A 115,343-nucleotide genomic window follows, 5' to 3' on the forward strand; every position below is an offset into this window, starting at 1 on the left:
AAGCGTCACTTCCGTTTTATCATCAACCGTTGTATAATCATACTTTTTGCTGCCTTTAATGGTATATACCCCTGGTCCAAAAACACCTAGCTCCTTGGAATCCTTACCTTGCATATCAATTGTTTCACCGTTAAAAGTAACATTAGCTCCTTTAGCTGCATGTACTTCTAATTTATAACCACGGGCCTTTAAAACGTATTTTTCGCCCCCAAAAATCCCTTTCTCCTTTGTGATATAAAAAGGACCAATATTAGATATACTTTCCCCAGGATATTGCTGCGAAATTAAATTATTGGCTTTTCCATCTGACTCATAGTAACTGGCCTGTGCATTCAATAGCATGATTTGATCTTTATAATCAGACTCATCATCTTTTAAATACTTGATTATACTTTCGGCTTCCCTTTCTTCCCACTTCGTTCCATTGTCAACTTTAACAAGTTTCAATAATCCCTTAGCATCTTCTTGTTTAATTTTTTCTTCAAATTCTTTTGCGAGATCTGAAGGTTCAGGGGATCTCCCTAAAATAAATAAAATGATTGCAAGGATTGCCACAATTGGCACTCCAATAAATAAAAATTTCTTTTTCATAAAATCCTCCTTGTTTATGCTATTACATACTATTCTATCATCAAAAAAAGGTAATTTACCATTTTTCCCTCCAAAAAATCCTTTAATTCTATAAACATAAAGGCCCAGATTTTTAAGCTGGGCTACACAACATCCTATAAGCTCTTTTTTATTCCACACCTTCTACATTCACGTAAAAACACTCCGTTTTAAAATAAATTTATGATTATTAAAACAAGAACACAAGTCAACAAATATTAATAAAATAAAATAGATGAAAACAATTGTTATTCACCAATAAAAAATAACTCCTTTTTAGGGAGTTGTTTTACTCTCTCTCCTTTAGCTAATATCTTAAGCTTTTGTCTTATCATAACGATAAAGTACAGGTTGCAAAATAAATAAACAAAACACAATCCAAATAAATAGAGAGAACCACTTTAATAGTGAATCCCATCCACTCCAAAAAGACATAAAATAAAGTATTGGCAAAATAAAAATCAAACTAAAAAGTAATTTTGAAGCTGTTGTTTCCTTTAGCGGACTTTTACATTTGGGGCAAGTTGACTTTTTTGTTCTAATAAGTTTATATTTTTCTCTAAAAGTAAACGGTTTCCTGCATACCGGACATTTGCTCATTTTCCCGCTCCTTAACAGGGCTTACTTTGTAAAAACCAGCTTGAGCTTTGTTGTTTGCTTTGTTTTTTCTTATAATACCATGTGGACTTATGTTTATATTTATATTGTTGGTAACACATGCTTCCATCTTGGATAGGCTTCGAAGTTCTGTATTGCTTGATTTTCACCTTTATTGATTTATCAAGTGTCTCTCCTACAGCCAATGAAGTTAGGGTTAAAACTGTTTGTTTTACTCTGCTTGCAGGAACCCTGCTCCATATACTTGTCAAAGAAATTGCCGCTCCAACTAAAGTGCCTGCCGGAACGTAATTGATAACAGTCCCCATGTATACTTGTTTGTATGCTGACAAGCCCATTTCAAATTCTTTCTTTGTTTCTAATATTACACCGTTTAATAAGGTCATGCCCGTTGCAGGGTTATATTGAATATGAGTCGTATGTTTATTTTCCGTAACGATGGCTTCAACGATTCCATTTTCATGGTATGTTGTTTCCAGTGTAAAGTGCATCTGCCCAGCTTTTACAATTTCCCTTGTCTTTTTCCCTGAGTAATATAGATCGTCAATGGCAGTTATGTTCTACAAACCCTTTAGCCGAGACAAAGTCATATGGAGTCACAAAAGAACCACCTGCAAAAAGGGAGTACTATTGAAACATACATTTTCTTTTTCACACTTCTCCCCCTTGAAAATCCAAATAATTACTTTAGATTTTATAAAAAGGGGTTATTTTGCACAACACTTTTGTCAATACCAATTTCCTAAAGTCGATAAAACGCAGAGGAATGTATCGACATCTTGGACGGAAAAAAGTCATCGTCGGCCGTTTCGGCCATGATCGGAAGACAGAGAAAACGCGAAGAAGCGGGGCTGTGGAAATGTTTCAGAGATTTGATCGGACTGAGAAGGAAAAGCGGAAATAATATCAGTCAGAGGCCGGGAGTAAGACAATATCGGCCTCTTGACTCTTTATTCCATGCGCTTGAGCAGAAATTTTCTTTCATTAAAATCCGCTGCAAGGGATTGTAATGGCAAGACCGTCTTTCTGCCATTGGACAATGCCGCCGCTCAAACTCAAAACTTGTTTGAAACCGCCGTTAGCTTGCAGGATGCTGGCCCCTATTGCAGATCGGGCTCCGGAATGGCATTGCACAAGGATTGGACAGTCTTTTCTAATGTCATCCAGACGTTCTTGAAGCGTTCCCAACATGATGTGTTGTGCATTCGGAATATGACCTTCCTGCCATTCAGTCAGATTGCGAACATCAAGCACGTGCACGAATCCGTCATCGACTAATTTTGCGATTTCAGGTGGTGTAATCTCCGCGTACGATTCAAGTGAAAAAGCACCGCTTGCCAGGATTTTGTCCCGATCTATAAACCCTGCCGCATTGTCAATGCCCACAGAGCGCAGCGCTTCCAGGAGTTCGTTCACTTCGGCCGGATTCGTTATGAAGTACACAGGACGAGTGTAGTCGATGAGCCAGCCAGCCCAGTTCGTAAACGCCTTGTTGAATGGAATGTTGATTGTGCCTTTGATATGCCCTTCAGCAAATTCTCGGGAAGTGCGGGTATCGACAATTTGCTCTTTTCCCTGCAAATCTTTCACTTGTTCAATCGACGTAATCTCTTGAACAGCAGAAAGATCTTTGAGCAATGCAGGACCTTCTTTATTTACTCGTTTCATCACAGCGAAATACTTTGGCGGTTCAGGTTGCCCGTCAAGCAAGGCTTTAACAAATTCTTCTTCATCGGTGTATGCCATTGCCCAGTTAAACATCTTTTCGTAGCCGACAGTCGTAGTTGGAATGGCTCCCAATGCCTTGCCGCAAGCGCTGCCTGCGCCATGAGCCGGCCAAACCTGCAAGTAATCCGGGAGTTGTTTAAACGTTCCGAGGGACTTGAACATCTCTCTTGCCCCCGATTCTGACGTTCCTTTGATTCCCGCCGCTTTTTCGAGCAAATCGGGTCTGCCGATGTCGCCCACAAAGACGAAATCTCCTGTAAAGATGCCGATAGGACGATCCGCATTTCCTCCGCCGTCCGTCAACAGGAAGGAAATGCTTTCCGGGGTATGGCCGGGAGTATGCATAACCTCAAACATCAGGTTTCCGATGGAAAAGCGATCGCCGTCTTTTACAAGTTGATGGTTCAATTCATCGACATATTGGTATTTCCAGTCTGCGTCTCCTTCATCGGAAAGATACAGCTTCGCTTGATGTGTAGCGCCGAGTTCGCGAGCGCCGGAAACAAAGTCGGCGTGAATATGGGTTTCTGCAGCCGCTGTGATGTTTAGCCCTTCATCTTCGGCTGCTTGCAAATATGGTTTCAGATTGCGGCCGGGATCAATGACAATCGCCTCCCCTGTTTTTTGGCAGCCAACCAGATAGGATGCATGGGCCAGTTTTTCATCGTAAAAATAGCGCAATAACATGTTGTATTCCTCCTCTTGAAACATTTGCGGGAATATATCCTTTCACATCACATCAGTCCTTTTAACATGCCATTCCAATACATGATGGGCAGCAATCTTCTTTTTAACAGGTACATGCTGAATCGTTCCTTGGACTGATCAAATGGAAACGTTTCTTGCGGCACCTTGTGATAGTCAAACTCGGCCAGCACGAGTTTGTTGTATCCTGTAACCAAGGGGCACGAGGTATATCCATCGTACTTTGCATCTAATGAAGATCCTTTGATCAAGGACAACAGATTTCGCACCACAACCGGAGCCTGTTTACGAACTGCAGCTCCTGTTTTGGACGTCGGCAGGTTGGCACAGTCACCAATTCCGAAAACATTGGCAAACTTTTTGTGCTGCAGAGTGTACGGATCAACATCGACCCAGCCGCCGGCATCCGCCAATGCGCTTTCTTTGATGAATAGAGGCGCTTTCATCGGCGGCGTCACATGAAGAAGATCATATGCTAATACTTCCTGCTCTCCCGTATCCAAGTTTTCGAACAAGGCTTCTTTTGAATCAGGCCGAATTTCGATTAGATTTCTCTTGTACATCGTTTGGATATCCTTGCGCCGGACGACTTTTTCGAGCGCATTTGCGTATTTGGTGACATCAAAAATGGTTGATTTCGCCGATGCAAAAATCATGTCCGATTGATTGCGAACATTTGACTTGCGAAAATAGTCGTCTGCTAAATACATAATTTTTTGCGGAGCTCCCCCGCATTTCACGGGAGAATCAGGATGAGTGAAAATGGCGGTTCCGCCTTTGAAATTGCGGATATTTTCCCAAGTGCTGTCTACCGTATGATATGAATAGTTGCTGCAAACCCCGTTTTTTCCAACCGCATCTTTCAAGCCTTTGACCCCGTCCCAATCGATTTGCAAACCGGCTGCTGCCACGAGATAATCATAGGAAACGATCGTTCCTTGTTTTGTAAGAAGTGTGTTCTGATTCGGGCGAAACTCTGTTACAGCATCGCCGATCAAGTCTACCCCGGCAGGAATCAGGGAAGCTAATTCGCGCTCGGACTCTTCCTTCTTCGCTGCGCCGCCTCCGACTAATGTCCACAAAGGCTGGTAGTAGTGCTTTGTTTGCGGGTCAATGATGGCAATTTGTCCTTTGAGTTTTTTAGAAGCCCGGACGAGACGGGCGGCGACAGAGATGCCAGCAGTCCCTGCTCCTACAATGACAATGGTATAACGAGCTTGTCTTGCCATAGTCAACCACCTTTTGTTTTAAAAAGTTGCTGTTTGTCTTAAAGATGTGTCTCTCGTTTTTTAAGTTACCATCCATCTTCCTTTTTTTGTATAGGGGAACTCCCCTACTTTTATTTGAGCCCCGTCTTCCCAAGCTGACAAGGTTAAGAGGTAGTATGTTAGAACGTCAGATCGAGATATTTGTTTTTGATCGCATATTGGATTAATTCGTGTTTCGAGTCCAGTTTTAATTTCTGCATCATATTCGTTTTGTGGTTTTCGACGGTTTTGACGCTGATTGAGAGTTTATCGGCAATCTCCTTATTGGCATAACCCAGAACGATGAATCTGAGAATCTCCTTTTCGCGGACAGTTAATACAGAGGGCGGCTTTTTGGACTCTGAATTGAGCCATTGATCAATGATGTCTTGCGATACAGATGTCTTGTAAAAGAGATTGCCCCTGTACACTTCGACAATCGCCTGATAAAGCAACCGATAATGGCTGTTTTTCAAGACGTATCCATGAGCCCCTGCCTCTATCGCTTTTTGGACAAAAATTTCCTCATCATGCATTGTCAAAATCACGATTTTAACAGAAGGATTCAACTTTCGGATTTCACTGCTCGCTGTGAATCCGTCCAACCCGTTCGGCATCGACAAATCCATCAGCACGACATCCGGTTTCAACTGTCCGGTGCTAAGAACGGCTTCGTTGCCATTATTGCTTTCTCCCGCAATCTCAATTCCAGAAAAGCCTTCCAAAAGGACACGGATGCCCTTGCGAATCATCATATGGTCATCGACCAGCAATACCCTGATCACTCTCCCTTCCCCTCCTTGTCCTGTACTTTCACTTTAATCGTCGTGCCTCTCTGAAGTGCAGAGTGAATTCGAAGGCTTCCTTCCATCTGATCGACTCTTTCTTTCATATGTTTGAACCCCAGGCCTTCCTCTGTCAGCCCGCGTTCAAAACCAATGCCATCGTCCTGAATGATCAAAACGAGCTCGCCGTCTTCTTTGTGCAGTATGACTTCAATAAGTGTCGCCTGCGAATATTTCAGGGCATTATGCAGCGCCTCCTGAATAATTCGGTACAAATTGATTTCAAAAATCGGCAGCAAGCGATTGCTGACATTGCTTGAGGCAAACGTAATAGAAACATCCTGATGAGTCTTGTTTAAGCTGGACACAAGGTGCTCGACAGCAGGAATCAGCCCCAGCTGATCGAGACTGTGCGGCCGCAGCTGGAGAGCGTAGAGCTTGACGTCTTGGATCGCCTTTTCCAATTCATCGATGATTTCCTGCATGTACTCTCTAAATGTTTCTTCCTGCTCCATGCGCGATTGAATCGCTTGAATACCTACTGAAACCGAATAAAGCGATTGCCCTACGCCATCGTGCAGTTCCTGGGCCAGCCGCTTGTGTTCGTTTTCCTGAGTTTCTAGCGTTTTTTGCAGAACAAGCTTGGAGATCCGCGCTTCCTCTTCCTTTTTCTTTATCGTTAAATCTTTCAGAACCAAAAGAACTTCCATTTGATCGCCGTTTTCAGAAATGACAGCCGTACTCATCTCCATGTCGACGAATCGTCCTTCATAGGTGGGCATCGAAGAAAGAAAATAAGGAACTTCCCGCTTGGCCAGCAAATAACAACGCGCTTCTCCCGCTTCCAATTTTCTCGTTTGGCAGTAGGAACAATACGGAACCTTGTCCCCTAATTTCCATCCCGTCATCTTCTCTGCGGACGGGTTCATCACCAGAATTCGGCGTTCCTGATCCATCATGATGATTCCATCCTGCAAATGGTCAAAGATCTGCCTTAAATAGCCGCTTTCCATTGAGATTCCTTCTTCTTTATACCGAGTCGGGTTTTGACACATCATGGACCCTCCCTTAGCTATCTATTCCTCATACAACTGATAGACTCTTTTTAACTTTTGTTCAAGCTGCTCAAAATGAACAAAACGCGCTTCTCTTAGACATTCGGTTCCCTCAATAAACAAAAGAAGCACAGGAACTGTGAAAACTGAAAACCTTCCGGCAACCTCCTCCACTATGTCAGCATTTATATGTCCTAATTTGATCTTTGGAAAGCGGGCCAACAGTGCTCTAAGCTGAGGCAGAACAGCGTGACAGACTGTGCATTGAGGTCTTGATATATATATAAAACTTAATTTATGACCGGTTATAAATGTCTCAATTGCCACCATTGAAGTCAGCTCTGTAATCTCTTTCATCCAATCCCTCCTTCAAAACGGATCATACAGAAATCCTTAAATACGGAAGATATCAACCCAAATTTTCACTGTTGTAAGCAAAATAACGAATATCAAAATACCTTGAAGAACTTTGACATTCATTTTCTTGCCAATGAAAACACCGATCGGGGATGCAATTAGACTGGCAGCCATTACAATCAAAGCCGGCAAAATGGGCACCTGTCCGAATATAAGCTTTGTGGCTGTTGTTCCAACCGATGAAATAAATGTAACTGCGAGCGATGTTGCGATTGTGATTCGTGTAGGTATTTTTAAAACGACTAACATGAGCGGAACAAGCAGAAAAGCTCCGCCCGCACCGACTATGCCCGAAGTCAAACCGACTGCAAAAGTCATGATTGAGGTTAATATCTTTGGAAAGCGAACGTGATCACTTTGATGAGCTTCTGTTCCTGTCTTTGGAATAAACATCATGATGGCAGCGATAATCGCCAATAATCCGTAAACCAGGTTTATGGCGTCTTCAGAGAAAAAATGTGACCCATAACCACCGATCAGACTGCCGATCAAAATACTTAATCCCATGATGGAGATCAGTTCTTTATTTAAGTAACCGTCTTTCCGGTAAGCCCATACACCGGAAAATGTTGCAACAAAAACCTGGGCTGCGACAATACCTGAAACCTGGTGAGCATTAAAACCTGTAAACCCTAATAACACAGGAATATATAATAATAGAGGGTAATTAATTATTGCCCCGCCGACACCAAGCATTCCGGACATAAAAGAGCCAACAAATCCGATGAAAAATATGAGAAGAATAAAAGAGATGTCCACCGGCTTTCCCCCTTTTCTTCAATAAAAAGGGGAATAGTCCCCCCTTTTATCACCTTAACCTTTTTTAAGCCAAAACTTTAGTACACCATCTTCCTCAGTACCTTGAAGCAACTCATGACCGCCTGACTTCGCCCATGCTGTCAGATCACTTTTTGCCCCTTTATCAGTGGCATGTACTTCTAACACTTCTCCGGATTGCAATTCATCCATCGCTTTTTTTGTTTTCACAATTGGCATCGGGCACGCGAATCCTTTAGCATCTATGACTTTATCTGATTTCATGTTTTATCTCTCCCTATCTTCAAATCTATATTCATCCATGAACCGCACAACGGTTTGGTCCAATTTCCATCTCACTTTGTCTGTCAGCATCCGGCATTATTCTGCCCATGTTGGTTTGCCGAATTTCCCGATAGGCATTTGGCTGTGGCGGCAGGTTTTCTGATACAGCACGTCTGAACTCATTTTCATACAGATTTAAACCGGCATTCTTTTTATATACATCACTCAGCTTAGCTTGAACCTGCCCTTGATCGCCTAATTCACTGACTGTCGAAAAGTGAGCTGGAAGAACAATCAAGTCACCTGATATTTGTTTGTATTTTTCATGCAACGTGTTACGTAAATCCTCTGCCCAGTCCCCGGCTTTTCCAGCCAAGTCTGGCCGGCCGATTGATTCAACAAATAAAATATCTCCTGTTAACAAATAGTGATTATCAACAATTAAAGATGTGCTTCCGATCGTATGGCCCGGTGAGTAGATAGGCTCCACTTTCATGCTTGTGTTTCCTATCGAAACATCATGACCTTCAATTAACGATTCATGCGAAAATCGCACTTCCTCTGCATCTTTTGGCGGCAGGTAGTATGCGGCTCCTGTACGCTCACGCAGTAAACGTGCGCCAGAAATATGATCCGCATGTAAATGTGTATCGACCACATGTTTAATTGTAACGTTTCTCTCTTTTGCAAAATCTATATATGCGTCTACAGTACGAGCAGGGTCCACTACCATTGCTTCTCCGTCAGTCTCAATAAAATAGGATAAACAGCCTTTCCCCATTCTTACGAATTGATAGATCGAGCCTCCTTCTTTCAAGTTTCCGATTTTTACAGGATGTAAAAATTCGCTCCACGCCTTCATGCCGCCTTCAAGCGCAAAAACTCTTTCAAAACCGGCATCCACTAAATGCTGTGCAACCATCTCTGAAGACCCTTGTTTGGCACAAACCACTAAAACATCTTGATCTTTAGGAACTTGGCCTGCAATCTTATCTACACCATCAATTAAATCAAAATACGGAACATTTAAATGCTCAACCCGGCTGCCCTCGATTTTCCAATCACTAAAGGCATCTTTATTTCGTACGTCTAAAATAAAAAACGATTCTTTTCTTAATAGCTTTTCGGTTACTTCTTTTGGTGAAATGATTGTAAAGTCCACTTCTAAACCTCCTTGGAATGTTAGCATCTCATTGGCATCATGTTGCAATGATCGCAACTTTTGCAGCCGTTCAATTTATTGATCCTTTTTCAATAGGCCCTGACCACTCTGCCATTCCCCGCACCACATTTTCAACGTCTTTAAAGCCGTTAGCTGCAAGCTGTTTAGCTGCCAGATCGCTTCTATTACCTGTACGGCAAACAACGTACATTTTCCCTTCTCTATTCAGTTCATTTGCTCTTTTTTCAAGTTCACCTAATGGGATTGAAATCGCTCCTGGAATATGGCCGAGACGGTATTCTGCAGGTTCCCGAACATCAACGACTGTTATCCGTTCTCCCGCCTCTACCTTTTTTTGAAGTTCTTCATTTTGAATCACATAAGGAAACGTTTTTTCTTTCTTTATTTCCGAGTGACCTGCTTTACGAAGAAAATGCTTTAATATATCTCCGTCTTCTGTCATCCCGAGATACTGGTGGCCGCTTCCTTTTGCCCATGCCTGTATATCAGCAAGAGACCCTTTATCAGTAGCATGCACTTCAATTACCTGCCCCGGTTCTAACTCATTGATGGCCTTTTTCGTTTTTACAACGGGCATTGGACAAGCAAGCCCCTTTGCATCTAACACGCGGTCAGATTTGATGTTCATCAATCATCCCTCCATACTCATTTTCTGTATCACGGTTCCATTTGATCGCTCCGGCAACCATATTCCTTAAAGCACCGTTTAATTTGGAGACCGTTATATAAATAAATTCACTTTTGCTTCGTTGGCATCCCCGAGATATGCGGCAACTCCTGCATAATCAATACCATCGATAAGTTCTTCTTTTTGCAAGCCTAACAAGTCCATTGTCATTGTACAGGCAACAAGCTTTACTCCTTGTTCTTGGGCCATTTCAATCAGCTGAGGCAAAGATAATACGCCGTGCTTTTTCATGACATGTTTGATCATTTTAGGCCCGATACCGGCAAAATTCATTTTAGATAATCCGAATTTCTTTGAACCCCGGGGCATCATAAAACCGAATGCTTTTTCAAGCGGCCCTTTCTTTACCGGCACCGGTTCATCTTTTCTTAAAGCGTTAAGGCCCCAAAATGTATGAAAAATTGTTACCTCATGATCGTAAGCAGCGGCGCCATTTGCAATAATAAAAGCGGCAATCGCCTTATCTAAGTCACCGCTAAATAAAACAATGGTCGTTTTTTCTTTTTGGTCTGACATTGATCAACTCTCCTATTTTATATACCTATACCCGCATGGGTATATAATAAACTAAAAAAATATAAGTCAGCTTTTTTATACCCTAGAGGGTATAAAAACAGCAAAAAATTTTTCTTTTAACCAGGGGTATATAGAGGCTGTATCATAAACAACAGCCATCTAAACATTATCTGCTTTTAACCAATAAATTAACGGCTTCTTGAATGAGGTCTTCGGTATCTTCTCCTCTTTCGATTTGAAGGCGAACGCATTTCTCCAAGTTGCTGCTTACAACAACACCAATGGCGCGATCTAATGCAGAACGAACCGCTGACATTTGGCTTACGAGCTCTTTACACTCTTTTCCTTCATCCATCATTTTTAATATCCCTCGAACTTGACCCTCAACTCGTTTAATCCTATTTTTTAATTGATCATCGTATTCCATCAGATTACCTCCCATTTTGATGATAGCATATCATTTTTATCAACAGTTTCGCGAAACCGTTACTATGCGGATATATGAACTGTCCTGCATTTCTGTCATATTCGTTAAGAATCCAGCCTGTGATGACTTTTTGTACAAAACAGCCTATTCTACTGGAATATCACCCGCCCAATACACATACCCCTATGTGTATAATATACTGAACTAATGAAGATAAATCAAATTTTAGGCTCCTGTAAAGAAAGGGAAGTATAATAAGCGATCCTTTAAAACTTGTTATCTATCGAAACCATGATTCGATTTATTTCGCTAAGATTTCTCCTTGAATCTCAATTTTGACACCAGCTTTTTTCAGCAAATTCCCAATGGCGCATCCTTTATCAGCCATTGCAAATAGGCGGTTTGCTGTTTGAATTTGTTCTTCTGTCTTATTCCCGGATAAAACGAAACGAGGGTGATGAATGATTTTAAATTCATCTTCAGAGTTAAGCCCTTCAGAATCAACCGCCACATCAATGACAGGAAGATCCCTTGATTCGATCATAGAGATAAGAACAGATGTAAAACAAGCTGTTGCAGATGCTACAAGAATTTCTTTGGGAGAGGCTCCATTTCCACTACCGCCGAATTCAGCAGGAATCGCAATGTTTGTATTCAGGAATTCTGTTTTAAGGGAACCGTTCCCATTGACACCATTCTTCCAAGCAATCTTAACATTTGTTTTCACAACAAACACTCCTTTTAGTTGACATCGATATATAAAAGAAGCCCCTTAAAAAAGGAGTCTTCTAAGAAAAAAGATAAGAAAAAGTTTTACTGTACTTTATATTAAGCATTACCGCTAAGCTGACGGAGAATATCATGCACATCCACATGAGATCTATGCTCAATAATTTTACCGTTAACAATACGTAACAACATCATAAGAGAGAATTTAACGTTTTTTCCCGTTGCAGGAACTCCAGCAAATGGGATACCTGTGTGCTTACCTTCAAATATAAAATAAACGGCTACTAGGTCTCCTTCAGCTACCATCGCTTGAATTGGCATTTTGAAACCTGGGAAAGCATCAAAATTTTTCTTTTCTGATTCAATTAAACCCTCTACACCCGGAAACGGTGTATCTAATTGCGGATAGAATACAAAGTCCTTATGGCAAAAGTCTTTCAATTCCTCATACTTTTCTTGTTCAATTATTTCAAAGTAACGACGAACCAATTCTTTATTATTTTCAATGGACATCATGAATGCTCGTCTCCTTCATTTAAATATTTCTCTGTTTGAATTTAAAATGAGTATGATTCGCCATCTTCAGGTACTAAAACATGAGAAGAGATTCCTTTTTCATGAATAAAGGATTTTAATTCTTCTTTGGATAATCCCCAATGGTTGACAGCTTCCATGTGGCTCACGATAATTTTTGCATTTGGGGCAGCCTTATGCGTTTCATAGATATCTTCTTTACCCATGATAAGCGAACCGCCTTCATAGAATTGATTATCTCCGCCGTTTACGACAATGATTTCAGGTTGATGTGTATCAATTTCTTCCTGAACCCCCTCATACCATACGGTATCTCCGGCTACATATAACGTTTTCTCGCTTTCGTGTTTGAACACTACGCCGCATACAAGTCCTGCAAGTTTTAAAACTTCTCCTCTTCCGTGTTCACCTTTGGTTTTGATTAAGTGAATACCTTCAAAGACCGTATCTTTTGTTAAAACCTCGACATTTTTAAAGCCGGCATTTCGTATTTCTGTTGCATCTTCTTCATTTTGGGAGAACAACTTGATATCTTTCGGCAATACCTCTTTAGCAGCTTCATCCCAGTGGTCATAATGTAAATGAGTAACAATAACAGCATCAATCTTATTGATAATATTGTCGACAGACGTTGGCAATTCAACTAAAGGGTTGTTTTGATCTTGCCTTGGCGCATTTGGGAATGGAGGATAAGCACCTTTTTCAGCCAACATTGGGTCTATTAAAAACTTTTTGCCTGCATATTCGACAATAAGCGTGGCATTACGAATTTGTTGAATGTTCATGTGTAAAACTCCTTTTCTTTGATATACCTATAGTTTACCTACACTCAATTATCAAATACATGGATTAAATCAAGTCTTTTGGCCGTTTGACTTGAATTTTGAAAGAATGTATTCATGGATGCAAAGCAAGCTTAAATATAGCCTGAATTTTGGATAAAGATAATGATTAAATGAAGCAAGTTCAACAGGGGATTTTGTATATGCTTTAATTCATCTATGTACGAATACGCTTATCATGAGCCCTCTCATATATCAATTCACAAGAGAAAAGCTGTTGTTTTTCTTGGTGGGTTTCTGGAGAGTAAACGAGTAGATCACTCTATAATTGCCGATTGTTATTGATCAATAGGCCACTGTTTTAAATGAGAAGTGGTAAGGAGCAGCCAGGCGCCGCTATCATGTCGGCTTCAAATTTATTGTTTTCATGAAAAAAGAGACCAAGCCATTGCTTGATATTTTGCCTGGTCAAGGTTTTAGGGCTTAGCCGCCTTTTTAAGTGTTCGCCGTTTTGATCTTTTGACCGTTTGACTTGTTTTGGAAAGACCGTATATTATATATAAAAATAAGCTTAAAAAACTCTTTTAAATGGAGTGTAATGACAATAAAAAAGGCATCAATTGCTCGATGACACACTTTGAGATAAACCTCTCTCGGTTAGTGAGGTGATTTCGCAGGCGCCGAAATTACGCTGAAGTGGTGATCCGCTTTGGAAGATCCTCTTGATGCGTCCCTACCCACTTATGGCCACCTCGCCGCCGGCCTCCTCAACGGGCGACTCGGACATGCCGCCAGAAGGTTGCTCATTGCCTGAAGGGATGCCCCCATAATAGTTGGAGTGTTAATCTTGAAGTTCCAGTCGAACTGAGTATGAGAACCGTTCATGAGACACATCTCTTTTTCTTTTATCTCCGTATAGTTTACAATGTCACTCATTGACGAGAATGCATAGAATCAATCACTCTTTTTTGCCGATTAACTTGATTTTTGAAAGGATTTGAATGCTATGTTAGATCAAACGGATATGCAGATCTTGGAGGAACTGTCTAAAAACAGCCGAATTACGATGAAAGATCTGGGCGGAAAAGTCCATTTGACAGGACAAGCAGCTGCCGCCAGGGTCGCAAAATTAGAAGATAACGGAGTGATTGAGGGGTATACAATTAAAGTAAATGAAAAAAAGATGGGTTATACTGTTCACGCGATGCTCAATATCTATACCAAAAGTACACATCATCAATCCTATTTATCCTTTATCAAAACACAAGATGAATATGTCATCAACAATTATAAAATCAGCGGAGACGGCTGTTATCTCCTGGAATGCAAATTCCCATCCAATGAATCATTAGATCAGTTTTTGATCAACTTAAACAGACATGTTAATTATAAATTAACTGTCATTATTAATAAGCTCTAGTTCATCATTAAAAGTGACGATTCCTGTTTTTTGATAGACCAAGATTGAAATCCGACTTTATTGAAGAAATCGCCTCACATTTAAAGTCCCTTGAATCGAAATCAAGGGCTTTTTGAAAATCTCCTAACCCGAGCATGATATTTCGTTTTCGTATATCATCTCTATTAATAGCTTTATTGTTTAAGTTTAAAACCGCTCACTTCTTTTTCGCTCAGGAAACGGATAAATTCTAGTAGTACACGAAATTTCGCTCATCGAGGTTCTCTGGATCGGAGAACGCCATTGACACTATCCAGCTCAGGCACAGAGCTTAAAAAAACGAACACCCTGGACGGCAGAGAAAAAGAAGTCATCGCCGGCCCTTTCTTCCTTATTTGAAGAAATAGAAAGCAGAAAAAGCCGGATCGTTTTCCGGCTTCCGCTATTTCTTTTCAAAAAACAAGAAATCACTTTATGCTGCTAGATATAAACATTGAGGCAGCTTGATTCATAAAAATACGATGGCCGTGATAGAATGTCTTCATTTCAGTTGATTTAAATCCAACATCGGATAATCTTTTTTTCAATTCTTCGTGCGAAAAACCGCTGTGAACTTTCGGATGTTGAATTTTATCGTTTTGGTCAAAATCAATAATTAAGAGCTTTCCGCCATTATTTAAAACACCGAACAATTCTTGTAAAATTTTATTCGTATTCGGAATATGAAGAAGGACGAGTGACATTAAAACGATGTCTGCCTTCAGTTCAGGAGTTTCTTGGATAAAATCTGAATAAAGCACTTTTGCGTTGGCGATTCCTTTGCGAGAAATTTTAGCTTTTGCCACCTCCAGCATTTGTTTTGATGAATCGACCAACAAAATAGAATGTACTAAATCTGATAATTCTAAACTAATGAGACCCGTACCGCTCCCATAGTCGATTAAAGATTTTGATTGACTATTTCTCAATTCCTGTCTTACTTCATTCACGATCACTTTTGCTAATTCAATTCTTTCTTCTGAATCATATCGTTTTGCCATCTGTTCAAAAACGTTATCTTCCATGTTCCACTCCCTATTTATTTTTAGAAATTTCACTGCAGACTGTACTAACATCTTACATATTTCCGTTTGAAACCAAGGCGGCCTTTATCAATATCCATTTGAATATTTTTGGAAGCGTTCAGGATACTGCTTTTTTTCTTGTCCCGCCGAAGTTCGACCGAGCCTACTGCTTTTGCGGTTTCAACCGCCTTTTCATGAAGCGGCAAATATGAAATCGCGACTGTGTAGATAAAGTTATTCATAGCCGATTTTGTTCGATCCGGAGAATCGTGAATCGCCTGTTCCACCTGATCAAGCATACCGGCAATTTTGGTCACATTAAATTCATCGTCCGGTCGATTACCTAAAAGCCAGCAGTAACAGCTCCAGCCTGCCGACATTTTAAGCTCTTCACCGCTTGAGATCCATTTATCAGCAACAGCCTGTGCAAAATCGGTTTCTGCCAAAGTTACTGCAACAACATAATCAGATAGCATATAGAAATACGCCTCATCGATCCACCGCTCAAAATCTGCTTCAGTCATTGTGATTGGGTCAGCAATAATGCCGGCAAAATACATGGCATCGTAGTTCCCGGTAGCGTAAAGCTGCTCCGCCAAAGGTTGATTTTTCTTGATTTTCTTTGCAAGCGGCTTCATTTTGCCTGTAGCCACACCAAAAAGCGGTTCGTGTGCACCATTCGTTATGTATCTTTTTTTCATATTTTCCGTACCCAGCGCTTCAAGTTCCTTCATAACCGTTCCAAAATCCATGCTTTCACTTCCCTCTGTAAATTAAATTCATTTCTTTGATTCCATTATCATGCTCTTTCGCTTCATCTAATCAATACAAATCAACTTTATTTGTTTTTTGCTCTCCATAAACGGTACATCATGATCCTCATCTTTTTTAGCGGCTGTTTTGTTTCTAAGTCTGATAAAAACTAAATTTCCTCTGCATATCATTTATATTTATTATGTGAAACATTTTAACAAGCAGAAAGGGGTTGTTTTTGACCGCCTTTCCTCTTAGACAAACAGAGAATATATGAAATCGTCAGCGGAAAGCCGATTTTCTCTTACCAAATCCCGGATACCCGGTGTTGAGCGCAGTCTGCGATGCCGTGAGAATGCGAATGACTGATTCAATGTTATTGCACCACTTTTCTATGAGTTATTTACAAATCATAAATATTACGATTTGTATTTTGAATTATAGACAATCACATCTATAATTTCAATGTTAGCAGACTCCTATTCTTAACACTGCCTGGTTAACCCCTGCGATATTCGTAAGGAGAAGAAAATTCCAGCCGTTGACGTTTTCCAAAGAATGCCCTACAATGAGATCGTAACTTTAACTTTTCAGGAGGATTATTAAAAAATGACACACTCAATGAGACTGCGTTTCCCAACTTTGAACCAGTAATTAAATACGTTCAAAGGCTCTGTTTGTGTATGCAGAGTAAACGGGATCAGTCTGTCCTTTTTTAATAATCTTCAATTTGCATATAAAATTTGTAACTTGTAGAAAGGCGGATCGTTCTGCCTTTCTTTTTTGTTTAATCCTTTTTTCTAACGGCTGAGAAAGGCTTATTTGGTTATGGAAATACCGCGGATTCATCCTTAAAGGATGGCTCTTCCCTTTACTCTGAATCACAGGCAGACCGCCTGTGATTTTTTATGATGAGAGGAAGAGGAAACATGAAGAAAAAAAATCATAAGTACAGAGGAAAAAAGTTAAACCGCGGGGAATATCCGAATTTTTCCGGACAGCATTTGATGCATAATAAAAAATTAATTGAAGAAATTGTGGATCGAGCAAATATTAGCATAGACGATACGGTTTTAGAGTTAGGAGCGGGAAAAGGTGCTTTGACAACTATGCTAAGTCAAAAAGCCGGTAAGGTATTGGCAGTGGAAAACGATTCTAAATTCGTTGCTATACTCACACGTAAAACAGCACAGCATCCAAATACGAAAATTATTCATCAAGATATCATGAAGATTCATTTACCAAAAGAAAAGTTTGTGGTGGTCTCTAATATTCCCTATGCCATCACAACTCCCATCATGAAAATGCTCTTGAACAATCCTGCAAGCGGATTTCAAAAAGGGATCATCGTAATGGAAAAAGGGGCTGCTAAACGTTTCACATCAAAATTCATTAAAAATTCCTATGTTTTAGCTTGGAGAATGTGGTTTGATATTGGCATTGTCAGAGAAATATCGAAAGAGCATTTTTCTCCCCCTCCAAAAGTGGACTCGGCAATGGTCAGAATAACACGAAAAAAAGACGCGCCTCTATCACATAAACATTACATTGCGTTTCTTGGGCTTGCCGAATATGCGCTAAAGGAGCCGCAAGCCCCTTTCTGTGTTGCTTTACGCGGAATTTTTACCCCGCGTCAAATGAAACACTTAAGAAAAAGTCTAAAAATCAACAATGAAAAAACCGTTGGAACGCTCACCGAAAACCAATGGGCGGTTATTTTTAACACGATGACTCAATATGTGATGCACCACAAATGGCCAAGAGCAAATAAGCGAAAATCCGGAGAAATATAAAGAAAAAAAGCTGCTGACGTCTCGTCAGCAGCTTAAGCTTTTCCGGAGGGATTCAGATGTCCCTGTCAACATTCCTTTTGCCCGCTTACAGCTTTCCAGTTAAAAACTGCGCCTCGCCGAGGCCGAAACTCCAATCGGCATCTCCATTTTCTGTGATGGACACCATGACATCTTCAGGTGAAATGCCGCATTCCGCTTCAAGCTTTTCAGCAAGTAAAGCGTACAATTTCTCTTTTTGGCTTTCCGTTCTTGTTTTACTGGTGATGCTAATCACAACCAGATCCTTTGATCTATTCAATCCCAAGCCTGTATCTTGGATAATAAGCTCATTCGCCGGATGCTGATGGACAATTTGATAGCGGTCTTTCTCCGGAACGTTAAACGCTTCTACCATCGCATCGTGTGCGGTATCTAATAATTTTTTTAATGCTTGTTCATCACGGCCTTCTATTAGATCGAAACGTAGTAATGGCATTTGTTTATCCCCTTTTTGATCATTTTAAATTTCGTTAGCAAAATAACAAGAAATGATGTCTGTTAACTTGATAAAAACATAACACATAACCAAAATATATTCAACAATTGATAATCTTTTCATCTGCTTTATCAGTATCGAAGATATAAGGTCTGTATTATTAAAAATTAGTTGACACCCGTTCTTTAGGAGATGAGTATGTACATAATAGTTCATCAAAACATGACAATAATATGATCAGAAAACGCTTTTTTTGTCTTCCAGTCAAATGAAATCGAATGCGGTTAAGGCGGAAATTACGAAGACCGCCTCCTTCTTTATCAACACTCTACTTATTTCTTAAAAAAAGGGACAAGCTTTCTCAACACGAATATGATGAAAATAATAAAAACAAATAAAGGGATAAACCCAACCAAGCTAAAACTTGTAAGCATAATAAGCTCCTTTCTTCATATATCCATTTAGTCCCTGCTCCAGTTTACGTTATCCACATTTTAAAAATATAATATAGATGTAAATGATATATTAAAAACAGATTTGTATACAAAAAAATCACCATCCAAGATTACGGATGGCGATTTTCTATTATTCAAGGTTGGCATGATTTCCATACATGTTATGAGTATTCAGCCCTTTCATTTCCATGATTCGCAATATGATAGCGTCATAATACAATAAAAGAGTCTGTTCAAAAAGCGAGCCCATCGGTTGTATCGTCTGTTTATTGCCTGTCGTTTGATCTTTTGGGGAGCCGGGCAGCTGCAGTATCAGGTCAGATATTTCAGCTATCGGCGAATCTGGAGAGATCGTAACTGTTGCTACAGTGCCTCCGATATCTTTTGCCTTTTCCGCCATATGAAGCAAACTTTCTGTTTTCCCAGATCCCGTGCCCACGATAAGCAAGTCTTTTTCGGTAAATACCGGTGTTACGGTTTCCCCTGTTACAAACGCATTGATCCCCATGTGCATTAATCGCATAGCAAATGATTTCCCCATTAAACCGGAGCGGCCTGCACCGGAAACAAACACTTTTTCAGAAGACAAGATAGTGGATATTAAGTCTTCTATACCTTCCGCTTGATTTTGAGACGTTGCATGATCAAGCTCTGCGATGATCGCTTTTACATAATCATAAGTCTTCATGTTTATTGGATCATCTGCTTCATTTTTGCGGCTGCCGCAGCTTTATCGTCTTGATTTGCAATACCGCCCCCGACAATAACCAAATCAGGTTTTAATTTAACGACTTCGGGCAGTGTGTCTAATTTAATTCCGCCTGCAATAGCCGTTTTAGCGTTTTTCACAACATTTTTAATCGTCATTAAGTCTTCAAATGAATTTTGGCCAATGGCTTGAAGGTCATAACCGGTATGGACACAAATATAATCGACACCAAGCTCATCCAATTCCTTAGCACGCGATTTGATGTCTTTAATCCCAATCATATCCACCAGGATTTTGTTCCCTTGCGCTTTCGCCTCTTCTACAGCGCCTTTAATAGACATGTCTTCAGCAGCCCCTAAAATGGTGATGATGTCGGCTCCTGCTTCTGATGCTTTCATCACTTCATACCCCGCCGCATCCATAATCTTAAGGTCTGCCAGCACTTTCAAATTCGGGAAAGCGGCTTTCATCTCTTTCACTGCACGGAGTCCTTCATTTATCACAACCGGCGTACCGATTTCTACAATATCAATGTATTCTTCTACTTCTTTTACTACTTCGATGGCTTCCGGTATATTGACTAAATCTAATGCTAACTGTAATTCCACTTACAATCACTCCTGTTTGAATTAAGAATTCCGCGGATTATTCTTTTCATATTTTGTTACATCAAGAGTATAACAAGGGGAAAATTCCATTAATAGTACGCACTTTTTTTTTACATACTATACTTTTCCTCATATGGTATAGAAAAAGATACTGTCTCCAAAACAGTATCTTAAAGTCAACCATTCTATTCATCATCTTTTGAAAAGTTCGTTTCTATATAATTTTTACCCCATTCATACATCGCCTCTAATATAGGCATTAAACTTTCTCCTTGTTTCGTTAGGGAATATTCAACTTTTGGGGGAACAACCGGATATACTTCCCTATGTACAATATGATCCTCTTCTAATTCACGCAGCTGATTCACCAGCATTCTTTGCGTAATGCCGGGCATCAAAGCTTTTAATTCTCCGAACCTTTTCGTACCTTCTTTTCCTAAAAACCACAAAATCAGCATTTTCCACTTACCGCCGATAATGTTGAGCGTCAGCTCCTTCTCACAATTAAATGTTTTATTTTCCATTCGTGACATATGAATTCTCCCCTTATGAAATGACTAAACAATGAACATCTATCACATCATTGTAAAAGAACTTTGTTTAACTAATCAATCATCGCGTTTTTCCAGATTCCATTATTCACCATATCATCATGCGGATTTGCCCATCATGTCATTGTCAATCTTCTTATCCATTCGGGTGAAGGAAACATGACAAGTGTCATGTTTGAAGCATGATGTGTGCTACTACAAAGACATCTCTCTGTACCGTAAACTTAACTTAAGACCCATTTATGAGAGGATAACTTTACTATGACTGAACAAACCACCACACACAAACAAAAACAGTTAACAAAACAGGTTGCTGTATTCGCCCAGCCTGATACCAAAAACAGTCTGATTCAGCTCTTCAATACGTTTATTCCTTTCTTCGGACTGTGGTTTCTTGCCTATCTCAGCCTCGATGTCTCCTATCTCCTTACTTTAGGAATAACGGCGATTGCCGCAGGGTTTTTGACGAGAATTTTCATTATTTTTCACGACTGCTGCCATCTATCCTTTTTCAAACAAAAGCGCCATAACCATATTCTCGGCTTTTTGACAGGCGTTCTGACTTTATTTCCTTATCTTCAATGGCAGCACAGCCATTCGATTCATCATGCGACAAGCAGCAACCTGGATAAACGCGGAACAGGCGATATCTGGCTGCTGACGGTAAACGAATATAAAGCCGCACCTCTACGCACAAAAATCGCATACAGACTTTACAGAAATCCGTTTATCATGTTTATTCTCGGACCGATTTATGTCTTTCTGATCACAAACCGCTTTAACAAAAAAGGTGCAAGACGGAAGGAACGTGTGAACACATACCTTACCAACCTTGCAATCGCGGCATTGGCTGCTGTTTGCTGCCTGATCTTTGGCTGGCAATCGTTCTTGCTCGTACAGGGTCCGATCTTTCTGATCTCAGGTTCGATCGGCGTTTGGCTGTTTTATGTTCAGCATACATTTGAAGATTCTTATTTTGAAGCGGATGAAAACTGGAGCTACGTTCAGGCGGCTGTGGAAGGAAGTTCATTTTATAAACTACCGAAACTGCTTCAATGGCTTACAGGCAATATCGGGTACCACCACGTTCACCATCTGAGCCCAAAGGTGCCTAACTATAAACTTGAAATCGCACATGAGCAGCACGAACCACTAAAAAACGTCCCGACCATCACTTTAAAAACAAGCCTGCAATCACTCGCGTTCCGGCTTTGGGATGAAGAAAAAAAGCAGTTTGTAACCTTTCGGGACATGAAACAAACATCTTCCCCTCTTCCGCAGGATTCAACGGAAAAACAGAAGCTGCGAAAGAACGCCTGACGATGAGGAGGTCTTCTTATATCAACAAGAAGGCTTCCTTATTTATTGTCGGATGATGCAATCCGGCTCAGGCAATGGTAAAGTTACTCTAAAGATGAAAAGCTGAAAACGAGGTTATATCATGTTCAAAAAGCATTTTGCATTTCAAAAACTTAACGGGATCTCGCCGTATATATGGACGATATTTTTCATCCTGCCCTTCTACTTTATCATGCAATCATCATCTACCCTTGTCATCGTCGTCGGCATCATTTTGACACTTTTATTTTTTGCGGTATACAGATTTGCGTTTGTTTCAAAAGGCTGGGACATTTATTTGTGGGCGTTTATATTAATCGGCATTTCAACCGCCTCGATTATGCTGTTCAGCTATATTTATTTTGCTTTTTTTATCGCGTATTTTATAGGGAACATAAAAAAACGAGCCCCTTTTCACATTTTATATTACGTTCATTTAATAAGCGCAGCCGTCGCTGCCAACTTCAGTCTCGTGTTAAAAAAAGAATTTTTTCTGACACAAATTCCTTTTGTGGTCATCACTCTCATCAGCGCGATTTTATTGCCGTTCAGTATCAGAAACCGCAAGGAGCGCGAACGCCTCGAAGAAAAACTCGAGTATGCTAATGAACGGATTGCCAATTTGGTAAAATTAGAAGAGCGGCAGCGGATTGCCCGCGACCTTCACGATACACTTGGACAAAAGCTGTCTCTGATCGGTTTAAAAAGCGACTTGGCGAGAAAATTAATTTACAAAGATCCCGATCAAGCCGCGCGTGAACTGAAAAGCGTTCAGCAAACTGCGAGAACTTCATTAAATGAAGTCAGAAAAATTGTATCCTCCATGAAAGGCATCCGGCTCAAGGATGAAATTGTCAACATCAAACAAATTCTTGAAGCAGCCGACATTGCGTTCATCTATGAAGAAGAAAAATTGCCGGAAAATATCTCATTGCTTAATGAAAACATATTGAGCATGTGCTTAAAGGAAGCTGTCACTAATGTCGTCAAACACAGTCAGGCTAAAACCTGCCGCATTGACATCCAGCAGCTCTGGAAGGAAGTTGTCATTACAGTGACTGACGATGGAACGTTTCAAGGTGAAGAGAAGTACTTTTCAAAAGGACACGGCTTGCTTGGCATGAGAGAACGGCTTGAATTTGCAAACGGAAGCCTTCACATTGATACAAAAAACGGCACCAAGCTTACCATGTCAATTCCTAATAACTCAAAATAAACAAAAAAGGATGGCTTGCATGATTAGTATATTTATTGCGGAAGATCAACAGATGCTCTTGGGCGCTTTAGGATCACTACTGAATTTAGAAGATGATATGGAAGTCGTCGGCAAAGGCACAACCGGACAGGATGCCGTTGATTTCACAAAAAAACATCGGCCTGATGTATGCATTATGGACATTGAAATGCCGGGAAAAACGGGGCTTGAAGCTGCTGAGGAACTAAAGGATACAGGCTGCAACATTATTATCTTAACCACTTTTGCCCGCCCCGGTTACTTTCAGCGGGCCATTAAAGCAGGTGTTAAAGGCTATTTGTTAAAGGACAGCCCAAGCGAAGAGCTTGTGAGCGCCATCCGCAGCGTCATGAAAGGAAAGCGGATCTATGCGCCTGAATTGATGGAAGACATGTACAGTGAAGCCAATCCCCTCACAGATAGAGAAAAAGAAGTGCTCGAACTTGTGGCTGACGGAAAAAACACAAAAGAAATCGCCCAAGAACTCAGCATCAAAAGCGGAACCGTGCGAAATTATATCTCAATGATTCTTGAAAAGCTTGAGGTCAAAAATCGGATCGAAGCCATTACCCGTTCAAAGGAAAAAGGCTGGTTTAAATAAAAAGAGAATCTTGGCATATCTCCAAGATCCCCTCGACGAATCAGCCGCTCCCACGGCGGTCCTTTTCTACACGAACATCTTCTTCACAAGCTCGCGGTTGCGCTCTTTGAAAACCTCATTATGTGACGACACCATCGCACTCTTGTGTGCTTCGGGATCGATAAAGCGCTTGGCGCTGTTGACCGCGTTTGCCGCATCCTGAAACGCTCCGGCGATCAAGTGCAGCTTGCCTTCATAATGCACAATATCCCCTGCCGCATACAGTCCGGGCACGGAAGACTGGCAGTTGGCGGTACCTTTAATATAATAGTCATCAACCCTGGTAATATGAAGCCGGCTGTTCTCCAACAGTGAGGTGTCGCGTTCATAGCCGTGGTTGATAACCACTTCGTCGACAGGCAGCTCCATCACCTCACCGGTTTGAGCGTTCGTGAGCTCGACCCGTTCGATCACCTCATGATCTTCCGAAGCGATCAGCTTGGTAATCTGTGTATGGAAGAAGCAGCTCACCGAGCTGTTCAGCAGCTGATCCACCTGGGCCTCATGCCCGCTGAGCGCATCTTTGCGGTAAGCGAGGTAGACCTTTTTCGCTACAGGTTCGAGCTCGTTGGCCCAATCGACAGCCGAATTGCCGCCGCCTGATACAATGACCGTTTTATCTTTAAAATGCTGCAGCGATTTGACCGTATAATTCAGATTGGACACTTCAAAGCGCTCTGCTCCTTCAATCTGAAGCTTTTGCGGATTGAGGATGCCACCGCCCACGGCAACGATGACCGTCTTGGACAGATGCACCCCTGAGGCAGCCGTATGTAACTCAAACAACCCTTCTTCATTGCGGGCAATCGATTCAACTTTCTCATTCAGCAGCACTTCAGGATGAAATGTTAGCCCCTGCTGCACGATCTGTTCTATCAGCCTGGCTCCGGAAATCGGCGTTAGCCCCCCGACATCCCAGATCATTTTTTCAGGATATACGTGAACCTTTCCGCCCAGCATCGGCTGATATTCGATAATCTTCGTTTTCATTCCCCGCAGTCCGCTGTAAAAGGCGGAATATAAACCGGCCGGACCTCCGCCGATCACGGTCACATCAAACACTTCATTTCTGCTCATCGCTCTTCACTCCCAGTATATGTCATGAGTTTACACCCTCAATCGTAAATGATTATCATTATCATTAAGTGTACTTTGATTGCTTCGTTTTTACAATCCATTTTAATAAAAAGTTCATTCTTCGCCACTTCATTTTCGCCTCTCCCTCTTTGCGCTCGTTCTTCACGGGATGCCGCCGCTTCCCCATTCCGCAGCATGTAAGCAGTTCCTATATCTTACATTGACAAGGGTATGCTTCCTGCATAGAATGAAAATGATTATCAACTTCATTTAGGAGGAAACAAAGCATGATAAGCGGAAGGATTAGTTCGAAAATTAAAATTACTTTTGTATTAATGCTCGCCTTTTCTATTTTATTGGCCGGATGTACAACCTCAGGAAATTCAACAGAGAAAACGCATGAAAACATGGTCACAATGGCTTGGCCTAGAGATATTGGCGAGATGAATCCGCATGTGTATAATCCTTCCCAATTATTTGCCCAGTCGATGGTATATGAACCTTTGGTTACCTATGAAGCGGGAGGAAAGCTTAAACCGCATTTAGCCGAATCTTGGGATATATCAAATGACGGTAAAGTATATACGTTTCATTTGCGTAAGAATGTAAAATTTTCAGATGGAACAACGTTTAATGCAAAAATTGTGAAGAAGAATTTTGATTCCATTTTAAAACATACTGAATTACACAGCTGGTTAGGGTTTCTTTCAAAAATAGCCCAAACAGAAGTGATTGATGATCATACATTTAAATTGACATTAACTGAACCATATTACCCGACCATTCAGGAACTAGCCGTAGTACGGCCGGTCCGGTTTTTGGGAGAAGCCGGCTTCCCTAAGGACGGCGATACATCAAAGGGTGTCGCAAAACCGGTAGGTACGGGCCCGTGGGTATTGGAAGAGCATAAAGCTGATGAATATGCGGTTTTTAAACGCAATGAACATTATTGGGGTGAAAAGCCAAAAGTCGAGAAAATCAAGGTGAAAGTCATCCCGGACGCCGAAACAAGGGTGCTTGCATTTGAAAAAGGTGAGCTTGACCTCATTTACGGCGAAGGCGTTATCAGTTTGGATGCATTCAAGCAGCTGCAAGCGACAGGCCAATATGAAACAAGCCTTTCTGAACCGGTGGCGACGAGACAGCTTGTCATGAATACGAAAAAAGAACAGCTCTCTGATGAGCGCGTGCGTCAAGCCCTCCACTATGGTTTTGACAAAGAAGCCTTGGTAAAAGGCATCACCTCCGGGTTAGAAGAAAAAGCAGATCATATTTTGCCGACAGACTTCCCATACACGTCTGATATTGATGTAAAGCAAATCAACTATGATCCAGAGAAAGCAAAAGCGCTATTAGATGCGGCAGGCTGGAAGCTTCCGAATGGCAAGACGGTGCGCGAGAAAGACGGAAAGCCTCTTGAATTTAGTTTAATGTATGATTCAGCGGAATCCATTCAAAAAACAATGGCCGAAACGCTGCAGGCAGAATGGGCGGCGATCGGGGTAAAGCTGAATCTTGAAGGTGTAGAATTGGCAACCCAAGTCAAACGGTTTAAAGCGAATGAGTTTGATATGAACTTCTTTAGCAACTATGGTGCGCCTTATGACCCGCACACATTTTTAAACATTGTCTCCTCCAAAGGATTCGGATTTAATGAAGCGATTTCAGCCTATCCAAACAAGGACGAGCTGATCAAGCAGATGGCAAAGGTACCTCAAACGACTGATGAAAAAGAGCGGCAGGAGCTTTACTCATCTATTTTAAAATCCCTTCAAGACCAGGGAGCCATCGTTCCTGTTTCTTATATTAAAAAGACGGCGATATATCAAAAGAATATCAGCAACTTTACGTTCCCTGCCAATCGTGACGAACATCCATTTACAGGGATTCGCATCAAGCAGCAACACTAGGAGGCTTTTATGGGCAACTATATATTGAAACGAATCATGTCTATTATTCCAGTGTTTCTTTTAGCTGCACTTCTCACAACTGGAATGATTCATCTCTCACCGGTTGACCCAGCTGAAGCATACTTAGCCGCAGCACATATCCAGCCAACCGATGAAATTTTAGCGCAAAAAAGACATGAGTTTGGCTTGGATCAGCCATTCTTTATTCAATATGTAAACTCTGTATTGAAGATATGCCAACTTGATTTTGGCATATCTTATGTTTCGAATCAGCCGGTTTGGGATGAAGTTGCACACCGAATGCCGGCGACGATCGAGCTCGCGCTTGGGAGTTTAATGATTGCGGTGCTTGTCAGTGTGCCGCTAGGCTTCTTAGCGGGAATTAAAAGAAACGGTGCAGTTGATCATATCAGCCGCTTCATTTCCTTTTTCGGAGCATCCATCCCGACTTTTTGGTTAGGGTATATGCTGGTTTTTTTCTTTTCTGTTCAGTTAGACCTTTTGCCGGTAGAGGGAATCGGGACATGGCAGCATCTTGTACTGCCGTCGATGACTTTGGCGCTTCCTTTAATCGCGATGTATACAAGGCTGCTCCGTGCAAGTGTCATCGAAAACCTGCAAGAACCCTATGTGCAATTTGCTCGCATAAGAGGAATGACGAGGATGAACATTATGGCCAAACATGTATTGCGAATGGCCATTTCTCCGATGATTACGGGGCTGGGAATGAACCTTGGCAAGCTGCTCACCGGCACAATTATTGTTGAAGTCGTTTTTTCTTGGCCGGGCTTTGGCCGTTATTTTATTGAGGCCATTTTCAATCGGGACATCCCTGTCATTCAATGCTATGTGTTCTTAGCCGCCGCCTTTTTTATATTGAGCAACTTAATTGTTGACCTCATTCAAATGTATATTGACCCGCGCATTTCAAGGAAAGAAGGACAGCATCGATGATAAGTATACGCAAGATTTTCAAAGGCCCAAAAGTGATCGCAATCTGCACCATCATATTAACCGTCCTTTTTATCATCGCTGTATTCGCCCCTTGGATTGCGCCGCATCACCCTGCTGATGTCCATTTGGTCTATAAGCTGCAGCCTCCGTCCTGGACGTTTCCTTTAGGAACTGATCATCTGGGAAGATGCAACTTATCCCGCCTTTTGTACGGCGCCCGGATTTCTCTTGGATTCGCGATGCTCATTTTCATTTCCTCACTCGTTATCGGCCTCATAATCGGGACGATCTCAGGGTATAAAGGCGGCTGGATTGATCAGCTGTTAATGAGATGCTGCGATGGTGTGATGGCCTTTCCGAACTTAATTTTAGTTCTTGGCCTCGTGGGCATATTCGGTCCTGGACTTCCTCAAGTCATTGTGGCCCTCATGCTTGTGCAATGGGTCTATTATGCAAGAATTTTTAGAGGAATGGTGCTTAGCCTGAAAGAGGAGAATTTTATTGCGGCGGCAAAAATCAATGGATCTTCACAATGGAAAATTATTAAACAGCATATTATCCCTAATGTCCTCCCTCCCCTCGTCGTCATCGGCACGTTGGAAATGGGCTGGGCCATTATGGATATCTCCGCCATGTCTTTTCTCGGATTAGGCGTCCAGCCCCCGGCAGCTGAGTGGGGAGCGATGATTCATGAAGGTAAATCGTATATTCGGACGAACCCCGAGTTAATGATTTATCCAGGGCTGATGATCATGGTTGTCGTTGTGACGTTCAATTTATTGGGCGAAGCCTTATCAGATCAATACGGCGTCAAACGTCGATGATAAAAAGGAATGAGGAAGTTGGGAACAGAACAATCAACTGTACTTCAAGTCAGAGATTTGCATGTACAGGTTCACAATCAAAAAGGAAATTCAACTATCGTTCAAGGGATTAATTTTGAACTGAAGCGCGGACAGGTTCTTGGTTTAATTGGTGAGAGCGGTTGCGGAAAAACGGTAACGAGCATGTCTATTCTTCAGACGCTTGATCCAAAAACAACCAAGGTGGAAGGAAGTATTGCATTGCGGGGCCGGGAATTGAACGGATTAGCAGAACAGGACATGCGTAAAATCCGCGGCAAAGATATAGCCTATATTATGCAGAATCCGATGAACGCTTTTACACCCGTTTTTACGATCGGCCAGCAAATGATCGAATCGATTCGCTCTCATACATCTTTTAGCAAAAAACAGGCGAAAGAGCTCGCGACCGAAGCACTGCATCATGTAAACCTCCCCCACCCCGCTAAACTTTTGCATTCTTACCCTTTTCAATTAAGCGGCGGAATGCTTCAACGGGTCATGATTGCAATTGCAGCATGCCTGGAGCCGGCCGTTCTTATTGCGGATGAACCCACAACTGCGCTCGACGTGTTTAATCAGAAGACGGTGCTGAAATATTTAGACGGCTTGCGATCTGAATTCGGCACGGCGATTTTGCTTATATCTCATGATCTGGGCGTCATTGCTGAAATGGCCGATGAAGTCGCTGTGATGCAGAATGGGAGAATTGTAGAAAATGGAGATGTGTTTCAGCTGTTTGATGAACCAAAACATGACTATACAAAGAAGCTGTTAAGTGCACGGTTGACTTTGCCAATGGATCAACTTGCCACTTGAGTCAGTATGAAGAAGACCTGCATTTGATATGGGGTGAACAAGTGAGTTTATTACAAGTGAAAGACGTCACTCATCATTATACGGCGCGCAAATTGTTCAAATGGAAAGCTCCATCGAAACAAGTCCTTTCCAATGTCAGCTTTTCAATTGAAGAAGGCGCATGTCTGGGCATGTTTGGACCAAGCGGAGCCGGGAAAAGCACATTGGGAAAAGTGATGCTCGGTTTGGAACGGCCGCAATCAGGCCAAATATTTTTTCAAGGTCATGATCTATATAAAGCCGAGCAATCCATCCGGCGGAAAATCCGCCGCGACCTTCAAGCTGTTTTTCAAGACTCATATTCTTCCGTCAACCCGCGAATGACGGCGGAACAAATCATAGCAGAACCGCTGGAAAACTATGAAAGGCTCACAATCGCCGAGCAAAAACGGACCATTATCGAGCTGTTGGAAAGAGTAGGCTTAACTGAAGAGGATTTAACAAAATATCCGCATCAATTCAGCGGCGGCCAATTGCAGCGAATTAATATTGCAAGAGCAGTCTCGCTCAAGCCGAAGCTGATCGTATTGGACGAGTCTGTCAGCAGCCTGGACATGGTAACCCAAACGCTTATATTGGATTTATTAAAAGAGCTCAAAAACGATTTTGGAATGTCGTATTTCTTTATAACGCATGATTTAAAAGCCGCCTATCAATTAAGTGATACACTAGGTATTTTAGATCACGGCCAATTGACCGGGCTTTACGAGAAAGATCGGTTTTTAAAGTCAGATCACCCGGTTGTAAAAGAAATGAAGCGTTCCATACTGGCAGAGCATCCGCGATTTCGTTCGATCGGAACAAGAGCGCTTCAGCAATAAACTTGCCGGGACCAATTCAAACCTTTTCTCTGAAATGAGCTTCTTTAATTCACGTTTGTGAAAAATAAATGAGGGCTTCCAATCATGAAGCCCTCATTTATTTTTGAAAATCTATCATTTGGCGTAATGCCCCTTTTAGAGGCTGCGGTTCCTTGTTGACCAGGCATGCATTTTCACCTAATGTCAATAGTAGGCTTAAGATATACATCCGATAACCCTAAAAAAAGTTCACATACCAACAAATGAGGTGAAAAATGGTGAATAATCGATTCCGCGTGGGAGAAGTAGCACGGCTTTTCAAGCTGCCCGCATCGACTCTGCGTTACTATGATGAAATCGGACTGTTCAAGCCAAAGTATACTGACCCTGAAACATCCTATCGATATTATGGTGTTGAACAATTTCAGGTTCTGGATACCATTATTTTTTTAAGGAAAAATGGATTTTCGTTAAAAGACATTCAGCATCAGTTAGATAAAAGGACTCCGGAAACGACGATGGATATTTTGAAGAAGAAGCTTGAGGAAGTGAGGATGGAAATTTGCCGGCTCCAACGCAGTGCGGCGAGGATCGAAAACAAAATTTCCACAATCGAAGAAGGAATAAAACTTGCCGGTCATCCTGCTTTAACATTTCAGTATTTCCCAAAACGGCCTGTTTCCTATCTGTATTTTGACAAACCTGTTGATCTGATAGAGGAAGGCGACGACATCTATTTAAAGGATAGAGAAACGCTTTCGAGCCAGTCGATCGAGAATAACGGCTTCTTCACCGGAGACATCGGAACGATCGTGGATATGGAAAGCTTGAAGCAAGAAGGACCTGTAAAATACATCGGCTTATTTGAATTGCTGCACGGCGAAAACAGCAATGAATATTTAAACGAAGGTTTGTATGCAAGCTATCCTCATATTGGCCCCTACGAGGACATGAGAAAAAGTTATCAGCTTGTTTTACGTCAGCTGAAAGAGGAAGGATATAAACTTGAAGGAATCCCCGTTGAGATTTCCGTTCTTGATGAGGCTGTCATCAAGGAGTCCGATCATTTTGTCACTTTAATCCAAATTCCGGTGACAAAGTTTTGATTGACCTTCAAGTAACTTGAAGGTTTAGAATACTCCTGTAGCTCATTATAGGAGGAATACATGATGACAGAAACACATCAGCAGCTAATGAAATTACCAGTTAATCAAGTGTTTTTTAAATATTTCATCCCTGCAACGCTTGGATTACTCTTGATGTCAGCGAATATTTTAATTGATGGCCTATTCGTTGGAAATGGGATTGGAACCGCAGCACTGGCTGGAGTGAACCTTTCCTATCCGGTCATTTCTTTGATTATGGCCATCGCTCTGTGGGTTGGGATAGGCGGAGCAACGAAGTACTCTATCAGCATCGGGGAGAATCGTCCACAAAAGGCAAGCAGCGTTTTTTCTCTGGCTCTCTTCTCTACACTAATCATCAGTGCGCTTTTAGGGGTGTTCGGGCTTTTTAATATTCAAGCCATTTCCCTATGGCTTGGCGCTAACTCCGACACCTCTTCTTACGTCATAGAGTACTTAAACGTCATGTTTTTATTCGGCTGGGTCATCGCATTAGAACAGGTCTTAAGTATTTTTGTAAGGAATGACGGCAGTCCAAAGCTTTCGATGATAGCTCTTGCAACAACATCGATTGTGAATATCATTCTGAATTTTTATACAATCATGATTTTGAACATGGGGGTAACAGGTGCTGCGATTTCAACGGTGCTTGGCGGATTCGCCGGACTGCTTGTATTATCCCTGCACTTCTTTAACCGTCAAGCGCAACTGAGAAAGCTGGCGTTTCAGTGGTCCCGGAAATCCCTTCTGCACATCTTTGCCATCGGGTTTCCAAGTTTTCTGGCGGAGGCCGGGCTCCTCATATTTGTAACAGGGTATAACCTGGCGATGTCCGGACTGGCAGGCACGGGAGGAGTCGCTGCCTTCTCGGTCATCAACTACCTTCACGGGTTTATGTTCCTGTCCTTCTTCGGCATTGAAATGGCGCTTCAGCCAATGATCAGCTATTATCATGGTGCTGAAGAAAGCGAACGAATCAAAAGCAGCATGAAGATTGGGGAGAAGACCGCTGTTATCCTGGGAATTCTTTTGCTCGTTATCGGTTGGGTGGCTGCACCGTTCCTTGTAGGTTTATTCGGAATAGAATCAACCGAAATCCAGGAGCTGGCCATCGATGGAATCCGCCTATTTTTTATCGGGTATATCTTCCTTGGCTATAACTTTGTCTATATGAGTTACTTTCAATCCATTGGCCGGGCCGGCTCATCGGCTTTGATCATCATATTGCGAAGCTTCGTGTCCCTTCTCATCCTGCTTTGGATTTTGCCTAAGTTTATTGGCGTCACGGGAGTTTGGCTATCCTTGCCGCTTTCCGAGTTTTTTGTCGCCGCCCTCCTCTTTTTCATGACGAGAAAACATGTGATGAAAACAGGAAATCCCGTGTTTGGCAAGGGATGATTTTACAGCCGGGAGTTTCCTCCCGGCTTGTTTCCTATATCTAAGGACTGCATACATCAATTGAAGATTCAAACAATAATACTTGTCCCTCCTATTTGAAGGTAATGATAGAATACAGGCGCCTGCCTGTCACAGTCTTCGTACGCTAACACGTTCGGCGTAATCGGCAAGTTAAATGTCGTCCTTTGCTAGTTACAGTCCGACAATGGATAGGTAAAGTTATAACTGTCCCGCCAATAAGGCAGGATGGAATGACGACCAAGTGAGCGAAGGTGCAGAAAGTTAAAGGAGTGCTCATACGTATGATGTCTCATAATCGAATTAAATTCCCGGCAGGGTTTTGGGCGGGATTGCGTCACTTAGGAATTAACGCCTCTGACGTGCTCCGAAAAGCCCAGCTGCCGCTCACCATGATGACTGAACCAGTTGTCACCGCCGCCCAATACCTCGCGATCTGGCAGGCGTATTCCGATCTCGTTGATGATGTTTCCAAAGGAATCATCAAGCTTGCGACCGGCTTTGAGCCGGCACATTACCCTCCAGCCGTATTAGCGGCTTACCATGCTCGTGACTACCGCGACGCGCTAAAGCGAATGGCCCGCTATAAACAATTGTGCCCTCCCGAAAGCTTGCGTATCACCGAGGAAAGTGAGCACTGCACAATCGAACTGGAATGGTTGGATGATAAGCAACCCGGTCCGCCGCTCTTGATTGGCATTACACTGGCATTTCTTCTGGAACTCGGGCGCCGGGGTACAGATCAGCCGTTGACAGCGAAGTCGGTCGAGTTTGCACACCCAATGGGCGACATGCAGGCGCTTGAAGCATACTTCGGCTGCCGTATCCGGAGCGGTGCAGATCGGAATCGGCTGACGCTGCATCGAGGAGATCTGGACCGCCCCTTTGTCTCGTATAATGCAGAGTTGCTGGAGATTCTGACTCCCGTGCTGGATCAATCGTTGAATGATCAGCAAAATAGCCTTTCAATCACTGAAGTGGTCAAGTGGATCATGAAACGCACGCTCACAGGAGGGCACCCAGACATTCAGACTGTCGCGGGCGAATTGGGAATGAGCGGCCGCACCTTGCAGCGCCGGCTTACTGATGAAGGCACTAGCTTCAAACAGCTGTTGATCCAAGTCAGACATGAGCAGGCGCGGGAGTACTTGGCAGACCCTTCGCTCGATATTAAAGAAGTGGCCTTTCTGATCGGATATGAAGATCAGAACTCGTTCTACCGAGCCTTCCGCCTCTGGGAAGGCGAGACACCTTCTAATTGGCGTAAGCAAACCCGGCTGAATGGACTTAACTAGAATAGGAGAAATGTTTGATGGATATGGGATTAAAGAACAAAACAGCTTTAGTTACAGGATCGACGAAAGGGATAGGAAAAGCCATCGCTATTGAACTTGCCAAAGAAGGTGTTCATGTCCTCATTAACGGACGAAATGAGGAAGAGGCAGAACGAACAGTCAATGAAATAAAATCAGCTTTTCCTGCCACCTCTCCCCAAAACGCCGCGGCTGACATCGTGGATATTAGGCAAAGGGAAGCTTTATTTAAAAAATACCCTCAAATCGATATTTTAATAAACAATATGGGCATTTATGAAATCATGGAATATGAGGACGTTGACGATGAAATATGGGAAAAATACTTCCGCACCAACGTTCTGGCTGCAAACGGTTTAACTAAATTTTATTTGCCTAAAATGCTGAAAAGTGATTTTGGCCGCATCATCTTTATTGCAAGTGAAGAAGCGATGATGCCTTCAGGACAGATGCCTCAGTATTGTATGACAAAATCAATGCTATTATCATTGTCAAAAAGCTTATCAAAATTAACAATCGGAACAGAAGTGACAGTTAATACGATCATGCCGGGGCCGACGCTCTCTGAGAATGTGAAGCAAATCATTGAGGGAATGTACCCTGATGAAGGAATGACTTTTTCAGAAAAAGAGAAGAAATTTATGACCACAAACCTGCCTCAATCCGAAATACAGCGATTTATCAAACCTATTGAAATCGGCAGACTGGCGGCATTTGTATGCAGTCCTTATGCATCCGCATTTAAAGGGTCTCCGATCCGTATGGACGGAGGAATGGTGCCGACTATTTTTTAAGATCTCCTGTTCAAAATAGACTTCGTCAAAACGAAAAACAAGCTGGCGACAGTAAGCGTCAGCTTGCAGCTTTTGATGAAGATCAGCTTCTCCCCTTTTGATCAACTTTCAACTGAATACTGTTGGACTTATAGATGATCTTCACTTTATATTTGCTTGGCAATCCTCTGGTTTCGACGGAAGAAAATGAGCCATGACGCTTGCGGAAGGTTATGACCGCCGATCCATCAGCCGGAATGTAATTGTCTATAAAATTGAGACGTAATGTCCCCTTTAATCTTGCTTTTCCTTTAATTTTCAACTGATCTTTTTTTCCGCTGAGATGAAGTTCAAGTATTCCTTCAGCAGATTGTTTGTAGTCTCCCCCGATCATCAGTTTTCCCGGCACATCTTCCCTAAGGGTGCCCCTTCCCAGTGAAACATCACCTCTCCCGAAAGCTGTCTCCGAACCGCCCTCAAGCGTCCCTTGATCAATCCGTGTACCGCCGGAATATGTATTTTTCCCTTCCAGCTTCAAAGTGCCTGTCCCCTTTTTGGTCAGCTTTCCAGCGCCGGAGATGTCGTTGCGCCAGCGATCCGTTGCTTGGAAGCCGCCTTTGGCAGCATCCATCTTCACGGTAACATCTTTGGTAAAAGCACCATACCCATCTGCGGCGGAAAAGAGATTAAGCCTTCCCCATCCTTCCGCATCATCAAGAACAGGATAGCCGGCCGGAAGACCGGTAGTTGCTAAAATCAAACGGCGCTGCTTTTTGTCAAGGTAAGGAAAACGCGTTTCCAGCAGGACTTCGGCTCCCTTTGGAACTGCCATTGGTTTAGCGGTTGTCTTCATTTGACGAAATCCATATGTCAATCGTTCCGTATATTGTTTTTTATTCGTTTCATAATCGCTGTATCTGTCTTCGCCTGTCCCGGTTTGCGTTAATAGTTTACGATGAGCTTCATCATAAGCGGCTTTCTTCAATCTTTCATTGTCGGGATCAGACAGAATCGCAGCTGACAACGCTGTTGCCATGACCCTTCCCCCCATGACGTCCAGCGGGGAATGCATACCGGCAACAATCCGGTTATGACCGAGTTCAGAAGCGCGAGTCAGCAGCTCCTGATAACGCTCTGGTATCGCATAGGCCATGGCAAAAGCGCTGAGATATGCGGCGTTCGTATGTCCGCTTGGAAAACCTCCGTCTTTGTTCGGATCAGGATTGATGACGGGAATAAGCGTTGGAACAATGATCGAATTGTCTTTCCAGCGAAACGGACGGGGATAATTGAAATAGCCTTTAGCCGGATTCGATGAAGAATAGTTGCCGCGTAAAGTATTGACCAAGCTCACGACATGTCCAAGTTCCGAACTGGTGCTGCCTGAATTGGTTCCTTCATCATGATATTTTTTTATCGAGGCATCTGCCGGGATGCTGATGATCGTTGTCGTCGCTCCCGCGTTCATTCGATAGACGTCAGCAAGCTTCCCGAGGCCGTCAATAACACTGTAGCTCTGGCCCCTCCGATCATCAAAATATGCAGCATTTTCCTCAAACATCGTGCGGTGTTCAGTAATATCCACGACTTTTTGGATGTTGGCATCCAACACTCTTCTGTTCAGTTTAGTACCGGTATTCCACGTCTTTCCGGGGATCCAAAGTTTATTAAATTCGGAAAGCACCCCGATGACTGGATTGGATTCCACCGTCATATTAGCAGAGATATTATTTTTGTAATGATCTACGAAAAATCCGGAAGACTGCGGCGAAGCTGCAGTTGTTGGTTTAGTTGCCGCGCTCGCATCGCCTACAACCAGAGAACTTAGAAGAAGTGCCAAAGAACAGACAGCTATCAGTAAATGCTTCCTCATCCTTAATCGTTTCATTCTCACATCATATCCCCCTTGCTCTTAATCTCCCAACCATCAAGTTCTATATGATCGTATCGTAAATTTGTTAAATCAAATGGCTTGATTTTATTAATGTTTTGTTTAAATTTTGGGATTTTGCAGATTGATGCATTATGAGTGAGGAGGGTAACAAGGGGTGAGAAAGGCCGGATTTAAAATTCAGGCCTTTCTCTGCTAGTTTAACAGCTGTTTATACATTTTCATCCAGTGCATAGGAGGCTAAATCGGCCTGTTTAGTCTATTTATTTTCCTTCTCTAAAAACGCCATAACCGCTTTTGTCAGATTCTGTGCTTCTGCCGGCGCATCCGGTGAGCCGAACATCTTATTTAAATCACTGTGAGATAAGCTGTTGACCCGATACACAAAATCCGTTGCTTTCGCTTTGTTTACGGTTTCCGCGAATTTGTAGACGGCGGGGTCTTCCCAGCGGGTCACAAGATAGGCAGGCGGCAATTTTGAGTTGTTGATGTAGGAAAGCGGCGATGCTTCTGTCCACACCTTTTCGTCTGTGCCGAACACTTTTTTATAAGACGGGATCGCTTCGATGAATCGTTTCATATCCAAGGGTCCATCTAAAACCACAATCGAATTGAGCGAGGCCGGTGTGAGGCCGACACGATTTAAATATGCCGGATTTGCGGCAATTAAGGCGGCCAAGTGCCCTCCTGCCGAATGTCCCATAACATTGATTTTTGACGGATCGATTTGATATTCATCAGCATGATCCATCACCCATTTAACGGCCTTAGCCGCATCATCAGCCATCTCTTCATACTGAACATCGGGATGAAGCCGATAGTTGACAGATACGAAAACATAGCCGTTTTCCGTGAACAATGCCGGCTTCGAAGCAGCCCTGCTTTTGTCGCCGCTTGTCCACCCTCCACCGTGAAGATAGATGAGAACAGGATGTTTTTCACCCTCGTTTGTTTGCGGTGTATAAATATCCAATGTTTGTCTGTCGTCTTTTGCGTAATGAACATTTTCAGCATTCTTGTTGGAAGTACAGGCGATCAAGCCAATACACAGAATCGCCACCCCTGTCCATTTGATGAATCCTCTCAAGTTTAAAAACACCTTTCTTCTTTAGCCAGTATATTTTAAAACGTCTCACGGAACATTCCGGGAATGCTCATCTGTTAATCAGTTTTAAGGCGGCGAAACATTAGCATATGTTTCTAATTATAAACAGAAACAAGAAACTTACAAATTTTAAAATCAATAAGAAAAGTTAAAGCTGTTGTGCAGTAAACTTGCGAGGAAAATATGAGAGGAGGCATTCGTGAAAGCGAACATGAATAACAATAGACGATTAAGCCGGCAAGAGGAGTACTCCCCGTCATATCGGGGAGTACGATTTTTATGAACCTTGTAATAGATGAATGTCTCATAATCTGATGTTCTATTTTCAAGATGAAAACATCCCATGCTTTTTCTTCGGCCGAAATGACAGATCGCAAATCCAATCATTTAAAAAGATAATGGCAGTTCATCTAAAGCTCTCATCAGAAAATTGCCTTTCCATTTGATCTGCTCCCTTTCGCCTTTGATCTCTATATGTTCAAAGCGGCGCAGCAAGGTTTGAATGGCAATTTTGGCCTCCAATCGGGCAAGCGGTGCGCCCAGGCAAAAATGGCTGCCATAGCCAAAGGCAAGGTGGCGGTTATCCTTTCTTTCAATATTAAAGCGGTCGGCATTCGGGAAGACCGTGTCATCGCGGTTGGCCGAGGCTAATGAAATGATGATCACATCTTTTCTCTTCATCTCCTGCCCGTGCAATGTAAACGGTTCGGCCGCCCAGCGCAGAGTGGTCAATTCCACGGGGCTGTGAAATCTGAGCGCCTCTTCAATGGCTGAGTCGATTAAATCTGCGTTTTGATGAAGCTTTTCCAGTTGCTCAGGGTGGTTCAGCAAGGCAAAGGTCATATTGGTTATTAAGTTTACCGTTGTCTCATGTCCTGCAACGATAAGGAGCATAATTGTCGAATACAGCTCTTCTATGCTTAATGTCGTTCCTTCGCTTTCTGCCTGAATTAATGCACTGACTAAATCCTCAGCCGGCTCGTCCCTTTTTTTGCAAACCAAATATTCCAGGTATTCAGCAAACTCGCCTATTTTATGCTTGTATTCCTCCAGGCTTTCGGGCGTGTCAGAAAAATCAATAACCGCCTGGGACCAAACTCTGAATTTTTGCCGATCTTCAAGCGGAATACCAAGCATCTCGCTGATGACAATGATCGGCAGCGGGAAAGCGAAGTCGTCTACAAGATTCATGGAATGATTCGGTTCTGCTTGATCCAATAAAGAATCAGCGATTTTTTGGATTCTGTTCTCGAGCTGTAAAACCATCCGGGGAGTAAATGCTTTCTGTACAAGAGACCGCAAACGGCCGTGGTCGGGGGGATCTGAGTTGAGCATATGCTTTGATAAAGGTTCTTCATTTTCCAGAGCGGAGAAGTTCTCTAATTCTTCTTCAGTAAACACATTTTCGTAATTTTTCTTCATTCTTGCATCCTTTAATATATGGACCGCATCCTCGTACCTCGTAATGAGCCAGCCTTCGCCCAGATCCCCCATCGATACGGGATAGACAGGACGGGAAGCGCGTAATCGCTTGTAAAATTCGTACGCTTCATCTTTAAATGCCGCAGAAGACAATTCTCTCTCAGTTAATATGGCGAAGCTCTCCTCTTGTTTTGAAGACATACATCCTACCTCCATCTCTATTTTTGTAAATAACAGCCTGCACCGGAATGATAAACCGCGATAGTGCGTTAGGCTATTCACATCCACTCATTCACAAATATTATAATTCCAGGAAAACCCGCATTCAATCGGCAATCAAGCTGGAGATGTTCATTAATAAACACCTTCCGCATTCATTGTTTAGAAATGAGACGGGGAATGCAAAAAGAGGCATGAAAACAAGTTGAGACCGGCGCTATGCCGATCTCGCTATAAGTAAATTTAAAAATAAAAAGTCCTCTTAGTTTACAGTTCCTTTTCAAGGAACGGCAGTCTAACAGGAGCCCTTCGGTTGTCCGATCGGAATGTATTCGTTTGTTGACGGCCTGAAGTTCTTCCCTTCTCTTGCTTATCGACTTCCGCATCTTTTTTAAAACGCTCATGATATCTGAAGCCGTCGCAAGATTATTGATTTAATGCTTGAGCAGTTTGATCACTTGTTCTTATTTTTACAACAATATATACAATAGCTGATATCCAAACTGCGATGATTCCAATATAAATAGCCGGATATAATGCTGTTTGATTGATCCACGAATGGACAAGCGTTCTTGTGTTGACGAGAATGATCAGTCCGCCGACCAGAACGCCCATTAATCGGGCATGCACCTTCTGCACCAGCCAGGCGGCAATCGGAGCCGCAATAATTCCGCCAATCATCAATGCACCAACCCACAGCCAATTGACTTCTTCCCAGCCGAGAGAAATGAAAAATCCTAACGTTGCCGAAACGGCAATAGCAAACTCGCTTGTGTCAACAGTACCCACTACTTTTCTCGCACTGACGCCTTTTTTGGATAACAAAACTGGAGTGGCAATCGGCCCCCAGCCTCCCCCTCCGGTTGCATCAGCAAAACCCGCGATTAATCCCAGGGGAACGGCTTTTTTTCTCGAAAGGCTGATACCGCTTTTTTGCTCTCCTATTTTAAACATGAATAGAAATCGAGTGAGCACATACACGCCGAGGACAAGCAGAAATATTGAAATATAAGGTTTCGCAAGCTCGCCCGGAATGTTGCTTAAAAAGGAAGCGCCGAGAAATGCCCCGAGTGATCCCGGGATGACGAGTCGTTTGACCGTTTGTTTATCAACGTTTCCAAACTTTATATGCGACACACCGGATGCCGCGGTTGTGACGACTTCCGCCAGGTGAACGGATGCTGACGCAACCGCCGGTGCGATGCCGAAGGCAAGCAGCAATGACGACGATGTCACCCCGTACGCCATCCCTAAGGCGCCATCTATCAGCTGCGCAAATAATCCTATCAAGACAAACACAATCAGCTTTTTCATGTTGGCCTCCCACTTCAATTGGTTTATTTTTATTGTTAAATATAATCTATACTATACCTACCTGTAAAGTGGGAATTTGAAAAATATAAATTTTTTGTATTTTTCATCGACACCAGCAAAAAAGAGCATATGCATGCAAAATGAGCGCCTATCCCCCGGTCTTTTGTCTTATGGATGTTCATTAATGAACACCTTCTGTAATCATTGTTTAGTAATGAAGTTTAATTTGAAAGGTTCATAATGCATCTGCTCCTTTTGCGTTTCACTTACCCCAAAGCGAGCGAGGATGACAACTTTTAAATTAACCGAGGAAGGAAAGAGGCATTAAAATGGGAAGGGAAGAAAACAAATTTGAACCGCTCCCGATTGTCGGGAGCGGTATTTTGTTGACTCATAGCTCTTTGTACATAAAGTAATCAAAATCGGCATGTTGATGTGCTCCGCTTGTATCTTGGCATTGCATTCCCACAAAAGCTCCGGTGAAGAATCCTCCTCCGCGCACATAATCATCTGACAGTTTTTTAGATTCCAACGGGATCTCAATTTTATACCAGTCTTTTTTATTAAAAGAATAGGAGTAATAATATGTTTCCCATTCGACATTTACTCTTAAATAAACATATTGTATGTCCCGCGGGATGACAATTTTGTCTTTTATCGGCTGTGAGAATGTAAAATTATCGCATATCGTTACATCCAAAATGCGCCCAAGGTCTTCATCATAAGTCACTTGAAGAGCCGTCCAGTTTTCGGTGTTGTAGTAATTCACGAGTCCCGCGGCTTGCTGAAAGGTCTCCGGGTTGAAATCAACAGCAGTCTCCGCTGTAAAACGGAGGCTTTGCCAACGCCTGGCTACAAACGCCTGGGTAAATGTGGAGGTTAGTGATTCACGTCCATATAAACGTAAATGATTCGGCCTTTCAGTCAATGATCCTAATTCTTTCGTAAAGGGAATCCGCAATGTCTGAAAGTTCATATTTAATGTCCGATCAGCAAATTGATCGACTTCCTGATAGGTCGATGGAAATTTTGTTTCAGATATGCGGGGCGCTTCCACCTCCACCCTCCCCTCTTTTCCGCCTGCCACATAAGGCCAGCCGTCTTTCCACTCTAATTTTTGAATCGCGGTTTCTCTTCCCAAAGGACAATATCCTCTTTGGTGAATAACCGAGTCATCAGCAGGATGAATAGGACGCCCGGTTAAGTGAGCTAAATACCACTCACCTGTATGCGTTTCCACAATTGATGCATGTCCGCATTTCTGCAACGGATTCCGAGGTTCGTGCCAAGACGTTAAAATTGGATTGTCGGGGTGAATCTCATATGGTCCTTCGATATGTTTTGAACGGGCAATTGTGGCGGCATGCTCGTAACGGGTCCCGCCTTCCGCTGTCAACAAATAGTAATAATCCCCGATATGATAAAGGTGCGGCGCTTCAGTCAGTTTAATATCTGTGCCTTCAAAAATGATTTTCGGTTGATGGATAAGCCTTTTTTCGCGCACGGAAAATTCCTGCATCACAATGCCTCCGAATGAATGGCGGCCGATCCGGTGATCCCACAGCATATTTAACAAATATTTTCTTCCGTCGACATCATGGAACAATGAAGCATCGAAGCCGGAACTATTTAGTTGAATCGGCTCCCCCCAATCTCCATCGACGGTTTCGCAAGTAACTAAATAGTTATGACAGTCTTTCCAGGCTCCATCCACAACTTTTACATCTGTATATATAAGCCAAAACTTTCCTTCACTGTAACTTAGACAAGGCGCCCATACACCGCCTGAGTCGGGATTCCCTTTCATATCCAATTGTGAAACCCTCTGCAACGGATGTGCAATTAAACGCCAATTCACCAAATCTTTTGAATGATGGATTTGCACTCCTGGAAACCATTCGAAGGTGGATACTGCGATATAATAATCTTCCCCTACTCTACATATGGATGGATCCGGGTTGAAACCTTTAAGCACCGGATTGATAATTTTCATCTTCATTCCTCCTCACGGTTGTCTTTAAAATGTATATTTCCACTGAAATTCTTCATAGAGTCCAAGTCACTTTATCTCTATTCTCTAATTCACGTACGACTTTTGCATATTTTTCATCGCTTAAATTGTAAAAATTAATGTCGATCATAGCCAATATAAGGAAAATAACCGGAACTACAGTTGTCGTTAATAATATCCCTGTCAACGCTTCAGGTGTTTGGACCTGGCCTGCGGCATAGCCGAACTTCTCCAATATGAGTCCTGGAACGATTCCGCCGAGTGCCATGCCAAACTTGAAAAAGAAGCCGATAATCGCATAAATCAATCCACTCAAGCGTTTCCCAGTCTTATATTCGCCATATTCGATTGTTTCAGGGATAAGCGCCCACATATATCCCCCGGCCGTCACGCTTCCAACTGCGGCAATGACCCGAAAGAAGAGCACCAGAAACACATTGCTTGGCGGAACAATGAGAATGGCTAAAAGTCCAATGATATTTAATAATAAAGCGGCATTTAATAGCTTTCTCTTTCCCAGCCACTTATTGATTCGGGGTATAAACGGCAGGATGGCCAATGCAGGAAGGCTTCCAAGCAAGCCGTACCATTTCACAAGATCGGCTCTGCCTACATTGTACGTCATGTAGTAGATGCCGACGGAATTGCTTATCGAGTTGACGCCAAAAATAATGATAAAGAAAATGCTTAAAACGACTAACGGACGATTCACCCGGAATTGCTCGAATAGATCGGAAAATTTAATTTTTTCTTCGGACATTGGCAGAGTGACCCGTTCTTTTGTACTTTTAAAACAAAAGATTAATAGACAGGCGCCAATTATCCCCAGCATGCTCATCGTCAGCTGCCAGCCAAGAGCCGTGTTTCCTGTCGTATCACCTAAATAAGTAGAAAGTAAAGGAACAAAAAAAGATACGATGAGTCCGCCAAGATTGGCAAAGACCATCCGAACCGAAGTAATGCTGACGACCTCTTGATTATCTCTCGTCATCGCGGAGGTTAATGCGCCGTATGGAACATTTATCGCTGTATATGTGAGTGATAAACCGACATACGTGATATAAGCGTAGATTAATTTTCCGGTATCTGAAAAATCAGGGGTTGTAAAACAGAGGATGGCAAGTACAGAAAGCGGAAACGCGCCGAACAGCAGATACGGCCTAAACCTCCCGAATCTGCTGTTTGTTCGGTCTACTAATGTTCCGATAAAAGGATCGGCAAGCGCATCAATGATTCGAACAATCAGAAACATTGTTCCAGCGGCAGCGGCTGATAAACCATAAACATCCGTATAGAAAAATAACAGATATGTAGAAACCGTGGTGTAAATTAAATTACATGCTAAATCTCCAGAAGCATAACCGGATTTCTCATACATACTAACTTGGTTTACATGTCCACCCGTCATGATTCTTACCTCCTCCACAGCCTTTCAAAACGGCTTTATGATAAGTTTTTATGAAAGCGTATACATAGAACCTGGCAAGCGGCCTTTCAGCCGAAGTGAGACAGATGCTTCACTCGTCAACCACGAATACTAGATTGTAGGTTTATGTCATCTTATCACCTCCTTTTTCCAATTTCGCAAGAATCAGATTTCGAAGGTTGCTTTGATCAGAACATAAAATGATCTCCCTCTTTCATCCACTCCTTATGCACACACTTAGTTTAATCATCAAACTAAGTTTAAGTCAGTTTGAAAATGTTGTCAATCATTAGCAGTGTCTATTTCAATTTCAAAAGAAAAAAAACTCGAAAAACCGCGGAGGCCTTCATGGGATATCAGCTTCATTTGTTACAGCGCCGCAGCACCATGATCGGCCTTTTTTCTTAATAAAAGCACAATTTATGGATGCCGTTCGCAAAAAGTGCATCATATGAAAAAGATAAACCCAATTTTTCAGGGAACAATGCCTCATTCTTTCATCTGTGATGAATGATACAATCCCCAGTGTAGTGACTAAAAAGGAGGACCAATCATGAAATTCAGCAAAATCGGTGCCTTACTGCTCACTTTGGCGTGTTTGCTTTTGCCTTTTTCTTCTGCGTCTGCAGCAGGTTCCGGTGTATGGGATAATATCGGCACATACGGCATGACATCGCAGACTCCGATCATTAAATCAGGCGGAGGGAAATTTTATTTTCACAACAACAGCTTTTATGGCTTTACTTTTACGCTGTATGAAGTTGACGGGGCGGGAAGCACGCCCGAAATCGTTAGAAAAAATATCTACGTCGGACCGAAAAGCAACAGTCCGGTGATCGATGTCAGCGATTTTACAGATGGCGCGAACAAAAAAGCAGAACTCGTTCTGTTTAAAGGGAACGATACATACATCACCGTTACTTGCTATGATTGAATTCCCCATAAACAGTAAGCCCGCCGTTTACAGACGGCGGTTTTTTGATGCTTTTTTTGCCTGGTCAAACAAACGGTCCCCTCTTTAAACTGAGGGGGCACAAAAAAGTGCCTATATAACTTTAAAGTGCGTACTTCCGTTTCGGGTTCTTCTGTTCCATAATCATGAATGATGTTTTGTATGACATTGTTCTGTTTATACTGAAAAGAAAACGGAGGGATCCATGATGAACCTGAACTTACGAGGAAAAACAGCATTGGTGACCGGATCAACGTCCGGAATCGGCAAAGCGATTGCCGCTTCACTTGCGAAAGAAGGTGCGTCTGTCATCATTAACGGACGCCGGCAAGACAAGGTCAATCAAATAATAGACGAATTGAAAGGCCAATTCCCCGAGGCTGTTCTTCATCCGGCCCCTTATGATCTTGGCACTGAGAAAGGGTGTCAAGACCTAATAGCAGCGTTCCCGCATGTTGATATTCTCATTAATAATTTAGGAATTTTTGAGCCGGCGGAATATTTTGAGATTCCGGATGAGGATTGGTTCCGCTTTTTCGAAGTGAATATTATGAGCGGAGTAAGGCTCTCGCGGAGATATTTGCAAAGCATGATCGAGAAAAAAGAAGGCCGGGTCATTTTTATTGCGAGCGAAGCTGCGGTTATGCCGTCACAGGAAATGGCGCATTACAGCGCAACAAAAACAATGCAGCTTTCGATTTCCCGGAGCTTGGCAGAGCTTGCTACGGGTACAAATGTGACTGTCAATACCGTTATGCCGGGCTCAACCTTAACCGAAGGCGTTGAAACGATGCTGAAGACTCTTTATCCGGATGAAAACCTGACGGTCGAAGAAGCGGAAAGGCGGTTTATGAAAGAAAACCGGCCGACCTCTATCATACAAAGGCTGATTCGGCCGGAAGAAATCGCGCACTTTGTCACCTTTTTAAGCAGTCCGCTTTCCTCGCCGATCAATGGTGCAGCCTTGCGGGCGGACGGCGGATTGGTCCGCAGTGTCTTTTAAATGAAAGGCTGGAATGCCCGGCATTCCAGCTTCATCGTTATCGATCAGCATAAACATGTTGGAAGACTGCGGTCGCATCCCATGCATTCAAGCCAAATGCTCCCTCGGTAAACGTGGAATCCCGAGCACTTATCACCAATCGGCCGTCCAAGTAAATATGAAAGTTGGAATCGCGGGCCACCGCCTTCAGGTGATATTTCCGGCCGGTTTCTATCGGTGTGCGGTGTTCGGCAATAACAGAGGCCGAGCCGTTTTCAAATTTGAAAAACTTCACCACATCATGCTTGGCATCCACATTGGCAAGATATCCGTTTTGAACATCCTTGTCGGCCCGAAACACGAGAGCACCCGCCCCTCTGCCATTTCCATCCTTTACCGTGACATCTGCTTCATATGTGAAATCTGTTCCTTTTGCTGAAGATAAAATGAACGAATCCCCGTCAGATCGCCCTTGTTTTCCATCAATCGTGTCGGCCCATACACCGTTTACGGTCGTCCAGCCGGTCAAATTCGATTGAAAGGGTGACGTTCCCCATACGTTTTTCAGAGGATGAACCGTCATCGAATTCAGCTTGACAAACCCGTTAGATGCGTATACTTCAAGCCCTTTACTGGATCGGTCCGGCAGAATAATGTCGGTGATCACCTGCCTCCCGTCGTTGCCGAATACTTCAACTGAAGAGCGGTCGACATAAATGCGCATCTTCACCTTCCCACCGACCGGTTGCAGCGGGGCCGCATGCTTTCCGGTGTTAAAGTTCGGATTAAAGGAGACGTTTCCGGATTGGCTTCGGTCGACGAACAGTGAAGCGCTGTTTTTGCTGTAGCCGATTTTCGTATATTGGTTTTCCCCTGTTCGGACTTTAAAGCCAAATTCGGCCGCAGTTCCGGTATTTACTTGAAATTCCGCATTGATTTCGTACGCATTATCTGACAGCGCTTTCAAAAAATTTCTGTTTCGAGGTGAAATGATCTTGTTTTTCCACATTTGCGATGCACCCCTGATCGACTTCAGCTCAGTTACCGGAGCCTGAACAATTCTGAACCCTTCGGAAAACGCTTTCAATTTTAGTTCTCTCGGGATAGACATTGCGCTTCTCCACGGGGAAGTGGGAACATCGTTTGCGTATTGCCAATTGCTCATCCATCCTAACCAAAGCCTTCGCCCGTCAGACCGCGGGATATCAGACCAGCTGACAGCTGCGTAGAAGTCTTTGCCGTAATCTGTCCATAATACGCGATTCGGCGGGTTTTCATTTTTAAAGGTTGTGCCGTCAAAGCTTCCGACGAAATATTGCATGCCTGATCCTCCTGAGACAGCACCGTCTCCAACACTGACTTGCATCACCCATTTCGTTTCATTCGGTCTCCCCTCTACAGGAAGCTCAAACAGATCCGGACATTCCCACACGCCTCCATGGCTGCCTTCTCCTTCGCCGAATTCGCTCGCATGTGTCCAGTGCTTCAGGTCAGGCGATGTATAGATTAAAATTCGGTCGCCGCCCGCAAGCACCATCACCCACTTTTTCGTCTGTTTGTGCCAAACGACTTTCGGATCTCGGAAATCTCTTTTTCCCGGATTTGGAATGACGGGGTTGCCTGAGTACTTCGTCCATGTCCTGCCTTTGTCATTGCTGTAGGCGATGCTTTGTACTTGTTCCCCGTCCCGGTCCTGCGTATAAATGGCAACGAGCGGCTTCTCCGTCCCTGTTTGAAACCCTGTTGTATTATGCCGATCGACGACAGCGCTTCCCGAAAAAATTGTCCCTTTTTCATCCGGATACAGCGCGACCGGCAAATGCTCCCACTTGACCAAATCTTTGCTTACTGCGTGCCCCCAATGCATCGGCCCCCAGCGCAAGCCATACGGATGATATTGATAAAACAGATGATATTCCCCCGCGTAATACACCATCCCGTTCGGGTCATTCATCCAGTTTGCTTCCGGCGTGAAATGATACTTGGGCCGATGATCCTCGTTATAGTAGTCCGGGTCGGCCGCAGCTGCGGAAAAGGCTTCCGGAAACATCATAGCCCCTATGATCCCCATCTGAATCATTCTCTTTTTCATCCCTTTTCTCCCCTCTTCTTCACACGGTTTTTAGTGACGGTTAAGGCAGGAAGTCCAAACAGCCTCCCCCTTTTTGCGGCCGAATGGACCTGCCTCTCCAAAAGCTAAGAAAAGAACAACTAAATCATTTTATGCCAAAAAGCCAGCCCAATAGCCGACAATCCCGATGATAAAAATACCGAAAATCATGAGAAGAGGATTCACCCCTTTGCGAAGCATCCAGGCAGCGAGCAATGTCAATCCTAGAGGCAGTACCCCCGGCATGATGCTGTCTAAAATGTTTTGCACGGTCTGTACATCGACTTTGCCTGCATCATCTTTAATTCTCGACACGACGATCGGGATATTGATCGTCGTCCACTTGGAAACGAGCGCTCCCATCACAAACAGCCCGAGTATTGAAGCGCCTTCCGTCAGTTTCTGAATGCGGTTCCCGACCAAGTCCTGCAAAATTTCCATGCCTTTCACATAGCCGTACTTTAACCCGTAGTATTTTGTACTTAACCTGATCGCGTTGATTAAAAAGAAAAACAAAAGCGGGCCGGCGATGTTTCCGCTTAAAGCAAGCGACGCTCCCAAGGCTGCCAGAACGGGACGCAGCGTCCCCCAGAAAATCGGGTCGCCCACACCTGCCAACGGGCCCATTAAGCCGATTTTCATTCCATTAATCGCTTTGGCATCAATCTTTTTATTGTTGGCCATTTCTTCTTCCATCGCAGCGGTCACGCCGAATATCGGCGCTGTCAGCCACGGATGCGTATTAAACCATTCCAAGTGGCGCTGGAGCGCTTCGCTCCGTTTCGCTCCCGGACCGTACAATTTTTTGATCGCCGGAATCATGACGTAGCAGTAGCCGAGCGCCTGTACACGCTCAAAGTTAAATGATCCGAGCAAAAAGTTTGAGCGGATAAACATACTGAAAATCTCTTTCTTCGTTAACCTTTTTTCTGTGCTCATTATTCGTCCCTCCTTCAATAGTTAAGCATCCAGATCATCGTCATCATCATATGCAGCCACGCTGCTGTCACTGGCGGCAGCCACCGCCCCCTGCGCATGATTTTTTTGCATCACTTGCTGATATAAAAATGCCAGACAAAGCCCGAGGGCACCGAAGCCGACTAAATTGAAATCGGTAAACGCGGCCAGCAAAAAACCGATATAGAAAAACGGCTTCAAATACGGAATGTTCATCATGTTGATGACCATCGCATATCCGACAACAACGATAATCCCCCCGCCTATTTGCAAACCTTTTGTGATGACGTCCGGAATATTTCCCAAAAACGCCTGAACAGCGCTGACACTGATCAGAGCCACAATCAATGTCGGAATCATAACGCGCAGCGCCTGAAACGCCATGGCGGTAATATGCATGATTTCAATTCCTTTAAAATTGCCATCCTTTGCGTATTTGTCGGCACGGTGAATTAAAAATACGGTGATCGTCCTGACGAAAATCGTCAGCGCCTGACCCGCAGCAGCCAAAGCCACCGCGACGGCAATCCCTTCACCGACTCCCTGATCGGCGGTAATCACTAAAATGGTCGAAATCACGGAAGCGATAGCCGTATCGGGGGCCATTGCAAGACCGACGTTCATCCAGCCAAGCGCCATCAGCTCCAGCGTTCCGCCGAGAATGATGCCTGTTTTCAGATCCCCGAGAACCAGGCCGACCAACGTGCAGGCAATCAGCGGACGGTGTGTCTGCCCTTCGTCCAATACACTACCGATACCTGTTATAGCTGCAATGACGAGCAGCAAAATAATTTGAATCGTTGACATGGCTTTAGAACCCTCCTTCTAGGATTTTATTGCGTTTCTTAAAATCTGCATAAAGTCTTCGCTCGAATCTGACGGCAGCTGCCTCAGTTCCAGCTTCACGCCCAATCCGTGCAATTGTTCAAACGATTTGATGTCCTTTTCAGTCACGCTTACCGATTTCGTGATTTGCCTGCGGTTATTCTCGAAGCGCATCCCGCCGACATTGACTGTTTCGATCGGAACACCTGCTTCGATTAAAGAAACAATGTCGCCCGGATTTTCGAATAACAGCATTGCCGTCGTATCTTCGTACCGCGGACTGTGAAACGCTTTGGCCATTTTGGAGATCGAAACGGCGCTGGCTTTCACATTTGAAGGTGCGACAGAAAGGATCAGCGTTTTTCTCATTTCGTCCTGCGCCACCTCATCAGAGACGACGATAATGCGGTCAGCAGCGTGGATTTTAATCCATCTTGTTAATACTTGGCCGTGAATAAAGCGGTCATCAATTCTTGCTAAAACGATTTTCATTACAATTCATCCTCTCTTCCCTGATTAGACTGACTGAATTTTTCCAATTGTTCGCTGCAGATTTGGAAGCATTCCCGGCTCATCTTTTTCAACTGGTTCAGCAGTTGTTTGAGCGGCATATGCTCCCTCAAGCTCAATGCCTCTAACAAAATCGGCAGGTTCACGCCGGCTGCCATATCGAATCTCCGCTCCTTCGCGATGTAAGGAGTCGCTGCGTTGTATGGCGTCCCGCCGAAAATATCCACTAAAAAAAGCACCTCGTGTTCCTCCGGAATGTCCTTCAGCGTCTGATGATATTTTTCTTGCAGTGTCTGAATGCCTTCCCCTTTCAGAAACGGCACCGCGATCAGGCTGTCTTCTTCTCCGAATATCATCCCTGAAGATTCTTTTAATGCTGTGGGAAAGTTTCCGTGGCCGCTGATAATGACTGTAATCATGTACATTGCTCCTTTCTTTTTTCGTTCGCTTATTTATAATGCAAGGATCGTGCCAACAAAATTGTATTAAGCGCTTTCACTGCATCTCAAGACGAATGATTTTCAAGTTTGAAACACATTCAAGCATAAAAATAAACCTGTATTAAAATGGGATTCCACTTAATACAGGTTTACCTGAAAAAATCGCTCATGGAAAACAGCTATAACTCTTCAGAAAAGATGGTCGCGATAAATATTTTTTCATCTTCGCTGATCGCGAGTCCAAGCTTTTCTTCGTAAGGCTTTAATGTTTTCTCTGTGATGTGAAGAACGTTTTGAAGCTGATCATTCATTTCTTCTTCCTCAGGAAAAGCGATCGGATTCTGTTTGATCACCCTTTCAAAAGCAAAAGCGGTATGCATGATGACTTTGATCAGCACCGCGTTGCTGAATGTGATGCGCAGTTCGTCTTGAACCGTCTGAAGCCACTCCAACAGCATGTCTATCATATGATAGGGATTCAAAAAGACAAGATATTTTTTCAGGCTGTCTTCGCACAGCTCCTTCACCACCACATTTTTACCGGATAATCCGCCGCTCGCAGGGATATTGCCGTTTCCAATCACTTGCTGAATCACTTTTTCTCCTTCGCCTTCAATCAATACTTCTAAAGGCACGTGCGGAGCATCGATTTTAGGATTCTTCGTGCCCACCGTGGCAAGGATCTCATACGTTTTTTCAATTTCTTTCATGCGGTTTGCTAATTTGATCGATGACACCGTCAAAATGCTGATTTGTTCATCTGATGTCCTGCTCACGATTGCTGTTAAGATCTCTTCGAGCTTTTTCGCCGTTCCGCCGCCTGTCGTGCAAATGGAGACGATCGCCTTCTTTTTGCCTGAGACCCGCGGTTTATCGGCCCATAAATCGATGAAATCCTTTGTAACCGAATCATAGATGGCGTGCAAATTCAAATTCAAATAATTCACCTTGCGGACAGCATCAAGCACCATCGATGTCGTAACATTGCTGATCGTTTTTATTTTTACGCCCGTTTGTTGTTCGAGCCTTGTTTCCAGCATCGCAAGCGATCCCATGTCGACAAGCATTAATACGCCTTCTCCTTCATCAACCTGCTTCACTTTCTCCGCCAGACTGCTTACGATTTCCGCAGGTGAAACGGTCAAAGGCATATCAACCGCAGCAATCGGGGTGCTCCCCAGCAGTTCAGTGGCTACTTCAACCATAGAGCTCGCCGTGCTGTTTCCATGGGCCGCCACGACAATGCCCGTCCTTTTGTTTTCTTTCCATGATTTAATCGACTGAATCAGCATCGTCAAGTAGATGACTTCGATTTCCGGAACGGTTACTTTAAAATACGCTTGAATTTTATCTTTGAAAATCAGTGCGACCTCATATTCTTTCACATGGGTTTCCCTGATTTCATCTGTTTCCTGCGGGTTTAAAACATCAATCTGTTTTCCGCGCTTTAAAAATGCGGCGATGTGCATGCTCAGGAAATAGATGAATTTACGGTCGAATTTGCAGTCTAACTCATGTTCAGCGACTTCCTTTAATTCTTTCGTCATCTGAATCACGTCGTCTTCAACGAATTTGAGCAAGCTGTGGTTTTGAAGCATTTTCTGATTAAAAAAGCTTCTGACGTGCAAATGAATATCCGTTAAAATATATTGATTGATTTGTTTTTTTGTTAAGCCTTCTTTATTCAGGATTTTCGCTTTTTCTTCTATGACATGGTATAAGTTAAATGAGTCATCGATTTTCGTTGTATCATCTTCCACAATCGGAGAGATGATCGTTGTAATGTTGACGTATTCAGAAATCATTTTGCTCCGTTCGATATTTTTGCTGCTGGACATCCAGTCCTGTTTGATCTCATCGGGAAGATCCCGGACGGTCAGTTCAACAACCTCGTCTTTGTCAAGGTTATTTAAAAATCCGTGCGCACAGACCAGCTGCACATTTGATTTCAGCTGCCCGACATTTCCGAATTTTGCAGAATGAATCAATGCATTATAGACGTCGATATGCACATTTAAGTTTTTTTTGATCCGCTCTGCTTCTTTCCCCAATAAAAACGTTGTCAGCTCCACTCTTTCTCCAAGGGACCGTTCATCGAGCGACGGAATATGTACGGTCATCGGAATTCTCCGTAAAAATGTCTTCAGCAATGCAGAACTCGGGTTTTCTGTTGTTGCGCAGATAAACAGGACTTTTGCCGTTCGCTTATGCTCTGTTTCACCAAGCCTGTTGTATGTGCCGCTGTCAATGAAATAAAACAGCATTTCCTGCCCCTCCGGCGGGAGACGATGAATTTCATCCATAAACAGAATGCCCCCGTCCGCCTGTTCGACTAATCCTGCTTTGTCTTCGCCGGCACCTGTAAACGACCCTTTTTTATGTCCGAACAATTGCGAGAGCAATAATTGAGGATTGTTATAATAATCGGCACAGTTGAATGTGATGAACGGGGAATCGGGCTTCAATATGTCCGAATAAACGGCGAACTGGTAGATCCGGTTCGCAAACAGCGATTTCCCCGAACCCGTCGGACCGAGCAGCAGCATGTGCAAGCCGTGCGGAGGATAAAAGACAGCCGCTTTCGCCTGAGAGATTGCCTTTTTCAAGCTCCCTTTGGCCCCGATCATGAGCTCGAGGGGATCGGCGGACATGTTGCGCGCCGGCTTTTTTTGGCCGTCAGCCAGCCGCTTCAGTTCTTCAACCTCCATCAACTCTGAGTTCCATTTGATGTTCAAGATGTTTTCAACGATTTCCACCGGGACATAGCGCACAGGGAACGTTTTAATCTTGATCACCTTTTTGGCACGAACGAGATTGTTTAATTCAAAGCTGACATTTGAACGCTCCATTTGCAGCTGACCGGCGATTTCTTGAGCCGAATTCCCTTGTATCTTTAAAAGCTGATGGATATTCGTTTCGCGAAAATTATCCAGCAGCTGATGGTAGATTTTATCTATTCTTTTCATATGTATCATCCTTTGTTCTCGATTGATCAGCAAAAAGGCGGCAAACTTCTTGAAGATTCAGAACTTTAAAGCCGAATCACGGGATAAAAAAAAGATCTTTTACAGATTGACAATCCTGACTCTCCTACTTTTATATCGATTTGTTCGTGCTCTCATGACACAGTCTGGTGTTTTTGCTTCATCAGAATCCACAGAAACACCCCACCCAAAGTAGCAGCTTGTCAATAGTGTATCATTATTGAGAAAATATTGGTGAAAACATCCTGTATTTTTCTCTAAATGTAAATGTTTTGTGAAAGCTCTGCTGATCAACGTTCACTTCGATACCATGTTGGCCGAACGACCGGCTGCCTTAACTTTCACAAAAAAGGCCGTTGACGGTTCAACGGCCTTATCTTTATGATTCATCTCCCTTTGAAAATAAACGATTCCTTTAAAAGTCTGCCTTCGCTCCCTTTTTCCGTCCAAATCAAGTCCACTTCCAATTCGGTCGCATTCTCTGCCAATAGCAAATTCCGGTGCTTGACAGGGCTTCCGTCATTTAAGCTTTTGGCTAAAGAGACCGCATTGTCGTGAGGAATATTCCAAAGCGAAAATTTCGTTGAAGAATTGGGTTCATTCCGATAGAGATAAATTTCCGCCGAAGCTATATCGTGTCCAATGTTTTTGATTTCGACAGCATAAGTATGAAACCTACCTTTTTCCGGCTTCGCCATTCCGTTTTTTGCTTCGGCTTTACCGATTTGAACTTCCCATTGTTTTGAAGCCTGTTTAACCGGCAATTCTTCAAACGTCAGCGCTTTTGTTTCAATTGTCGGAACAATCATGCCGAACAGGCACAATGCACATATGAATAGCCGCATATTTTTCACTCCTCGATGGTCGATGTCCCCATATGTTATTCCTTATTCATAAATCCTATGCATACCGACGTTTCACTCCTGCTTCCGGCAGGGTAATAAAAGGACTGGAGGGATCAAGCAATGCCGCAAAACCACAATGATCGATACGAACTCTTTTTCAAAAAAAGATACAAAGTTCTTCATACATTAAACGATTTTCTTATCGGTCTTTTATTCCTTGTCGGGAGCTTCTGTTTTTTCTTCGAGGAACTGAAGCCGGCGGGAATATGGATGTTTGTGATCGGCAGCTTTCAGCTGTTAATCAGGCCGACGATCCGTTTGGTTCATGATTTTCATTACCGGAAGTTTGTTGAGAGCCGGCGTTCCAAATCCCGTGAGTAAATTTAAACAGCAGGGAGAGATGGCAGGAGACCCGCTAAGAAGTGCATATAAAAAAGGCCGAATCCTATCGGCCTTTCCTCTGTCACATAAGCCACTCCTCACAATCGGCGGCAAGCCGTTCCAACTCGTTCATAAAAGCGCCGGCATGATAGCCGTCACACACTGCATGGTGTACTTGCAGGGAAACCGGCAAAAATGTTTCACCGCCTTCTGAAAAGTATTTCCCGTTTGTAATAATCGGCAGCAAGTGTTCGCTGTTATCTAGGTTTAAATTAAAGTTTGTAAAGCGCACCCATGGAATAGAAGAAACTGAAAACGCATTGGGCGGGATGTCCGGCTTAGCCCATAAGCCCTTTTTGTCTCCAAAGCGCTCGGCATCCTGAAGATATTGACGATAAAACCGCGAGAAATCATTTGAGTATTCTGTCCAGAGGGCGGAAAACGTTTGGTCGTCCTGATGAAAAATCGTATAGCACGGGTGCATTTGTTCCCAATATCCCAGCTGTCCTTTGTCGTTAAAAGTTGTTCTAAACTCAGGACGCGAATGAATGGCCCTTGATACGATATAAATAAAAACCGGGTACAGCTTGATCTTCTTTTTCTTGAGCACGGCAAGCAAATTGGTCACATTGACGTTTGTCGTTATACTGAAAGAACATTTCGCTTCCTTCATGTAATGGTCAAAATAAGATTTTCTATACCAAGTGTCGAGATCGATTGTTTGAAAATTCATGTTTTACCTCCTAAAATATAGCTTTTTTATTTTAGGAGGCCTGCTTCTCTGATTTCGGCAATATTCTCACCTCATCCTGTATTGCAAATGAATTGTAGCGCGTTTCGGAGACGCAGGCAACCGTCCCTCTTCTTCTTTGTCTTCTTGCTGTGCCATTCCCCGCCTCTCCACCTCCGGCTGTCATTTAGGTTATACTGACATAGATCGGGGTGAAGATATGAACAGCAAATCACGATTGACGCCTGAAAGGTGGCGGGCGATTACGGAAAACGATTCCGCCTATGACGGAGTTTTTTATTACGCGGTCAAAACGACCGGGATATTTTGCCGCCCTTCCTGCAAATCGAGAGTTCCGCAAATCGAAAATGTGCAAATCTTTTTCAATGCAAAAGATGCTTTATCAGAAGGGTACCGCCCCTGCAAACGCTGCAATCCGGCCGGGATGCTGCTGCCGGATGAAGAGCTGGCACAGCGGGCGGTGCAAATCATCGAGGAATCTTATCGCGATCCGCTGTCTCTGCAAGCTTTGGCTGACAGGTGCCATATCAGCCCTTTTCATCTGCAGCGGACGTTTAAACGAATCAAAGGCGTCTCGCCGGCAGAATACATCCTGCAGAAAAGGATTGAGAAAGCATTCGTTTTGCTTGCCCATTCTGAACGAACGATCGCAGAAATCGCCTCAATGGTAGGCATCGGGAATGCGGATTATTTTGCCGCTTTGTTTAAAAAGAAAACAGGGCAATCACCGACGTCATACCGGCAAATGAAACGGAGGTAAACATATGGAAGATCAAATCGTATACTGGCGTACGCTGACTTGCCGCCGCTCGCAGATTCACATTGCGGCGACTGCCCGCGGGCTCTGTTTTACAGGGGCATGGAATCAAGGATTCGGTGAGCTGGCCGCTTGGGCTGAAAAAAGGTACGCACAGCCAGTTTTCATTCGGGATGACAAAGGATTGGCAGAATACGCCGAGCAGATTCAGGCGTATTTAAATGGCAAGCGGACTCATTTCAGCTTTCCTGTCGACCTTGCCGGAACGCCTTTTCAGCTGGCCGTGTGGCAGGCGCTCTCCGAAATTCCTTTCGGCAGCACGCGTTCCTATTCCGATATCGCCGGGCGTATACAAAAGCGGAACGCTGTCCGGGCCGTAGGTACGGCGATCGGCGCAAATCCGCTGTTAATGGTAGTGCCGTGCCATCGGGTTATCGGCAAAAACGGACAGCTCACGGGATACCGGGGAGGATTGGAGATGAAAAAAGAACTGCTGATACTGGAGGCCGCAGGCGCCGCTGAACATCCTTTAACAACGGCATCCCGATCTCAAGCTTTCTCATCCGAGACAATGTGAAGGTCGATTCCGTCTGTATGCCTCATAATGCTGTTGACAATCGAGCCTTTTCTGATTTCTTCCCATCGCGATCGGGCGGATTGGCCGAGCACGATTTGTGTAATGCCGTGCTGTTTCGCTGTATCAGTGATCGTTTCAGAAATGCGCCTTTTGTTTGAGTGTTTAAAAATGAATTCGGCGCCGAATTGTGCACAGAGCGTCTCCCATTGCCCGATTTTATCCCGTTCTGTCGGGGCCAGCTGCTCCTTTGACGTGCGCGACACGTTTAAAACGAGCAGATCGGCCTTCAGCCGGCTTGCGATTCTCCATCCGCGCCGTATCAGTTTTTCGGCATTTTTTCCGTGCTGGACGCACACCAAAATCTTTTCATTCGTTCCCCTCGGCCGGAGGCTGCCGTTCGTCCGCTCCAGACGATCATCCACATCATCTGCAACTTCTCGCAAGGCGAGCTCTCTCAACGCAGCTAAATTATTTTTCGTAAAAAAATGGGTTAAAGCCTGTTGTATCTTATGTTTTTCATATACCTTTCCTTCCTGAAGCCGCTTTTGCAATGTTTCCGGAGTGACGTCAATCAAGATGACTTCATTCGCCAATTCCAACACGCGGTCCGGGATCCGTTCTCTCACTTTCACCCCGGTGACGTGCTGAACGATATCATGGACGCTTTCGATATGCTGGATATTGACGGCGGACAGCACGTTGATGCCTTCCTGTAAAATATCTTCAACGTCCATGTACCGCTTTTCATTTTTCGAACCTGGCACATTGGTGTGAGCCAGTTCATCGACAAGCACAAGGTCTGGCTTCCGGTTAATAATCGCATCGACATCTATTTCTCCCATCGTTATCCCTTTATATGAAATGTTTCGTTTTGGAATGACTTCTAAACCTTTGACGAGTGCGGCCGTGTCTTTTCGATGATGCGTTTCGACAAGGCCGATCACGGCATCGATCCCTTCCCGCTTTAAATCGTGCGCTTCCTGGAGCATCCGATACGTTTTTCCGACTCCCGGCGCAGAACCGATATAAATGGTCCAATGCCCTCTTTTCAGCTGTTCAATTTCGGCCAGCAGCTCTCCCGGCGTCTTCCTTCGATAATCACGGGTGTTTTTTGTCCGCATTGCAGCATCTCCGTTTTCTCATCAAGTTTGTTTTTCCCGGTGTCGTATGATCAGACACCGGGCAGCATTCTACTTCAGTTTTTCTTTTAAATCGATATTGAGAAGCAGCACGTTGACGCGCGGTTCACTTAAGAAGTCGCTTTTGGTATGCTGATGAACAAGCTGCACAAGCTCTTTCTCCGGCAGTCCTGTCAGACGGCTGATTCTCGGAATTTGCGCCATCGCCCCGTCGGGACTGATATCAGGGTCTAATCCCGAAGCGGAGTTCGTGACTAAATCGACCGGCAGTTTACTGATCGGAACATCAGGGTTTTCCTCCTTCCACTTTTCAATCGATGCTTTCATCCGTTTCAGCAAATCGGGATTTGACGGCGCTTCGTTTGGCGATCCAGATCCTGCGGCATCATACTTGATGCTGGATTCCCTTCCTTGAAAGAGCCGCGGGTCTCTAAACCGCTGGCCAATGAGTTCAGAGCCGATCACATTCCCCTGCCGGTCATACACAAGACTTCCATTTGACTTTCCAGGCATGGCGGCCTGTGAAATCCCTGTCAGCGCGAGCGGATATCCAAGCCCGCAAACCAGCATTAACAGCAGGCTGATTCTGAAGATTACTCCGATTTCTTTCATGACGATTCCTCCTTACAACATAATCTGAAGCAGCATATCGATCAGCTTGATTCCGATGAAAGGGACGATGACGCCGCCGAGGCCATAGATCAATAAATTGCGGGCCAGCAAAGCATTTGAGCTCATCGGCTTATAAGCAATTCCTTTCATGGCTAAAGGCACAAGAAGCGGGATGATCAGCGCGTTAAATATCAGCGCAGATAAGATCGCTGAAATCGGCGAACCAAGCCTCATGATGTTCAGCGCGTTCATCTCGGGAATCGCCAGCATAAACATCGCCGGGATGATGGCAAAATATTTGGCGATATCGTTTGCGATGCTGAACGTAGTCAAAGCGCCGCGCGTCATAAGCAGCTGCTTTCCGATCGAGACGACTTCAATGATTTTTGTCGGATTCGAATCAAGGTCCACCATATTCGCTGCTTCCTTGGCAGCTGTTGTGCCGCTGTTCATGGCAAGCCCGACATCAGCCTGCGCAAGTGCGGGCGCGTCATTGGTTCCGTCGCCCGTCATGGCGACAAGCTTTCCTTCATATTGTTCGCGCTTGATCACATTAATCTTGTCTTCGGGCTTGCTTTCGGCAATAAAGTCATCAACGCCCGCTTCCCTTGCGATCGTAGCGGCCGTTAATGGATTGTCGCCTGTGCACATCACCGTTTTGATCCCCATTTTGCGAAGCTCGGCAAAGCGCTCTTTCATGCCCGGTTTAACGGTGTCTTTTAAATAGATCAAACCGAAGATTGTTCCGTCTGCCGCTACAGCCAGCGGTGTGCCGCCTTCTTTTGAAATCCGTTCGCTTTCCAGATCGAGATTCGAAGGTATCGTTCCGCCATTGTTGATCACCCACTTTTTCACGGCATCGACAGCGCCTTTGCGAATGTGCCTTCCGTCGGGCAGGTTCACGCCGCTCATTCTCGTTTCCGCCTTGAATTCAATCGGTTCTCCTGCTTCAGCAACGGACGAGTCATAGTGAATCGAGAGTTTATCAGCGAGTTCGATGACTGAGCGTCCTTCCGGTGTTTCGTCATGGATGGAGCCAAGCGCCGCATATTCACCAACGGTTTGAAGCGATTCATCGCCGACAGGGACAAATTCCCCGGCCATCCGGTTTCCAAAAGTGATCGTCCCTGTTTTATCAAGAACAATCGTGTTAATGTCGCCCGCAGCCTCGACAGCTTTCCCCGACATCGCCAGAACGTTGAAGCGGGTCACGCGATCCATTCCCGCAATCCCGATGGCTGACAGGAGCCCGCCGATCGTCGTCGGTATAAGACAGACAAGCAGGGCAATCAAGACGGCGGGATCAATTTGAAAACCGAGATAGGACGTAAAAAACGGGAGTGTCGCAACAACGATCAGAAAAATCAGCGTTAAGCTCGTTAAAACCGTATTCAACGCGATTTCATTCGGCGTTTTTTGCCTTTCAGCCCCTTCGACTAAAGCGATCATCTGATCGAGGAACGTTTCACCCGGATCACTCGTGATCTTGACTTTAATCGAATCGCTGACGACCCGGGTGCCTCCCGTAACAGAGCTGAAATCACCGCCTGCTTCCTTTATGACCGGAGCAGACTCTCCCGTGATGGCCGATTCGTCTACTGATGCGAGACCCGCGATGACTTCACCGTCGCCAGGTATCATTTCTCCCTGGGAGACGATGACGATGTCCCCCTTTCTAAGCTCGGCAGGCGCTACCTTCTCAATGCGGTCATCCATTACTTTATTGGCCGAAACCCCTTTTTTCGTCTGTTTTAAAGAATCGGCCTGTGCCTTTCCTCTTCCTTCAGCCAGCGCTTCGGCGAAATTCGCGAATAACACGGTGATCAGCAAAATGAAAGAAACCGCCGGATTGAACCAGGGAGCCGCCGTACTGCCGAAAAACCGGGGAAACACGGAAAGCAGAACCGTTATGAAAAATCCAACTTCTACGACAAACATAATCGGATTTTTGATCATAGTTCGCGGATCTAATTTTAAAAAGGCATGTTTGACCGCATCTTTGATGATCGTGTCGTTCATCGTTTGCTTTGTTGTGTGAACGGCATCCGGTGTGGCCTGTTGACTGGAATGATGCAAATCGTTCATGAGTAAAGCCCCCTTATCGTAATGTTAAATATTCTGCGGCCGGTCCCAACACAAGCACCGGAAAGAATGTTAAAGCCCCGACGATCAGGATCGAAGCGATAAAAATCCCGCTGAACAGGCTTGAATCGGTGCGAAATGTTCCGATTGTTTCCGGAACGGTTTGCTTTTTCAAAAGTGACCCCGCAACTGCGAGCAGTGTGACAATTGAGAAATAACGGCCGATAAACATCACAATTCCCGTTGTTATATTCCAAAAAGGCGACGCGTCTCCGAGTCCTTCAAATCCTGAACCGTTATTCGCGGCTGAAGACGTATATTCGTATAAAATCTGGCTGATCCCGTGAAATCCGGGATTTGAAATTGCAGCCTGACCCGCTTGCGTCATGACGGCAAGCGCTGACGCCCCTAAGATTAACAAAGGATGAATCAGCAGAGTAACGGCTAAAAGCTTCATTTCATTTCCTTCAATTTTTTTGCCTAAAAACTCAGGCGTTCTTCCGACCATTAAGCCCGACAGAAAAACCGCAACCATCGCGTATAGAAGCATGTTCATCAATCCGGCGCCTATTCCGCCAAACACCGTGTTCAGCATCATATTAAGCAATGCCAAAAGACCCGTTAGTGGCGTGAGCGTGTCGTGCATCGTATTGACAGCTCCTGTCTCGCTCGCGGTGGTAACCATCGCATAAAAAGCTGAATTCAATGTTCCAAACCGCACTTCCTTACCTTCCATGCTGCCTTCTGTGTGCTCGATTCCGAGCTGATTGATGACGGGATTGCCTTGCGATTCCGCCATGAAAGCTGCCCCGGCTGAAAGCAAAAACAAAAGACCTGCGGATACAAAAAGAATGCGGCCTTGCTTCAGATTCCCAACCATTTTCCCATACGTAAACGGCAGTGAGATGGTAATCAAGAGCATTAATAAAATTTGAATCGCATTGCTCCATCCATTCGGATTTTCAAATGGATGAGAAGAGTTGACGCCAAAATACCCCCCGCCGTTGTTCCCCAGCTCTTTGATGGATAAAAAGGACGCCACCGGCCCCCGAACAATGGACTGCTCCCCTCCGCTCACCGTATGGGCTGTCACGGAACCGTCAAGCGTCTGCGGTACGCCTAGGGCGACGAAAACAAGCGACACCACAACTGTGATCGGCAGTAAAATCCGCGTGATCGAACGGACCAAATCGACAAAAAAGTTGCCGAACGGTTTCCCGGCGAGCCCCCGAATCATCGCAATCGCGGCGGCCAGCGCCGTAGCGGGAGCGGCAAACATTAAAAAGGTGATCGCAATCATCTGCGAAAGCATGGACAGACCGCTTTCGCCGCTGTAATGCTGCAAATTTGTATTCGTCATAAAACTGACTGCCGTATTAAAAGCCAGTGTAGGTTCCATTCCCGCGACCTTTTCAGGATTTAAAGGCAGTACACCCTGCAGACGAAAAACGAGATAAACGATGAAAATCATCGCCGTATTCGTGAGAACCAGCGCGGCGGCGTATTTCTTCCACGATTGGTTTTCTCCTTTTACTCCGCCCAGCTCCAGCAGCAAGCGTTCCGCCGGAAGGAAAAACCGGTCGATTTTGGACGGGGCGCCGTCAAATACCTTCGCTATGTAAAGCCCCATTGGTTTGGCTGCCAGCAATGCGGCAAGCAGGATAAAACAGATGGATATGAGCGACGTCATTTCAATACCCCCAATTTGTGTACAATTAAAATTTCTCAGGATTCAATAAAGCATAAGTCAAATAGACAAACATGGCGGCTGCTCCCGCTGCCAATAGCGCCATGGCAATCACTCCTTTCACATTTATGATTGATCAGCGGTTTTCCCCGCCCATCTCAGCAACAGAAACATCATCCCCGCTAAAAATGCGACAATGGCCAGCATCACGATATCCAGCACTCCGCTCACCTCCTTTCATGTTTTTTGCACGAAAAAAAGCCGCAAGAGAACAAACCTCTTACGGCTTTTTTGGGCACAGTTAAGAAACCGTGCTTTATGCACGTTTTTTGGTTCTCTTTAAACGCTTGCGAGGTTAGCTGTCGGATTCAGGTGCAAAGAGTCACCTTACCTTGAAAAGGATTCACCCCAAGTGGCAGCGCCACAAAAAATTGGTTCCCCCGCTTCCAATTGGAATTCAGCGGTTACGTTAATTGGAAATTTTATTCAGTTTTTTGATGAGATTTATATTACGCCCGTTCAATCATCGTGTAAAGTTTCATAAATGATCAAATTTCCTCGTTTATCAATTTTATAACCTTTTTTACACAGTTTATGACTTATTACCTTCTATTTTCTCTTAATATCTCGTTTTCTCTTTCATATTATGGCTTTTACCTGTGAAAAACGGCGGATAAAAAATGTGTCGAAGCCCCGCTCGGAAATTCGAACGGGGCCGTTTTTTGTTAAAAGTCAAAGTTATCAGGATCAGGACCGACACGGGTGTTTTCATTCAGCCCGTCAATTTGCTTCATTTCCTCGAGGGTCAGTTCAAAATCAAATACGTCCGCGTTTTGGGCAATTCGCTCCGCTTTTGTCGACTTTGGAATGGTGATGACTCCGTTTTGCAAATCCCAGCGTAAAATGACTTGAGCAGGTGTCTTGCCGTGCTTGTCCGCGATATCTTTCAGCAGCGGGTGGCTGAGCAATTGGCCTTGCATCAGCGGCGACCATGCTTGAAGCTGGATGCTGTGCGAACGGCAAAACGCTTGCAGCTCTTTCTGCGTGAGCCGCGGGTGATACTCGACCTGGTCGATCACCGGTTTGACGGCGGCATCTTTCAGCAAGTCTTCCAGATGGTGAACGTGAAAATTGCTGACGCCGATTGCTTTTACGCGCCCTTGTTCATAAAGAGTTTCAAGGGCTTTCCACGCCGCTTTATAGCGCCCTTCAACAGGCCAGTGGATCAGGTATAAATCCAGGTAATCGAGCCCGAGCTTTTCGAGACTCGCTTCGTAGGCTGCAATCGTTTCGTCATAGCCTAAATCGTCATTCCAGACCTTTGACGTTACAAACAAGTCTTCTCTAGAAATTCCGGCTTCTTTCAACCCTTCGCGAATTCCTTGGCCAACCCCTTCTTCATTTCCGTAGATGGCTGCCGTATCGATACTGCGGTAGCCGTGCTTGATTGCCGTTTTTACGGCTTGCACCAGTTCGGGCCCTTCCTCTACTTTAAACACGCCTAGTCCAAACCAGGGCATGTCCGTCCCGTTATTCAATGTGATTCGATCTTGCAGATTTTTTACCGTCATCTAATTGGCCTCCTCATATTTTTGTATACATCATGCGCAGTTTTTCTTTAAAGCTTGATTTTGTTTTTGGTCATTTCGTTCCAGCGCCCTGCTCCAGCCCGTCAGCGCGACGGCGCCGAGCACCATCAAAGCTCCGGCCCATGGAGTGTGAATCAAACCGATCGACTGTGTGATGGCGCCTCCTGTATAAGATCCGATCGCGATCCCGGCGTTGAATGCAGCGATATTGACAGCTGATGCGACATCTACCGCCCCCGGAACAAACCGTTCAGCCAGAATTACCACATAGGACTGGAGCCCGGGGACATTCATAAATGCTAAAAATCCCATCAGCATGATGACGATAAAGCCCGCTGCCTGATAAGGAGCAGCCGCCGTTAAGATGAGAAGCACAACCGCTTGGGCGATGAACATATAGAATAATGCAGTAAGCGGTTTTTGGTTGGCCGCTTTACCTCCGATGATATTTCCGAGCGCGACGGCAATGCCGTAAGCAAGCAAAATGACGGCAACAGCTTCCTGTTTAAAACCTGTCACATGCTGAAGCAGCGGGGATAAATACGTAAAGACAACAAATGTTCCTCCATAACCAAGCGCCGTAATGATGAATAAAAGCAGCAGACGGCCATTGGTTACAAGTTTCAATTGGCTCTTGAAAGACGTTCGGACGCCTTTCGGCAAATCGGCCGGAACAAGAAAGCTGTTGGCGATAAACGCCAGTGCGCCGACAGCGACAATCGCCGCAAAAGCAATCCGCCAGCCGAACAGCTGACCGAGGAAAGTGCCGATGGGAACTCCGGTAATCATCGCAATCGTCAGACCGGTAAACATAATTGATATCGCTCCGGCTCTTTTATCCGCCGGAACCAGGCTTGCCGCAATCGTTGAACCGATTGACATAAATACGCCATGAGAAAACGCGGAAATCACGCGGGCGGTTAATAAAACACCGATGCTTCCGGCACATGCCGCAAGCCCGTTTCCGATCATAAAAATAATCATAATCACAAGCAACAGCGCTTTTCTCGGCATACTCGATGTGACAGACGTCAATACGGGTGCGCCGACTGTCACGCCCAAAGCGTATAACGATACAGTCAGCCCCGCGGTCGTCACTGAAATGTTCATGTCATCAGCAATTAAAGGCAGAATCCCCACGCTGATGAATTCGGTTGTCCCGATGGCAAATGCGCTGGCTGCCAAGGCTAAAAGCGCTAATATACTGCGTTTTTTATCATGAACAGAAGTCATTCTTTTTCCCCCTTTCGTTTTTAATGTATAGCAAATGTCTGCCGGCAAATGATATTATGGTACATATCATCTATAAAAAAAAGTACGCACTTTTAAGTGCGATAGGAACCAAAATGTTAGATAGGTACTTTTCGGTTCCTATGGTTTGGAGGAGAACATGAAGCCGAAAAAGTACAATATATCTGTCGAAGCTACACTTGAAGTAATTGGAGGTAAATGGAAATGTGTGATTTTGTGCCATTTGACGCACGGCAAAAAACGCACGAGCGAGCTGAAGCGGCTGATGCCGAACATTACGCAGAAAATGCTGACCCAGCAGCTGCGCGAACTGGAGGAGGACGGCGTCATCAATCGGCTCGTGTACCAGCAGGTGCCGCCGAAGGTCGAATACGAACTCAGCGAATACGGATGGACGCTTAAAGACATATTGGATTCATTGTGCGCCTGGGGTGAAACACATATTACGAAAGTGTATGGAGACAAATTTGCCGTTTTGGAGGACAGCGTGCTGAATGAACAATTAAAGGAAACATAATAAATAGATGGAGGTCAGGATGGGAAAATGGTTTCTTTCCGGAGGCGGAGATGCGCACCAAACTGAACGGCTGGATCGGTATTTTGCCGGGAGCCTCTGCCCGCATAAGCCTTTGTTGTATATTCCGATTGCCATGGACGCCGACAGGTATGATGAAGGCTTCGATTGGATCAGCCGGCTCTTTCACCCGCTCGGCGTTAAAAATATCGTGATGTGGACGGATATCAAAGGCAAAACCGTGCACGATTTAGACGCATTTTCTGCCGTATATATTGGCGGAGGAAATACGTTTCGTCTGCTCAAACAATTCATTGAATCACACTTTATCGAGGTTTTAAAGCGCTATGCCGAAAGCGGCGGCGTCATTTACGGCGGAAGCGCAGGCGCCGTCATTCTCGGAAAGAACATCATGACTTGCTTTTATATGGACCGCAATGCTTGCTGATTGCGCGATTTTAACGGATTAAAGCTTCTGGGAGACTATGCGGTTTGGTGCCACTACAAGGTTGAACATGATCCGCTGATTAAAAGGTATAGGCATGTTTTAGACACTCCCGTCATCGCTTTGCCGGAAGAAACGGGAATCGCCGCAAGCATTTCAGACATCCGGGTCATCGGAACAAAGCCTGTCCGGATTTTTAATGAAGACGGCGCGGTATTCGTTTCAGATCAATTTGTTTTATAAAGCAAAAAACGCTTCGGCTCATCGGCGAAGCGTTTTTCTTGTTTTTGCGGCTGCAAACCGTTTGACCAGGCTTTCCGTCAAAAAACACGGTGAGACTCAAACCCAGCAAAACAGAAAAATTTGACATCAACGGCTCACGATCAACATATTCAAAAGCATGATGCACAAAAAGTATCACGGCCCAGAAAATGATAGCCGCACGGCAAGCTGTGTCTGCGGCTTTTTTCCTTTTGGGTCTGCATACATGACAGCGCCTCTCAAGGAGACTCTCACGCCCCAATCTGCTGATTTCCTTCGCACTTACTGTGTTTTGATTTCCTCTTCCGTTTCATAAAACCGGGCCAGCTCCACAATCATCGCTCCCATTCGTTCGAGGCCGGGAGCGAGCAGGCGTTCAACTCCTTCTTCTCTTAAAGCTTCTGCCGTCACTTTTCCGACAGCGGCTGCCAACACGCTGTCTTGAAAAGATTGGACAATTTTCTCCGCATAGCCGTTTTCTTTCGCAAAATGAAAAAGCGAGCGGACTTGGACGGCTGTTGTAAAGCAAACCGCATCCACTTCACGGTTGATGACCTCGCTGCACAATAAAGCGACGGTTTCCCGGTCCGGTGCAACATGGCGATACGGCAGAAGCGGAAAAACAGCTGCACCTTTCTCTTCCAAAAACTGAAGCAGTGACGGTGCGTTTTCGCCGTGAAGCTGGACCATCACCCGTTTCCCGGAAAAATCGTGGGATTGAAGCGAGTCGATCAGTCCTTTGGTGGTGCCGTCTTCATCCGCCGCAACCGGCGTAATGCCGAGCTTTTTTAATGCGGCGATTGTTTTGTAGCCTCTCGATGCCGCCTTCGCCCCGCGGATCGCTTGTAAATAGCGCTCACCGATCCCCAGTTTATCAGCTAGGTTGACAAGCGTCTCCGTCCCGATTCCGGTCGTGAAAATCACCCAGTCGGCTCCCGTTTCAACAAAGGCTTGCAAATCAGGACCTACTTCTTTTTCGGCCAAAAACACGGTACCCTGAAGGGAACGTACGACGGGAACCCCGCCTTGCTTTTTGATTAATGTGCTCATTTCATCCGTTTTTCGCGATGCTCCGATGGCAATTCTTCTGCCGTTCAATCCTTTTCCCAATCCAATCCCTCTTTTCCGTATCTGTTTCTATCAATGTAATGGTTTACTATCATCTTCCAAATGAGATATGATTGAATTATCAAAAAATAACAGGAGGTTTTTCAATGCATTCTCAATTTGAAACCCGAGCCGAGCATTTGACGAAACATGCCCGTTTTTTCGAGTATACCACTGCCTCTGACCCGATTGGAAGCGGAATAATCAGTCCGATTCCTGTGAAAGAGTTCGGACCTGAATTGTATGAAACAGGTGAAACGCGGATCATCCCGCTGGACATCTCAGAAGAACTGAAGACGGAATATCCCGCTTCAAGCCCTTCCCTTCTCGCCCACTTCATCAAGATTCGTTCGGGCGACACGATTCACACCGCCCCCCGCGCGACAAGCGAACTATATTACATTGTCAGCGGCGCAGGGCGTACCGAAGCGGGCGAAGATACGATTCACTGGCAGAAAGGCGATTTTTTGACTTTGCCTGCCGGTTCAAGCAGCCAGCATACCGCAGCAGAAGATGCAGCCATTTATTACATCACCGATTCACCTCTCCTGCATTATTTGGGCGTAAAGCCGTCGGAATCCCGCTTTCAACCAACCATCTACACCGCTGAACAGGCAAAAGCAAAATTGGCTGAAGCGGCCGCCGCTCCTGACGCCCGTTTCCGAAACCGTATTTCCGTTCTTTTAAACAATGATATATTCGATCAAACGCTGACGATCACCCATGTATTGTGGGCGATGTTCGGCATCGTGCCTCCCGGCTCCAATCAAGCGCCCCACAGCCACAAGTCGGTGGCTCTCGATTTTGTCGCCTATGCCGCACCAGGGACGTACACATTAGTCGGAAGCAAAATCGATCCGGCCACAAAGGAAATCATCGATCCGAAACGGATTGACTGGGTAACCGGAAAAGCCTTCATTACACCGCCGGGATTATGGCATTCCCACCATAATGAGTCAGGTGAAGCGGCCTATATCATCCCCATCCAAGATGCGGGCCTGCAAACATACCTCCGGACACTGGATATTCAATTTCAGCATTATGAAAAATGAAAAAGCGGGAAGCCGGATCATTCTTTTCGGCTCCCCGCTTTTCTATTCGTTTTTCGCTTTCTTGGAAATCATGTCCGCGATTTCTTCGGCCTGCGCCTGAACAGCGTTTGGATCATACGGCCAGAACCTGTCCGGATCGAGGAAAAAGACCTTGCCTTTTTTCACCGCGTCAAGCGACTTCCAAACCGGATTGTCCTGATCAAGCTTTCCGTTGTATGATTCATCGACAAATATGTAGTCTCCGGCATATTTCGGCAGAACTTCGAAAGATATGGCTTTATATCCGTCAGCTGTATCAATAGCATCCTTTTTAACAGATTCAGGCGGCGTCAGTCCCAGCTGCGTATAGATCGCTTCTCCGCCCCGATACCCGTAGGCCCCGTAGACATACACAGATTTTGCATATGCGCCGATTAAAGAGAACGTTTCACCTTGTACAGATGCATCTTTGATTTTCGCACGGGCGGCTTTCATTTTTTGATTAAACGTTTTCGTCCACTCCCGAGCCTCCTTTTCCTTGCCGAGCAGCTTGCCAAACGTTTTCATTTCATCGCGTGCATCTTTAAACGTGCCGAACGGATAAACGACAGTCGGAGCGATTTTTGAGAGCTTTTCATATTCTTTTTTATCGTTTGTCATCGATACGATCAAATCGGGTTTAAGCTTAAGAATCTTTTCCACAGATACTGAAAAACCGTCTTTTCCCCCGATATTCTTTATTTCTGAAATATGATCTTTAATATAGGGACTTTCAAGATATTTCCCTGTTTCTCCAAGCGGCTTGATTCCGAATGCAAGCATTGTCCCGGCATATCCTATCGTAACGACGCGCTTCGGATTGGCCGGTACAGTGACATTTCCGTTGATTGTTTTCACCACTCTTGTTTTCGCTTCGTTCTTTGATGCCGTCTGTTTTTGGCCGCTTTGACAGCCTGAAAGAAAAACAGAAAATGCGAGTAAAACGGTCAATATATAAGAATACTGCTTTTTCGTCATGTTCAACCCTCCAATTGATAATAATTATCATTATCAATATACAGGATAATTGTCACCATGAGAAGTCTTTATTTGCTTTACGGCTGATCAGGCCGCTCATTCCGTCGATAGTATTCGATGACAAATTCTTTAAAGTTGCGTGCCGCCGGCGATAAATAATAGTCTTTCAAAACGGCGAGACCGATCGTCCTCTCAGAACGGTAGTCTGACACTCGGCAAAATGCCACCGGAGAATGGATATGTTCCGCCGTTTTCGGCAGGATCGCCGCACCGAGCCCTGCTGACACAAGGCCCAAAATCGTCGACACTTCTTCCCCTTCAAACGCAAGCTTCGGGCTGATGGACAGTTCCCGGCACATTTGATCAAACACATATCGAAGACCATAACCCGGCTTAAAACCGACAAAGTCCTCATGGGCAATGGATCTGATCGCGACTTCTTTCCGATCTGCGAGCGGGTGGTCGGCGGGAAGCACCAGGTAAAGCGGTTCAGTATCCAGCACCGTCCATTCAAGAAGTTCGTTTGGAAGGGGTGGTGAGCTGAGACATATATCAGCCTCGCCCGTCTCCACCATATGCTGAAGATGTTCATTTGCAGCCTGATACAGACGGAACGCAACATTCGGGTATTTCTTTTTAAAACCGGCAATCAGCTGCGGCATCAGGCGTGAACCAAGCGTATGCAAAAAAGATACCGAGATTTCCCCGGCATTCGGATTGACGCTTTCCCTGATTTGCTGGACGCCTTCGTCAAGAGCAAGGCGGGCCTGTTTCGCTTTGATAAGGAACTGCTCGCCGTACTTTGTCAGGCGGATCGATTTTGTTTTTCGAATAAACAGCGGGACGCCCAATTCTTCTTCAAGCTTTTTGATCGACCTGCTCAAAGCCGGCTGGGAAATCCTTTGTTCCAGGGCGGCTTTTGTAAAATGTTTATGCCTGCTCACGGCAATAAAATGGTCAATTTGATAGAGTTCCAATGCTCATCCGCTCCTTCATAACTAGAATGCATGATATTGATAGATATTATAAATTAGACACATCACAAATGAAAGCGTACCATGAAACATAGATTGTCATTCTGGAAAAGAGGAGCTACCATGACTTACATACAGCCGCATACGAAAGATTATCAAAAAGCAAGCATCGCTTTATTCATCAGCGGTTTTGTGACATTTGCCACGCTTTACACCACACAGCCGCTCATGCCTCTGTTTGCGGAGGAATTCGGCATATCGGCGGCAGCTGCAAGCTTAACTTTATCCATTTCAACAGGTATATTGGCTTTTGCATTACTCACGGCAGCAGCTTTATCTGACGGATTCGGCCGGAAGACGATTATGGCAATATCCCTGTTTGCGACATCTGTGCTCGGCCTCTTGACCGCCTTTAGTCCGAACTTCGCGGCGCTCTTGGTGATGAGAGGGCTGCTTGGCTTTTTCCTTGCAGGCGTACCCGCGATCGCCATGACTTATGTCGGAGAGGAATTTGATCCGCGAGGGCTCGGGAAAATGATGGGGTTATACATTAGCGGCACAAGCCTTGGAGGAATGAGCGGAAGGCTTTTGACCGGCCTTTTGACAGACTTGTTCAGCTGGCGTGCAGCGCTTGGAATCATCGGGGGATTATCAGTGCTATTAAGCTATTTGTTTTGGATTTTGCTGCCCCGGCCACAGCACTCCGCTAAGCGAAAAACGAGCATGAAAAAGGCGAGCCTCGCCTACTCTGCCGTCTTGATGAACAAACGGCTGCTGTCGATTATTTCACTCGGATTTCTATTAATGGGAAGCTTTGTTACGCTGTTCAATTATATCGGATTTCAATTGATGGGCCCTCCGTACAGACTCTCTCAAACTGTCATCGGGTTCATCTTTATCGTTTATTTGGCAGGGGCAATCAGTTCCGTTTATATGGGAAAGAAAGCCGACCGTTTTGGCAGCCCGCTGATGCTGAAAATCGGGATTGCCATTATCGCGGGAGGCGCATTGCTTACGCTTCTGCCTCAGCTTTCTCTGAAAATCGCCGGAATCGCTGTCTTTACATTCGGATTTTTCGGCTCGCATTCGATCGCAAGCTCCTGGGTCGGGCAGACGGCCGGCGAACAGCGCGTTCAAGCTTCCTCCCTTTATTTGCTGAGCTATTATCTCGGCTCAAGCTTAGCAGGGTCTTTCGGAGGCTTCTTCTGGACTCATTTTAAATGGCCGGGAATCGTCGCCTTCATTACCTTGCTGCTTTTGGCCGCTTATCCGGCAATTTTCTTTGCCGAAGCCAAAAGGAACAGGCGGCAAGACGATACACAGATCCGAAATAAAAGCTAAACTTTCTTCACCGCATGCCGATATTTAAACCAAAGCCAGCATGACGATTCCTCCTGAAGATCAGCCGTTTTTAGAATGAATAAATGCAGCCTGTCATGTTGGCTTTTCCTTTATCTCCCTCTATAATGGTTTGAGGGGGAATCATCTTGCTTAAAACAATTGGATTTAACGGATTTTTGGCATCTGCATGTTTGAATCTTTTTCTCAGGTTTGGGCTCAAAATAAACGGCACAGCGAATGATATCATCTCAATGGTCTCCCTGGTGTTCGTACTGATGTACGTATGGGGAGATTTGAAAAAACGAAGTGCAAAAACGCTCATTTTACAAGGGCTCGCTCTCGTCACCTCTGTGGCGTTATTGGTGTTTGTCATCATGAAAGGGCAAACATTCATTGATTCTCTGCCTTTTTTCGAGGGCTGGGAGACGCCGGCAAAATGGGGATATATTTTGCTCGTTTGGTTCTTGGGATTAAACCTTTTCATCTATATCAATGGAAAAATCACAAACTCTAAAAAAGAGGCATCCTGATAATTCAGAATGCCTCTTTTTGTTTTACGTTCTTGCGATGTGGTCCGCATTCACGTTATGTTGAGAAACGCCGCCGTCCCACACATCCTTTACATAGCGCCCTTCTTCCAAAAGTGCGGACAGCCAGCTTTCCGACTCTTCCTGACGCGCTCCCTGTACAATCCGATATGCCTCGCACAAAGCTTGTTCAACAGCGGGAGCCATGCGGCTTCCGTCTCCGCACACATACAGGCGGCCGCCTTTGTTCAACAAGTGAATCAGCATGTCTGCATCCTCTCTGAGCAAATCTTGCACATATGTTTTCGGACGGCCTTCAAGCCTGGAAAACGCTGTATGCAAATGGACGATTCCGTCCTTTTCCGCTTGCTCCAATTCGTCTCGATACAGAAAATCTTCATTCGGACGGCGGCAGCCGAAGTACAAATGCGCTTCACCGAGCTTTATCCCGGTTTCGCGCTGGATGCGGCGCGCCTGAAGAAATCCGCGGTAAGGTGCGATTCCGGTGCCCGGTCCGACCATGATCATCGGTGTTTCAGGATCTTCAGGAAGCCTGAAGCCTGACTGGGGCTCCCTGATGAAACAAGAAATCGCATCTTTCGGCTCAAGGCCTGCGAGATAGTTCGATGCAACCCCCTTATATTGCCCGCGGCCGCTCAATGCCGGTCCGCTTACGACAGAGACGGTGATGCTTGTTTGCCGAGGGTTAATCTGCGGCGAACTGGAAATCGAGTAATACCTCGGTTTTAGCGGAGGCAGAAGCGCCAGAAAGCGGGCGAACGGCAGTTCACAGGCCGGGTATTGCTCAAGCAGGTCAAGCATTGTCAGCCGTTTTTTCAACACTTGATTCTTATAGACGTCATCTTTCAGCAAATCTTCAAGCTCGCGCTGATGAGGCGGACATACAGTATGTGCCGCCAACTCGCGAATCTTGGCCCTTGCAGCCGGTTCCTGCAACTCGACACAATGTTGAAAAAGATCCTTGACATGAACGGGCCGCTCCAAAGGCAAATGTGATGCTTGACTCCGGCCGCTGATCATAATTTGTTCATTTCCGTTCAGCCCAAACCGCTGAAAAACGCGTTCAATCAGCACCTCGCTGTTTTGCGGAAGCACCCCGAGATGGTCTCCCTCCTGATATGCGGTACCTTCAGGAAGCGATATTTCAATATGCCTCGTGCTTCTCCCGCTCTCTTCACACTGCAGTTCCCGGTTTGCCGATATTTTCGCTGTAAACACTTGATAAGCTTTAGCCAGCGGCGAAGCCGCAGGTGCGCTTACAAACTCGACAGATATGGCTTGTCTGTCTGTTTCTGTTTGATTCGGCTCGGGTTCGGACAATGAAAATTCGGTTCTTAAAAGCGGCCACAGATCGTTTTTCCATGACTCAAACTGTCCTTCAAAATCATCGCCTGCATCCCCTTCTCCAAGCTTGTGCAGCCTTTGGGCGCCTCTTTTTTCCAATGCGCTGTCAATCAGGCGCGGAATCCGCTGGTAGGTGCTGGCCCAGCTCCGGTTACCGCAGCCGAATACCGCATATTTGACACCGTGCAAATCGCCTGTCTGATCATGCTCAAGCCAATGGACAAATTCCCTTGCGCAATCAGGCGGGTTTCCGTTATAGGAAGCCGTCACAATGATAACAGCCCCTTCTGCCGGGAGGTCGCCTGAATATTGATCAAGCTCCGCCGTCCGGCTTCGATATCCTTGCTCACGCGCTTCTTCAGCAAGCTCCTTTGCAACCTCTTCGGCTGTGCCGAGATTTGAACCGTAGAGCACAAGGAGAGGGGTTCCGTGCGTATTTTCCGCAGCCGGTGCGGAAGGCTTTTCTTCCTGCCGCTTGTTCTCTTCAGGTTGAGCACCCGGCGTCACCATCATTGCTTCTTTTTTCCTCGGCCTTACCCTGATTGTGAAGCCATCCGGTTTTAATGTCAGCGATTCTTTGATCTTCAATTGATAGTTTGCATGATCTTCAAGATCAAAGTACTGAAGAATCATGCCGAGCACAAGCGTCGCTTCGTGAAGGGCGAACTGCATGCCGATGCATGCCCTTTGGCCGTTGCCAAACGGTTTGTATGCGTGCGCCGGAATGCTGTCCATCTGCTCGAACCGTTCAGGCCGGAACGCCTCGGCATCTTCTCCCCAGACGCTTTGATCCCTGTGCAGTTTTGGGATGAGCACTGTGACGCTCTGGCCTTTCGGAATCAAGTATTTTCCCCCGATAACCGTTTCGTCTTTTGCGTAAAGAGAAAAAGCCGGCGCTGTCGGCCAAAGCCTTATCGATTCATTCAAAATCATTCGAATGTATTTCAGCTGCTGAACCTGTTTGTAGGAAGGAACGGGATCGGTCAGCACGCGGTCCGCTTCTTCATACGCTTTCTTAAGCTTATCCGGATGCTTCAGGAGCAGATAGATCGCAAACGATAATAAACCGCTCGTCGTCTCGTGCCCTGCGATCAAAAACGTAATGATTTGATAGCGGATATTCTCATCATCCAGTTTTTCGCCGGTCTCAGGGTCTTTCGCATGAAGCATAAGCGATAAAAGGTCATTTCCGCTTTCGCTGCCGGCCTGCTTCCGGTCAGCGATGATCCGGTCAACAAGAGAAAACATCGACTCAACATCGCTGTCAAACTGACGCTTCGTTTGGACCATCAGCTTATCCTGCAGCGGAAAGCGCTTCGTCTGTCTCATCGCTTCGCTCAAACCCCGGACCATGCTCTCGATAAACGGATGCTGCCCTTCGCGGTAGAAGCTGTTAAAGCGGTAGTTAAATCCGCATAAGCCGATCGTATCCAGCGTCAGCCGCGTCATATCATCCGGTACGTCAATACTTTCATCCGGATTGAGACGGGACCATTTTTGGATGAGCTGGACGGCGATGTCCTGCATCATGGGATGGTATCCCTTCATCGCTTTTTGGCTGAAGCTCGGCAGAAGGATATTGTGGGCTTTCCGCCAATTGGGTTCCTTCGTCCAGCTCGTAAACAGCCCGTCTCCGCTGAACTCGCGAACTTTCAATAGCCCCTTCCCCATGTTTTTGTCAAACCGGGATTCGTCAGAGACTTCTTTAACCAGTTCATGGCTGGACACAAATACCCCAATCGCATCTGCAAACTTAAATTGAAAGATAGGCCCCATCTCATCCGCGATTTTCCAAAGAGACTGGGAGACCTTGTTTTTGTCAAGCAAAGGCAGGTTGCCGAGCGGTCCGTAAGTTTTAGGGATTGGAATTCCATTTAACGTGTTCATGAAAATCATCCTTTCTGTTTTGAAAAAAGCTTTTCATCCATGATGTTTGACAGCATGCCAGGAACATTCTTCAATCTCTTTGATCAGTCCGGTAGGATCTTCGATTTCCCCGGCCCTTACCAATTTCTGAATATGAACGAACGCCCCGAATACCACAGCCGACAAGATGTGAGAAGGCAAGGGGCGAATCACGCCGGCCGCTTTCCCTTTTTCAAAAAATAAATAGACGAAATCCAGCAGTTCGTTTAAGACTTCACGGCTTTTCTCTGTCAGGTAATGAGAGGTTTTGTCAATTTCCAAAAAATAAAGCGCATGGACATTTTCCTGAGAAAACTCGAAAAGGCAGCGGAAAATATGCTGAAATTGTTTTTTTATCCCTGCTGAATCTTCAGGATAGTCCTCCTCAATCTTTTCTTTAAATCTCTTCACACTGTCTTGGAACAAGACGTTCACAAGGTCTTCCTTGCTGTCAAAGTAGCGGTAGATGGTGCCTGCACCGACGTTTGCCTTCTCGGCAATCATCGGAATGGTTGCGGCGTCAAAGCCACGGTCTGCGAAAAGGACGAGCGAAGCCTCGATAATCTTCTGATATTTGCTTTCCGATTCCATTGATTTTGCCCTCCAAGCCAGCGGAATGAACGTTCATTCCGCTTTTTCCAATACATTCACTTTTTGACAGAACACTCGAAAATTCCTTTTTTAATATAAAATTTTTTAAAAGAAAACAAAAAAAGGGAGAATAGACCCAACTGTTGACATGAGTTGAAATTCATAAATCGAATGGAGGCAGTGCGGCTGTTTAATAGTATTCTTATATATTAATTTCGATTAAAAAAGAGGAACTGATATGTCATCAGTTCCCTCTGCCATCGGATTATTTTGCTTGTTTGACTTTTAATATGCTCGCTTTGCTCGTATTGCCGGCTTTATCTTTTGCAGTGACCGCTAAAACAGTGTTTGCCTTTTGTTTTTTTATTTTAACGGAGAACGCGCCTTTTTTATCGGCCTTTCCGGTTCCAAGCGTTTTCTTTCCTGCTTTGATGGTGATGGCGGCGTTTGCCTCTGCTTTCCCCTTAACGGCCGTGCTCTTGTTTGTTACTGTATTCACTTTTGGCGCGGGCGGGGGAGTTTTGTCAAGCACAGTGACGGCTTTCGCTTTGCTGACATTCCCGGCTTTATCCTTTGCTGTTACACTGATGACCGTTCCGGCTTTTTGCCTGCTGATTTTCAGCTTGTATTCACCTTTGCCGTTCGCTTTACCGGAAGCGATCGTCTTTCCTTTTACTTTTGCGCTGACTTGCGCGTTTGCTTCTGTTTTTCCCTGAATCACCGTACTTTTATCGGAAACCGGATAAACTTTCGGGGCGCCTGGCGGGATGACATCAGCAACCGTCATTTTAACATCGCCGCTTTCTCTGTAGTCATCAGCAGATGCGGAGACATACAAAACGGCATATTCTTTTTGCTTATTGATGTTCACTTTAAACGCTCCGGATGCATCCGCTTTGCCTTGCGCGATCACTTTTTTGGACGCGTTTTTCACTTTGATCGTGTAGCCGGCTGCCGTTTTCCCCGTTACGGCAGTATCTTTGTTCGTGATGCGTTTGACAGAAGGGTTTTTCGGCGCTTTTTCCACGACGGTTCTGAGCAAGGCTTCCGCCTGATAACCCGATGCCGCGACATGAAGAACTTGCCCCGCCTTCTGGGCCGGAATTTTCACTGAAAACGCGCCTGATTTTCCGGCTGTTCCCGTGCCCAATACTTGCTTCCCTCGCAAGATTTTGACCGCCACACCGCTTTTGGCTGTGCCTGTCACTGCCGTATGGCGGTTTAAAACGGGATGAACCTTCATGTTCAGCTCAAAAACGCTGGCTGCGTGATAAACATTCAGCCTCCCCCACCCGGAAACGAAATCATAACCAGGGATTTGAGCAGCCGGTTCTACATCCAGATCATAGTCCGGGTTGGGATTATCCTGTTCTTCAAATGCCACATCTGCTGTCGTCTCGGTCAATAGCTTTGCGACTTGCTTTGGTTTCAAAGATGGATTCTGTGACAAAAGAAGTCCTGCTGCAGCTGCAACATGCGGCGCCGCCATGGATGTTCCGCTCATATAAGTGACATTTCCGTCCGGAACGAGGCTTGGAATATCGGTTCCCGGCGCCACCATATCGAGACCTTTTCCATAATTGGAATAGTCCGAGACGAGATCGAGGTTATTGGTCGCCCCGACTGAAAGCGTATATTTCGAAGATGCCGGGTACGAAATCTCCGACACTCCGTCATTGCCGGTGGCGGCAACGATCGTCACATTTTTGGACGCCGCGTATTTGAGCGCATATTCCATCACCCTGCTGTATGGTCCGCCAAGGCTTAAATTAATGACTTTTGCACCGTGGTCGGCAGCATAGATGATGCCGTTGGCAATCTGTTCCGTATCTCCGCTTCCTGAAGAATCCAGCACTTTGACAGGCAGGATTTTGGCATAGGCATTGATTCCCGCCATTGAAAAATGGTTGTCTTGCGCAGCTGCGATGATGCCTGACACGTGTGTGCCGTGGCCATTGTCATCCATCGCGTCCGCGGTGCGGCTGATATAGTTATAGCCTTCGTCTTTTTTGACGCTGCCGCTTAAATCGGCAAGCGTATGATCAACACCCGTATCGACAACGGCGATTACTGTATCTCTCAGCTTTTTGCCTTTCATCAGTTTTTGAAGCTGTTCAAATTGTATGTCTGCATTCGCAGCACGGTTTTTGCCGTTATTTTTGAGCGACCATTGATATGGATACTGGGTGTCCACTGACAGTGCTTCATATTGCTGAACCTGTTCGACGAATTCCACTTCAGGCATCTTGGCGATCTTGGCTGCTGCCGTCTGATATTGCTTTGCCGCCGTTTTGAATCCGGCTGAACGGCTTTCCTTCATTTCCACAACGTACATATCTTTAAATTTCGTTTTACTTTTACCAAGTGGTTCTAATGCCTTGACGCCGGAAGATTGGGCTTTAGATTTGAAAGAACCCAGTTTTTTGCCGTCTTTCAATTTTACAATATAGCGTTTTTCAGGGGCGCTTGATGTAGCTGTCGCCATCCCCGCTTTCTCCAGCACAGCCGATACTTTGCTGCCTGTTAATTGTTCGATGCCGATGTCTTTTGCCACTTGATCCAGCTGTTTTTTCAGCGACTCGGGAACGGACTCGCGCGATGTTTCGTACAGACGGCTGATCGCTTTTTGATCATCATTCGTAATGGTGTATGCGCTCTCTTTTCCGTTTTTTGCGACATCGGAAAACAGCGGCTTCAGCTGCACCAAGTCTTTGTAGACACTGTCTCTCATCGATTTGTTAAAGAGCATTTTTGCGCTGATGAATGGAGCTGCTTTATAGTAAAGGGAAGACAGCTCTTTTCCTTTTTCAGTTTTTGAAAGAACTTCATCCCTGATCGTTCTTAACTGTTTTAATATGCCCTTGCCGGTTTCCCTTTCGGAGACGCTTAATTCTGCGGGACACTCTTCTTCCGCCTCCTGGTTTGCCGGAGGCAGGGTGACGCCTTCATAGCTGATGGTGTAAGAAATATCTGTAATTGAAGTGGTTTCGTTTTCCTCATCATGGTGATTTTCTACTTTTATGTAGTAAGGACCTTTCCAGGCAATCGGAAAATCGATTAAAGCGGGATTATTTTCATAGGAGTAGCCGTTGTATCTGTCAAACGTTTGGTGATCAGCTGCGTTTTCCAGGCTGGAGTAAACGGAAATGTTCAGCTCTGCATCTGATTTCAGTTTAACGCGGAAATGCGTGTGGTTTGCGATTTCCTGATTTGAAGGATTGATTTTATACCAATGCACCTCATCATCGCTTTGAAATGACGCTTCAACTGGGGACGCGCCGGTCAGTGTGGTTTCGTTAATCGGAACGCTGTCTTCGGCCGCCATAGTCTTCGGTAGAGGCAGCTGGCCAAAAATCAATGCAACAAGGAGAAAGAAAGCAATTGAACTTTTCACGATCCTTTTGTTCATAAATACCTCCGGAAAATATAGTAAAAACGTTCACTTTGATATTAAACCATGTTTGCTATGTTATTGGAATACTTTTCTTTAAAAATCAAAAATATGATATTTAAGATCCGGTTTCAACTCTATCAAACATAAAAAATCCCTCTCGTATGAAAGGGATGATCGTACAAAGCTCACGATTTTACCGCAGAAATGCAGCAGTCATTTTCGTTCATATGTACCGTGATGTCTCTGAAATGGCTTTCTTCAAGCAGTTGCTTGATTTGCTCTTCTGAGTATAAGGAAAAGCCTTTTGTTTTTTTCGATTTTTTCATTTGCCCTTCCAGATGGACGGCGAGAAACAGCGTGCCGTCAACCTGTAAAACACGGTAAATTTCTTTTAATGCTTGTTTGAAATCCGTCCAAAAATAAAGGGTGTGGACTGAATATACTTTATGAAAAGAACGGTCCGGATAAGGAATGTTTTCGGCATGGCCGAGCTTCAATTCGGCTTTTCCTTCTTCTTTCATATGACGGATTCGCCGCATCCCTTGCTTGACCATGCTTTTTGAAGCGTCTATGCCGCAGGCTTTGCCGCTTTCAAGCATCTCCGCGATCTGATAAAGCGCCGCGCCGCTTCCCGTTCCGATTTCAAGGATGCGCTCATGCGGACAGACATCCATTAAATTGATGGTCCATTCGTTTATATCATGATTTCCGTTTTCCATATATGACGCGACCCATTTCGACAAAATGCCTCTCGGGCTCCGCAATTGTTTTCCAAGCCATTGTTCAAACACGTTATAACACCTGCTTTAATATCTAATTAGCCCGGTTTTTCAGGTTGCAAATCGTTCAAACGGGCCTTTCACCACTCATATCGGTCAATAAACCGAATATTAAAAGCATTAGCAAAAATAACTGCATTCTTTTGTTACATTCCATAACTAGACGGCTTCAGCTTTGAAAATGTTTCGCTTTAAGAAAACTGTTTTTTTAATGAATTGGTCTATCCGCCCTTTCCACAACTCAAACCCATGCATAGTATATATGGAATTTTCACTAAAAGGTGGTGCTATTTATGGGCTTTGGTTACGGCGGCGGATGCTGCGGCGGCTGGGGTGGCTACCCTGGCGGATACGGCGGCGGATACGGCTATGGAGGCGGATTCGCGCTTGTTGTGGTTCTATTCATTCTGTTAATTATCATCGGCGCTTGTTACGTCTGCTAAATGAACAGGAGGGGGGCTTTAAATCCCCCTTTTTATTTTGCCATTCAGTTTGTCCACATGAAAAAGAGCAGAAAACAAACGTTTTCTGCTCTTTCTCAATAATACCAATAATGCGGCCAATACCCGAATTGGCGCGCCATCTCCATTCTTTGGCGCCGGTACGGATTACCGTATCCGTGCTTGAAAGAATGAGGCATTGATGTATACCCGTGGCCGATAAAAGGCATTCTGCCGTTTTTCTGCATGCTTTTCACCCGCATTCATTGAATTGCTTGCTTCATATTATGCAGAAAAGCGGAGATGCGGAACTCGTTTCAGCCCCGGCTAAACCTGGTCCTTCTCCCGAGTGTAATGTGCCAACAGTTCCCTTCTATGCATCATCTTGATCTCCTCCTTTATTTTTTTTCGCGCTTTAAGCTAGCGCTGGCTGTTCATGTAAAGATATTTCAGCTGCAGGTCTTTCATTTCGTTGTACATTTGTTCGATTTCGTATTCTCGCTCGTACTCTTCCGGACTTTTAAATCGTCTCTGAATGGTTAGTGTTAAGAAGAATAGATTTATTGTCACATCGCTCACCTCCTTTCAAGTTCGCTAAAAACAAAAACAGCCCGCAGATTATCTGACAAACCTGCGGGCGCAAACAAAAACCGCCAGATAAAAACGAATCGAGTCTTTATCTTGCGGGAGGAGCAGCGTATGATTATGCCTAACTTCCTAACGGACCGGCTGTGCTGAAAAAGCATCGGTTAAGGAAGTGCACAATCTCTCCCACAGGTTTGATGAATCATGATATTGGCGTTCACAAAGTCTAATGTATGTAGTCAGTGCTGGTTTCATGTTCATCAACCTCCTTTGCTTTTTGTTTACTTTGTAAGTATATCCATCAAATTCCTGTTTGTAAACCGTTTTTTTAATAAATGGACGGATTGATCAAACAAAAAAAGCGGAGAGCCCCTCTCTGAGTCTCTCCGCTTACGATTCTTCCATCTCATCTAATTGTCTTTTATATTTAAGCGAGCGCTTCACACAATAGAAGGCTCCTCCCAAAAAGCCGCATGTCGCGAGCATCATTGTCATCTTTTGGCCGGTTTCCAAACCTTGTCCGGGAATGACCGATCCGATATATAAAAATGCGCTTACGCTGAGAAGCGTAAAAGCAAACTGCTTATAGTCTTCCATCAGCGATTTGACTTTTTTCTTCTGCATGTCATGATCACCTGCTTTTGTTTCATAATGGATATGATTCAGGATAACATAGATTGACAGATGACCAGACATGTAAATTCAGCCATTTTAAGAAATCGGGGCCAGCGCTTGCTGCAAGTCTTCCAACAGATCGTCAATATCTTCTACCCCGGCGGAAATGCGGATCAATCCGTCTGTAATGCCAAGCTCCAGCCGGCGTTCACGCGGGATCGAAGCGTGAGTCATCCGCGCCGGCACTGAAATCAGGCTTTCAACCGCGCCAAGGCTTTCGGCAATCGTAAACCATTTCAGACGGCCAAGGACAATGTCCACGTTCTCTTCTTTTCCGATATCAAACGAGATCATGCCGCCGAAGCCCGTGCTTTGCCGCTTGGCAAGCTCATGTCCCGGATGGGACGGCAGCCCTGGATAATAAACCTTTTTGACGGCCGGATGATCATCTAAAAAAGCTGCGATTTTCCTGGCATTTTGCTCATGCGCTTCCATTCTCAAGCCAAGGGTTTTCATCCCCCTCATTAAGAGCCAGGAATCCTGAGGCCCGAGAATCCCGCCTGTAGAATTTTGGATGAAATGGATCTCTTCTGCGAGTTCCTTCGAGGCTGTCACAACCAGTCCGCCGACGACATCGCTGTGCCCGCCCAAGTACTTCGTCGCGCTGTGAAGGACGATATCGGCTCCCAACGAGATTGGGTTTTGAAAATACGGTGTGTAGAAGGTGTTGTCGACAATCAGCAACAGGCCGTGCTTTTTCGCTGTTTCAGCGGCTTTCTTGATGTCCGTGATTTTCAATAAAGGATTTGTCGGCGTCTCAACATAAATCGCTTTTGTATTCGGCTTGATCGCTTTTTCGATGTCTTCAATGCTGCTCGTATCACTGAAGGTCGCTTCAATGCCGATGCGATTCATCACCTTTGTCATCACGCGGTATGTGCCGCCGTATACATCATCTGTCAACACGATGTGATCGCCGCTTTTAAAAAGCATCATGACCGCTGTGATCGCTGCCATCCCAGAGCCGAACGCGTAGCCTGCTTCACCGCCTTCAACATCCGCGATCAAGGATTCGAGCGCCGTTCTTGTCGGATTTCCCGTCCGGGAATATTCGTATCCTGTATGCTGTCCGGCGCGCGGCTGTTTGTACGTGCTGACTTGGTAAATAGGAACCGATACCGCTCCTGTTTTTTCGTCTCCTGTAATGCCGCCGTGGATCATTTTCGTTTTTGGCTTCATCTTATATTCCTCCTTCGTAAATTTTTTTGCTTAAATAGCGGTCGCTGCTGTCGGGGAAAATTGTCACAATGTTTGTGCCGGCTTTCGCTTTTTCGGCTTCTTTCAACGCGGCAAACAACGCGGCGCCTGATGAGCTTCCGATCAGAAGCCCTTCCTTTTCAGCGGCTTCTTTTACAAGCCGGAACGCCTCTTCGTCAAGCACGGTGTAAATCTCATCGAAATGGCTTTCGTCCATATATTCCGGAATGAATTCCATTCCGATTCCTTCGGTTTTATGTCCGTGCGGTTCTCCTCCGTTTAAAATCGAGCCTTCAGGTTCAACAATAACCGTTTTAATGGACGGATTTTTTTCTTTTAGAAACTTGGCGGTTCCCGCAAATGTCCCGCCTGATCCCGCACCGGCGACGAAGACGTCAATCCGGCCCTCAAGATCATCCCATATTTCCGGGGCGATCGTTTTATAGTAAGCCAATGGATTTACTGGGTTTTTAAACTGCAAAATGCAATAAGAATCAGGAATCTCCTTCTCAAGTTCAAGTGCCTTTTCAATCGCACCCTTCATTCCGGCACTTCTGGGGGTATGAACAATTCGAGCGCCGAGCGCTTTCATGATCGACTGTTTTTCCATGCTGAAATGCTCGGGCACGCAAAAAACGGGTCTAATCCTGTGCTTTCTGGCGGCGAGGGCAAGGCCGATTCCCGTATTGCCTGCTGTCGCCTCAATGACCGTTCCACCGGGTTTCAGCTTTCCCGAATCGACGGCTTCAGCAATCATCACTTCTCCGAGCCGGTCTTTAATGCTGCCTCCCGGATTCATCATTTCAAGCTTTGCATATATGTTAACACCGCTGGGGATATGAAAATTCAAAATCTGCAGAAGCGGCGTTTTACCGATCAATTGGGTGATGTCCTTGATCACATTCATGTTCCTTCCTCCTTCAAGAGGTGCAAAACAGAGGGGGGGCTCCCCCCTGTTTTTAATTGATTCTTTTGATCATGCGGAGCACAAGATCTGTCGAATGCTTGGCAGCCTGCTCCAAAAATTGGTCAAATGAAATTTCAGACTCTTTTCCGGCGATGTCTGAAAGCGCCCTGATGACAACGAACGGCGTATTAAATTGATAGGAAACCTGTGCGACAGCAGCCGCTTCCATTTCAACCGCGTAAAGATCTGCAAACTTGCCGCGGATGAATGCCACGCGGTCAGGATCGCTCATAAAGGAGTCGCCTGTTGCAATCGTTCCTTTGACAACCTGAATGTGTCCCAGTTCAGACGCTTCGGCTTCCGCCGCTTGGATCAATGTACTGTCGGCCTTGTATGCGGCCGGCAGATTCGGAACCTGTCCATATTCATAATCAAATGCCGTGACATCGACATCATGATGGCGGACTTCGGTCGAGATGACGATGTCTCCGACATTAAGCGAATGATGGAAGCCGCCGGCTGATCCGGTGTTGATGACAACGTCCGGTTTAAAGCGGTCGAGCAGAATCGTCGTGCTCATGGCTGCATTGACTTTGCCGATGCCGGACTTTAAAAGTACGACTTCTTTTCCTTCATAAAATCCGCTGGTAAATTCACAGTTTGCGATGACTTCTTGGTTCGTCTGTTCGAGCTTGCTTCGCAAAATCGTGACTTCTTCTTCCATTGCTCCGATAACTGCGATTTTCATATCTTAAAACTTCCCTTCAAATTACAATTTTGCCGCTTCCATTACCCAGACAAAATCATTATGCTTTTGAAAGGCGATACTGAATTGTTCTGAGGTAAAGATCATTTCCATTTCCGAAAGCGTCGGATAATGTTCCGTTTCAAGGTCTTCCGCCAATTGCAGGAACCCTTTTTCCTTCGCTTTTTTAACAGCGGCAGAGAAGGCTTCCCGATCCTTGAAGACGGTATCAGCAAACACTATTTTACCATGCTTTCCGAGCATTTTTCCATATCGCTTCACAGCCTCCCGTTTCTCTTCGTTTGTCAGGTGGTGAAACGCATAGGAACTGACAATCGTGTCGGGAGAAAACGGCGGTTCCGGAAAGTCGAGAAAGTCTCCGTCAACGATCACTGCAGTCTCCGCTAGCTTTGCCTCGGCAATTTCCCTCATTGCTTTTGAAGGTTCTACACCTGTGACTCCCTTTCCGGCTGCCAGCAATTTTGCAGTCAGATTGCCAGTGCCGACGCCGAATTCAAGAACTTTATGCCCGGAGCGGCTGACGACATCATCCAGAATGCCGTCGTAGTTGCGAAACACTTCTTTGTACTGAAGATCGCGGCCAACTACTGTATCATCATAAGAATTTGCCCAGTTCTCAAATAAAGGAATGAACTCTCTTCCCATTTTATCGTCACTCTCCATCTATTTTTACAATTCCTATAAGTATAGTATGATTTATTCAGTTGATTAGTTCTTATCCTACCACAAGTCATTCGTTTTGGGTACAAAAAAGGCTTGGTTATATTTCCCTTGTCACCCGGACGCTTCTTTGCTTTAATAAAAAATGACTTGAAACGAATGGAGGATTGGTTTATGAACTTCGGGCTCGATCTGATCAAAGATAAAATTGAGTTTTTTGAGGCGCTGAGCTTAGAGGAGCTTGAAAAAAAGATCAGTCAGCAGATTGAAAACAACCAGGCGCTTTTGCTGAGGGTCCATTCGGTTTCCCATCAGACGGCGGTCATTGACGGACGGATCCACTACAGCGCAGTCGTGCATTTTAAAGCCGAATCATAAAAAAAAGCGCCCGGTTGTTAAAACCGGACGCTTTTTTCTTTACTTCAACTGTTCAACTTTTGTCGGCTTCCAGCCTTTCCCGTCAACCCAAGTAATGGCTACCTGATATTTGACGCCGGTGTCCTTCGCCTGAATGGTTCCTTTCGCATCTTGCGGGCTGCCGTTGTTTCCGAGCCAGATCAACGTCATGTTATCCTGGGAAACCCCTGTCGCATATGAAATGGCTTCAAGCATTTCTTTCCAGTCTTGTGAAGACGAATCATATGTTGCGGTATGCTGTCCGCTCTGTTGTGTGCCGACAGGCTTCCAGTCAGGATTGATGATCGTTTTTTCAACATTGGCGCTTGAACCGCCTTCTTTCACTTCGGCTCCTTCAAACGGATCATCTGATGTTGATTTGTCCTCGTCTGAAGCAGAGTCTTTATCCTTGTCCGAGTCGGAATCGCTGTCTTCTTTGTCGGCAGAATCGCTTTTTCCTTTGTCCTCATCTTTTACATCTTCGTCAGACGTTTGTTTCTTATTGTCGGAAGCAGGTGCTTCTGTCGTCTGTTCAGAATCGTTTTTCGAAGCATCTTGCTGCGCCTGCTCCTTCGGGCTGTTCATCATCAGACTGCTGGCGACGACAACGATTAATACCAATACGATGCCTATTAAAATGTTAAGCACAAGATTCGCTTTCCTGCGCTTATCACGATTTTCAAAACGAGATTCCCTTGTTTCGCTCAAGTTCATTGCACTCCTTTTTCCCTCTTGCCTCGCTTTCTATTTTATCATCACCTGAGGCATTCTTCTATGTCTGGTTCTTTTCAATTTCATATACTTTTTTAACAATATCATAAAATACGGCATTTGTCGCAGCCCTGCTACCCGGCGTATCCATATGGACGACGACGAGCGCATATTTCGGTTTGTCCGCCGGAAAATAACCTGCGAACCATTTATGATAGAGCGATTTTTTGTCATCTGCCGTCCGGCCTGTCTGAGCTGTGCCCGATTTGCCCGCTACTTCGTACGGAAGATCTCTGAAGCGCCGGCCTGTCCCCTTTTCAGACGTGACGACTTTTCTGAGCAGTTTCTGCAGCTTTTGCGCGGTATACTGATCGATTTTCTCTCCGGGGAGCTTGTGATCTTTAAAAGCCGTCATCAATGTGCCGTTTTTATATTCGATCTGGTCTGCGATCTTGACTTGTTTTTTCTCTCCGCCTCTTGCAATGGTCGCCATCATGTTGGCGATTTCCAACGGGGTCAGCTTCACATTTTTTTGGCCGATGGCGGTCTGGGCTACAGCTTTTTTGACTTTTTTGTCCTTTTCATCCCCCCAGATTGATCCGGCAGTTTCATGATGAAACTGTCTGAACTCATCTTCATGATACAGCTTCCCTTCCCAGCCGACCCGTCCGGTCAGCCCAAGCTTTGCGGCGGTATCTTCGATCACGGAGCTGTTTTTTTCAACGAGCTGCCCAGCAAGATTTGTAAACGTGTAGTTGCAGCTTTCCGCAAAACTGTCTTCCAAGCTGAGCTTCCCTTTGTCTTCTCCGGCCTCACCGTACAGGTTCAAATTGCAGTTAAAGGTTTTTGACGGATGGTCCATGCCGTTTTCGATCGCTGCCGCGGCAATCACGGTTTTAAAAACCGAGCCGGGATATACCGGTGTCAGCATATAGTTTTGCCTTGTTTTTTGCGATGCCATGTTGAGATCGGGCTTGCTCGCAATCGCCGCCACGCCGTTCGTCTCGATGTCAATCAGAACCGCTCCGCCTTTATCAAGCTGATGGTCAGCCAATACATCTTCCATTGCCCGCTGAACCTTTTTGTCGATCGTTGTTTTGACTTGCAGCGGGTAAAACGGATTTGCATCTGCCGTATATTTGACGTCCATACCGAACAAAGGGTTTCCCAATCCGTCCACATGATACAACAGTTTTGTATCTTGTTCAGGCAGCAGGAATTCATCAAATGTCCGCTCCATGCCGAAGGTGCCGATTTTCGTGCTGATGGAGAGGCCCTCTTTATCGGGATATTTTCGTCGGAGAAGGTCCGGGTCTTGATTGGTCATACCGAGCGTATGCGAAGCCAGCCTGTTCTTTTCTGTTTCTTCTATGTATACGCCGTAAACGCCGGGATATTTCAGTTTATTGATTTTTTCGAGAGCCGTCTTTGAAATGGACGCTCCTTCATGTTTTGTAAGAATCACAGGTTTTTTCGCATGCTCAAGCTTATTCTCGAGCTCATCTTTTGTCATGTTTAAAATTTCGGCTGCTTCTTCGGCCGGCCATGGCTGATGTTTTAAAAAAGGAAATAAGACGATGGCCGGTTTTTGGCTGACGGACAAATGTTCGCCGTTCCGATCTAAAAAAGATCCTCTCCCGTCTGAAATCCGAACTTCCTCAGTGCGCTGTTTGACGCTTTCCTGGATTAAGTTCACATTCCGTTTAGAAAAGGATTCGGTAAAAAACAGTTGAATTTCAGCGAGCCTGATCAGCAGAAATAACAGGGCAGCCGAAATGATAATCGACACCCACTTCATGCGCTTTTGCCATTTCATAATAAAAACACCTCATCCACATTGTGGACGAGGTCATCGTTTGCTAAACAAATTTTATGAAATTTTCACAATCTTTACAAGCATTTCGCCGCCCGGTGTTTGAACGGTCACTTCGTCCCCGACCTGTTTGCCGAGAAGGCTTTTCGCGATTGGGGAATCGTTCGAGATTTTTCCTTCAAACGGGTCGGCTTCCGCGCTGCCCACAATGGTATAAGATTCTTCTTCACCGTCAGGAAGCTCCGTAAATGTAACGGTTTTTCCGAGGCCGACGATATCTGAGTTGGCACCATCGTCTTCGATGATCTTTGCGTTGCGGATCATATTGTCAAGGGTTGTGATGCGCCCTTCTACAAAAGCTTGTTCTTCTTTTGCTGAATCGTATTCGGAGTTTTCGGAGAGGTCTCCGAAGCTTCTTGCCACTTTAATACGTTCAACAACTTCTTTACGTTTAACCGTTTTCAAATACTCAAGTTCTTCTTCCAGTTTTTTCTTTCCCGTTTCTGTCATAGGAAATACTTTCTCTTGTGCCATGTTCCTTCACTCCTTCTAGTTGGTTCCTCATCACTTGTATGTGAGGTATAGACTTGAATATACAAGAATGAGGACAACCCTTGTCCCCTTCTTCTCTCCCATATTTGTAAAGTATCATATAAACCGGATGGAAGGCTCCGGTAAATGGTGCTTATACAGTTAAAGAAGGGCTCAGGATGAGAACCCTTCAATTTCTATACATAATATGGTCAGAGTTGTGTTTGTCTATGCTATGTTATTATAAAATCGCGTTTTGTTCAAGAATAGTTTGTATTTTTGTTACCATCAGGTCGATGGCGACGCGGTTTTGTCCGCCCTCCGGAATAATGATATCGGCATAGCGTTTCGTCGGTTCGACAAACTGGTTATGCATCGGTCTAACGACTGAGATGTACTGCTCGATGACAGAATCGATCGAACGTCCTCTTTCTTTTATGTCTCTGACCATCCTTCTGATGATCCGCAGGTCGGCATCCGTATCGACATACAGCTTGATGTCCATTAAGTCGCGGAGCCTTTCATCCTCGAGGACAAGGATTCCTTCCAAAATAATAACATCTTTCGGATCGACGTGCACGACTTCCTCTGAACGCGTATGCAGCTTGTAATCGTAAATCGGCTTTTTGATCGGCTTGTAGGCAAGCAATTCATTTAAATGCTCGATCAAATAGTCATTATCAAATGCAAGCGGATGGTCGTAGTTCGTGTTCAGCCGCTCTTCAAACGGCAGATGGCTCTGATCTTTATAATATAAATCCTGTTCCAGCATCAAGATCGAATGACCTTTAAACTGTTCATAAATGGATCTGGTGACGCTCGTTTTTCCAGATCCGGAGCCTCCCGCTATGCCGATAACTACCGGTTTTTTCCCCATGCCATTACTGCCCCTTTCTCATCATGTTGCTAGGATATATCTTGTTGTCCACTTTAAATTTGACGATCTGCAGGGGATGGCGGGCTGCATCAAGCACATTGCCTTTTTCGTCCCATATCGTGTCAATTTTGCATGTGAAATTTTCGATTTCCGGACCGAAAAATTCGACTTCATCTCCGGTTTTAAAGAAGTTCCGCTGCTGGAGCGTGACCATTTTTGTCTCTTCATCATAATCAAGGACAAGTCCGGCAAAGTCGTATGTTGTCTTTTTGCCGTGAACGCCGAACATCTGCTCTTCATATCCGGGGGTTCCTTCAAAGAAAGCAGGCGCCGTGTCTCTATTGGCGCATTTGTCCAGTTCTTTCAGCCATTCTTCTTTGATGACGAAATTTTCGGGGTCAGCGCAATAAGAATCGATCACTTTTCTGTACACACTGACGACTGTCGCAATGTAGTGGATCGATTTCATCCGGCCTTCGATTTTCAGGCTGTCAATACCCATTTCAATCATTTGCGGAATCGATTCGATCAGCTTCAGATCTTTCGGGCTCATCGCAAACGGTGCATCGCCTTCTTCATATAGCGGCAGTGCATTCGCCCCGTCCGTCTGATACAAATCATAGTCCCATCGGCATGACTGGCAGCAGCCTCCGCGGTTAGAGTCTCTGGCCGTCATATGGTTGCTGAGCACGCAGCGGCCGGAATAAGCGATGCACATCGCACCATGTATGAATGTTTCGATTTCAATATCCACTTTTTCTTTCATTTCTCTGATCTCAAGTGCGCTCGTTTCGCGTGCGAGCACGACCCGCTCAAGGCCTTCTTCCTTCCAGAACTGAACGGCTTTCCAGTTTGAAAGGGACTGCTGGGTGCTCAAATGCACTTCCAGCTTCGGCGCGACCCTGCGGCATGTTTCAATGATCAGGGGATCAGCGACGATAATGCCTGACACGCCTGCTCCCTCGAGGTCGCGCAAATAGTCTTCTAGCCCGTCGATATTTTCTTCATGCGCAAAAATGTTTGTCGTCACATAAATTCTGGCGCCGTATTTTTTCGCAAATTCGACACCTTCAGCCATTTCTTCAATTGAAAAGTTATCTGCGTTTGAGCGGAGTCCATATTCACGTCCGCCGATAAATACAGCGTCTGCGCCATAGTGGACAGCGATTTTCAGTTTTTCCAAATTTCCCGCCGGAGCAAGAAGTTCTGGCTTTTTCGTAATGACGCGTTTTCCATCAACGATTTTGGAAATTTTATCTTTTACTGCAGACATGGCTATCCCTCCTTTTAGTATACTGTTTCTTTGAAAAAGAATCCGGTATCGATGCTGCGGTTTGCAGGCTGCAGCTGTTCAATCCGCTCGATCCATTCTTCTTTCTTGTCTTCGTATGCTTCTCTGTCTGCGATGCAAAGGTCGATGGCTTCGCGGTACATGGCCGTTACCTCAGTCATGTATTCGACCGATTTTAAAATCCCTTCAATTTTAAATGAATCGACGCCGGCATCGATTAAATCCTCAAGCTCATCAATGATGCAGACGTCATTCGGACTCATGATGTGCGTGCCGTTTTCGTCTTCGAAAATCGGATATTTGTTACCGCGTTCTTTATCATGAAGATACATGCCTTTTTCTTTTTTCTTTCCTTCGATATCCATGACTTTTCCCTGGTATTCAAAATAGTTGCCGATCAGGGAGCGCTTTGACTGGAACATACATGTCATGCCGTGAACCTGAATTTCGATCTCGACTTCTGCTTTCTCTTTAATCTCAACGATGCTGTCCATGTTGAGCTCTCTTGCGAGCACCGCGCGCTTCGCGCCCTTTCGCCCCCAATAGTTGCAGGAATAATGGTTGGTTGCGGTCGTTTCCGTATTCCAGTGAAGTTTCATATTCGGCGCTGATTCCCGTGCAGCCATAAGTACAGCGGGATCTCCGAAGACAACCGCATCGGCGCCTGCCTCTGCCAAGAAAGAAAGGTAGTCATTCAGTTCTGGCACCCGGTCATTGTGAAAAATCGCATTCACGGCAACATATACTTTTGCGCCTTTTTGATGAGCCTGAATGATGGCTTCTTTTACTTCCTCTCTGGAAAACTCCCCGGCTAAACGCAGACCGAACCTTTGTTCACCGATGATAAACGCATCGGCGCCCGCCTCTGCCAAAGGCTTAATATCCGAAACAGCCGTCGGCGTCACAAGCAGTTCAGGCTTTTTCATATCCGTTCACCTCTTTTTTGACTGACGGCCAATCCGTCGCCCACAGGCAGGATCGCCGTGTGGTAGTCAGGATGCTCCATCAGCCAATGATTGTAATGATCTATTTTCGATACAAGCTTTTTGATGCGCTTGTTTTCGATCTGATTGTAATCTGATGCGACAAGGCCTTTGAAAAGGACATTGTCAGTAAAAATGATGCCGTCATCGGCGAGCATTTTTTCATATATACTGAAAAACTTCTGATACTGGCCTTTTGCGGCATCGATAAAAAGCGCATCATAAGGAGCCATCGATTGAACGGCATCCGATTCGCTGAGCGCATCGCCGAAGAACACGTGAATTCTGTTTTCAAGCTGGAATGACCGGATGTTTTTCAACGCTTCCCGATACCTGTCTTCATCGCGCTCGATCGTAAAGATTTCAGCTTCGGGAAGGGCAAGTGCCATCCGAATCGCCGAATAACCGATGGCGGTACCGATTTCAAGAATTTTTTTCGGATTTTTGAGTGAAAGAAGCTGCAGGAGCACTTCGATTCCTGTCGGTTCCATAATGGGCACGCCATGCTTTTCGGCATAGGCCTCCAGTTTCATAATTTCAGCCGGTCTTTGCTTCAGCAGCTTTTCAAGATAGCCGGTCAATTCTTCGTGTCCAATCTTCACGGGCAGATGGCCTCCCTTTCATAAAAAAGAGCCTTAGGTCAGATGTGCAGCACTCTCCTAAAGCAGTCGACTGTCTTTTCTCAATAAACAACCCGATATATTTTATCATAAAACCTTTGTATTTGCGAATAAAAGGAGAGTAATTTTTACTCTCCTTTTTCCTCGTCCTGCGTGTTCGTAATGTATTTTGCTTTTGCTTTATTGTGTTCTTCAAGCGTTTTTGTAAAGACGACTTCCCCATTTTTCTTTGCAAGGAAATAAACATAGTCTGTTTGCTCCGGATTTAATGCCGCTTCCCAGGAGCTCTCTCCCGCGTTAGCAATCGGCCCAGGCGGTAGACCGGCATGTTTGTACGTATTATACGGGGAATCCGCTTCAAGGTCTTTGTACATGACACGGTTTTTATGCTCCCCAAGCGCGTATAAAACGGTCGGATCCGTTTGCAATGGCATGTTTTTGCTGATGCGGTTGTAAAAGACGCTTGAGATTTTATGCCGGTCCGCTTTTTCGGTAGCTTCTTCTTCAATTAACGAAGCCATCGTCAAGGCTTTGTGGACGGACATCTTTTTGTCTTTCATCTGCTTTTCATACTTTTCAGCCAGCTGATCTGTTTGTTTGATCATCGCTTCGATGATTGCGTCCAGCTTCGTCTCAGGGTCGTAAAACGGATATGTCGCAGGATACAGGTATCCTTCAAGCGGATGCTTGATATTCTTGTTTAGCACGTCGTCGGTGATCAGTTTCGGATACTTCTGTTTTAATCGGCTGATGAATTCGCGGTCATCCAGCTTTTTCATAATGTCCGCTGCCGAGTAGTTGGTTTGTCCGGCGATGATAGCTGCGATTTCCTGGAGCTGTCTTCCTTCAGGAACGGTAATTTTAAATGCCGGTACATGCGAAGCGCTCGTCAGCTTTTTGACCATGCCGGCCGCATCCATCGACTGGCTGAGCTGAAAGTTCCCCGCTTGAAAGCCGGAGGCATTTTTAAATTTCACATAAGCGATAAATACTTTTTCGTTTTTAATTAGGTCCTCTTTTTTCAGTTTGGCGGCGATGGACGTAACGGTCGATCCTTCCGGAATATAGACGCTGACCGTTTTTGCATTATTTTTATCGACCGGTTCGAGCGCCGATTTGACGTAGAGCGAAACAGCGCCTGCGGTTAAAATCAGCAGAACCGCGACCACAGTCAGCCAAAACTTTATTTTATGTTTAAGGAGTCTTTTTATAAACGGTTTCTTTGTCTGATCTTCAAACATTGGTGTCCTCCTCTCCTCCCATGGTATATACTACATGATTCGTTATCATTCGGCAATTTATTACAAAATGTTTTAATAAAAAAAGCCGCCTGTCGGCAGCAGGGCGCAAATGATTGCAGATGCCCATTTAAAAAATGACAAAATCCTAAAACGGTTTAAGTTTTAGGATTTTGTCAAGCGGTTCAGCCGCTGCTTTATTCTTCTTCGTCTTCATCCGCTAAAAACGTGTTCAGCGTCTCTTCGATCATATCCCACTCTTCCTCTGTTTCAATCGGCATCAGTTCGCCGTCTTCTCCGGCTTCATTCGGTACGAAGCTTGAAGCATGGATCTCGATCTCTTCCTCGTCCTGTGCTTCAACCGGATAATAAAGCACGTATGACTTGTTAAACTGATCGCTGTCAAATGTGAAGAGCACTTCACACAGCTGTTCGTTTCCTTTGTCGTCTACAATCGTAATGTTTTTTTCTCCGTGTTCCATCTTAATCACCTCATGAGTTTAGGCTGTCGAGATATCCTTGAAGGATCATCACGGCCGCCATTTTATCTATTACTTTTTTTCTTTTCTGCCTGCTTACATCTGCTGAAATCAGCATTCTTTCGGCCGCCATTGTCGAGAGGCGCTCGTCCCAAAGCACGACGGGAACTTGAAACGTTTCTTCAAGCACTTCCGCGAACTTCTGGCTCGCCTCCCCCCTCGGGCCGACGGTTCCATTCATGTTTTTGGGAAAACCGAGTACAATCTTGTCAATTACATAGTCTTTCGTCAATTCGGCGAGGCGGTTCAAGCCGTAGTCACCGCCCGCCTCGTCGATTTTAATCGTTTCTATCCCTTGAGCCGTCCAGCCCATTTCATCGCTCAGCGCTACGCCGAGCGTTTTCGAACCTAAATCCAGACCTAATATTCGCATGCTTGTTTACGCCTCTTTATGCTGTTCTAAGTACGATTTAACCAATTCTTCGATTATCTCGTCTCTTTCTATTTTCCGAATCAGGTTACGTGCATCTCGATGCCTTGGAATGTAAGCGGGATCTCCTGATAGCAGGTATCCGACAATTTGGTTGATCGGGTTGTAGCCTTTTTCCTGAAGCGCATCATGGACGGTTATCAGCACTTCATTTACATTGGTTTCCATCGAATCGTCGGAAAAGTTAAATTTCATCGTCTTATCAAATGAGCTCACCGTTTTGCACCTCTTTCCCAAATTCGCAGGCAAAGTTTCAGCCTGATTACCTTCTAATCACCATTCTACACCACAACGGCTATTTATAAAACGGATTTTACCCATTCTTCCGCAGATGCTAATGCTTCAGCAAGCCGCTCAGGCTGTTTTCCCCCCGCCTGCGCCATGTCTGGACGGCCGCCTCCGCCGCCTCCGCATGCTTCTGCGACTTGCTTGACAAGCTTGCCTGCGTGGAAACCCCGCTCTATTAAATCTTTTGTAACTCCGGCGGAAATATTCACTTTTTCGTTTTGAACCGCCCCGAGAACGATGACGGCTGAGCCCAGTTTCGCCTTCAGATCGTCAACCATTGTGCGCAGGTGATTCATATCTTTGGCATTCACTTTTTCTGCGAGCAGTTTGATTCCGTCAATTTCTTTTACTTTTTCTAAAATCTCTCCGGCTTCTTTATTTCCCAGTTTCGCCAATAAAGATTCGTTTTCTCTCTGAGCTTCTTTCAGATCAGACTGGAGCGCTTCGATCCGTTTCGGCAATTCCTTCACATTGGTTTTCAGGACTTCTGCCGCCTGCTCGAGAAGCTCCAGTTTGGCGTTCATCTCTTCAAAAGCGCCCTGCCCAGTTACCGCTTCGATTCTGCGGGTGCCGGCCCCGATGCCTGATTCGGACACGATCTTAAAGAGACCGATTTCAGCCGTGTTTCTCACGTGGCAGCCTCCGCACAGCTCGATGCTGTAGTCGCCAACTTGAACGACGCGGACGATGTCTCCGTATTTTTCGCCAAACAGCGCCATGGCTCCCATCGCTTTCGCTTCATCAATCGGTTTTAAGTCGATTTGCACAGGAATCGATGCCCAAATTTTCTCGTTCACTTTTGTTTCTATTTGTTCGAGTTCTTCCTTAGTCACCTGTCCAAAGTGAGAGAAGTCAAAGCGCAGACGGCTGTCAGTGACTAGCGAGCCGGCCTGGTTGACATGCGTACCGAGCACATCTTTCAGCGCCTGATGAAGCAAATGTGTCGCGGTATGGTTTTTGACGATGTCTTTTCTTAGCCGCTCCGTGACTTCTGCGGTCACGCTCATGCCTCTTTTAATTGCGCCGCTTTCCACGATCCCTTCATGCAGGTTCTGGCCGTTCGGCGCTTTTTTAACATCTGTGACGCGAATCGCGGCATCCCCGCTTTTAACCCAGCCTCTATCACCGATTTGCCCGCCGCTTTCAGCATAGAACGGGGTTTTTTCCAGGATAAACTGAACTTTCTTGCCTTCTTGAACGAGGTCGGCAAGTTCCCCGTCTTGAAGAAGCTCGGCGATTTTCGTTTCCGTTTTGATATCGGAATAGCCGATGAATTCGCTTTTTGTCATGATATCGCGGAGAGCGCCGCCTTGAACCTGCATGCTGCCGACGTCCTGGCGCGCCTGCCGGGCCCGTTCGCGCTGCTTGTCCATCTCGCGCTCAAATCCGTCATGATCGACTTCCATGCCTTCATCTTCGGCGTATTCTTCGGTCAGTTCAACAGGGAATCCATACGTATCATACAGTTTAAAGACATCTTCCCCGGAAATGATGCGGTTTCCTTTTGCTTTTTCCTTTTGAATCACTTCTGAGAGAATCGCCAAGCCCTCGTGCAATGTTTCATGGAAGCGTTCTTCCTCTGTTTTGATGACTTTCGCGATAAAGTCCGCTTTTTCTTTGACTTCGCCGTAGAATGCGGCCATGATGTCGGCAACTACCGGCACGAGCTCATACATAAACGGACGGTTAATATTGATGGACTTCGCATAGCGGACAGCGCGGCGAAGCAGTCTTCTGATGACATAGCCGCGCCCCTCGTTTGACGGAAGCGCTCCGTCGCCGACCGCAAACGCAGCCGTTCGAATATGGTCGGCCACAACCTTAAATGCCGTATCTTTTTCAGCAGATGTGCCGTACTTTTCTCCTGAAATGGCTTCTGTCGCCTTGATGATCGGCATAAACAAATCCGTATCATAGTTCGTCTTGGCATCTTGAATAACAGATACCATCCGTTCAAGACCCATCCCCGTATCGATGTTTTTCTTCGGAAGCGGTGTGTATGTTCCGTCAGGATTGTGGTTGAACTCGGAGAACACAAGATTCCATACTTCAAGGTAACGCTCGTTCTCCCCGCCCGGGTAAAGTTCCGGATCAGACGGGTCATTTCCATAATCTTCACCGCGGTCATAGAAAATTTCGGTATTCGGTCCGCTCGGGCCTTCGCCGATATCCCAGAAGTTTCCTTCCAGTCTGATGATCCGTTCCTCAGGAACGCCAATTTTTTTTGACCATAATTCATACGCTTCGTCATCTTCCGGATGGACCGTGACTGACAGCCGTTCGGGATCGAAGCCGATCCATTTTTGATCGGTTAAAAATTCCCATGCCCACTCGATCGCTTCTTCTTTGAAATAATCGCCGATCGAAAAGTTCCCGAGCATTTCAAAGAACGTATGGTGGCGGGCTGTTTTCCCGACATTTTCAATATCGTTCGTCCTGATTGATTTTTGAGCGTTGCAGATGCGCGGATTCTCCGGCACAACCCGTCCGTCAAAATATTTTTTCAGCGTCGCAACTCCGCTGTTGATCCAAAGCAGGGAGGGATCTTCATGCGGAATAAGAGAGGCGCTCGGTTCAACGGCATGCCCTTTTTCTTTAAAAAAATCTAAAAACATTTGGCGCACTTGTGCGGATGTCAATGTCTTCATTATTTTTTCCTCCTTTAAATGATGCACATGCAAATTAAAAAGCCCCCGCCCTATGCAAACAACGTTTACACAGGGACGAGAGCTCCTCTCGCGGTACCACCCTGATTATGGGCGTAACAAAACGCCCATCACCTTGATATCCGAATAACGCCGGATGAAGACGGCAGGTTTTCGCCTGCACTCAGGATTAGCTTCTACTGATCTTCTGTTAAAGCTCTTTCACCGCAATGGAGCTTCTCTCTATAAAACAGGGCTTCAGTATACTCGGATCCGTCAATCGAGATACGTATGTATGTCTATTTCGAAATTATAGACAACGGAGGCCGTTATGTCAAACTTCTGCCGCTCACGCTTTTCTTGCCGCTAAAAAATGGACGAGCATCACTTTGATAACGGCCATGACAGGCACAGCCAGAATCATGCCGATGATGCCGGCAAGCTCCCCGCCCGCCAGCAATCCAAGCATAATGACGACGGGATGCATATGCAGGCTTTTCCCGACGACAAGAGGGCCGAGAATATTGCCTTCGATAAACTGCAGCACCAAAATCGTAATGATCACCACGAAAACGAGCCTCGTCGATAAAGCGGCAGCTACCATAACGGCGGGAATCGCGCCGATGACGGGACCGAAATACGGGATGACATTTGTCGCGCCGATGACAAGGCCGAGGATCAGCGGATAGGGCAGGTCAAAAAACCAAAATGACAGGCTCGCTCCCAAGCCGATGACAAGACAGACAAAAAGCTGGCCTCTGATGTAGTCTCCAAGAGAATCATCGACATCGCGGATGAATTCGCTGCCTCTCGACCTCCATGAAGAAGGCGTCAAATACCATACCGCCTTCTTCATCGTATCAATATCTTTCACCATGTAGAATACTAAAAAAGGAATAATCGCCGCCACGAGCATATAATCAAAAACGAACCGGATGCTTCTGATCGTCCGTTCCACCCAGCTTGCTACGAATTCCTCCGTCTGATTGACGAACCTGTCGATCCTGTCGTGCATGCCGTCGGGCCAGCCGTCTGTATGATGATGCAGCTGATCCAGCATGCTTTCGTAAGATGCGGCAAGAAACGGAATTCCCTCTGATAGCTCTGTCAGCTGTTTAATGAGGATCGGCACCCCTTTGTAAAAGGCGTAGCCGAGACCGGCAAAAAACAGAACATAAATCAGCAAAATACTCAAAGTTCTCGGCACGCCGGCCCGATGTATCTTTTCAACGACAGGCAAAAGCAGATAGGTGATAAAAACCGCAATTACAAGCGGGATCAGAATCGACTTCAGCAGCACGCAGACAGGCTCCCAAATCATTCTCAGCTGCAAAAAGATATAGACGGTTAATAGCAAAAGCATGAAGATCGAGACCCACATTAAAAGCTGCAGCGGTTTTTTCAGCATTTTTTTCACCCCTTGTTAGCTTTTGATTTCTGCTTGTAATTATTCCCGAAGAAAAAAGGGACACCCTTTTAAGGGTATCCCTTCTGCTTAAAACATTTTCATGACGCGTCTTCTCAGCTTTCTCATGTTTCGCTTGTTCATCATATCGTTCTGAGACGCCATGTAGTACATCAAAGCCCCGGCTCCTAAAGAAATGAGAGAAGTCATTGTACGATTCAACTTTCTAACCTCCATTCAAAGGTTAATCGTTCGTTCGTCATCTGAAAACAGATCGTCCAGGCTGCTCAATGTTCCGTCCTCTTCGACTTGATGAGTCGAAATTTTTCCTTTTGAAAGGGTCAGCTCAATAAAGCATCCCCAGCAGTAATATTGATTTACACCGATTTTGCCGATGTTTTTGCTTTTGCAATTCGGGCAAACGAGCATTTGAACACACACCTCTTATTCGTTCAAGACGATTGTGCTTCTGCCTACTTCAAGCGGTTCCCCAGATGAGTGAATCTGCTTTTTGTCGCCTGACAAATCGGCAAAAAAACCGTCTGATAGTTCATATGCTACGATTATGCCCGTGTCGGAAGAAAAGTATACATCTTCCAGCATGCCCAGCGTATCTCCTGCTCCGTTTTTGACCATTTTTTGTTTCATCTGGTCATAAGAAAGACTCTGCTTCGGGATTTGCATCGGCTTGAATTCGGTGAAATCAACATATACGCTGTCACGTCCGATTTCGGTGACAGCGGGAAGCGGAAGAAGCGAACGGGGATTGTAAAAGCGCCGCTTCTCTTCCATAATCAATCCGAGACATGTCCCTTCATTGGAAAAACAGATATCTGTTACCACCCCAAGCGGGAGAGAAGATTGTCTGTCGTAAACATTGAGTCCTTCCAGCTCATTGCATGTTCTCAAAGTGTGATCAACCACCTTTTTACGAACATTCTTATGATCTGCTGTTGCGACGAGACTCATACGATGAAATGGATTCCATGAAAAACACTTATTCTGCTTCCTTTTCCATAAAATCAAAAGGTGTAATGCCTTCCATCCCGATATTGGCGTCATAGACGCTAAAAGGCAGCTCTTTTTGCAGCGCCATGAGCTCTTCATCCTCTTCATGCGCCGCCTGCTGAAGCCTTCTTTTAAGCGATGTCTGCCTTTCCGATGATTCCTTATTTTTCACGCCCCATTCAAGGGCCTCCTCTTCCCCGCACAAAATCAGGAATTTCTTGCTTCTTGTGATGGCCGTGTAAAGCAAGTTCCTTCTCAGCATGCGGTAATAGCTTTTGACGACCGGAAGGATGACGATCGGAAATTCGCTGCCCTGCGATTTGTGGATCGAACAGCAATAGGCGTGCGTAAATTGGTTAAAATCTTTTTTTGTAAAGGTGATTTCATTCCCGTCGAAAGAGACGACGGCCATATCTTCTTTTTCCGTATTTTCTTTTGCATAAAAAATCGAGACGATCTCACCCATATCACCGTTAAACACGTTGTGTTCCGGCTGGTTGACGAGCTGAAGCACTTTATCCCCGGTACGGTACACGACATCGCCGTACTTCATTTCCCTGCCTTTCGGCTTCGGGGGATTCAGGATGCCCTGCAAAAGCGCGTTTAACTCGTTGATACCGGCTGCTCCCCTGTACATCGGAGCCAAAATCTGAATATCCCTGGCCGAATACCCTTTTTGCAGCGCGTTTTTGACGACTTTTTCGACGACTTCTTTAATCTGCTGCTGGCGGCAGCGAATGAAAGAACGGTCTTTTGTCGGCGCGGTCAAGTTTTCAGGAAGCTTTCCTTGTTTCATTTCATGCGCCAGTTCAACGATGGAAGAGCCTTCAGCCTGCCTGTAAATATCGGTTAATCTGACAGAAGGAATGACATTCGATGCCAAAAGATCCCTCAGCACCTGTCCGGGACCGACGGACGGAAGCTGATCTTCATCTCCGACCATGATGACCTGAATCCGGTCGGGAATCGCCTTGAACAATTGGTTGGCGAGCCATATATCAAGCATGCTCGTTTCATCAATGATGAGCAGCCGTCCGTCAATCGGATTGTCTTCATCGTGCGTAAATCCTTCGGCTCCATTCCAGCCGAGAAGCCTGTGAATCGTCACGGCCGGCAACCCGGTCGACTCGCTCATCCGCTTAGCGGCCCGGCCGGTCGGTGCTGCGAGCACAAACGGAAACGTTTCATCCTTTTTGTAATCAGCCGGATTTAAGCTTAAGCCGTGCAGCTCACTGTACAACTCGACGATTCCCCTAATGACGGTCGTTTTCCCGGTTCCCGGTCCGCCTGTCAAAAGCAGCATCGGCGACATCAGCGCTTTTTGAATCGCTTCTTTTTGACTTGGCGCGTACTGCACTTTCATCCGTTCTTCAAGCTCCCCTAAAGCGAGCAGGAATTCCGATTCGGGAAACTGGTCATCGTATTCGGTCTGTCCGGCGATTTTCTGCACCCTTTTGGCAAAGCTTTGTTCAGCGTAGTAAAGGGACGGATAATAACACCTTTCATCTTCAATGAACAGCTCTTTTTGCTCCCCTAAAGAAATGATCGCGTCCGCCACATCCATCTCGGTTACTTTTTCATCACCTGCAGACTGGTTTAACAGTTTTTGCGTCTCGATGATGAGCTGTCTCGTGTCTATGTATGTATGCCCTTCTTGAAGGCATGTCGCTTCAACCGTGTATAAAATCGCCGCCTTGATCCGCTCTTCATGTTTGCCTGAGATCCCCATTCTGCCGCCCAGTTCGTCCGCCTTGATAAAGCCGATTCCTTCGACATCCTTGACAAGCTGGTACGGATTTTCGCGGATTTTATCAAGCGTTTCCGCTTCATACGCCTGATAAATTTTCATGGACAGCTGGGGGCCGAAGCCGAATTCGCTCAAGGAGATCATAATCTGTTCGAGCCCCTGATGCTGCTGCAGGGCAGCGGCAAGCTTATCCGCCTTTTTTTTGGAGAGCTTCGGAACATCATACAGGACGGTGCCGTCGCTTAAAATTTTGTTGATCGCACCTTCCCCAAGCTTATTAACAATTTCCTCGGCCGTTTTTTTGCCGATTCCTTCAAATAAATCGCTGGCCAAGTATTGGATCACACCTTCTTTCGTTGTCGGCACTTCTTTTTTAAAATGATCCGCTTGAAATTGCAGGCCAAATTTCGGATGGGAGGCGGTTTTTCCGTAAAAAGTGTAGATATCGTCTTCATGGATCAAAGGAAAGTAACCCGTGACAGAAACGGTTTTGTCTTCAAAAGACTCCGATGTTTCTTCCACTTTTACCTTTAATACGGTATACAGGTTTGTTTCATTATGATAAATGACAGCCGCAACCGTTCCTTTTACAAATGAAGCTTCTTCCATTTCAATTTGGTCCGGGTTATGGCGCTGCATCACTGTTCTCCCCCTCTCCATTCAAAATCCGTTATGACGGCCCTTGATCAATCAAGCTTCTTCCAAAAGCTGCTTGGCGCGAATGCTGAGCATATGGTCCGGCTGAATGTCCAGCGCCTTGTTCAGCATGGCAAGCGCGGTTTCCCGATCTTCCTTAAACGCATAGGCAACGCCTAAATTATAAAAAGCATCTGCATGGGACGGATCGCGCTCTGTTACATTTGAAAACTCCGTGATCGCTTCGTCCAGCATCCCTTCATTGGCAAGGCACATCGCGTATTGAAAACGGGCTTCGACATCCGTATCGTTCAGCTCAGCGGCCCTTTGCAAATACGGCATCGCGAGCTTCGGCTGCTCAAGCTTCACAAGCGTCGTCCCGAGCATATAATATAAGTCGCTGTTTTCCATGCCCGTCCGATGCGCTTTTTCAAACATGTCCTTCGCTTCTTGATACCGTTCTTTCATGACATAGACATTCCCGGCTCCATAATAAGCTGCTCCCGCTTTCTCGTCCAAAGCAGCCGCCCGGTCGTAAAACTTAAGCGCCCTGTCCAGTTCCCCGACCGCCGAAAGCAGATTGGCAAAGTTGATATAAGGCACCGGATCGCCGCTGTTTTCATCAATTGCCTTTGTAAAGGCTTCTGCGGCTTTTTCAAAGTCGCCTTTTTGCATAGCATCTATTCCAATTTGATTGTAATCCAAAAGCCCTCTCCCTTTCACGAACTATTTTAAAAAGGCCGCCGACATTGCCGGCAGCCGTTCGAGAAGCTCCGGGGTGTTATCCAGAGCCCCGGTTTTATACATACCAAAGTTGTTGTCCGTCTTTAAACACATCATCAATCGTTCCGCCGCCTAGGCATTCTTCACCTCTGTAAAAGACAACCGCTTGTCCCGGCGTAACGGCGCGGACCGGCTCTTTAAAGACGACCTCTGCTTCATCTGTCCCGGTCATTCTGACAGTGACTTCGTGATCGGCTTGGCGATAGCGGAATTTGGCCGTGCAGTTGAGCTCTTCTTCACCGCCGAAGACGCCGTCATGCACAAAGCTTACGTTTGTCGCCGTGATCTTATCGGAGAAAAGAAGCGGATTGTCGAATCCTTGGTCAACATACAAGATGTTTTTTTCAAGGTCTTTACCGACGACGAACCAAGGGTCTCCGCTTCCGCCGATGCCGAGGCCGTGCCTTTGTCCGATCGTATAGTACATTAAACCGTCGTGGCGGCCTTTGAATTCGCCTTCCATCGTCCGCATATCTCCCGGCTGTGCTGGAAGGTACTGGCTGAGAAACGTTTTGAAGTTCCGTTCTCCGATAAAGCAGATGCCTGTGCTGTCTTTTTTGGAAGCTGTCGCAAGCCCCGCTTCTTTTGCGATTTCCCTGACGCGGCTTTTTTGAAGCTCGCCGATCGGAAACAGCACTTTGCTTAACTGCTCTTCTGTCAGCTGGTTAAGAAAATAGGTCTGATCTTTATTTTCGTCCAGCCCTCTGAGCATTTTAACACGTCCGTCCGTACGGTCGACCCGCGCATAGTGGCCGGTGGCCAAATAATCGGCTCCAAGCGACAAAGCGTGCTCCAAAAAGGCTTTAAATTTAATCTCTTTGTTGCACATCACATCCGGGTTCGGCGTTCTGCCCGCTTTATATTCATCAAGGAAATATTGAAAAACCTTTTCCCAATACTGCTTTTCAAAATTTACCGCATAGTACGGAATTCCGATTTGATTACATACCTTTATAACATCTTCGTAATCTTCCGTCGCTGTGCAAAAACCGTTCTCATCTGTGTCATCCCAGTTTTTCATAAAAATTCCGATGACATCATAGCCCTGCTCTTTCAAAAGCAAAGCCGCCACAGAGGAATCAACGCCTCCGGACATTCCGACGACCACCCGTGTATCTTCAGGCCGCTTCGTCATTTTCATCAACTCCAATAAATCAATTCAAAAACTTGTCCTTTCAGATCATATCATCATTTTCGGGCAAGATGCGAATCTTTAGCTCGGAGCGTCGCTTCCCGGCACTTATGACAGGCGCTGAACAATTGCCGCAAGTTCTTTCGCGGCCCGCTCCACCTGCTCCTCTGTATTGCCAAAGCCGAAGCTGATCCGTATGGATGACGTCAGCCGGTCATCTTCCTCGCCAAACATGGCGGAGAGAACATGAGACGGAAGCACAGATCCGGCCGTGCACGCCGATCCGCTCGATACTGCAATTCCCGCCATATCGAGATTAACGAGCAGCGATTCAACAGATACTCCCGGAAAATACAGATTTAAAATATGCGGCAGGCTGTGCTCTCTGCTGCCGTTCACATCGAAGGAGACGCCATCTGCTTTCAGCGTACGAATGACGATGTCTTTAAACCGGCGGTAAAGCGCCGATTTTTCTTCTCTTTCCTGACCTGACAGCAAAACGGCTTCACCGAGTCCCGCGATTCCCGGGACATTTTCCGTTCCCGCCCGGCGTTTGCGTTCCTGCTCTCCTCCGAAAAGCAGCTGGCTGAGCTTCACGTTTTCGTTGACGTATAAGAAGCCTGTCCCCTTCGGCCCGTTCAGTTTATGTCCGGAGACTGACATCATATCGATGCGGCTTTTTTGCACATCAATCGGCAAAAATCCGAAGGCTTGTACCGCATCTGTATGAAACAGCGCCCGATGGTCTTTTAGCAGATCGCCGATCTCATCTATCGGCTGAATCGTTCCCACTTCATTGTTTCCATACATTACCGTCACCAGGATGGTATCGTCCCGCAGCGCGTCTTTCACCTGCTCGGCGGAGATTCTTCCGCTTTCGTCGACATCAAGATATGTGACGTCAAATCCCATTTCTTCAAGCCTGTTGCACGTATGCAGAACGGCGTGGTGCTCGACTTTTGTCGTGATGATGTGGCGGCCCTGCTGCTCTCTCGCCAGCGCGGTTCCGAGAATCGCCATATTGTCGGCTTCGGTTCCCCCGCTCGTAAAAACGATTTCATTGGGATGCGCTCCGATTTCCCGAGCGATCATCTCCCTCGTGCCGTCAAGCCATTTTCGGCTCTCCCTCCCAAAGGAATGAATGCTTGAAGGGTTTCCGAAGTTTTCCGTTAAGTAAGGCAGCATTTTTTCCACTACCCGTGGGTCAGTCGGAGAAGTCGCTGCATGGTCTAAGTAAATCCGTTCCATCCTAACATTACACCTCAATCTTAAATGTAAAACATATACGCTTCTTGCTCGCCCTCTGTATAGCTGGCCAAGTCTTCAAGCGTCGTGGAGTCCAGCACTTCCTTGACAGCGTCGCGAATCTTGATCCACAGCTCGCGCTTTGCCGGCTCCTCATTTTCAAGTACTTCCACCGGGCTGATCGGTCCTTCCAGAACGCGAATGATATCGCCCGCCGTAATCGCCTCAGGCTCGTCACCCAGAATATAGCCGCCGTACGCGCCGCGGATGCTTTTCACAAGCCCTGCGTTCCGCAAAGGTGAAACAAGCTGTTCCAAATAATGTTCCGATAAATCGTTTGTCTGAGCAATACTTTTCAAAGAAGTCGGGCCTTCCCCATGCTTTTTAGCAAGCTCAATCATAATCGTCAGCCCGTATCTGCCTTTAGTTGATATTTTCAAAATAAACACCTCTAACCTATAATAAATCATGCCTTCAGGACGAAGGTACTCGGCGTTTTTCGCAGGACGCGAAAGCTCTTAGCCGAGTCTCCTTTCTCACCAGGACAAAGCTACTCGGCGTTCCTCGCAGGACGCGAAAGCCTTTAGCCGAGTCTCCTTTCTCACCAAGACGAAGCACTCGGCGTTCCTCGAAGGACGCGAAAGCCTTTAGCCGAGTCTCCTTTCTCACCAAGACGAAGCACTCGGCGTTCCTCGAAGGAGGAAAAAGCACGCAGCCGAGTCCCATTCGGACGCAGGAGGCGCCCGTAACATCCTAACAAGGCATAAGCCGTTCTCCAAATGAAATTACCGGTGCAAGCCGGCTGTTGGTTTTTAAGCATCTGTTATATATTAAAAACTCGGTTAAGGCAAGGTTCCAGCCTTGCCCTTCTGATAGATTACAGGTTATTATAGCACACTTTATATAAACTTTCATTTTCGGCCCTATATTCAGCTTGCCATATTCATTTCTTTTCTAATCGTCTTTTTTCCGTTACTCTATAAAAAGAATACATTCGGGAGAGATCAATCATGAAACCACTCGCATTTCGAATGCGCCCTACAAAAATCGAAGAGGTTCTCGGCCAGGATCATCTGGTCGGAGAAGGAAAGATCATTCATCGGATGGTGCAGGCCAAACACCTCTCATCGATGATTCTGTACGGCCCCCCGGGCATCGGCAAAACGTCGATCGCCACGGCGATTGCCGGCAGCACAAGCATCGCTTTCCGAAAACTGAACGCTGTCATCAATAATAAAAAGGACATGGAAGCCGTTGCCGCCGAAGCCAAAATGTCGGGGCAGGTCATCTTAATCCTTGATGAAGTGCACCGGCTTGACAAAGGCAAGCAGGACTTTCTCCTTCCGTATTTGGAAAACGGCATGATTATTATGATCGGGGCGACGACAGCCAACCCGTACCATGCGATCAATCCGGCGATCAGAAGCAGAACGCAGATTTTCGAGCTGCAGCCATTAGACTCTGAACAAATCAAAGCGGCCATTAAACGGGCACTTGAGGATGAACACAGAGGCCTCGGTTCGTATGATGTTGCTCTCGACGATGAAGCCCTTGACCATATGGCCCGCGGCTGCGGCGGCGATGTCCGCTCCGCTTTGAATGCGCTCGAGCTTGCCGTATTGTCCACAAAGGAAAACAGCGAAGGAACCATCCGCATTACATTGGAAATCGCAGAAGAATGCCTGCAGAAAAAAAGCTTTGTCCACGACAAAGATGGAGACGCGCATTATGATGTCATTTCCGCTTTCCAAAAATCGATCAGAGGCTCTGATGTCAATGCGGCACTTCATTATCTGGCAAGGCTCATTGAAGCGGGGGATTTGGAAAGCCTTGCACGGAGGCTGCTTGTTATCGCCTATGAAGATATCGGCCTGGCGAGTCCGCAGGCTGGAGGAAGAACGCTTCAAGCTATTCAAACGGCGGAACGAATCGGATTTCCGGAGGCAAGGATTCCGCTCGCCAACGCCGTGATCGAGCTTTGCCTGTCTCCTAAATCGAACTCGGCGATCCTTGCGGTTGACGAAGCGCTGTCAGACGTCCGCTCCGGAAAGATCGGCGATGTGCCGAACCATTTAAAAGACGCCCATTATAAAGGAGCCGCAGAGCTTGGCAGAGGCGTCGAATACAAATATCCGCACAATTACGAGAACGGCTGGGTCAAACAGCAGTACCTGCCTGATCCGCTGAAAAACAAAGTTTACTATCAGCCGAAGCAGACAGGAAAATTTGAGCTTGCGCTGAAACAAGTATATGACAAGCTGATGAAACAAAAATAATAAACAGCCTGTTCCCTTTTCATATGGGGAACAGGCTGTTTATTCTTACACTGAGCTTTAAAGGATGACAAAATCCCAAAACGGCTTTTAGTTTTGGGATTTTGTCAACAATCTTAAACGACAGCACCGTTGCCGTCATTTTTGTATTACTTATCTTTCACCCTTTTGATCGGGATATCTTTCAAAAGCTCCATGATCACATGGCCGCCCATGATCAAGCCTGCGACTGACGGAACAAAAGCATTCGAAGACGGCGGCATCTGCGCTTTGCGAATTTTCGCTTCGTCATTTCCGACGATTTGGCGTACGTCTTCGCGGATCACGATCGGGCTTTCGTCAGAAAAGACGACTTTAATGCCTTTCGTAATGCCTTCCTTGCGAAGCCTCGTCCGGATGACTTTTGCAATCGGATCGGTGTGGGTTTTTGAAATATCGGCCACTTGGAACCTTGTCGGATCTGTTTTATTGGCCGCTCCCATGCTTGAAATGATGTTGATGTCCCGCTTCAGGCACTCTTTCATTAAGTGAATTTTATAATGAATCGTGTCTGACGCGTCGATTACATAATCCGGTTCATAAGCAAAAAACTGTTCATACGTCTCTTCGGTATAGAACATTTTTAAAGCGATGACATCACACTCAGGATTAATATCGGCGATTCTCGCTTTCATTAAGTCAACTTTCGGCTGTCCTACCGTTGAAAGTAAAGCCGGCAGCTGACGGTTGACATTGGTGATGTCAACATCGTCTTTATCGACCATCACGATTCTGCCGACACCAGAACGGGCGAGCGCTTCCGCGGCGAAAGAGCCGACCCCGCCGACGCCTAAAACGGCGACCGTGCTGTTTTTTAAAATATTTAAACCTTCTTTTCCAATCGCTAATTCATTGCGTGAAAACTGATGTAACAAGAATCTCACTCCATCTTTATTAACAGTTACCGATAGTATCTTATCATAATCGGGTGATTAAACAAGCGGTCTATTTCATTTTCCCGTCATATTTTTTCGCTTCGCCTCATAGATTATCCTATGTATGGCCGAAAAAGGCCTTTTCAAGCACAAAAAAAGTCCCGATTGTGCCGTTGTCGTATTCCTTCGTTTTGATCCCGCTCTCGGCAGGTGGGTGTTCTGTTCCAAACTTTGCAAGTCCTCCTGAGCACACGAGTGATAAGAGGCATTTGCTCCATTTGGAAACGTCGAACTCCCAAGTAAAAAAATGTTCGGTCAAAACTAGGTGTACAACAAACACATCAGGACTTTATTTGTTAAAAATGATATCATACGTCCCTTTGATTTTCAATGGGATGTACAGCCGTATATTTTACAATTTACTGTCGAACTTTGCGGTTGATTGACAGGTGCAGCTCATCGAGCTGGGCGCTGTCCACTTCGCTAGGTGCTTCCATCAACAAACAGCTTGCGCTTGCCGTTTTCGGGAATGCGATCGTATCTCTCAGGTTGGTGCGGCCGCTGAGCAGCATCACAAGCCGGTCAAGGCCGAGCGCGATTCCGCCGTGCGGGGGAGCCCCGTATTCAAACGCTTCAAGCAGGAAGCCGAACTGCTCTTTCGTCTCTTCCTCAGATAGGCCCAAAAGCGCAAACATTTTCTCCTGAACATCTTTTTCAAAAATACGGATCGATCCGCCGCCCAGCTCATAGCCGTTTAAGACAAGATCATAGGCTTGCGCTTTCATGTCTTCCGGATTCGTGTCGACCAGATCAAGGTCTTCCCGGACAGGCATCGTGAACGGGTGGTGTGCCGCATAGAAACGTCCTTCTTCTGAATCATACTCAAGAAGCGGCCAATCAACGACCCATAAAAAGTTGAACAAGCTTTCATCGATCAGATTCAATTCTTTTCCGAGCTTTAAGCGCAGCGCGCCGAGCGCGTCATTGGCGACTTCCAGCCGGTCTGCGACAAAGAGGATGAGGTCCCCTTCCTTCGCGTCAAGCGCTTCAATGAGCACCTGCTGTTTTTCGTCCTGGAAGAACTTCGCAATCGGGCCTTTCAGTCCGTCCGCTTCGGCTTTCAGCCATGCCAGCCCTTTCGCCCCGTAGTTTGCGGCGAATTCGCCGAGTGCGTCAATGTCTTTCCGCGAATATTTAGATGCAGCGCCTTTAACGTTTATCGCTTTAACCGCGCCTCCGTTTGCCACAGCTGACGCAAACACTTTAAAATCGGAATCCTTTACGTTTTCTGATACATCGGTCAAAAGCATGTCAAAGCGGGTATCCGGTTTGTCGGATCCGTAAAGGTTCATCGCATCCTGATACGACATTCTCGGCAGCGGCAGAGAAATGTCCACACCGTGCGTTTCGAGCATGACTTTAGCCATCATTTCTTCAGCGAGCTTCATGATGTCTTCCTGGTTCATAAATGACATTTCGATATCGATCTGCGTAAACTCCGGCTGGCGGTCGGCGCGCAAATCTTCGTCCCTGAAGCAGCGTGCGATTTGATAATAGCGGTCAAAGCCGGACACCATCAACAGCTGTTTGAAAAGCTGCGGAGACTGCGGCAGCGCGTAAAATTCTCCTTCATGGACGCGGCTCGGTACGAGATAGTCGCGCGCTCCTTCAGGCGTTTTTTTTGTCAACACCGGTGTTTCAATATCGATAAAGCCGTTGTCATCAAGGAAGCTGCGGACGGCTTTTGTAACGTTATGCCGCATTTTTAAGGTGTTGAACATCTCCGGTCGGCGCAAGTCGAGATAGCGGTGCTTCAACCTGATGTCTTCAGACACTTCTGAAGCCTGGTCGCTGATCGCAAAAGGCGGCGTTTTGGCCGCACTCAGCACATTGACCGATTCCGCCTGGATTTCGATTCTTCCGGTTTTCAAGTTCGGATTGACTGTTGCTTCTTCACGGGCAACGACTTTTCCTGTAATGTCAAGCACATATTCGCTGCGGATGCTTTCAGCTGTTTCAAGGGCGTCTTTGGAAACGTCGGGATTAAATACAACCTGCACAATGCCGGTGCGGTCTCTCAAATCAATAAAAATCAAGCCTCCGAGATCGCGTCTTTTTTGAACCCATCCTTTTAAAACGACGGATTCTCCGATCGCCTTCTCCGTTATTTCGCCACAATAATATGTTCGTCCAAACAAAGCGGTCCTCTCCTTTAACTTTCAGTGTTTGTTTTCAAGAAATGGATGAATTCATCAAGGCCGATGGCCTGTTGATCTCCTGTTTTCGCATCTTTGACATTCATTTGATTTTGGCTCAGTTCATCCTCGCCCAAAACAGCGATATATTTCGCATTGAGACGGTCGGCGGATTTAAACTGGCCTTTCATTTTTTTCTGTTCATAGTCGATTTCGGCGGAAATTCCTGCTTCTCTCAATTTATAAAGGAGGGATACAGAATAGTCTTTGGCTTTGTCGCCAAGTGTCACGATATAGCAGTCAATGCCTTCATCCGCTCCGACTTTCACATTTTCCGCGTCCAGTGCGGCGAGAAGACGTTCGATACTCATTGCAAAGCCGATGCCCGGCGCTTTCGGTCCGCCGAACTCCTCGGTAAGGCCGTCATAGCGCCCTCCGCCAGCAAGCGTCGTAATCGCTCCGAAACCTTCGGCATTGCTCATGATTTCAAAAGCCGTGTGATTGTAATAGTCAAGACCTCTCACCAGGTTCGGATCGACCTCAAACGCAATGCCGATGTCGGTCAGATATTGCTGCACTTTCGCAAAATAGGCTTTGGATTCTTCATTTAAGTAGTCAAGAATCGAAGGAGCGGTTTTCAGCAGTTCATGATCCCTGTCTTTTTTACAGTCCAGAATCCGCAGCGGATTTTGCCGGAGCCGTTTTTGACAGTCTGAACAAAACTCGTCGATCCTCGGCTCAAAGTGGCGGATCAGCGCTTCTCTGTGAGCGGTTCGGCTCTCTTTGTCGCCGAGGCTGTTAATGACCAGCTTCAGATTGCTGAGACCCGCTTTCCGGTATACGCTCATCGCCAAGGCAATGACTTCCGCGTCAATCGCCGGATCGTTCGAACCGATCGCTTCGATGCCGAATTGATAAAATTGGCGGTAGCGGCCTGTCTGCGGCCTTTCATAGCGGAACATCGGTCCGATGTAGTAAAGTTTCGTCGGCTGAACCGGATTAGCAAAAAGTTTGTTTTCCACAAAAGAGCGTACTGCAGATGCAGTGCCTTCAGGACGAAGCGTCAGGCTTCTTCCTTTTTTGTCAGCGAATGTGTACATTTCCTTTTGTACGATATCGGTCGATTCTCCCACCCCGCGGGAAAATAGTTCTGTATGTTCAAAAATAGGTGTCCGGATTTCTTTATATTGATACGCATGACACGTTTCTCTCGCAATCTTTTCGACGTATTGCCAGCGTTCCGATTCTCCTGGGAGAATATCTTGTGTTCCCCTTGGAATATTAAATCCCATTTTTAAATCCTCCTCATGACTTAAATGCTTTTTTTCATTTATGGAAATAAAAAAACCCCCGAACCTACTATAAAACCAATAGTAGGGACGAGAGTTATACCCGTGGTGCCACCCTAGTTGGAACGATCAACCCGTTCCCGCTCATGCCTTTAACGCAGGTTCACGTCCGCCGCCTAATTGCTCGCAAGTTCTGCCGGGCTTTCAGCGGGAAACCTTCGGAGTGTTCATTCGGTCAAGATACCGTGCAGACCGCTTTCAGCCCAGGGCGGTTCCTCTCTTTTCACGTACTCTTGCCTACTATTCTCCATCTTCAGTTCAACTCATATGTACACTAATTTATATTATAATACGAGTGTTAAGTGTGCATGTCAACCCTATTTGCGGTTCTTTTTATTCTGAATTGATTCTTTGGACGCGAGCCCCAGCTCAGTCGCCGTTTCTTCCATAAAGCCGGCTTGCTCCGGATCCGCATGATCCTTTAGATGCAGATTTGCATCTTGCTCATGGATCGCTCTGCCCATTCTTTGATTATACCTCACACAACAACATCCTTTTGATATCTTTTTTCTATAGTATAAACAAATCATTTTCATTTTATTAAAAAAACGGCAAGGAATATACGATATAGAAGAAGAAGTAGTGTTCCAAGTTTTTTACCGAAAGGAGGAGATGGGTAACAATATGAAAAAAAGAACAGTATTGATCCTATCGATGATGCTGGCAGCACAAGCAGCCTTTTATACATCGTCAAACACAGCTTCTGCAGCCATCGGGGAAGCCGTGATTGCCACCGATGAAATCAATGTCAGGAGCGGACCCGGACTGAGCCATGAAATCGTCAGCGTCGTCAGCCGGAATGAAAGCTATCCGATTCTTGAAGAGCGCGGGGATTGGGTCCAGATCCAGCTGAACGGCGGACAAAAAGGATGGGTTGTATCCTGGCTGATCAAGAAAAAAAGCCAAGTCTCCAACGGCTCTGATTCAGCGGAGGGAAAAGTCACATCTTCCGAAGCAAACCTGAGAATCAGAAAAGGCCCCGGCACTTCATATGAAGTCCAAGGCGTATTCCCTGAAGGAGAACAGGCTGACCTGCTAAAGACCGACGGAAACTGGGTGAAGATTTCCTATCAGAACATCACTGGCTGGGTCCATTCAGACTATGTCAATCAAGGTTCAGGAGCAAAACAGTCTCAATCGTCTTCATCACGCGCTTCATCAACAAAATCAGGAACGGTCGGCGTATCCACCTTAAATGTCAGAAGCACAGCTTCCCATCAAGGACGGATTACTGCGTCGCTTCAACGGAATGCAAGTGTGACGATTTTAAACGAACAGCACGGCTGGTATGAAATCGAATTTAATGGTCAAAAGGGCTGGGTCGCAAGCCACTATATTCTCGAAGGACCCAAACAGAAAAGCGGAACTTCGGAAACAAGCAGCGGCTCCGGGTCAAAACAGCAGGCCACCATCGTGTATGAAGGCACAAATGTTAGAAGCGGGCCTTCGACATCCTCAGCGATCGTCAAGCGCGCAGGGAAAGGCGAGTCTTACCCGATCGTCTCTGCAAAAGGCGACTGGTATGAAATCAAACTGTCAAACGGCGATTCCGCCTATGTGGCAAACTGGGTCGTTCAGACCGCTGACCAGTCTGGCTCAGCCGGAGATTCGAAAAGCGCAGCACCGCCTTTGGCAAAGCGGTCAAGCGCGAGCGGCACAATCAAAAATAAAACGGTTGTCATCGATGCCGGACACGGAGGACATGACAGCGGGACAATCGGAACGCGGGGGACGCTCGAAAAACGGCTGACCATCAAAACAGCAACGCTTCTTGCCGCAAAACTGAGAGCCGATGGCGTCAACGTCTATATGACGCGGAATGACGATTCTTTCGTCAGCCTTCA

113 protein-coding genes, 1 other RNA gene, 1 riboswitch and 1 other annotated feature (2 of these 116 running past the window's edge) are annotated in these 115,343 nt (G+C 45.5%); of the genes, 29 read left to right on the top strand and 85 right to left on the bottom strand.

What is annotated here, in order from left to right; all coding sequences use genetic code 11:
* The 16 genes from CP943_RS14550 to CP943_RS14625 form a co-directional block, all read right to left on the bottom strand.
* Positions 1-750, bottom strand: partial view of a TcaA 3rd/4th domain-containing protein gene (locus tag CP943_RS14550; RefSeq protein ID WP_234026542.1) — the 5' portion only. The gene continues 720 nt to the left of window position 1, outside the view; only the first 750 of its 1,470 coding nucleotides appear in the window; the start codon lies at positions 748-750; its stop codon lies off the left edge, out of view.
* A gap of 470 nt (positions 751-1,220) precedes the next feature.
* Positions 1,221-1,718: a hypothetical protein gene (locus CP943_RS14555; protein WP_234026543.1), complete on the bottom strand. Its 498-nt coding sequence runs from the start codon at positions 1,716-1,718 to the stop codon at positions 1,221-1,223.
* Positions 1,719-2,211: 493 nt separating this feature from the next.
* Entirely contained in the window at positions 2,212-3,642 is a 1,431-nt protein-coding gene (locus tag CP943_RS14560; RefSeq protein WP_026579233.1) for an MBL fold metallo-hydrolase, read from the bottom strand.
* Positions 3,643-3,689: 47 nt separating this feature from the next.
* Positions 3,690-4,889, bottom strand: a complete 1,200-nt coding sequence (locus CP943_RS14565; protein ID WP_023855292.1) for an NAD(P)/FAD-dependent oxidoreductase — start codon at positions 4,887-4,889, stop codon at positions 3,690-3,692.
* A 158-nt stretch (positions 4,890-5,047) separates the two neighbouring features.
* On the bottom strand, positions 5,048-5,692 hold the full coding sequence (locus CP943_RS14570; RefSeq protein WP_105981101.1) for a response regulator: 645 nt from the start codon (positions 5,690-5,692) through the stop codon (positions 5,048-5,050).
* Positions 5,689-6,747 carry a PAS domain-containing sensor histidine kinase gene (locus CP943_RS14575; protein WP_105981102.1) on the bottom strand — a complete coding sequence of 353 codons (1,059 nt, stop codon included), beginning with the start codon at positions 6,745-6,747 and terminating at the stop codon, positions 5,689-5,691. Before CP943_RS14575 ends, CP943_RS14570 begins: the two co-directional genes overlap by 4 nt.
* Before the next feature lie 21 nt (positions 6,748-6,768).
* The gene (locus CP943_RS14580; protein WP_105981103.1) at positions 6,769-7,104 is read right to left on the bottom strand and encodes a thioredoxin family protein; all 336 of its coding nucleotides are present in this window, start codon (positions 7,102-7,104) and stop codon (positions 6,769-6,771) included.
* Positions 7,105-7,140: 36 nt separating this feature from the next.
* On the bottom strand, positions 7,141-7,923 hold the full coding sequence (locus CP943_RS14585; RefSeq protein WP_023855296.1) for a sulfite exporter TauE/SafE family protein: 783 nt from the start codon (positions 7,921-7,923) through the stop codon (positions 7,141-7,143).
* A gap of 54 nt (positions 7,924-7,977) precedes the next feature.
* A complete protein-coding gene (locus tag CP943_RS14590) occupies positions 7,978-8,205 on the bottom strand; it encodes a sulfurtransferase TusA family protein (RefSeq protein ID WP_023855297.1) in 228 nt (75 codons plus the stop codon).
* A 31-nt stretch (positions 8,206-8,236) separates the two neighbouring features.
* Positions 8,237-9,367 carry an MBL fold metallo-hydrolase gene (locus CP943_RS14595; RefSeq protein WP_105981104.1) on the bottom strand — a complete coding sequence of 377 codons (1,131 nt, stop codon included), beginning with the start codon at positions 9,365-9,367 and terminating at the stop codon, positions 8,237-8,239.
* 70 nt (positions 9,368-9,437) lie between these two features.
* Positions 9,438-10,016 carry a sulfurtransferase TusA family protein gene (locus tag CP943_RS14600; protein WP_105981105.1) on the bottom strand — a complete coding sequence of 193 codons (579 nt, stop codon included), beginning with the start codon at positions 10,014-10,016 and terminating at the stop codon, positions 9,438-9,440.
* A gap of 93 nt (positions 10,017-10,109) precedes the next feature.
* A complete protein-coding gene (locus CP943_RS14605; protein ID WP_020452325.1) occupies positions 10,110-10,592 on the bottom strand; it encodes a DsrE/DsrF/DrsH-like family protein in 483 nt (160 codons plus the stop codon).
* Between the two features lie 166 nt (positions 10,593-10,758).
* The gene (locus tag CP943_RS14610; RefSeq protein WP_009327831.1) at positions 10,759-11,019 is read right to left on the bottom strand and encodes a metal-sensitive transcriptional regulator; all 261 of its coding nucleotides are present in this window, start codon (positions 11,017-11,019) and stop codon (positions 10,759-10,761) included.
* A gap of 301 nt (positions 11,020-11,320) precedes the next feature.
* Complete coding sequence (locus CP943_RS14615) at positions 11,321-11,746, bottom strand: OsmC family protein (RefSeq protein WP_158700705.1); 426 nt, start codon at positions 11,744-11,746, stop codon at positions 11,321-11,323.
* A 101-nt stretch (positions 11,747-11,847) separates the two neighbouring features.
* A complete protein-coding gene (locus tag CP943_RS14620) occupies positions 11,848-12,264 on the bottom strand; it encodes an ester cyclase (protein ID WP_039072876.1) in 417 nt (138 codons plus the stop codon).
* 41 nt (positions 12,265-12,305) lie between these two features.
* Entirely contained in the window at positions 12,306-13,067 is a 762-nt protein-coding gene (locus CP943_RS14625) for an MBL fold metallo-hydrolase (RefSeq protein ID WP_023855300.1), read from the bottom strand.
* Between the two features lie 1,003 nt (positions 13,068-14,070).
* On the opposite strand from CP943_RS14625, the gene CP943_RS14630 reads away from it, so the two are divergent.
* Positions 14,071-14,484 (top strand): Lrp/AsnC family transcriptional regulator, encoded by a 414-nt coding sequence (locus tag CP943_RS14630; RefSeq protein ID WP_105981106.1) that lies wholly within the window; start codon positions 14,071-14,073, stop codon positions 14,482-14,484.
* A gap of 446 nt (positions 14,485-14,930) precedes the next feature.
* On the opposite strand, the gene CP943_RS14635 is transcribed toward CP943_RS14630, so the two are convergent.
* The 3 genes from CP943_RS14635 to CP943_RS14645 form a co-directional block, all read right to left on the bottom strand.
* Positions 14,931-15,527 carry a class I SAM-dependent methyltransferase gene (locus tag CP943_RS14635; RefSeq protein ID WP_105981107.1) on the bottom strand — a complete coding sequence of 199 codons (597 nt, stop codon included), beginning with the start codon at positions 15,525-15,527 and terminating at the stop codon, positions 14,931-14,933.
* 44 nt (positions 15,528-15,571) lie between these two features.
* Positions 15,572-16,279 carry a DNA alkylation repair protein gene (locus tag CP943_RS14640; protein ID WP_105981108.1) on the bottom strand — a complete coding sequence of 236 codons (708 nt, stop codon included), beginning with the start codon at positions 16,277-16,279 and terminating at the stop codon, positions 15,572-15,574.
* A 255-nt stretch (positions 16,280-16,534) separates the two neighbouring features.
* Positions 16,535-16,654 carry a hypothetical protein gene (locus tag CP943_RS14645; protein WP_315897772.1) on the bottom strand — a complete coding sequence of 40 codons (120 nt, stop codon included), beginning with the start codon at positions 16,652-16,654 and terminating at the stop codon, positions 16,535-16,537.
* Positions 16,655-17,209: 555 nt separating this feature from the next.
* On the opposite strand from CP943_RS14645, the gene erm reads away from it, so the two are divergent.
* Positions 17,210-18,073, top strand: a complete 864-nt coding sequence (gene erm, locus CP943_RS14660) for a 23S ribosomal RNA methyltransferase Erm (protein ID WP_105981109.1) — start codon at positions 17,210-17,212, stop codon at positions 18,071-18,073.
* A gap of 85 nt (positions 18,074-18,158) precedes the next feature.
* Here erm and CP943_RS14665 read toward each other — a convergent pair whose 3' ends face one another.
* The 4 genes from CP943_RS14665 to CP943_RS14680 form a co-directional block, all read right to left on the bottom strand.
* Positions 18,159-18,548, bottom strand: coding sequence for a tautomerase family protein (locus tag CP943_RS14665; RefSeq protein ID WP_003183782.1), 390 nt, complete (start codon positions 18,546-18,548; stop codon positions 18,159-18,161).
* A 585-nt stretch (positions 18,549-19,133) separates the two neighbouring features.
* Positions 19,134-19,691: a 6-phospho-3-hexuloisomerase gene (gene hxlB / locus CP943_RS14670; protein ID WP_023855326.1), complete on the bottom strand. Its 558-nt coding sequence runs from the start codon at positions 19,689-19,691 to the stop codon at positions 19,134-19,136.
* Positions 19,692-19,693: 2 nt separating this feature from the next.
* Positions 19,694-20,320, bottom strand: coding sequence for a 3-hexulose-6-phosphate synthase (hxlA, locus tag CP943_RS14675; RefSeq protein ID WP_003183787.1), 627 nt, complete (start codon positions 20,318-20,320; stop codon positions 19,694-19,696).
* A 185-nt stretch (positions 20,321-20,505) separates the two neighbouring features.
* Entirely contained in the window at positions 20,506-20,853 is a 348-nt protein-coding gene (locus tag CP943_RS14680) for a winged helix-turn-helix transcriptional regulator (RefSeq protein WP_003183789.1), read from the bottom strand.
* Between the two features lie 279 nt (positions 20,854-21,132).
* Here CP943_RS14680 and desE point away from each other — a divergent pair, with 279 nt between their 5' ends.
* The 3 genes from desE to desR all read left to right on the top strand — a co-directional run bounded on the left by desE (position 21,133) and on the right by desR (position 24,044).
* Positions 21,133-22,191, top strand: coding sequence for a Delta(5) desaturase DesA (gene desE / locus CP943_RS14685; RefSeq protein WP_059231388.1), 1,059 nt, complete (start codon positions 21,133-21,135; stop codon positions 22,189-22,191).
* A 121-nt stretch (positions 22,192-22,312) separates the two neighbouring features.
* The gene (locus tag CP943_RS14690) at positions 22,313-23,425 is read left to right on the top strand and encodes a two-component sensor histidine kinase DesK (RefSeq protein WP_021837602.1); all 1,113 of its coding nucleotides are present in this window, start codon (positions 22,313-22,315) and stop codon (positions 23,423-23,425) included.
* A 19-nt stretch (positions 23,426-23,444) separates the two neighbouring features.
* Positions 23,445-24,044: a two-component system response regulator DesR gene (gene desR / locus CP943_RS14695; protein ID WP_020452333.1), complete on the top strand. Its 600-nt coding sequence runs from the start codon at positions 23,445-23,447 to the stop codon at positions 24,042-24,044.
* Between the two features lie 66 nt (positions 24,045-24,110).
* Here desR and CP943_RS14700 read toward each other — a convergent pair whose 3' ends face one another.
* Positions 24,111-25,160, bottom strand: a complete 1,050-nt coding sequence (locus CP943_RS14700) for an NAD(P)/FAD-dependent oxidoreductase (RefSeq protein WP_020452334.1) — start codon at positions 25,158-25,160, stop codon at positions 24,111-24,113.
* A gap of 287 nt (positions 25,161-25,447) precedes the next feature.
* On the opposite strand from CP943_RS14700, the gene nikA reads away from it, so the two are divergent.
* The 9 genes from nikA to CP943_RS14745 all read left to right on the top strand — a co-directional run bounded on the left by nikA (position 25,448) and on the right by CP943_RS14745 (position 35,171).
* The gene (gene nikA, locus CP943_RS14705) at positions 25,448-27,070 is read left to right on the top strand and encodes a nickel ABC transporter substrate-binding protein (RefSeq protein WP_020452335.1); all 1,623 of its coding nucleotides are present in this window, start codon (positions 25,448-25,450) and stop codon (positions 27,068-27,070) included.
* Between the two features lie 9 nt (positions 27,071-27,079).
* Complete coding sequence (gene nikB, locus CP943_RS14710) at positions 27,080-28,024, top strand: nickel ABC transporter permease subunit NikB (protein ID WP_035338411.1); 945 nt, start codon at positions 27,080-27,082, stop codon at positions 28,022-28,024.
* Complete coding sequence (gene nikC / locus CP943_RS14715; protein ID WP_023855330.1) at positions 28,021-28,848, top strand: nickel ABC transporter permease subunit NikC; 828 nt, start codon at positions 28,021-28,023, stop codon at positions 28,846-28,848. The genes nikB and nikC overlap by 4 nt, the downstream gene beginning before the upstream one ends.
* Positions 28,849-28,866: 18 nt before the next feature.
* On the top strand, positions 28,867-29,685 hold the full coding sequence (nikD, locus tag CP943_RS14720; RefSeq protein ID WP_020452338.1) for a nickel import ATP-binding protein NikD: 819 nt from the start codon (positions 28,867-28,869) through the stop codon (positions 29,683-29,685).
* Between the two features lie 41 nt (positions 29,686-29,726).
* Complete coding sequence (gene nikE / locus CP943_RS14725) at positions 29,727-30,545, top strand: nickel import ATP-binding protein NikE (protein WP_105981368.1); 819 nt, start codon at positions 29,727-29,729, stop codon at positions 30,543-30,545.
* Positions 30,546-30,799: 254 nt separating this feature from the next.
* A complete protein-coding gene (locus CP943_RS14730) occupies positions 30,800-31,630 on the top strand; it encodes a MerR family transcriptional regulator (RefSeq protein WP_023855332.1) in 831 nt (276 codons plus the stop codon).
* 60 nt (positions 31,631-31,690) lie between these two features.
* A complete protein-coding gene (locus CP943_RS14735) occupies positions 31,691-33,046 on the top strand; it encodes an MATE family efflux transporter (protein WP_095290919.1) in 1,356 nt (451 codons plus the stop codon).
* Between the two features lie 305 nt (positions 33,047-33,351).
* A complete protein-coding gene (locus CP943_RS14740) occupies positions 33,352-34,359 on the top strand; it encodes a helix-turn-helix transcriptional regulator (protein ID WP_105981369.1) in 1,008 nt (335 codons plus the stop codon).
* Between the two features lie 17 nt (positions 34,360-34,376).
* On the top strand, positions 34,377-35,171 hold the full coding sequence (locus CP943_RS14745) for an SDR family NAD(P)-dependent oxidoreductase (protein ID WP_020452343.1): 795 nt from the start codon (positions 34,377-34,379) through the stop codon (positions 35,169-35,171).
* A gap of 82 nt (positions 35,172-35,253) precedes the next feature.
* Here the strand turns inward: CP943_RS14745 and CP943_RS14750 are convergent, their stop codons facing one another.
* From CP943_RS14750 to CP943_RS14775, 6 genes are all read right to left on the bottom strand, one after another.
* The gene (locus CP943_RS14750; RefSeq protein WP_059231432.1) at positions 35,254-37,038 is read right to left on the bottom strand and encodes an acid phosphatase; all 1,785 of its coding nucleotides are present in this window, start codon (positions 37,036-37,038) and stop codon (positions 35,254-35,256) included.
* Positions 37,039-37,300: 262 nt separating this feature from the next.
* Complete coding sequence (locus CP943_RS14755; RefSeq protein WP_105981110.1) at positions 37,301-38,128, bottom strand: alpha/beta hydrolase; 828 nt, start codon at positions 38,126-38,128, stop codon at positions 37,301-37,303.
* Positions 38,129-38,533: 405 nt separating this feature from the next.
* The gene (locus tag CP943_RS14760; protein ID WP_020452346.1) at positions 38,534-39,769 is read right to left on the bottom strand and encodes a cytochrome P450 family protein; all 1,236 of its coding nucleotides are present in this window, start codon (positions 39,767-39,769) and stop codon (positions 38,534-38,536) included.
* A gap of 444 nt (positions 39,770-40,213) precedes the next feature.
* Positions 40,214-41,101, bottom strand: coding sequence for a sulfite exporter TauE/SafE family protein (locus tag CP943_RS14765; RefSeq protein ID WP_020452347.1), 888 nt, complete (start codon positions 41,099-41,101; stop codon positions 40,214-40,216).
* 391 nt (positions 41,102-41,492) lie between these two features.
* Positions 41,493-43,094, bottom strand: coding sequence for a xylan 1,4-beta-xylosidase (gene xynB / locus CP943_RS14770; protein WP_020452348.1), 1,602 nt, complete (start codon positions 43,092-43,094; stop codon positions 41,493-41,495).
* Between the two features lie 52 nt (positions 43,095-43,146).
* On the bottom strand, positions 43,147-44,520 hold the full coding sequence (locus CP943_RS14775) for an MFS transporter (protein ID WP_026579217.1): 1,374 nt from the start codon (positions 44,518-44,520) through the stop codon (positions 43,147-43,149).
* Positions 44,521-45,091: 571 nt separating this feature from the next.
* Here CP943_RS14775 and CP943_RS14780 point away from each other — a divergent pair.
* Both CP943_RS14780 and CP943_RS14785 read left to right on the top strand, forming a co-directional pair.
* On the top strand, positions 45,092-45,472 hold the full coding sequence (locus CP943_RS14780) for a hypothetical protein (protein ID WP_020452350.1): 381 nt from the start codon (positions 45,092-45,094) through the stop codon (positions 45,470-45,472).
* Between the two features lie 226 nt (positions 45,473-45,698).
* Complete coding sequence (locus CP943_RS14785; protein WP_025811081.1) at positions 45,699-46,493, top strand: SDR family NAD(P)-dependent oxidoreductase; 795 nt, start codon at positions 45,699-45,701, stop codon at positions 46,491-46,493.
* A 37-nt stretch (positions 46,494-46,530) separates the two neighbouring features.
* Here the strand turns inward: CP943_RS14785 and CP943_RS14790 are convergent, their stop codons facing one another.
* From CP943_RS14790 to CP943_RS14820, 7 genes are all read right to left on the bottom strand, one after another.
* Complete coding sequence (locus CP943_RS14790) at positions 46,531-48,564, bottom strand: glycoside hydrolase family 32 protein (RefSeq protein WP_025811080.1); 2,034 nt, start codon at positions 48,562-48,564, stop codon at positions 46,531-46,533.
* A gap of 129 nt (positions 48,565-48,693) precedes the next feature.
* Positions 48,694-49,521, bottom strand: coding sequence for a PTS system mannose/fructose/sorbose family transporter subunit IID (locus CP943_RS14795; RefSeq protein ID WP_020452353.1), 828 nt, complete (start codon positions 49,519-49,521; stop codon positions 48,694-48,696).
* 21 nt (positions 49,522-49,542) lie between these two features.
* Positions 49,543-50,346, bottom strand: coding sequence for a PTS mannose/fructose/sorbose transporter subunit IIC (locus CP943_RS14800; protein WP_020452354.1), 804 nt, complete (start codon positions 50,344-50,346; stop codon positions 49,543-49,545).
* An 18-nt stretch (positions 50,347-50,364) separates the two neighbouring features.
* Positions 50,365-50,856: a PTS sugar transporter subunit IIB gene (locus tag CP943_RS14805; protein ID WP_023855343.1), complete on the bottom strand. Its 492-nt coding sequence runs from the start codon at positions 50,854-50,856 to the stop codon at positions 50,365-50,367.
* Positions 50,856-51,293, bottom strand: a complete 438-nt coding sequence (locus CP943_RS14810; RefSeq protein ID WP_020452356.1) for a mannose/fructose/sorbose PTS transporter subunit IIA — start codon at positions 51,291-51,293, stop codon at positions 50,856-50,858. The genes CP943_RS14805 and CP943_RS14810 overlap by 1 nt, the downstream gene beginning before the upstream one ends.
* Before the next feature lie 200 nt (positions 51,294-51,493).
* Positions 51,494-54,280: a sigma-54-dependent transcriptional regulator gene (locus tag CP943_RS14815; RefSeq protein WP_075213050.1), complete on the bottom strand. Its 2,787-nt coding sequence runs from the start codon at positions 54,278-54,280 to the stop codon at positions 51,494-51,496.
* A gap of 404 nt (positions 54,281-54,684) precedes the next feature.
* On the bottom strand, positions 54,685-55,143 hold the full coding sequence (locus CP943_RS14820; RefSeq protein ID WP_026579215.1) for a hypothetical protein: 459 nt from the start codon (positions 55,141-55,143) through the stop codon (positions 54,685-54,687).
* Between the two features lie 120 nt (positions 55,144-55,263).
* Between CP943_RS14820 and CP943_RS14825 the strand changes: the two genes are divergently transcribed.
* Positions 55,264-55,524, top strand: a complete 261-nt coding sequence (locus tag CP943_RS14825) for a YrhK family protein (RefSeq protein WP_023855347.1) — start codon at positions 55,264-55,266, stop codon at positions 55,522-55,524.
* A gap of 82 nt (positions 55,525-55,606) precedes the next feature.
* Here CP943_RS14825 and catA read toward each other — a convergent pair whose 3' ends face one another.
* Positions 55,607-56,257 carry a type A chloramphenicol O-acetyltransferase gene (gene catA / locus CP943_RS14830; RefSeq protein ID WP_020452359.1) on the bottom strand — a complete coding sequence of 217 codons (651 nt, stop codon included), beginning with the start codon at positions 56,255-56,257 and terminating at the stop codon, positions 55,607-55,609.
* Between the two features lie 217 nt (positions 56,258-56,474).
* On the opposite strand from catA, the gene CP943_RS14835 reads away from it, so the two are divergent.
* A complete protein-coding gene (locus tag CP943_RS14835) occupies positions 56,475-57,035 on the top strand; it encodes a bifunctional transcriptional activator/DNA repair enzyme AdaA (protein WP_020452360.1) in 561 nt (186 codons plus the stop codon).
* A gap of 4 nt (positions 57,036-57,039) precedes the next feature.
* The gene (locus tag CP943_RS14840) at positions 57,040-57,609 is read left to right on the top strand and encodes a methylated-DNA--[protein]-cysteine S-methyltransferase (RefSeq protein ID WP_039072884.1); all 570 of its coding nucleotides are present in this window, start codon (positions 57,040-57,042) and stop codon (positions 57,607-57,609) included.
* Here CP943_RS14840 and kdpDN read toward each other — a convergent pair.
* The 7 genes from kdpDN to CP943_RS14875 all read right to left on the bottom strand — a co-directional run bounded on the left by kdpDN (position 57,582) and on the right by CP943_RS14875 (position 65,951).
* On the bottom strand, positions 57,582-58,730 hold the full coding sequence (gene kdpDN, locus CP943_RS14845; protein WP_039072885.1) for a KdpD-like non-kinase potassium sensor: 1,149 nt from the start codon (positions 58,728-58,730) through the stop codon (positions 57,582-57,584). The genes CP943_RS14840 and kdpDN overlap by 28 nt on opposite strands.
* A gap of 69 nt (positions 58,731-58,799) precedes the next feature.
* Entirely contained in the window at positions 58,800-59,360 is a 561-nt protein-coding gene (gene kdpC, locus CP943_RS14850) for a potassium-transporting ATPase subunit KdpC (protein ID WP_020452363.1), read from the bottom strand.
* A gap of 12 nt (positions 59,361-59,372) precedes the next feature.
* A complete protein-coding gene (kdpB, locus tag CP943_RS14855) occupies positions 59,373-61,379 on the bottom strand; it encodes a potassium-transporting ATPase subunit KdpB (RefSeq protein ID WP_229029924.1) in 2,007 nt (668 codons plus the stop codon).
* A gap of 79 nt (positions 61,380-61,458) precedes the next feature.
* Positions 61,459-63,132 (bottom strand): potassium-transporting ATPase subunit KdpA, encoded by a 1,674-nt coding sequence (gene kdpA, locus CP943_RS14860; protein ID WP_105981111.1) that lies wholly within the window; start codon positions 63,130-63,132, stop codon positions 61,459-61,461.
* Positions 63,133-63,157: 25 nt separating this feature from the next.
* Positions 63,158-63,235 carry a K(+)-transporting ATPase subunit F gene (gene kdpF / locus CP943_RS23015; protein ID WP_075213487.1) on the bottom strand — a complete coding sequence of 26 codons (78 nt, stop codon included), beginning with the start codon at positions 63,233-63,235 and terminating at the stop codon, positions 63,158-63,160.
* A 224-nt stretch (positions 63,236-63,459) separates the two neighbouring features.
* Positions 63,460-63,602, bottom strand: a riboswitch (cyclic di-AMP (ydaO/yuaA leader).
* A gap of 252 nt (positions 63,603-63,854) precedes the next feature.
* Entirely contained in the window at positions 63,855-64,700 is an 846-nt protein-coding gene (locus tag CP943_RS14870) for an aldo/keto reductase (protein ID WP_026579210.1), read from the bottom strand.
* Between the two features lie 30 nt (positions 64,701-64,730).
* Entirely contained in the window at positions 64,731-65,951 is a 1,221-nt protein-coding gene (locus CP943_RS14875; protein WP_023855357.1) for an MFS transporter, read from the bottom strand.
* Positions 65,952-66,108: 157 nt separating this feature from the next.
* Between CP943_RS14875 and CP943_RS14880 the strand changes: the two genes are divergently transcribed.
* Genes CP943_RS14880 through CP943_RS22720 form a run of 3 tightly spaced genes read left to right on the top strand, consistent with a single transcriptional unit; the run spans position 66,109 to position 67,171 of the window.
* Positions 66,109-66,486: a winged helix-turn-helix transcriptional regulator gene (locus CP943_RS14880; protein ID WP_020452368.1), complete on the top strand. Its 378-nt coding sequence runs from the start codon at positions 66,109-66,111 to the stop codon at positions 66,484-66,486.
* Positions 66,487-66,505: 19 nt separating this feature from the next.
* On the top strand, positions 66,506-66,931 hold the full coding sequence (locus CP943_RS22715) for a Type 1 glutamine amidotransferase-like domain-containing protein (RefSeq protein ID WP_234026544.1): 426 nt from the start codon (positions 66,506-66,508) through the stop codon (positions 66,929-66,931).
* Positions 66,932-67,171 carry a type 1 glutamine amidotransferase family protein gene (locus tag CP943_RS22720; protein WP_234026545.1) on the top strand — a complete coding sequence of 80 codons (240 nt, stop codon included), beginning with the start codon at positions 66,932-66,934 and terminating at the stop codon, positions 67,169-67,171.
* A gap of 300 nt (positions 67,172-67,471) precedes the next feature.
* Here CP943_RS22720 and CP943_RS14890 read toward each other — a convergent pair whose 3' ends face one another.
* The gene (locus tag CP943_RS14890; protein WP_025811074.1) at positions 67,472-68,299 is read right to left on the bottom strand and encodes a uroporphyrinogen-III synthase; all 828 of its coding nucleotides are present in this window, start codon (positions 68,297-68,299) and stop codon (positions 67,472-67,474) included.
* A 104-nt stretch (positions 68,300-68,403) separates the two neighbouring features.
* Here CP943_RS14890 and CP943_RS14895 point away from each other — a divergent pair, with 104 nt between their 5' ends.
* Positions 68,404-69,348, top strand: a complete 945-nt coding sequence (locus CP943_RS14895; protein WP_020452371.1) for a cupin domain-containing protein — start codon at positions 68,404-68,406, stop codon at positions 69,346-69,348.
* 42 nt (positions 69,349-69,390) lie between these two features.
* Here the strand turns inward: CP943_RS14895 and CP943_RS14900 are convergent, their stop codons facing one another.
* The gene (locus tag CP943_RS14900; protein WP_020452372.1) at positions 69,391-70,344 is read right to left on the bottom strand and encodes an iron-hydroxamate ABC transporter substrate-binding protein; all 954 of its coding nucleotides are present in this window, start codon (positions 70,342-70,344) and stop codon (positions 69,391-69,393) included.
* 77 nt (positions 70,345-70,421) lie between these two features.
* Positions 70,422-71,321, bottom strand: a complete 900-nt coding sequence (locus CP943_RS14905; RefSeq protein WP_020452373.1) for a LysR family transcriptional regulator — start codon at positions 71,319-71,321, stop codon at positions 70,422-70,424.
* A 120-nt stretch (positions 71,322-71,441) separates the two neighbouring features.
* Between CP943_RS14905 and CP943_RS14910 the strand changes: the two genes are divergently transcribed.
* Together CP943_RS14910 and CP943_RS14915 are read left to right on the top strand one after the other, a co-directional pair.
* On the top strand, positions 71,442-72,659 hold the full coding sequence (locus tag CP943_RS14910; protein WP_025811072.1) for an MFS transporter: 1,218 nt from the start codon (positions 71,442-71,444) through the stop codon (positions 72,657-72,659).
* Positions 72,660-72,805: 146 nt separating this feature from the next.
* Entirely contained in the window at positions 72,806-73,189 is a 384-nt protein-coding gene (locus CP943_RS14915) for a YoqO family protein (RefSeq protein ID WP_039072889.1), read from the top strand.
* 24 nt (positions 73,190-73,213) lie between these two features.
* On the opposite strand, the gene CP943_RS14920 is transcribed toward CP943_RS14915, so the two are convergent.
* The 4 genes from CP943_RS14920 to CP943_RS14935 form a co-directional block, all read right to left on the bottom strand.
* Entirely contained in the window at positions 73,214-76,438 is a 3,225-nt protein-coding gene (locus CP943_RS14920; RefSeq protein WP_105981112.1) for a bifunctional cytochrome P450/NADPH--P450 reductase, read from the bottom strand.
* Positions 76,439-76,471: 33 nt separating this feature from the next.
* Positions 76,472-77,047 carry a TetR/AcrR family transcriptional regulator gene (locus CP943_RS14925; protein WP_023855364.1) on the bottom strand — a complete coding sequence of 192 codons (576 nt, stop codon included), beginning with the start codon at positions 77,045-77,047 and terminating at the stop codon, positions 76,472-76,474.
* 265 nt (positions 77,048-77,312) lie between these two features.
* Positions 77,313-80,456, bottom strand: a complete 3,144-nt coding sequence (locus tag CP943_RS14930; protein ID WP_105981113.1) for a S8 family peptidase — start codon at positions 80,454-80,456, stop codon at positions 77,313-77,315.
* Positions 80,457-80,626: 170 nt separating this feature from the next.
* Complete coding sequence (locus tag CP943_RS14935; protein ID WP_025811068.1) at positions 80,627-81,232, bottom strand: class I SAM-dependent methyltransferase; 606 nt, start codon at positions 81,230-81,232, stop codon at positions 80,627-80,629.
* A 281-nt stretch (positions 81,233-81,513) separates the two neighbouring features.
* Here CP943_RS14935 and CP943_RS14940 point away from each other — a divergent pair, with 281 nt between their 5' ends.
* The gene (locus CP943_RS14940; protein WP_003183876.1) at positions 81,514-81,663 is read left to right on the top strand and encodes a YjcZ family sporulation protein; all 150 of its coding nucleotides are present in this window, start codon (positions 81,514-81,516) and stop codon (positions 81,661-81,663) included.
* 95 nt (positions 81,664-81,758) lie between these two features.
* Here the strand turns inward: CP943_RS14940 and CP943_RS22320 are convergent, their stop codons facing one another.
* From CP943_RS22320 to CP943_RS14970, 7 genes are all read right to left on the bottom strand, one after another.
* The gene (locus CP943_RS22320) at positions 81,759-81,908 is read right to left on the bottom strand and encodes a hypothetical protein (RefSeq protein WP_164468297.1); all 150 of its coding nucleotides are present in this window, start codon (positions 81,906-81,908) and stop codon (positions 81,759-81,761) included.
* A gap of 172 nt (positions 81,909-82,080) precedes the next feature.
* Positions 82,081-82,230, bottom strand: coding sequence for a YrzI family small protein (locus tag CP943_RS14945; protein ID WP_020452381.1), 150 nt, complete (start codon positions 82,228-82,230; stop codon positions 82,081-82,083).
* Between the two features lie 405 nt (positions 82,231-82,635).
* Positions 82,636-82,869, bottom strand: coding sequence for a YrhC family protein (locus CP943_RS14950; RefSeq protein WP_011198155.1), 234 nt, complete (start codon positions 82,867-82,869; stop codon positions 82,636-82,638).
* A gap of 87 nt (positions 82,870-82,956) precedes the next feature.
* Positions 82,957-84,099: a bifunctional cystathionine gamma-lyase/homocysteine desulfhydrase gene (locus tag CP943_RS14955; RefSeq protein ID WP_020452382.1), complete on the bottom strand. Its 1,143-nt coding sequence runs from the start codon at positions 84,097-84,099 to the stop codon at positions 82,957-82,959.
* Position 84,100: 1 nt separating this feature from the next.
* Complete coding sequence (locus CP943_RS14960; protein WP_020452383.1) at positions 84,101-85,024, bottom strand: PLP-dependent cysteine synthase family protein; 924 nt, start codon at positions 85,022-85,024, stop codon at positions 84,101-84,103.
* A 52-nt stretch (positions 85,025-85,076) separates the two neighbouring features.
* Positions 85,077-85,772 carry a 5'-methylthioadenosine/S-adenosylhomocysteine nucleosidase gene (mtnN, locus tag CP943_RS14965; protein ID WP_020452384.1) on the bottom strand — a complete coding sequence of 232 codons (696 nt, stop codon included), beginning with the start codon at positions 85,770-85,772 and terminating at the stop codon, positions 85,077-85,079.
* A gap of 21 nt (positions 85,773-85,793) precedes the next feature.
* On the bottom strand, positions 85,794-86,435 hold the full coding sequence (locus CP943_RS14970) for a class I SAM-dependent DNA methyltransferase (protein ID WP_103749536.1): 642 nt from the start codon (positions 86,433-86,435) through the stop codon (positions 85,794-85,796).
* Positions 86,436-86,624: 189 nt separating this feature from the next.
* On the opposite strand from CP943_RS14970, the gene CP943_RS14975 reads away from it, so the two are divergent.
* Positions 86,625-86,828 (top strand): YrzA family protein, encoded by a 204-nt coding sequence (locus tag CP943_RS14975; protein WP_023855370.1) that lies wholly within the window; start codon positions 86,625-86,627, stop codon positions 86,826-86,828.
* Positions 86,829-86,867: 39 nt separating this feature from the next.
* Here CP943_RS14975 and CP943_RS14980 read toward each other — a convergent pair whose 3' ends face one another.
* From CP943_RS14980 to cymR, 21 genes are all read right to left on the bottom strand, one after another.
* Positions 86,868-87,560: a YrrS family protein gene (locus tag CP943_RS14980; RefSeq protein ID WP_020452387.1), complete on the bottom strand. Its 693-nt coding sequence runs from the start codon at positions 87,558-87,560 to the stop codon at positions 86,868-86,870.
* A gap of 58 nt (positions 87,561-87,618) precedes the next feature.
* Positions 87,619-89,373, bottom strand: coding sequence for a peptidoglycan D,D-transpeptidase FtsI family protein (locus CP943_RS14985; protein WP_103749537.1), 1,755 nt, complete (start codon positions 89,371-89,373; stop codon positions 87,619-87,621).
* Positions 89,374-89,427: 54 nt separating this feature from the next.
* Positions 89,428-89,904 (bottom strand): transcription elongation factor GreA, encoded by a 477-nt coding sequence (gene greA / locus CP943_RS14990; RefSeq protein WP_020452389.1) that lies wholly within the window; start codon positions 89,902-89,904, stop codon positions 89,428-89,430.
* A 238-nt stretch (positions 89,905-90,142) separates the two neighbouring features.
* Positions 90,143-90,778 carry a uridine kinase gene (gene udk, locus CP943_RS14995; protein ID WP_020452390.1) on the bottom strand — a complete coding sequence of 212 codons (636 nt, stop codon included), beginning with the start codon at positions 90,776-90,778 and terminating at the stop codon, positions 90,143-90,145.
* 4 nt (positions 90,779-90,782) lie between these two features.
* Positions 90,783-92,051, bottom strand: a complete 1,269-nt coding sequence (locus CP943_RS15000; RefSeq protein WP_020452391.1) for a peptidase U32 family protein — start codon at positions 92,049-92,051, stop codon at positions 90,783-90,785.
* A 14-nt stretch (positions 92,052-92,065) separates the two neighbouring features.
* Positions 92,066-92,995, bottom strand: a complete 930-nt coding sequence (locus CP943_RS15005) for a peptidase U32 family protein (RefSeq protein ID WP_023855373.1) — start codon at positions 92,993-92,995, stop codon at positions 92,066-92,068.
* Complete coding sequence (locus tag CP943_RS15010; protein WP_020452393.1) at positions 92,992-93,654, bottom strand: O-methyltransferase; 663 nt, start codon at positions 93,652-93,654, stop codon at positions 92,992-92,994. The genes CP943_RS15005 and CP943_RS15010 overlap by 4 nt, the downstream gene beginning before the upstream one ends.
* A gap of 146 nt (positions 93,655-93,800) precedes the next feature.
* Positions 93,801-94,913, bottom strand: coding sequence for an endolytic transglycosylase MltG (gene mltG / locus CP943_RS15015; protein ID WP_023855374.1), 1,113 nt, complete (start codon positions 94,911-94,913; stop codon positions 93,801-93,803).
* Positions 94,914-95,107: 194 nt separating this feature from the next.
* Positions 95,108-95,392 carry a DUF1292 domain-containing protein gene (locus tag CP943_RS15020; RefSeq protein ID WP_016885528.1) on the bottom strand — a complete coding sequence of 95 codons (285 nt, stop codon included), beginning with the start codon at positions 95,390-95,392 and terminating at the stop codon, positions 95,108-95,110.
* Between the two features lie 10 nt (positions 95,393-95,402).
* Positions 95,403-95,822, bottom strand: coding sequence for a Holliday junction resolvase RuvX (gene ruvX, locus CP943_RS15025; protein ID WP_003183918.1), 420 nt, complete (start codon positions 95,820-95,822; stop codon positions 95,403-95,405).
* Between the two features lie 6 nt (positions 95,823-95,828).
* Positions 95,829-96,095 carry an IreB family regulatory phosphoprotein gene (locus CP943_RS15030; protein WP_003183920.1) on the bottom strand — a complete coding sequence of 89 codons (267 nt, stop codon included), beginning with the start codon at positions 96,093-96,095 and terminating at the stop codon, positions 95,829-95,831.
* Between the two features lie 83 nt (positions 96,096-96,178).
* On the bottom strand, positions 96,179-98,815 hold the full coding sequence (gene alaS, locus CP943_RS15035; RefSeq protein WP_105981114.1) for an alanine--tRNA ligase: 2,637 nt from the start codon (positions 98,813-98,815) through the stop codon (positions 96,179-96,181).
* A gap of 346 nt (positions 98,816-99,161) precedes the next feature.
* Positions 99,162-100,220 carry an AI-2E family transporter gene (locus tag CP943_RS15040; protein ID WP_075213061.1) on the bottom strand — a complete coding sequence of 353 codons (1,059 nt, stop codon included), beginning with the start codon at positions 100,218-100,220 and terminating at the stop codon, positions 99,162-99,164.
* 87 nt (positions 100,221-100,307) lie between these two features.
* Positions 100,308-100,439, bottom strand: a complete 132-nt coding sequence (locus CP943_RS15045) for a YrzQ family protein (protein ID WP_003183926.1) — start codon at positions 100,437-100,439, stop codon at positions 100,308-100,310.
* 15 nt (positions 100,440-100,454) lie between these two features.
* Positions 100,455-100,646 (bottom strand): hypothetical protein, encoded by a 192-nt coding sequence (locus tag CP943_RS15050; protein ID WP_016885531.1) that lies wholly within the window; start codon positions 100,644-100,646, stop codon positions 100,455-100,457.
* Positions 100,647-100,661: 15 nt separating this feature from the next.
* Entirely contained in the window at positions 100,662-101,126 is a 465-nt protein-coding gene (locus CP943_RS15055) for a PRC-barrel domain-containing protein (protein WP_023855377.1), read from the bottom strand.
* An 88-nt stretch (positions 101,127-101,214) separates the two neighbouring features.
* Complete coding sequence (gene recD2, locus CP943_RS15060; protein ID WP_050820724.1) at positions 101,215-103,611, bottom strand: SF1B family DNA helicase RecD2; 2,397 nt, start codon at positions 103,609-103,611, stop codon at positions 101,215-101,217.
* 51 nt (positions 103,612-103,662) lie between these two features.
* Entirely contained in the window at positions 103,663-104,313 is a 651-nt protein-coding gene (locus tag CP943_RS15065; protein WP_025811062.1) for a tetratricopeptide repeat protein, read from the bottom strand.
* A gap of 94 nt (positions 104,314-104,407) precedes the next feature.
* Positions 104,408-105,526 carry a tRNA 2-thiouridine(34) synthase MnmA gene (mnmA, locus tag CP943_RS15070; RefSeq protein ID WP_039072892.1) on the bottom strand — a complete coding sequence of 373 codons (1,119 nt, stop codon included), beginning with the start codon at positions 105,524-105,526 and terminating at the stop codon, positions 104,408-104,410.
* Between the two features lie 105 nt (positions 105,527-105,631).
* Positions 105,632-106,771, bottom strand: a complete 1,140-nt coding sequence (locus CP943_RS15075; protein WP_025811060.1) for a cysteine desulfurase family protein — start codon at positions 106,769-106,771, stop codon at positions 105,632-105,634.
* Positions 106,772-106,791: 20 nt separating this feature from the next.
* The gene (gene cymR, locus CP943_RS15080) at positions 106,792-107,208 is read right to left on the bottom strand and encodes a cysteine metabolism transcriptional regulator CymR (RefSeq protein ID WP_023855382.1); all 417 of its coding nucleotides are present in this window, start codon (positions 107,206-107,208) and stop codon (positions 106,792-106,794) included.
* 570 nt (positions 107,209-107,778) lie between these two features.
* Here cymR and CP943_RS15085 point away from each other — a divergent pair.
* Entirely contained in the window at positions 107,779-109,044 is a 1,266-nt protein-coding gene (locus CP943_RS15085; protein WP_023855383.1) for a replication-associated recombination protein A, read from the top strand.
* Positions 109,045-109,190: 146 nt separating this feature from the next.
* Here the strand turns inward: CP943_RS15085 and CP943_RS15090 are convergent, their stop codons facing one another.
* From CP943_RS15090 to CP943_RS22325, 5 genes are all read right to left on the bottom strand, one after another.
* On the bottom strand, positions 109,191-109,955 hold the full coding sequence (locus CP943_RS15090) for a tRNA threonylcarbamoyladenosine dehydratase (RefSeq protein WP_025811059.1): 765 nt from the start codon (positions 109,953-109,955) through the stop codon (positions 109,191-109,193).
* A 154-nt stretch (positions 109,956-110,109) separates the two neighbouring features.
* Positions 110,110-110,306: non-coding RNA, 6S RNA (gene ssrS, locus CP943_RS15095), on the bottom strand.
* A gap of 68 nt (positions 110,307-110,374) precedes the next feature.
* Complete coding sequence (gene aspS, locus CP943_RS15100; protein ID WP_023855386.1) at positions 110,375-112,153, bottom strand: aspartate--tRNA ligase; 1,779 nt, start codon at positions 112,151-112,153, stop codon at positions 110,375-110,377.
* A 14-nt stretch (positions 112,154-112,167) separates the two neighbouring features.
* Positions 112,168-113,442, bottom strand: a complete 1,275-nt coding sequence (gene hisS / locus CP943_RS15105) for a histidine--tRNA ligase (RefSeq protein WP_023855387.1) — start codon at positions 113,440-113,442, stop codon at positions 112,168-112,170.
* Positions 113,443-113,522: 80 nt separating this feature from the next.
* Positions 113,523-113,762, bottom strand: a binding site (T-box leader).
* A 54-nt stretch (positions 113,763-113,816) separates the two neighbouring features.
* Positions 113,817-113,981, bottom strand: a complete 165-nt coding sequence (locus CP943_RS22325; protein ID WP_023855388.1) for a YrzK family protein — start codon at positions 113,979-113,981, stop codon at positions 113,817-113,819.
* A gap of 142 nt (positions 113,982-114,123) precedes the next feature.
* On the opposite strand from CP943_RS22325, the gene CP943_RS15110 reads away from it, so the two are divergent.
* Positions 114,124-115,343, top strand: partial view of an N-acetylmuramoyl-L-alanine amidase family protein gene (locus CP943_RS15110; RefSeq protein WP_199792111.1) — the 5' portion only. It continues 352 nt past the right edge of the window; 1,220 of the gene's 1,572 nt are visible here — the first part of the coding sequence; the start codon lies at positions 114,124-114,126; its stop codon lies beyond the right edge, outside the window.

Source organism: Bacillus paralicheniformis (genome assembly GCF_002993925.1).
Taxonomy (GTDB): Bacteria; Bacillota; Bacilli; order Bacillales; family Bacillaceae; genus Bacillus; species Bacillus paralicheniformis.

Excerpts from the sequence above, each read along its gene's own strand:
- nikB (WP_035338411.1), top strand. The coding sequence starts at position 27,080 with ATGGGCAACTATATATTGAAACGAATCATGTCTATTATTCCAGTGTTT.
- CP943_RS14590 (WP_023855297.1), bottom strand. The coding sequence starts at position 8,205 with ATGAAATCAGATAAAGTCATAGATGCTAAAGGATTCGCGTGCCCGATG.
- kdpC (WP_020452363.1), bottom strand. The coding sequence starts at position 59,360 with ATGAAAGAAATCGGAGTAATCTTCAGAATCAGCCTGCTGTTAATGCTG.
- udk (WP_020452390.1), bottom strand. The coding sequence starts at position 90,778 with ATGGGGAAAAAACCGGTAGTTATCGGCATAGCGGGAGGCTCCGGATCT.
- CP943_RS14820 (WP_026579215.1), bottom strand. The coding sequence starts at position 55,143 with ATGCGGCTATTCATATGTGCATTGTGCCTGTTCGGCATGATTGTTCCG.
- CP943_RS15075 (WP_025811060.1), bottom strand. The coding sequence starts at position 106,771 with ATGGAACGGATTTACTTAGACCATGCAGCGACTTCTCCGACTGACCCA.
- CP943_RS14635 (WP_105981107.1), bottom strand. The coding sequence starts at position 15,527 with ATGGAAGATAACGTTTTTGAACAGATGGCAAAACGATATGATTCAGAA.
- CP943_RS14620 (WP_039072876.1), bottom strand. The coding sequence starts at position 12,264 with ATGATGTCCATTGAAAATAATAAAGAATTGGTTCGTCGTTACTTTGAA.
- CP943_RS14730 (WP_023855332.1), top strand. The coding sequence starts at position 30,800 with ATGGTGAATAATCGATTCCGCGTGGGAGAAGTAGCACGGCTTTTCAAG.
- desR (WP_020452333.1), top strand. The coding sequence starts at position 23,445 with ATGATTAGTATATTTATTGCGGAAGATCAACAGATGCTCTTGGGCGCT.
- kdpB (WP_229029924.1), bottom strand. The coding sequence starts at position 61,379 with ATGAACGACACGATCATCAAAGATGCGGTCAAACATGCCTTTTTAAAA.
- CP943_RS14950 (WP_011198155.1), bottom strand. The coding sequence starts at position 82,869 with ATGCAGAAGAAAAAAGTCAAATCGCTGATGGAAGACTATAAGCAGTTT.
- nikA (WP_020452335.1), top strand. The coding sequence starts at position 25,448 with ATGATAAGCGGAAGGATTAGTTCGAAAATTAAAATTACTTTTGTATTA.
- CP943_RS14930 (WP_105981113.1), bottom strand. The coding sequence starts at position 80,456 with ATGAACAAAAGGATCGTGAAAAGTTCAATTGCTTTCTTTCTCCTTGTT.
- CP943_RS14605 (WP_020452325.1), bottom strand. The coding sequence starts at position 10,592 with ATGTCAGACCAAAAAGAAAAAACGACCATTGTTTTATTTAGCGGTGAC.
- CP943_RS14980 (WP_020452387.1), bottom strand. The coding sequence starts at position 87,560 with ATGAACTTGAGCGAAACAAGGGAATCTCGTTTTGAAAATCGTGATAAG.
- CP943_RS14940 (WP_003183876.1), top strand. The coding sequence starts at position 81,514 with ATGGGCTTTGGTTACGGCGGCGGATGCTGCGGCGGCTGGGGTGGCTAC.
- CP943_RS14810 (WP_020452356.1), bottom strand. The coding sequence starts at position 51,293 with ATGATTACAGTCATTATCAGCGGCCACGGAAACTTTCCCACAGCATTA.
- CP943_RS15085 (WP_023855383.1), top strand. The coding sequence starts at position 107,779 with ATGAAACCACTCGCATTTCGAATGCGCCCTACAAAAATCGAAGAGGTT.
- CP943_RS14875 (WP_023855357.1), bottom strand. The coding sequence starts at position 65,951 with ATGACTTCTGTTCATGATAAAAAACGCAGTATATTAGCGCTTTTAGCC.
- recD2 (WP_050820724.1), bottom strand. The coding sequence starts at position 103,611 with ATGCAGCGCCATAACCCGGACCAAATTGAAATGGAAGAAGCTTCATTT.
- CP943_RS14600 (WP_105981105.1), bottom strand. The coding sequence starts at position 10,016 with ATGAACATCAAATCTGACCGCGTGTTAGATGCAAAGGGGCTTGCTTGT.
- CP943_RS14745 (WP_020452343.1), top strand. The coding sequence starts at position 34,377 with ATGGATATGGGATTAAAGAACAAAACAGCTTTAGTTACAGGATCGACG.
- CP943_RS14835 (WP_020452360.1), top strand. The coding sequence starts at position 56,475 with ATGAACAGCAAATCACGATTGACGCCTGAAAGGTGGCGGGCGATTACG.
- greA (WP_020452389.1), bottom strand. The coding sequence starts at position 89,904 with ATGGCACAAGAGAAAGTATTTCCTATGACAGAAACGGGAAAGAAAAAA.
- ruvX (WP_003183918.1), bottom strand. The coding sequence starts at position 95,822 with ATGCGAATATTAGGTCTGGATTTAGGTTCGAAAACGCTCGGCGTAGCG.
- kdpA (WP_105981111.1), bottom strand. The coding sequence starts at position 63,132 with ATGACGTCGCTCATATCCATCTGTTTTATCCTGCTTGCCGCATTGCTG.
- CP943_RS14690 (WP_021837602.1), top strand. The coding sequence starts at position 22,313 with ATGTTCAAAAAGCATTTTGCATTTCAAAAACTTAACGGGATCTCGCCG.
- kdpDN (WP_039072885.1), bottom strand. The coding sequence starts at position 58,730 with ATGCGGACAAAAAACACCCGTGATTATCGAAGGAAGACGCCGGGAGAG.
- mtnN (WP_020452384.1), bottom strand. The coding sequence starts at position 85,772 with ATGAAAATCGCAGTTATCGGAGCAATGGAAGAAGAAGTCACGATTTTG.
- hisS (WP_023855387.1), bottom strand. The coding sequence starts at position 113,442 with ATGGGATTTAATATTCCAAGGGGAACACAAGATATTCTCCCAGGAGAA.
- CP943_RS15000 (WP_020452391.1), bottom strand. The coding sequence starts at position 92,051 with ATGTCTGCAGTAAAAGATAAAATTTCCAAAATCGTTGATGGAAAACGC.
- CP943_RS14785 (WP_025811081.1), top strand. The coding sequence starts at position 45,699 with ATGAACCTGAACTTACGAGGAAAAACAGCATTGGTGACCGGATCAACG.
- mltG (WP_023855374.1), bottom strand. The coding sequence starts at position 94,913 with ATGTTTGAAGATCAGACAAAGAAACCGTTTATAAAAAGACTCCTTAAA.
- CP943_RS14825 (WP_023855347.1), top strand. The coding sequence starts at position 55,264 with ATGCCGCAAAACCACAATGATCGATACGAACTCTTTTTCAAAAAAAGA.
- CP943_RS14640 (WP_105981108.1), bottom strand. The coding sequence starts at position 16,279 with ATGGATTTTGGAACGGTTATGAAGGAACTTGAAGCGCTGGGTACGGAA.
- CP943_RS22320 (WP_164468297.1), bottom strand. The coding sequence starts at position 81,908 with ATGCAGAAAAACGGCAGAATGCCTTTTATCGGCCACGGGTATACATCA.
- CP943_RS14815 (WP_075213050.1), bottom strand. The coding sequence starts at position 54,280 with ATGAAAAGAATAGATAAAATCTACCATCAGCTGCTGGATAATTTTCGC.
- CP943_RS14610 (WP_009327831.1), bottom strand. The coding sequence starts at position 11,019 with ATGGAATACGATGATCAATTAAAAAATAGGATTAAACGAGTTGAGGGT.
- CP943_RS14630 (WP_105981106.1), top strand. The coding sequence starts at position 14,071 with ATGTTAGATCAAACGGATATGCAGATCTTGGAGGAACTGTCTAAAAAC.
- CP943_RS14560 (WP_026579233.1), bottom strand. The coding sequence starts at position 3,642 with ATGTTATTGCGCTATTTTTACGATGAAAAACTGGCCCATGCATCCTAT.
- CP943_RS14955 (WP_020452382.1), bottom strand. The coding sequence starts at position 84,099 with ATGAAGCCAAAAACGAAAATGATCCACGGCGGCATTACAGGAGACGAA.
- CP943_RS14740 (WP_105981369.1), top strand. The coding sequence starts at position 33,352 with ATGTCTCATAATCGAATTAAATTCCCGGCAGGGTTTTGGGCGGGATTG.
- erm (WP_105981109.1), top strand. The coding sequence starts at position 17,210 with ATGAAGAAAAAAAATCATAAGTACAGAGGAAAAAAGTTAAACCGCGGG.
- kdpF (WP_075213487.1), bottom strand. The coding sequence starts at position 63,235 with ATGGCGCTATTGGCAGCGGGAGCAGCCGCCATGTTTGTCTATTTGACT.
- CP943_RS14960 (WP_020452383.1), bottom strand. The coding sequence starts at position 85,024 with ATGAATGTGATCAAGGACATCACCCAATTGATCGGTAAAACGCCGCTT.
- CP943_RS14735 (WP_095290919.1), top strand. The coding sequence starts at position 31,691 with ATGATGACAGAAACACATCAGCAGCTAATGAAATTACCAGTTAATCAA.
- CP943_RS14775 (WP_026579217.1), bottom strand. The coding sequence starts at position 44,520 with ATGACGGGTGGACATGTAAACCAAGTTAGTATGTATGAGAAATCCGGT.
- CP943_RS15040 (WP_075213061.1), bottom strand. The coding sequence starts at position 100,220 with ATGCTGAAAAAACCGCTGCAGCTTTTAATGTGGGTCTCGATCTTCATG.
- CP943_RS14780 (WP_020452350.1), top strand. The coding sequence starts at position 45,092 with ATGAAATTCAGCAAAATCGGTGCCTTACTGCTCACTTTGGCGTGTTTG.
- hxlB (WP_023855326.1), bottom strand. The coding sequence starts at position 19,691 with ATGAAGACTTATGATTATGTAAAAGCGATCATCGCAGAGCTTGATCAT.
- CP943_RS14840 (WP_039072884.1), top strand. The coding sequence starts at position 57,040 with ATGGAAGATCAAATCGTATACTGGCGTACGCTGACTTGCCGCCGCTCG.
- CP943_RS14555 (WP_234026543.1), bottom strand. The coding sequence starts at position 1,718 with ATGCACTTTACACTGGAAACAACATACCATGAAAATGGAATCGTTGAA.
- CP943_RS14700 (WP_020452334.1), bottom strand. The coding sequence starts at position 25,160 with ATGAGCAGAAATGAAGTGTTTGATGTGACCGTGATCGGCGGAGGTCCG.
- CP943_RS22715 (WP_234026544.1), top strand. The coding sequence starts at position 66,506 with ATGGGAAAATGGTTTCTTTCCGGAGGCGGAGATGCGCACCAAACTGAA.
- CP943_RS15005 (WP_023855373.1), bottom strand. The coding sequence starts at position 92,995 with ATGAAAAAGCCTGAACTGCTTGTGACGCCGACGGCTGTTTCGGATATT.
- CP943_RS14895 (WP_020452371.1), top strand. The coding sequence starts at position 68,404 with ATGCATTCTCAATTTGAAACCCGAGCCGAGCATTTGACGAAACATGCC.
- xynB (WP_020452348.1), bottom strand. The coding sequence starts at position 43,094 with ATGAAAATTATCAATCCGGTGCTTAAAGGTTTCAACCCGGATCCATCC.
- CP943_RS14910 (WP_025811072.1), top strand. The coding sequence starts at position 71,442 with ATGACTTACATACAGCCGCATACGAAAGATTATCAAAAAGCAAGCATC.
- CP943_RS14985 (WP_103749537.1), bottom strand. The coding sequence starts at position 89,373 with ATGAAATGGCAAAAGCGCATGAAGTGGGTGTCGATTATCATTTCGGCT.
- CP943_RS14680 (WP_003183789.1), bottom strand. The coding sequence starts at position 20,853 with ATGTCACGAATGGAAAATAAAACATTTAATTGTGAGAAGGAGCTGACG.
- CP943_RS14765 (WP_020452347.1), bottom strand. The coding sequence starts at position 41,101 with ATGAAAAAGCTGATTGTGTTTGTCTTGATAGGATTATTTGCGCAGCTG.
- CP943_RS14795 (WP_020452353.1), bottom strand. The coding sequence starts at position 49,521 with ATGAGCACAGAAAAAAGGTTAACGAAGAAAGAGATTTTCAGTATGTTT.
- CP943_RS14575 (WP_105981102.1), bottom strand. The coding sequence starts at position 6,747 with ATGTGTCAAAACCCGACTCGGTATAAAGAAGAAGGAATCTCAATGGAA.
- CP943_RS14790 (WP_025811080.1), bottom strand. The coding sequence starts at position 48,564 with ATGAAAAAGAGAATGATTCAGATGGGGATCATAGGGGCTATGATGTTT.
- mnmA (WP_039072892.1), bottom strand. The coding sequence starts at position 105,526 with ATGACGAAGCGGCCTGAAGATACACGGGTGGTCGTCGGAATGTCCGGA.
- CP943_RS14970 (WP_103749536.1), bottom strand. The coding sequence starts at position 86,435 with ATGGGAAGAGAGTTCATTCCTTTATTTGAGAACTGGGCAAATTCTTAT.
- CP943_RS14665 (WP_003183782.1), bottom strand. The coding sequence starts at position 18,548 with ATGCCATTACTACGTTTCGATCTAATAGAAGGCCGTGATGAACAAGCA.
- CP943_RS14565 (WP_023855292.1), bottom strand. The coding sequence starts at position 4,889 with ATGGCAAGACAAGCTCGTTATACCATTGTCATTGTAGGAGCAGGGACT.
- CP943_RS15020 (WP_016885528.1), bottom strand. The coding sequence starts at position 95,392 with ATGGAACACGGAGAAAAAAACATTACGATTGTAGACGACAAAGGAAAC.
- CP943_RS14800 (WP_020452354.1), bottom strand. The coding sequence starts at position 50,346 with ATGTCAACGATTCAAATTATTTTGCTGCTCGTCATTGCAGCTATAACA.
- CP943_RS14925 (WP_023855364.1), bottom strand. The coding sequence starts at position 77,047 with ATGGAATCGGAAAGCAAATATCAGAAGATTATCGAGGCTTCGCTCGTC.
- CP943_RS14760 (WP_020452346.1), bottom strand. The coding sequence starts at position 39,769 with ATGTCTTCAAAACAAGAGGAGAGCTTCGCCATATTAACTGAGAGAGAA.
- catA (WP_020452359.1), bottom strand. The coding sequence starts at position 56,257 with ATGAATTTTCAAACAATCGATCTCGACACTTGGTATAGAAAATCTTAT.
- CP943_RS14870 (WP_026579210.1), bottom strand. The coding sequence starts at position 64,700 with ATGACGGTAAAAAATCTGCAAGATCGAATCACATTGAATAACGGGACG.
- CP943_RS14920 (WP_105981112.1), bottom strand. The coding sequence starts at position 76,438 with ATGAACACGTTAAATGGAATTCCAATCCCTAAAACTTACGGACCGCTC.
- CP943_RS14880 (WP_020452368.1), top strand. The coding sequence starts at position 66,109 with ATGAAGCCGAAAAAGTACAATATATCTGTCGAAGCTACACTTGAAGTA.
- CP943_RS14975 (WP_023855370.1), top strand. The coding sequence starts at position 86,625 with ATGAACTTCGGGCTCGATCTGATCAAAGATAAAATTGAGTTTTTTGAG.
- CP943_RS14580 (WP_105981103.1), bottom strand. The coding sequence starts at position 7,104 with ATGAAAGAGATTACAGAGCTGACTTCAATGGTGGCAATTGAGACATTT.
- CP943_RS14750 (WP_059231432.1), bottom strand. The coding sequence starts at position 37,038 with ATGAAACGATTAAGGATGAGGAAGCATTTACTGATAGCTGTCTGTTCT.
- alaS (WP_105981114.1), bottom strand. The coding sequence starts at position 98,815 with ATGAAGACATTGACATCCGCACAAGTGCGCCAAATGTTTTTAGATTTT.
- nikC (WP_023855330.1), top strand. The coding sequence starts at position 28,021 with ATGATAAGTATACGCAAGATTTTCAAAGGCCCAAAAGTGATCGCAATC.
- CP943_RS14625 (WP_023855300.1), bottom strand. The coding sequence starts at position 13,067 with ATGAACATTCAACAAATTCGTAATGCCACGCTTATTGTCGAATATGCA.
- CP943_RS15050 (WP_016885531.1), bottom strand. The coding sequence starts at position 100,646 with ATGCTCGTTTGCCCGAATTGCAAAAGCAAAAACATCGGCAAAATCGGT.
- CP943_RS14805 (WP_023855343.1), bottom strand. The coding sequence starts at position 50,856 with ATGAAAATCGTTTTAGCAAGAATTGATGACCGCTTTATTCACGGCCAA.
- desE (WP_059231388.1), top strand. The coding sequence starts at position 21,133 with ATGACTGAACAAACCACCACACACAAACAAAAACAGTTAACAAAACAG.
- CP943_RS14900 (WP_020452372.1), bottom strand. The coding sequence starts at position 70,344 with ATGACGAAAAAGCAGTATTCTTATATATTGACCGTTTTACTCGCATTT.